Source organism: Geothrix campi (genome assembly GCF_024609265.1).
In the GTDB taxonomy this organism is placed as follows: Bacteria; Acidobacteriota; Holophagae; order Holophagales; family Holophagaceae; genus Geothrix; species Geothrix campi.
This window is the reverse complement of sequence record NZ_JANHMP010000001.1, coordinates 330,531-443,057: the sequence shown is the minus strand read 5'-3', so window position 1 is coordinate 443,057 and position 112,527 is coordinate 330,531. Positions and strand designations below refer to the sequence as shown.

Annotated in this window: 102 protein-coding genes and 1 pseudogene (2 of these 103 running past the window's edge); 54 read left to right on the top strand and 49 right to left on the bottom strand. The window is 66.3% G+C overall.

Annotated features, from left to right (window positions below):
- From NOV65_RS15575 to NOV65_RS02155, 3 genes and pseudogenes are all read right to left on the bottom strand, one after another.
- Positions 1–725 (bottom strand): annotated as a pseudogene (locus tag NOV65_RS15575) (phosphate acyltransferase) (its annotated part extends 304 nt beyond the left edge of the window); the annotation flags it as partial.
- 75 nt (positions 726–800) lie between these two features.
- Complete coding sequence (locus tag NOV65_RS02160; RefSeq protein WP_257303853.1) at positions 801–1,337, bottom strand: hypothetical protein; 537 nt, start codon at positions 1,335–1,337, stop codon at positions 801–803.
- A gap of 136 nt (positions 1,338–1,473) precedes the next feature.
- Positions 1,474–3,123 carry a BamA/TamA family outer membrane protein gene (locus NOV65_RS02155; protein ID WP_257303851.1) on the bottom strand — a complete coding sequence of 550 codons (1,650 nt, stop codon included), beginning with the start codon at positions 3,121–3,123 and terminating at the stop codon, positions 1,474–1,476.
- 210 nt (positions 3,124–3,333) lie between these two features.
- Between NOV65_RS02155 and NOV65_RS02150 the strand changes: the two genes are divergently transcribed.
- The 5 genes from NOV65_RS02150 to NOV65_RS02130 all read left to right on the top strand — a co-directional run bounded on the left by NOV65_RS02150 (position 3,334) and on the right by NOV65_RS02130 (position 10,201).
- A complete protein-coding gene (locus NOV65_RS02150; RefSeq protein WP_257303850.1) occupies positions 3,334–5,367 on the top strand; it encodes an SPFH domain-containing protein in 2,034 nt (677 codons plus the stop codon).
- Between the two features lie 145 nt (positions 5,368–5,512).
- Complete coding sequence (locus NOV65_RS02145) at positions 5,513–6,391, top strand: tetratricopeptide repeat protein (RefSeq protein WP_257303848.1); 879 nt, start codon at positions 5,513–5,515, stop codon at positions 6,389–6,391.
- Between the two features lie 23 nt (positions 6,392–6,414).
- The gene (locus NOV65_RS02140) at positions 6,415–7,062 is read left to right on the top strand and encodes a class II aldolase/adducin family protein (protein ID WP_257303847.1); all 648 of its coding nucleotides are present in this window, start codon (positions 6,415–6,417) and stop codon (positions 7,060–7,062) included.
- 86 nt (positions 7,063–7,148) lie between these two features.
- The gene (gene mtnA / locus NOV65_RS02135; RefSeq protein WP_257303845.1) at positions 7,149–8,138 is read left to right on the top strand and encodes an S-methyl-5-thioribose-1-phosphate isomerase; all 990 of its coding nucleotides are present in this window, start codon (positions 7,149–7,151) and stop codon (positions 8,136–8,138) included.
- Between the two features lie 59 nt (positions 8,139–8,197).
- Positions 8,198–10,201, top strand: a complete 2,004-nt coding sequence (locus tag NOV65_RS02130) for a TonB-dependent receptor plug domain-containing protein (RefSeq protein ID WP_257303843.1) — start codon at positions 8,198–8,200, stop codon at positions 10,199–10,201.
- Positions 10,202–10,274: 73 nt separating this feature from the next.
- On the opposite strand, the gene NOV65_RS02125 is transcribed toward NOV65_RS02130, so the two are convergent.
- Both NOV65_RS02125 and NOV65_RS02120 read right to left on the bottom strand, forming a co-directional pair.
- Entirely contained in the window at positions 10,275–10,652 is a 378-nt protein-coding gene (locus NOV65_RS02125; protein WP_257303841.1) for a DMT family transporter, read from the bottom strand.
- Entirely contained in the window at positions 10,649–12,358 is a 1,710-nt protein-coding gene (locus tag NOV65_RS02120) for an ArnT family glycosyltransferase (protein WP_257303840.1), read from the bottom strand. The genes NOV65_RS02125 and NOV65_RS02120 overlap by 4 nt, the downstream gene beginning before the upstream one ends.
- 53 nt (positions 12,359–12,411) lie before the next feature.
- On the opposite strand from NOV65_RS02120, the gene NOV65_RS02115 reads away from it, so the two are divergent.
- Positions 12,412–12,654, top strand: coding sequence for a hypothetical protein (locus tag NOV65_RS02115; RefSeq protein WP_257303838.1), 243 nt, complete (start codon positions 12,412–12,414; stop codon positions 12,652–12,654).
- A gap of 84 nt (positions 12,655–12,738) precedes the next feature.
- On the opposite strand, the gene NOV65_RS02110 is transcribed toward NOV65_RS02115, so the two are convergent.
- The 7 genes from NOV65_RS02110 to NOV65_RS02080 are packed head-to-tail and all read right to left on the bottom strand — an operon-like array spanning position 12,739 to position 20,401.
- Complete coding sequence (locus tag NOV65_RS02110; RefSeq protein ID WP_257303836.1) at positions 12,739–14,403, bottom strand: glycosyltransferase family 39 protein; 1,665 nt, start codon at positions 14,401–14,403, stop codon at positions 12,739–12,741.
- Positions 14,404–14,419: 16 nt separating this feature from the next.
- The gene (locus NOV65_RS02105) at positions 14,420–15,472 is read right to left on the bottom strand and encodes a bifunctional UDP-4-keto-pentose/UDP-xylose synthase (RefSeq protein ID WP_257303834.1); all 1,053 of its coding nucleotides are present in this window, start codon (positions 15,470–15,472) and stop codon (positions 14,420–14,422) included.
- A gap of 60 nt (positions 15,473–15,532) precedes the next feature.
- Positions 15,533–16,435 (bottom strand): CorA family divalent cation transporter, encoded by a 903-nt coding sequence (locus NOV65_RS02100; RefSeq protein WP_257303832.1) that lies wholly within the window; start codon positions 16,433–16,435, stop codon positions 15,533–15,535.
- Positions 16,435–17,499: a zinc-binding dehydrogenase gene (locus NOV65_RS02095; RefSeq protein WP_257303831.1), complete on the bottom strand. Its 1,065-nt coding sequence runs from the start codon at positions 17,497–17,499 to the stop codon at positions 16,435–16,437. The genes NOV65_RS02100 and NOV65_RS02095 overlap by 1 nt, the downstream gene beginning before the upstream one ends.
- A gap of 9 nt (positions 17,500–17,508) precedes the next feature.
- A complete protein-coding gene (locus NOV65_RS02090; RefSeq protein ID WP_257303829.1) occupies positions 17,509–18,510 on the bottom strand; it encodes an NAD(P)H-dependent glycerol-3-phosphate dehydrogenase in 1,002 nt (333 codons plus the stop codon).
- On the bottom strand, positions 18,503–19,162 hold the full coding sequence (gene plsY / locus NOV65_RS02085; RefSeq protein ID WP_306671916.1) for a glycerol-3-phosphate 1-O-acyltransferase PlsY: 660 nt from the start codon (positions 19,160–19,162) through the stop codon (positions 18,503–18,505). Before plsY ends, NOV65_RS02090 begins: the two co-directional genes overlap by 8 nt.
- Before the next feature lie 12 nt (positions 19,163–19,174).
- Positions 19,175–20,401, bottom strand: a complete 1,227-nt coding sequence (locus NOV65_RS02080; RefSeq protein WP_257303825.1) for a CinA family nicotinamide mononucleotide deamidase-related protein — start codon at positions 20,399–20,401, stop codon at positions 19,175–19,177.
- Positions 20,402–20,430: 29 nt separating this feature from the next.
- On the opposite strand from NOV65_RS02080, the gene NOV65_RS02075 reads away from it, so the two are divergent.
- Positions 20,431–20,727, top strand: coding sequence for a hypothetical protein (locus tag NOV65_RS02075; protein WP_257303823.1), 297 nt, complete (start codon positions 20,431–20,433; stop codon positions 20,725–20,727).
- Here the strand turns inward: NOV65_RS02075 and NOV65_RS02070 are convergent.
- Together NOV65_RS02070 and pyk are read right to left on the bottom strand one after the other, a co-directional pair.
- Entirely contained in the window at positions 20,706–21,233 is a 528-nt protein-coding gene (locus NOV65_RS02070) for a DinB family protein (RefSeq protein ID WP_257303822.1), read from the bottom strand. The genes NOV65_RS02075 and NOV65_RS02070 overlap by 22 nt on opposite strands.
- Before the next feature lie 17 nt (positions 21,234–21,250).
- Positions 21,251–22,672: a pyruvate kinase gene (gene pyk, locus NOV65_RS02065; RefSeq protein WP_257303820.1), complete on the bottom strand. Its 1,422-nt coding sequence runs from the start codon at positions 22,670–22,672 to the stop codon at positions 21,251–21,253.
- Between the two features lie 140 nt (positions 22,673–22,812).
- Between pyk and NOV65_RS02060 the strand changes: the two genes are divergently transcribed.
- The 3 genes from NOV65_RS02060 to NOV65_RS02050 all read left to right on the top strand — a co-directional run bounded on the left by NOV65_RS02060 (position 22,813) and on the right by NOV65_RS02050 (position 25,175).
- On the top strand, positions 22,813–23,037 hold the full coding sequence (locus NOV65_RS02060) for a helix-turn-helix domain-containing protein (protein ID WP_257303819.1): 225 nt from the start codon (positions 22,813–22,815) through the stop codon (positions 23,035–23,037).
- Positions 23,038–23,156: 119 nt separating this feature from the next.
- Positions 23,157–24,161, top strand: a complete 1,005-nt coding sequence (gene gap / locus NOV65_RS02055; RefSeq protein ID WP_257303817.1) for a type I glyceraldehyde-3-phosphate dehydrogenase — start codon at positions 23,157–23,159, stop codon at positions 24,159–24,161.
- Positions 24,162–24,164: 3 nt separating this feature from the next.
- Positions 24,165–25,175 (top strand): type I glyceraldehyde-3-phosphate dehydrogenase, encoded by a 1,011-nt coding sequence (locus tag NOV65_RS02050; RefSeq protein WP_257303816.1) that lies wholly within the window; start codon positions 24,165–24,167, stop codon positions 25,173–25,175.
- On the opposite strand, the gene NOV65_RS02045 is transcribed toward NOV65_RS02050, so the two are convergent.
- The gene (locus tag NOV65_RS02045) at positions 25,172–26,401 is read right to left on the bottom strand and encodes a BaiN/RdsA family NAD(P)/FAD-dependent oxidoreductase (protein ID WP_257303814.1); all 1,230 of its coding nucleotides are present in this window, start codon (positions 26,399–26,401) and stop codon (positions 25,172–25,174) included. The two genes, NOV65_RS02050 and NOV65_RS02045, sit on opposite strands and share 4 nt — an antisense overlap.
- A 63-nt stretch (positions 26,402–26,464) precedes the next feature.
- Positions 26,465–27,916 carry a serine/threonine-protein kinase gene (locus NOV65_RS02040; RefSeq protein ID WP_257303812.1) on the bottom strand — a complete coding sequence of 484 codons (1,452 nt, stop codon included), beginning with the start codon at positions 27,914–27,916 and terminating at the stop codon, positions 26,465–26,467.
- A gap of 57 nt (positions 27,917–27,973) precedes the next feature.
- Between NOV65_RS02040 and lipB the strand changes: the two genes are divergently transcribed.
- The 3 genes from lipB (at position 27,974) to NOV65_RS02025 (ending at position 32,126) form a co-directional block, all read left to right on the top strand.
- Positions 27,974–29,104 (top strand): lipoyl(octanoyl) transferase LipB, encoded by a 1,131-nt coding sequence (lipB, locus tag NOV65_RS02035; protein ID WP_257303810.1) that lies wholly within the window; start codon positions 27,974–27,976, stop codon positions 29,102–29,104.
- 199 nt (positions 29,105–29,303) lie between these two features.
- The gene (locus NOV65_RS02030; RefSeq protein ID WP_257303808.1) at positions 29,304–30,443 is read left to right on the top strand and encodes an acyl-CoA dehydrogenase family protein; all 1,140 of its coding nucleotides are present in this window, start codon (positions 29,304–29,306) and stop codon (positions 30,441–30,443) included.
- 150 nt (positions 30,444–30,593) lie between these two features.
- Entirely contained in the window at positions 30,594–32,126 is a 1,533-nt protein-coding gene (locus NOV65_RS02025; protein WP_257303806.1) for a TolC family protein, read from the top strand.
- Positions 32,127–32,267: 141 nt separating this feature from the next.
- Here the strand turns inward: NOV65_RS02025 and nadC are convergent, their stop codons facing one another.
- Positions 32,268–33,116 (bottom strand): carboxylating nicotinate-nucleotide diphosphorylase, encoded by an 849-nt coding sequence (nadC, locus tag NOV65_RS02020; RefSeq protein ID WP_257303804.1) that lies wholly within the window; start codon positions 33,114–33,116, stop codon positions 32,268–32,270.
- Between the two features lie 47 nt (positions 33,117–33,163).
- On the opposite strand from nadC, the gene NOV65_RS02015 reads away from it, so the two are divergent.
- Positions 33,164–33,940 (top strand): enoyl-CoA hydratase-related protein, encoded by a 777-nt coding sequence (locus NOV65_RS02015; RefSeq protein ID WP_257303803.1) that lies wholly within the window; start codon positions 33,164–33,166, stop codon positions 33,938–33,940.
- Positions 33,941–33,999: 59 nt separating this feature from the next.
- On the opposite strand, the gene NOV65_RS02010 is transcribed toward NOV65_RS02015, so the two are convergent.
- Together NOV65_RS02010 and NOV65_RS02005 are read right to left on the bottom strand one after the other, a co-directional pair.
- Positions 34,000–36,096, bottom strand: a complete 2,097-nt coding sequence (locus NOV65_RS02010) for a ligand-binding sensor domain-containing protein (RefSeq protein ID WP_257303801.1) — start codon at positions 36,094–36,096, stop codon at positions 34,000–34,002.
- Positions 36,097–36,130: 34 nt separating this feature from the next.
- Positions 36,131–37,870 carry a SpoIVB peptidase S55 domain-containing protein gene (locus tag NOV65_RS02005; protein WP_257303799.1) on the bottom strand — a complete coding sequence of 580 codons (1,740 nt, stop codon included), beginning with the start codon at positions 37,868–37,870 and terminating at the stop codon, positions 36,131–36,133.
- A 179-nt stretch (positions 37,871–38,049) separates the two neighbouring features.
- On the opposite strand from NOV65_RS02005, the gene NOV65_RS02000 reads away from it, so the two are divergent.
- Both NOV65_RS02000 and NOV65_RS01995 read left to right on the top strand, forming a co-directional pair.
- Positions 38,050–41,028 (top strand): TonB-dependent receptor, encoded by a 2,979-nt coding sequence (locus tag NOV65_RS02000; RefSeq protein WP_257303797.1) that lies wholly within the window; start codon positions 38,050–38,052, stop codon positions 41,026–41,028.
- Between the two features lie 62 nt (positions 41,029–41,090).
- Positions 41,091–41,861, top strand: coding sequence for a TIGR00282 family metallophosphoesterase (locus NOV65_RS01995; protein WP_257303795.1), 771 nt, complete (start codon positions 41,091–41,093; stop codon positions 41,859–41,861).
- 9 nt (positions 41,862–41,870) lie between these two features.
- On the opposite strand, the gene aqpZ is transcribed toward NOV65_RS01995, so the two are convergent.
- The 3 genes from aqpZ to NOV65_RS01980 all read right to left on the bottom strand — a co-directional run bounded on the left by aqpZ (position 41,871) and on the right by NOV65_RS01980 (position 43,808).
- A complete protein-coding gene (gene aqpZ, locus NOV65_RS01990; protein WP_257303789.1) occupies positions 41,871–42,548 on the bottom strand; it encodes an aquaporin Z in 678 nt (225 codons plus the stop codon).
- 85 nt (positions 42,549–42,633) lie between these two features.
- Positions 42,634–43,449, bottom strand: coding sequence for a 3'-5' exonuclease (locus NOV65_RS01985; RefSeq protein WP_257303787.1), 816 nt, complete (start codon positions 43,447–43,449; stop codon positions 42,634–42,636).
- Positions 43,450–43,451: 2 nt separating this feature from the next.
- Positions 43,452–43,808, bottom strand: a complete 357-nt coding sequence (locus tag NOV65_RS01980; protein ID WP_257303785.1) for a hypothetical protein — start codon at positions 43,806–43,808, stop codon at positions 43,452–43,454.
- Positions 43,809–43,861: 53 nt separating this feature from the next.
- On the opposite strand from NOV65_RS01980, the gene NOV65_RS01975 reads away from it, so the two are divergent.
- The 3 genes from NOV65_RS01975 to NOV65_RS01965 all read left to right on the top strand — a co-directional run bounded on the left by NOV65_RS01975 (position 43,862) and on the right by NOV65_RS01965 (position 46,541).
- The gene (locus NOV65_RS01975; RefSeq protein WP_257303784.1) at positions 43,862–44,548 is read left to right on the top strand and encodes an HAD family hydrolase; all 687 of its coding nucleotides are present in this window, start codon (positions 43,862–43,864) and stop codon (positions 44,546–44,548) included.
- Between the two features lie 141 nt (positions 44,549–44,689).
- Positions 44,690–45,547 (top strand): 3-hydroxybutyryl-CoA dehydrogenase, encoded by an 858-nt coding sequence (locus tag NOV65_RS01970; protein WP_257303781.1) that lies wholly within the window; start codon positions 44,690–44,692, stop codon positions 45,545–45,547.
- A 73-nt stretch (positions 45,548–45,620) separates the two neighbouring features.
- On the top strand, positions 45,621–46,541 hold the full coding sequence (locus NOV65_RS01965) for a class I fructose-bisphosphate aldolase (RefSeq protein WP_257303780.1): 921 nt from the start codon (positions 45,621–45,623) through the stop codon (positions 46,539–46,541).
- A gap of 125 nt (positions 46,542–46,666) precedes the next feature.
- Here the strand turns inward: NOV65_RS01965 and NOV65_RS01960 are convergent, their stop codons facing one another.
- The 4 genes from NOV65_RS01960 to NOV65_RS01945 form a co-directional block, all read right to left on the bottom strand.
- Positions 46,667–48,235 (bottom strand): peptide chain release factor 3, encoded by a 1,569-nt coding sequence (locus NOV65_RS01960; protein ID WP_257303778.1) that lies wholly within the window; start codon positions 48,233–48,235, stop codon positions 46,667–46,669.
- 70 nt (positions 48,236–48,305) lie between these two features.
- Positions 48,306–48,737, bottom strand: coding sequence for a VOC family protein (locus NOV65_RS01955; protein ID WP_257303776.1), 432 nt, complete (start codon positions 48,735–48,737; stop codon positions 48,306–48,308).
- A 64-nt stretch (positions 48,738–48,801) separates the two neighbouring features.
- Entirely contained in the window at positions 48,802–50,874 is a 2,073-nt protein-coding gene (locus tag NOV65_RS01950) for a S9 family peptidase (protein ID WP_257303774.1), read from the bottom strand.
- Positions 50,875–51,013: 139 nt separating this feature from the next.
- Positions 51,014–53,401: a sodium-translocating pyrophosphatase gene (locus NOV65_RS01945; RefSeq protein ID WP_257303772.1), complete on the bottom strand. Its 2,388-nt coding sequence runs from the start codon at positions 53,399–53,401 to the stop codon at positions 51,014–51,016.
- A 446-nt stretch (positions 53,402–53,847) separates the two neighbouring features.
- Here NOV65_RS01945 and NOV65_RS01940 point away from each other — a divergent pair, with 446 nt between their 5' ends.
- Genes NOV65_RS01940 through NOV65_RS01930 form a run of 3 tightly spaced genes read left to right on the top strand, consistent with a single transcriptional unit; the run spans position 53,848 to position 57,276 of the window.
- The gene (locus NOV65_RS01940; protein ID WP_257303770.1) at positions 53,848–54,543 is read left to right on the top strand and encodes a succinate dehydrogenase cytochrome b subunit; all 696 of its coding nucleotides are present in this window, start codon (positions 53,848–53,850) and stop codon (positions 54,541–54,543) included.
- Positions 54,544–54,559: 16 nt separating this feature from the next.
- Positions 54,560–56,479: a fumarate reductase/succinate dehydrogenase flavoprotein subunit gene (locus NOV65_RS01935; protein ID WP_257303769.1), complete on the top strand. Its 1,920-nt coding sequence runs from the start codon at positions 54,560–54,562 to the stop codon at positions 56,477–56,479.
- An 11-nt stretch (positions 56,480–56,490) separates the two neighbouring features.
- Complete coding sequence (locus tag NOV65_RS01930) at positions 56,491–57,276, top strand: succinate dehydrogenase/fumarate reductase iron-sulfur subunit (RefSeq protein ID WP_257303767.1); 786 nt, start codon at positions 56,491–56,493, stop codon at positions 57,274–57,276.
- 88 nt (positions 57,277–57,364) lie between these two features.
- On the opposite strand, the gene NOV65_RS01925 is transcribed toward NOV65_RS01930, so the two are convergent.
- Positions 57,365–59,257: an APC family permease gene (locus tag NOV65_RS01925; RefSeq protein ID WP_257303765.1), complete on the bottom strand. Its 1,893-nt coding sequence runs from the start codon at positions 59,255–59,257 to the stop codon at positions 57,365–57,367.
- A gap of 324 nt (positions 59,258–59,581) precedes the next feature.
- Between NOV65_RS01925 and NOV65_RS01920 the strand changes: the two genes are divergently transcribed.
- The 10 genes from NOV65_RS01920 (at position 59,582) to NOV65_RS01875 (ending at position 70,274) form a co-directional block, all read left to right on the top strand.
- A complete protein-coding gene (locus NOV65_RS01920) occupies positions 59,582–59,761 on the top strand; it encodes a hypothetical protein (protein WP_257303763.1) in 180 nt (59 codons plus the stop codon).
- Between the two features lie 11 nt (positions 59,762–59,772).
- The gene (locus NOV65_RS01915; protein WP_257303761.1) at positions 59,773–59,865 is read left to right on the top strand and encodes a potassium-transporting ATPase subunit F; all 93 of its coding nucleotides are present in this window, start codon (positions 59,773–59,775) and stop codon (positions 59,863–59,865) included.
- Positions 59,862–61,568 (top strand): potassium-transporting ATPase subunit KdpA, encoded by a 1,707-nt coding sequence (kdpA, locus tag NOV65_RS01910; RefSeq protein WP_257303759.1) that lies wholly within the window; start codon positions 59,862–59,864, stop codon positions 61,566–61,568. Before NOV65_RS01915 ends, kdpA begins: the two co-directional genes overlap by 4 nt.
- Positions 61,565–63,667 carry a potassium-transporting ATPase subunit KdpB gene (kdpB, locus tag NOV65_RS01905; RefSeq protein WP_257303756.1) on the top strand — a complete coding sequence of 701 codons (2,103 nt, stop codon included), beginning with the start codon at positions 61,565–61,567 and terminating at the stop codon, positions 63,665–63,667. The genes kdpA and kdpB overlap by 4 nt, the downstream gene beginning before the upstream one ends.
- Before the next feature lie 10 nt (positions 63,668–63,677).
- Positions 63,678–64,289, top strand: a complete 612-nt coding sequence (kdpC, locus tag NOV65_RS01900; protein WP_257303755.1) for a potassium-transporting ATPase subunit KdpC — start codon at positions 63,678–63,680, stop codon at positions 64,287–64,289.
- A 9-nt stretch (positions 64,290–64,298) separates the two neighbouring features.
- Complete coding sequence (locus tag NOV65_RS01895; protein ID WP_257303753.1) at positions 64,299–66,983, top strand: sensor histidine kinase; 2,685 nt, start codon at positions 64,299–64,301, stop codon at positions 66,981–66,983.
- On the top strand, positions 66,980–67,675 hold the full coding sequence (locus NOV65_RS01890; RefSeq protein ID WP_257303751.1) for a response regulator: 696 nt from the start codon (positions 66,980–66,982) through the stop codon (positions 67,673–67,675). Before NOV65_RS01895 ends, NOV65_RS01890 begins: the two co-directional genes overlap by 4 nt.
- 181 nt (positions 67,676–67,856) lie before the next feature.
- On the top strand, positions 67,857–68,726 hold the full coding sequence (locus NOV65_RS01885; protein ID WP_257303749.1) for a UbiA-like polyprenyltransferase: 870 nt from the start codon (positions 67,857–67,859) through the stop codon (positions 68,724–68,726).
- 60 nt (positions 68,727–68,786) lie between these two features.
- Positions 68,787–69,794, top strand: coding sequence for a M23 family metallopeptidase (locus tag NOV65_RS01880; RefSeq protein ID WP_257303747.1), 1,008 nt, complete (start codon positions 68,787–68,789; stop codon positions 69,792–69,794).
- Between the two features lie 18 nt (positions 69,795–69,812).
- The gene (locus NOV65_RS01875) at positions 69,813–70,274 is read left to right on the top strand and encodes a bactofilin family protein (RefSeq protein ID WP_257303745.1); all 462 of its coding nucleotides are present in this window, start codon (positions 69,813–69,815) and stop codon (positions 70,272–70,274) included.
- A gap of 13 nt (positions 70,275–70,287) precedes the next feature.
- Here the strand turns inward: NOV65_RS01875 and ruvB are convergent, their stop codons facing one another.
- On the bottom strand, positions 70,288–71,301 hold the full coding sequence (gene ruvB, locus NOV65_RS01870) for a Holliday junction branch migration DNA helicase RuvB (RefSeq protein WP_257303743.1): 1,014 nt from the start codon (positions 71,299–71,301) through the stop codon (positions 70,288–70,290).
- A 115-nt stretch (positions 71,302–71,416) separates the two neighbouring features.
- Between ruvB and NOV65_RS01865 the strand changes: the two genes are divergently transcribed.
- Both NOV65_RS01865 and ispF read left to right on the top strand, forming a co-directional pair.
- A complete protein-coding gene (locus NOV65_RS01865) occupies positions 71,417–72,943 on the top strand; it encodes a sensor histidine kinase (protein ID WP_257303742.1) in 1,527 nt (508 codons plus the stop codon).
- Positions 72,940–73,431 (top strand): 2-C-methyl-D-erythritol 2,4-cyclodiphosphate synthase, encoded by a 492-nt coding sequence (gene ispF / locus NOV65_RS01860; protein ID WP_257303740.1) that lies wholly within the window; start codon positions 72,940–72,942, stop codon positions 73,429–73,431. Before NOV65_RS01865 ends, ispF begins: the two co-directional genes overlap by 4 nt.
- On the opposite strand, the gene NOV65_RS01855 is transcribed toward ispF, so the two are convergent.
- Together NOV65_RS01855 and NOV65_RS01850 are read right to left on the bottom strand one after the other, a co-directional pair.
- A complete protein-coding gene (locus NOV65_RS01855; RefSeq protein WP_257303737.1) occupies positions 73,428–74,777 on the bottom strand; it encodes a CCA tRNA nucleotidyltransferase in 1,350 nt (449 codons plus the stop codon). The genes ispF and NOV65_RS01855 overlap by 4 nt on opposite strands.
- The gene (locus tag NOV65_RS01850) at positions 74,777–75,259 is read right to left on the bottom strand and encodes a GNAT family N-acetyltransferase (RefSeq protein ID WP_257303736.1); all 483 of its coding nucleotides are present in this window, start codon (positions 75,257–75,259) and stop codon (positions 74,777–74,779) included. The genes NOV65_RS01855 and NOV65_RS01850 overlap by 1 nt, the downstream gene beginning before the upstream one ends.
- Before the next feature lie 35 nt (positions 75,260–75,294).
- Between NOV65_RS01850 and NOV65_RS01845 the strand changes: the two genes are divergently transcribed.
- Complete coding sequence (locus NOV65_RS01845) at positions 75,295–76,215, top strand: thiamine pyrophosphate-dependent dehydrogenase E1 component subunit alpha (RefSeq protein ID WP_257303735.1); 921 nt, start codon at positions 75,295–75,297, stop codon at positions 76,213–76,215.
- A 96-nt stretch (positions 76,216–76,311) separates the two neighbouring features.
- Positions 76,312–77,481 carry an acetate/propionate family kinase gene (locus NOV65_RS01840; RefSeq protein WP_257303733.1) on the top strand — a complete coding sequence of 390 codons (1,170 nt, stop codon included), beginning with the start codon at positions 76,312–76,314 and terminating at the stop codon, positions 77,479–77,481.
- 62 nt (positions 77,482–77,543) lie between these two features.
- Here the strand turns inward: NOV65_RS01840 and NOV65_RS01835 are convergent, their stop codons facing one another.
- Entirely contained in the window at positions 77,544–77,996 is a 453-nt protein-coding gene (locus tag NOV65_RS01835) for a hypothetical protein (RefSeq protein WP_257303732.1), read from the bottom strand.
- 312 nt (positions 77,997–78,308) lie between these two features.
- Here NOV65_RS01835 and NOV65_RS01830 point away from each other — a divergent pair, with 312 nt between their 5' ends.
- The 6 genes from NOV65_RS01830 to NOV65_RS01805 all read left to right on the top strand — a co-directional run bounded on the left by NOV65_RS01830 (position 78,309) and on the right by NOV65_RS01805 (position 83,771).
- Positions 78,309–79,529 carry an efflux RND transporter periplasmic adaptor subunit gene (locus NOV65_RS01830; protein ID WP_257303730.1) on the top strand — a complete coding sequence of 407 codons (1,221 nt, stop codon included), beginning with the start codon at positions 78,309–78,311 and terminating at the stop codon, positions 79,527–79,529.
- A gap of 108 nt (positions 79,530–79,637) precedes the next feature.
- On the top strand, positions 79,638–80,324 hold the full coding sequence (locus NOV65_RS01825) for an ABC transporter ATP-binding protein (protein ID WP_257303728.1): 687 nt from the start codon (positions 79,638–79,640) through the stop codon (positions 80,322–80,324).
- Positions 80,325–81,575, top strand: coding sequence for an ABC transporter permease (locus NOV65_RS01820; protein WP_257303727.1), 1,251 nt, complete (start codon positions 80,325–80,327; stop codon positions 81,573–81,575). It begins immediately after the preceding gene.
- Positions 81,568–82,881, top strand: coding sequence for an ABC transporter permease (locus NOV65_RS01815; RefSeq protein ID WP_257303725.1), 1,314 nt, complete (start codon positions 81,568–81,570; stop codon positions 82,879–82,881). Before NOV65_RS01820 ends, NOV65_RS01815 begins: the two co-directional genes overlap by 8 nt.
- 8 nt (positions 82,882–82,889) lie before the next feature.
- The gene (gene arfB, locus NOV65_RS01810; RefSeq protein ID WP_257303723.1) at positions 82,890–83,315 is read left to right on the top strand and encodes an alternative ribosome rescue aminoacyl-tRNA hydrolase ArfB; all 426 of its coding nucleotides are present in this window, start codon (positions 82,890–82,892) and stop codon (positions 83,313–83,315) included.
- 24 nt (positions 83,316–83,339) lie between these two features.
- Complete coding sequence (locus NOV65_RS01805; protein WP_257303720.1) at positions 83,340–83,771, top strand: DUF6526 family protein; 432 nt, start codon at positions 83,340–83,342, stop codon at positions 83,769–83,771.
- Between the two features lie 41 nt (positions 83,772–83,812).
- On the opposite strand, the gene NOV65_RS01800 is transcribed toward NOV65_RS01805, so the two are convergent.
- Both NOV65_RS01800 and NOV65_RS01795 read right to left on the bottom strand, forming a co-directional pair.
- Positions 83,813–83,992 carry a hypothetical protein gene (locus NOV65_RS01800; RefSeq protein ID WP_257303718.1) on the bottom strand — a complete coding sequence of 60 codons (180 nt, stop codon included), beginning with the start codon at positions 83,990–83,992 and terminating at the stop codon, positions 83,813–83,815.
- A gap of 129 nt (positions 83,993–84,121) precedes the next feature.
- A complete protein-coding gene (locus NOV65_RS01795; protein ID WP_257303716.1) occupies positions 84,122–85,006 on the bottom strand; it encodes a DUF1684 domain-containing protein in 885 nt (294 codons plus the stop codon).
- A gap of 59 nt (positions 85,007–85,065) precedes the next feature.
- Between NOV65_RS01795 and NOV65_RS01790 the strand changes: the two genes are divergently transcribed.
- Positions 85,066–86,037 carry a DUF1028 domain-containing protein gene (locus tag NOV65_RS01790; RefSeq protein ID WP_257303714.1) on the top strand — a complete coding sequence of 324 codons (972 nt, stop codon included), beginning with the start codon at positions 85,066–85,068 and terminating at the stop codon, positions 86,035–86,037.
- 3 nt (positions 86,038–86,040) lie between these two features.
- Here the strand turns inward: NOV65_RS01790 and lspA are convergent, their stop codons facing one another.
- From lspA to NOV65_RS01755, 7 genes are all read right to left on the bottom strand, one after another.
- On the bottom strand, positions 86,041–86,532 hold the full coding sequence (gene lspA / locus NOV65_RS01785; RefSeq protein WP_257303712.1) for a signal peptidase II: 492 nt from the start codon (positions 86,530–86,532) through the stop codon (positions 86,041–86,043).
- Positions 86,529–89,258 carry an isoleucine--tRNA ligase gene (gene ileS / locus NOV65_RS01780; protein WP_257303711.1) on the bottom strand — a complete coding sequence of 910 codons (2,730 nt, stop codon included), beginning with the start codon at positions 89,256–89,258 and terminating at the stop codon, positions 86,529–86,531. Before ileS ends, lspA begins: the two co-directional genes overlap by 4 nt.
- 260 nt (positions 89,259–89,518) lie before the next feature.
- Positions 89,519–89,902 carry a large conductance mechanosensitive channel protein MscL gene (gene mscL, locus NOV65_RS01775; RefSeq protein ID WP_257303708.1) on the bottom strand — a complete coding sequence of 128 codons (384 nt, stop codon included), beginning with the start codon at positions 89,900–89,902 and terminating at the stop codon, positions 89,519–89,521.
- A gap of 58 nt (positions 89,903–89,960) precedes the next feature.
- Positions 89,961–91,070, bottom strand: a complete 1,110-nt coding sequence (locus NOV65_RS01770) for an OmpA family protein (RefSeq protein WP_257303706.1) — start codon at positions 91,068–91,070, stop codon at positions 89,961–89,963.
- Positions 91,071–91,413: 343 nt separating this feature from the next.
- On the bottom strand, positions 91,414–91,557 hold the full coding sequence (locus tag NOV65_RS01765) for a biotin/lipoyl-containing protein (RefSeq protein ID WP_257303705.1): 144 nt from the start codon (positions 91,555–91,557) through the stop codon (positions 91,414–91,416).
- Positions 91,558–91,567: 10 nt separating this feature from the next.
- On the bottom strand, positions 91,568–92,092 hold the full coding sequence (locus tag NOV65_RS15360; protein WP_306671910.1) for an acyl-CoA carboxylase biotin carboxyl carrier protein subunit: 525 nt from the start codon (positions 92,090–92,092) through the stop codon (positions 91,568–91,570).
- A 10-nt stretch (positions 92,093–92,102) separates the two neighbouring features.
- A complete protein-coding gene (locus NOV65_RS01755) occupies positions 92,103–93,596 on the bottom strand; it encodes an acetyl-CoA carboxylase biotin carboxylase subunit (protein ID WP_257303704.1) in 1,494 nt (497 codons plus the stop codon).
- 178 nt (positions 93,597–93,774) lie between these two features.
- On the opposite strand from NOV65_RS01755, the gene NOV65_RS01750 reads away from it, so the two are divergent.
- Positions 93,775–94,218, top strand: a complete 444-nt coding sequence (locus tag NOV65_RS01750; RefSeq protein ID WP_257303702.1) for a hypothetical protein — start codon at positions 93,775–93,777, stop codon at positions 94,216–94,218.
- A 17-nt stretch (positions 94,219–94,235) separates the two neighbouring features.
- On the opposite strand, the gene coaBC is transcribed toward NOV65_RS01750, so the two are convergent.
- Positions 94,236–95,444 (bottom strand): bifunctional phosphopantothenoylcysteine decarboxylase/phosphopantothenate--cysteine ligase CoaBC, encoded by a 1,209-nt coding sequence (coaBC, locus tag NOV65_RS01745; RefSeq protein WP_257303701.1) that lies wholly within the window; start codon positions 95,442–95,444, stop codon positions 94,236–94,238.
- A gap of 88 nt (positions 95,445–95,532) precedes the next feature.
- Between coaBC and NOV65_RS01740 the strand changes: the two genes are divergently transcribed.
- The 7 genes from NOV65_RS01740 to NOV65_RS01710 all read left to right on the top strand — a co-directional run bounded on the left by NOV65_RS01740 (position 95,533) and on the right by NOV65_RS01710 (position 101,818).
- Positions 95,533–95,817, top strand: coding sequence for a DNA-directed RNA polymerase subunit omega (locus NOV65_RS01740; RefSeq protein ID WP_243301634.1), 285 nt, complete (start codon positions 95,533–95,535; stop codon positions 95,815–95,817).
- 134 nt (positions 95,818–95,951) lie between these two features.
- Entirely contained in the window at positions 95,952–96,659 is a 708-nt protein-coding gene (locus NOV65_RS01735) for a TetR/AcrR family transcriptional regulator (RefSeq protein WP_257303698.1), read from the top strand.
- A complete protein-coding gene (locus NOV65_RS01730; RefSeq protein ID WP_257303695.1) occupies positions 96,656–97,648 on the top strand; it encodes an HlyD family secretion protein in 993 nt (330 codons plus the stop codon). Before NOV65_RS01735 ends, NOV65_RS01730 begins: the two co-directional genes overlap by 4 nt.
- Positions 97,648–98,568 carry an ABC transporter ATP-binding protein gene (locus NOV65_RS01725; RefSeq protein ID WP_425250831.1) on the top strand — a complete coding sequence of 307 codons (921 nt, stop codon included), beginning with the start codon at positions 97,648–97,650 and terminating at the stop codon, positions 98,566–98,568. Before NOV65_RS01730 ends, NOV65_RS01725 begins: the two co-directional genes overlap by 1 nt.
- Entirely contained in the window at positions 98,565–99,539 is a 975-nt protein-coding gene (locus NOV65_RS01720; protein WP_257303691.1) for an ABC transporter ATP-binding protein, read from the top strand. Before NOV65_RS01725 ends, NOV65_RS01720 begins: the two co-directional genes overlap by 4 nt.
- Entirely contained in the window at positions 99,536–100,678 is a 1,143-nt protein-coding gene (locus NOV65_RS01715) for an ABC transporter permease (RefSeq protein WP_257303688.1), read from the top strand. The genes NOV65_RS01720 and NOV65_RS01715 overlap by 4 nt, the downstream gene beginning before the upstream one ends.
- Positions 100,679–100,687: 9 nt before the next feature.
- Entirely contained in the window at positions 100,688–101,818 is a 1,131-nt protein-coding gene (locus tag NOV65_RS01710; RefSeq protein WP_257303686.1) for an ABC transporter permease, read from the top strand.
- A gap of 22 nt (positions 101,819–101,840) precedes the next feature.
- On the opposite strand, the gene NOV65_RS01705 is transcribed toward NOV65_RS01710, so the two are convergent.
- On the bottom strand, positions 101,841–102,623 hold the full coding sequence (locus NOV65_RS01705; RefSeq protein WP_257303684.1) for a DODA-type extradiol aromatic ring-opening family dioxygenase: 783 nt from the start codon (positions 102,621–102,623) through the stop codon (positions 101,841–101,843).
- A gap of 116 nt (positions 102,624–102,739) precedes the next feature.
- On the opposite strand from NOV65_RS01705, the gene NOV65_RS01700 reads away from it, so the two are divergent.
- Both NOV65_RS01700 and NOV65_RS01695 read left to right on the top strand, forming a co-directional pair.
- Complete coding sequence (locus NOV65_RS01700) at positions 102,740–103,468, top strand: pyridoxine 5'-phosphate synthase (protein ID WP_257303681.1); 729 nt, start codon at positions 102,740–102,742, stop codon at positions 103,466–103,468.
- Positions 103,465–104,283 carry a DUF4388 domain-containing protein gene (locus NOV65_RS01695; protein ID WP_257303679.1) on the top strand — a complete coding sequence of 273 codons (819 nt, stop codon included), beginning with the start codon at positions 103,465–103,467 and terminating at the stop codon, positions 104,281–104,283. Before NOV65_RS01700 ends, NOV65_RS01695 begins: the two co-directional genes overlap by 4 nt.
- A 29-nt stretch (positions 104,284–104,312) precedes the next feature.
- Here NOV65_RS01695 and NOV65_RS01690 read toward each other — a convergent pair whose 3' ends face one another.
- Together NOV65_RS01690 and NOV65_RS01685 are read right to left on the bottom strand one after the other, a co-directional pair.
- On the bottom strand, positions 104,313–104,999 hold the full coding sequence (locus NOV65_RS01690) for a fumarylacetoacetate hydrolase family protein (protein WP_257303677.1): 687 nt from the start codon (positions 104,997–104,999) through the stop codon (positions 104,313–104,315).
- Positions 105,000–105,009: 10 nt separating this feature from the next.
- Positions 105,010–105,930 (bottom strand): tyrosine recombinase XerC, encoded by a 921-nt coding sequence (locus tag NOV65_RS01685; protein ID WP_257303675.1) that lies wholly within the window; start codon positions 105,928–105,930, stop codon positions 105,010–105,012.
- Positions 105,931–105,961: 31 nt separating this feature from the next.
- On the opposite strand from NOV65_RS01685, the gene NOV65_RS01680 reads away from it, so the two are divergent.
- Positions 105,962–107,788: an AMP-dependent synthetase/ligase gene (locus NOV65_RS01680; protein ID WP_257303674.1), complete on the top strand. Its 1,827-nt coding sequence runs from the start codon at positions 105,962–105,964 to the stop codon at positions 107,786–107,788.
- A gap of 15 nt (positions 107,789–107,803) precedes the next feature.
- On the opposite strand, the gene NOV65_RS01675 is transcribed toward NOV65_RS01680, so the two are convergent.
- The 5 genes from NOV65_RS01675 to hemB form a co-directional block, all read right to left on the bottom strand.
- A complete protein-coding gene (locus NOV65_RS01675; RefSeq protein ID WP_257303671.1) occupies positions 107,804–108,310 on the bottom strand; it encodes a protein-tyrosine phosphatase family protein in 507 nt (168 codons plus the stop codon).
- 145 nt (positions 108,311–108,455) lie between these two features.
- Positions 108,456–109,826 (bottom strand): oxygen-independent coproporphyrinogen III oxidase, encoded by a 1,371-nt coding sequence (hemN, locus tag NOV65_RS01670; RefSeq protein ID WP_257303670.1) that lies wholly within the window; start codon positions 109,824–109,826, stop codon positions 108,456–108,458.
- Positions 109,823–110,812, bottom strand: a complete 990-nt coding sequence (gene hemE, locus NOV65_RS01665) for a uroporphyrinogen decarboxylase (protein ID WP_257303668.1) — start codon at positions 110,810–110,812, stop codon at positions 109,823–109,825. Before hemE ends, hemN begins: the two co-directional genes overlap by 4 nt.
- A 71-nt stretch (positions 110,813–110,883) precedes the next feature.
- Positions 110,884–112,140 carry a glutamate-1-semialdehyde 2,1-aminomutase gene (hemL, locus tag NOV65_RS01660; RefSeq protein WP_257303666.1) on the bottom strand — a complete coding sequence of 419 codons (1,257 nt, stop codon included), beginning with the start codon at positions 112,138–112,140 and terminating at the stop codon, positions 110,884–110,886.
- Positions 112,137–112,527, bottom strand: partial view of a porphobilinogen synthase gene (gene hemB, locus NOV65_RS01655; protein ID WP_257303663.1) — the 3' end only. The gene runs 587 nt beyond the window's last position; 391 of the gene's 978 nt are visible here — the last part of the coding sequence; its start codon lies off the right edge, out of view — the gene reads right to left on this strand; its stop codon occupies positions 112,137–112,139. Before hemB ends, hemL begins: the two co-directional genes overlap by 4 nt.

Genomic DNA, 112,527 nt, shown 5'->3' with positions numbered 1-112,527 from the left:
ACCAGCTCGGGCGAAGGGCCCTCATCGCTGCCGCGGTTGGAGTAGGACACCATGGCACAGCGGATCTCAGGCAGCACGTCCTCGGGGATGAGGTCTCGCGCCACGGCGCAGGTGCCCACGGCCACCTCGGCCAGGGTGCGGGGGGTCATGCTGGCGTTCACGCCCACGTCCCCGAAGACCACGATGTTGTGGGGATAGACCTCTTCGGGGTGCTCGTCCGGCAGCACGAACACGCCAGCTTCGCAGGTGACGCTGCGCTGGGCGAGGATGTCCACCATGGGGCGGAAGAAGGCCTTGGGCTCGTGGATGGCGCCGCCCACGACCATGTCCCCATGGCCCAGCTTCACCGCCCAGATGCCGAAACGACCGGGCTCGGACACCAGCTTCCGGGCCTCCTCCAGGCCCAACGCCCGGCCCTGCCCCCGGCTGAAGGCCACGCAGGCCGTGGCGAAGGACTCCACCAGGTCGGGGCGGGAAACAGGATCGACGAAGGCGCTTTCAGACAGGGTATAGGCCACCCGATCCGCACCCAGATGGGCCAGGGTTTGCGCGGCCACGGCCCGCACCTCGGCCTCGGGCGCCAGGAAGACCGGCCGGATGAAGCGGCTTAGGAAGCAGGCCGCTTCGAGGGTGCGCGGATCCAGGGCCTCGGGGAACATCACCGTGGGCCGGTTCCGGGGCACGGCCAGCAGGCGGCTGTCGAGGGACGCTTCGATGTCAAACATGGGGCTCCAGGTGCTTGGAATGCCTTGCAGCGCTGAGTCTAGCAGCCAGAGGATTCTATTTTGCAGATCTGAAGGTCACATATCCGGAGACCGGTCTGTGACCTCGGCTGATTCCACCCAGATCACCTCGCAGGAACCATCGCCGGTATCCGTACGGCTCAGGCTGCTGACCCAGTGCCACCCGTCCTTCCCGTCCGCGCGCACCAGCTGGCCTTCCAGGTGGACCACCTGCCCCACCCGGGCCGCCTTCAGGCGCCTGGCGATGCCTTCGGTCGCGGGGATCATGTGCATGTTGGCGCTGTGGCTGATGACTTCCCGCTCCGCGATGGGCATGCGGGCGGCCCGCCAGAAGTACCAGCGATCCCGCTGCTCGATGGAGAAGGCCGCGAGGACCTGCGAATCGGACATGGGTCCCCAGCCCAGGGCCAGGTCCACGGGCGACAACTCCGCGGGCCGGTCGAAGCGATACCGTTCGGCGCTCAGCACCCGGGCGCGGATCTCGAAGCGGGCCAAGGGGGTGATCCGATGATTCCGAAAGCTCCAGGGCTCCTGGGAATCCGGGGCTGCCTGGATCGGATCTCCGGGGGCAAGGACGCCTGCGGGCTGGGACACGGCGCGGCCCTCCCACCACCAGATCCCCAGAACTCCCGCCACAACTACCGAGACCAGGGTTCCCCGGCGTTCCCTGAACCAATCGAGCCACTCGTCCATGGAACAAGGCTAGCCTGGGCCCAAGAGAAGCCCAGGGTCAGAATTTCACGAGATCCCCGACGATGAACTGGTGGTGTTCCGTGCCTGGCTCACGCACCAGGGGAAAGGCGACGGTCAACAGGAACACCCGGCCGATCGAGCTCTTCAGGTTGCCAAGGCGCAACCCGCCGCCCACATCCACATAGGTGCGGCTCCAGCGCCCCGTGTCCAGCCGCCGGATAGCCCCGCCATCGGCATACACCACGAACCCGAGCTGCAGGATGCCGAGCCAGTTGTAGGAGGTGTTGATCCGTTCTTCCAGGGAGGTCATCCAGCGACGGTCACCCAGCAGGAGGTGATTCCCGTACCCCCTCATGCCATCCATCCCACCAAGGTAGAGGAAGGCCTCGGGGACTGGCCGGTGAACCGCATCCAGCTGCACATAAGCTGCCTGCGTCTGCGAGCGGAACCCCTGGTGGTAGGCGGTGAAACTCAGGTTCAGGGACGCGTCCTGCCAGCCGTCGGATTCATGGCGCGCCGCCGCCTTGGTCCGAAGGAGGAGGAGGGAGCTGGCCTCTGGAGCCCAGCCCTTGGAAACATCGATCTGGAAGAACGGCGAGTCGACGTCACTCCCGAGGCTTTTCAGATAGGAGCCCGCGCTGATCTTCGCCTCCCACCCGAGGTTGAAGTCCTCGGAGTGGGTCATGCCGGCCAGATTCCGGTAGGTGCGGAACTGATCCTCGAACAGACTCCAGGAGGCATGGACGCCCCGCAGCAGGCGGTCCCGCAGCCAGGGAACGGGCAGACTCCCGGCGGCCAGAGTCTGGATTGGACCATAGTTCGATTGCTTGAGGTCCACCCCCCCGCCCAGACGCAGAGCCCGTCCGTCCATCACAGTCGTGGCCATGGACCCTTCGGCAAGAACGCTCTCCTGTCGGGAGGGGAAGGTATAGGCGGTCTGCTCCAGGTTGTAGACCGACTCGATGGAATCCGAAGATGAGGCCCGGAAGGTCATGGACCAGGGGGTCTCCAGCCCGCGATAGGGTTTCGTCAGCTCGAGGAAGCGGGTCTTCCCGTCGGAGAGCGCCTGGTAGCGGGAGTCCAGGGTCCACTGGGTTCCCAGGATCTGCCGGTCCAGGTACTGCACAGTATCGATGGAACGTTCGGGGGTCTTCTCGTGGGCCAGGATCAAATCCTTGCCGAACCCCAGGAGATTGGATTCATGGACCGAGAATCCGAAACTACGCTGCCCGCCCACCTGCGTGAAGCCGGCGCTGCCCTTCAGGGTCCAGGCATCCCGAGTGTGGACCATGGCGTGGACGGCCCCCGTCTCATCCACCTGGGGCTCGATCAGGGCATCTTTCAGGAAGCGGAAGGTCCGCAGATTCCTTTCAGTCTCATGGATCAAGCGGGCATTCACCGTTTCGCCTACATGGAAGAGGATCTCCCGGCGCACCACCTGCTCCCGGGTTTCGATATGCAGGAAGTTCGCCGCCCGTCCGAGCCAGTGGTTCTCCTTGGGGAGCGAGGGATCGAAGACATCGCCGATGCTCAGGTCGATGCTGGCGATGCGCGCCTGTCTGGCCTCCAGTTCCTCCCAGGTGGGCGCGGTCTGGGCGGCGAGTGGGGAATCCGCCAGGAGCACCATCACCATGGCCATGAGGCTGCGGCAATCACGGCCCTGGCTCCTCTCCCGGGAGATTTGCATGCCTCAGCCTAGGCCAAATGGTGATGTCCGTCACGGCGTGAGCGAAGAACCCGCCTATGATCTGAGCCTTCGTATGGTTCTTTCCGCGTCGGATCCCAGTGGCCCACTCCTCCAGGAGTGCAGGTGCAGGACCGCGGACGAACTCCGGAACCTCGGCGGGACGGCGCCCTGGTTCGGTACACTTCCCGAAACCCGTCCCCTGGAGTCCTCATGGACCTCACCTGGCTTTCCGCCAACCCCGGCCTGAGTCTGCTCAGCCTTCTCGTCATCGCCTTCGCGGTGATCCTTCTCAGCAAGTGGATCCGCTACATCCCCAACAACCGCGTCGGCATCGTCGAAAAGCTCATCAGCGGCAAGGGGTCTGTCAAGACTGGCCTCATCGCCCTCGGCGGCGAGGCCGGCTTCCAGCCCCAGCTCCTGCGCGGTGGCTGGCACTTCCTCACGCCATTCCAGTACCGCATCCACAAGATGCCCATGGTCACCATCCCCCAGGGCAAGATCGGCTACGTGTTCGCCCGGGACGGCAAGGACCTGCCCTCCTCCCAGGCCCTGGCCAGCAATGCCCGGGGCGCCGACTTCCAGGATGTGCTGGCCTTCATCCAGGGGGGCGGAGAGAAGGGCCCTCAGCGCCAGATCCTGCGCGAGGGCATGTACGCCATCAACCTCGTCCAGTTCGTGGTGCTCACCGAAGACCAGGTCTACTACCTGCCACTCGACAAGAGCGAGGTGGAGACCTTCCAGAAGATGAGCGCCATCATCACGGAGCGCGGCGGCTGGCGCCCCGTGATCATCAAAGGCACCGATGATGCCGTGGGCATCGTGACCGTCCATGACGGCCCCTCCCTGGCCAGCGGCGAGATCATCGCCTCCACCGTCGGCGAGGATCCTCACCAGCCCACGACCTACCACAACAACTTCCAGGACGCGGACAAGTTCCTGGTGGCGGGCGGCCAGCGCGGGCGCCAGTACCAGGTGCTGGTGGAAGGCACCTACTACATCAACCGCCTCTTCGCGACGGTGGAACTCATCCCGAAGACGGTGGTGGACGTGGGCACGGTGGGTGTGGTGGTGAGCTATACCGGCGCCAAGGGCGCCGATATCAGCGGCCTGGACTACCGCCATGGCGAGCTGGTCACCATGGGCCAGCGCGGCGTGTGGAGCGACCCGCTCCTGCCCGGCAAATACGCCTTCAACACCTACGCCGGCAAGGTGCTCATGGTGCCGACGACGAACTTCATCCTCAAGTGGACCAAGGGCGAGGTGGGCAGCCACAAGTTCGACGAGAACCTGACCGAGGTGAGCCTCATCACCAAGGACGCCTTCGAACCCAGCCTGCCGCTCTCCGTGGTGGTCCACATCGATTACCGCAAGGCGCCGCTCGTCATCCAGCGCTTCGGCGACATCAAGAAGCTGGTGGAGCAGACCCTCGATCCGATGGTCAGCGCCTACTTCAAGAACATCGGCCAGACGCGCACCCTCATCCAGCTCATCCAGGACCGCAGCGCCATCCAGGAGCAGAGCGGCACGCAGATGAAGGAGAAATTCGCCCAGTACAACCTCGAGCTGCAGGAAGTCCTCATCGGCACACCCACCAGCGGGGCGCCCGGCGGGCAGATCGAGCAGATCCTCGTCCAGCTCCGCAGTCGCCAAATCGCCGACGAGCAGGTGGAGACCTACGGCCGTCAGCAGAGCGCGGCGGTGAAGGAGCGTGAATTGCGCGAGGCCGAGGCCCGGGCCAAGCAGCAGACCTTGCTGACGGAATCCGCCATCGGCATCGAGGTGCAGAGCAACCAGGGCAAGGCCGAATACGCCAAGGCCCAGCAGCAGGCGGCGCAGATCCAGACACTCGCGGGCGCCGAGGCGGAGAAGGTGCGCCTCATGGGCGAAGGCGAGGCCAAGCGCATCAAGGTCATGGCCGAAGCCCAGGCCGAGCAGGCCGCCCGCGTGGGCATCGCCCAGGCCATGGCCATCGAAGAGCAGGTCCGCGCTTACGGCGGCCCCCAGTTCCAGCTGGTGCAGCAGGTCATGAGCCGCTTCGCCGAGGCCATCGAGAAGTCCCAGGTGGATGTCGTCCCCAAGATCCACATGGGCGGTGGCGCGCAAGGCGGAGGCAGCCTCATCGAAAGCCTGCTGGGCCTCCTGCTCAGCGAAAAGGCCGGGCAGCTCGCAGGAGTGGTCCCCACCGGGGTCAATCCCGAGGCTGAGGCGCTGAAGACTGCGATGCGGCAGAACCTCACCAAATAGCTTGCCCGTTCCTGAACCCCGGGGCGGCTCCGGCCGCCCCGGTCACATGCTAGGCTGGTTCTACCCAACCCCCTCCCAACAGTGGCTGTACAACCAGCTTTCCTCGATCAGCCAGATCCGGCTCCTTCCATCCACGGGTGCTCCCATGATCGTCTTCCTCCCCTTCCAGGCTCCTGCCCCAGCACCCCAGGTCCAGTCCCAGCCCCTGGTCGTCACCATGGGAGATGGCCTGCCATCCGCGATGGACGCCCTGATCAAGGCGAAAAACTGGGCTGGATTGGCCGACTGGTTCGAGTCCGTACCTCCGGCCACCCGCGGCAAGTACTACGAATGGTGGATCCAGGCCCTCAACCGGAGTCAGCGCTGGGAGCGGCTTGTGGTTGTCTGCGAAGCCCTGCAGCCCCAGCTGGAAGCCAAATCCGGCCCCCGCCTGTCCACGTATCGCATCTATCGCGCCAGTGCCCTGGGCCAGCTGGGACGCCATGGGGAAGCGGCCCTGGCCCAGGCGGAGAACGGACGGCTGGGCCTGGCCGAGGGATTGCCCAATGCTTGTACCGAGGCCCGCCTGGCCCAGGATTGGGACGCCCTGCTGGCCTACGCAGGAGAACTGCTCACAAAGACGCCGGACAACGCCGGGGGACTGGCCTGGAAGGGCGAGGCCCTGGCACGCATGGATCGCCTGGCCGAGGCCGAGCCGCTCCTGCAGGCGGCTGTGGCGAAGGACCCGAAGATCGCCTACGCCTGGAACAACCTGGGCCGCTGCCTCAACGAGCGGAAGGCCTGGGGCGAGGCCCGGGAGGCCCTCGACAAGGCCCTGGCCCTGGAACCCAACCAACTCGAAGCCCTGTTCAACCGGGGACGCTGCCTCTTCGAATTGAAGCACTACCGGGAAAGCCGCGACGATTTCCGGGCGGCGCTCTCCTTGCGTCCCGAGGATCCGGTTCTTGCGGAGAATCTGCGGCAGGCCGAGCGCTACGCCGCCCTGCCCGAGCCCAAAAAGCCCGCGGCGAAGAAGAAACGCTGAGGGGATCCTCTACACTGGTTTCCATGTCCGACGCCCTGCTCCAGGCTCTCCTCGACGGCTGCCGCCGCCTCCACGCAGGTGGACTCCTCGCCGCCTCGGACGGCAACCTTTCTGTGCGCCTGCCCAACGGCCTCATCGCCATGACCCCCAGCGGCGTGCCCAAAGCCAAGGTGCGCCTGGAGGATCTGGCCCACCTCACGCTGGAGGGAGAGATCCTCTCCGGCCGGCCAAGCAGTGAGCGGGCCATGCACCTGGCCATCTACCGCGCGGTACCGGAAGCAAAGGCGGTGGTCCACGCCCATCCACCCACGGCCATCGCCTGGACCCTGGCTCGGCCTGAGCTGAAGGAACTGCCTGCGGACGGCCTGCCGGAAGTGATCCTCGCCGCGGGCCGCATCCCCATCGTCCCCATGGCCATCCCCGGCACGGAGGCCATGGGCGCGAATCTCCTGCCGTTCCTCCCTGCGCATCGCCTCCTCATCCTGGCTCGCCACGGCGGCCTCTGCTGGGGCGAGCACCTGGATGAAGCAGTGGGTGGCCTCGAGCGCCTGGAGCAGGTCGCGGACATTCTCTGGAAGGCCGAAACCCTGGGCGGCGCCAAGCCACTGTCCGCGTCCGACCTCGCCGACCTTCGAGCCCTGCGGGGCAGGATCGGGCCGAAAATCCTTTGAACGGAACCGCAGATGGCGCAGATATCCAGATACGAGCGCCCTGCTTTTCATCTGCGACATTTGCGATTGAACCAACAAGGCCTTCCATGCACCCCTTCGAATCCCTCGGACTGAAACACGATGGCCGCACCCTCTGGGTGCTGGACCAGACGCAGCTTCCGGATGCAGAGATGTGGCTGGACGGCAGCGAACCCGAAGCCATGATCGCCCTCATCAAGCGCCTCGCTGTGCGCGGCGCGCCCCTCATCGGCGTGGCGGCGGCGGCGAGTCTGGCCACCTTCGCCCAGCGTGGCGCCTCGGCCACCGAATACGCCACCACCTGCACGGCTCTGCGGGCAGCCCGGCCCACGGCCGTGAACCTGATGTGGGCCATGGACCGCATGAAGGCCGCCACTGATCCCGTCGCCGAGGCGCAGGCCATCTTCGAGGAGGATGTGCGGCTCTGCGAAGGCATGGCCACACACGGTGCCGCCCTCATCCAGGACGGGGAGGGCATCCTCACCCACTGCAACACCGGCGGCCTGGCCACCGCGGGCATCGGCACCGCGCTCGGCGTCATCCGCCGGGCCCACGAGCAGGGCAAGCGCATTCACGTCTATGCCGACGAAACACGGCCCCTGCTCCAGGGCGGCCGGCTCACGACCTGGGAATTACGGAAACTGGGGATCCCCTCCACCCTCATCACCGACAGCATGGCGGCCCTGCTCTTGCGGGACCGCAAGGTGCAGCGTGTGCTGGTGGGCTCGGACCGGGTGGCCGCCAACGGCGACTTCGCCAACAAGGTGGGTACCTACGGCGTGGCGGTGCAGGCCAGATACCACGGCGTGCCCTTCCACCCCGTGGCGCCCTTCTCCACCGTGGACCTGGCCTGCCCCAATGGCGTGGCCATCCCCATCGAGCTGCGCGACCCCGCTGAAGTACGCGGCTATGGCGCCTGGCGCTGGGCCCCCGAGGCCATGCCCGTCTGGAACCCCAGCTTCGATGTCACACCCGTGGACCTCGTCACCAGCCTGGTGCTGGATAGGGGCGTCTATAGCGCCTCCGAATTGAAGGCAGGAGCTCTGGCGAAGAGCTAGTGCCGCTTCTTTCCATCTCTGTTTCAATGAGAGGAAAGTTCTCAAGCACCGGAGCATCTATGATCCTCGAGCGACCTGTGACAGCGGGACTGATCTTCCTGTTGTCGGCGTTGTCCCTGGCGCTGGCCGCCCAGGAGCCAGTGCCTGCGCCCCAGGGAGCCCCGGGCGAACCCCCGAAAGAGAAGCCCAGGGAATCCTGGGCGGCGGAATCCCGGCCCGTACCGGTGAGCCGGACGCCGGGCCAGGTGGCCATCTTCGATGAGGAGGCCATCCAGCGGTCCGGCGCCCGCGCCCTGGGGGCGTTCCTGCTCCGGGAGCTGCCAGCCCAGGTGCAGAACCAGGGCGGACCAGGACTGCCCTCCCGCATCTACCTCGGTGGCAGCCGTCCGCAGGACACGCTCGTGATGATCGACGGCATGCCCCTGATGGATCCCGGCCGCCTGGGCCAGGACCTCAACGAGGTGCCCCTCCTTGGCGTCACCCGCATCGAAGTGATCACCGGCTCACCCGGCTCGGGCCCCAGCGGCCAAGGCGGCACCATCGCCCTCTTCACGGGCAAGCCCGTGAAACCCGGCGCCTCCGGCGACTTGAGTGGCCTTGGCGGCAACAACGGCCAGGGGCAGAGCACGGCCACCCCGGGCTTTGCCTGGGCAGGCGGCTATCTCCGCGGTGGCAACCTCAGCGCCGAGGAGAAGCAGGCCACGCCCACGGACCGGCCCTATCGCCAGGTCACCAACTTCCTTGGCCTGGGGCAGACCTGGGGGCCGACCGTGTGGACGGTCGCCTGGCGTGGCACCTACTTCGGTGTCCCGGAGCCCTTTCAGGAGGTCTCGGATACCCTCCGCGTCTACAACCCCGCGCGGGAGAGCCGCCAGCGGAGCGACAGTGGCCAGCTGCGCGTCGACTGGGCCCTGGGGGCCGGTCTGAACCTCGAGACGAGCCTCGGCCTCGCCAGGTTCAAGCACGATCAGCCCGAGACAGGGGCCGCCCTGCCCACGCATTTCGAAGGCCGTGAGACGCGGTTCCAGTCGGTCCTGCGCATCACGACCGGCCCCCGTTCGGGATTGAGCCTCCGGCTCGAGGGCCAGGACACGCGCCAGAACGGAGATGTCGATCCCGCGATACTCGGCGCCGCCAAGGGCACCCAGGCCGGTTTCGGCCTCGAATGGACCTTCGAGCCCTTGCCCGGAACGCGCTTCCTGGGCCAGGCCCGGGGGACCCGGGACCGCCAGTCCCTTGTCCAGGGAGGCACCGACACTGAGGTGCTCAGCGCCTCGGGCCACACCCTTCGGCTGGGTTTCAACCAGGACCTCGGCGGCGGCGTCCGTCTCTATGCCGCGGGGGGAAGCGGTCGCACGGCACCGACCCTCCTGCAGCAGCTGCGGAACAGCCAGATTCCCGGCACCGCGCCCCTCCGCATGGAGCAGAGCACTTCCCTGCAGGTCGGCTTCGGCTGGGGCCAAGGCAACTGGTACGGCCGGCTGGAAAGCCAGCAGCAGACAGGCAAGGATCTCATCGGCCCCAGCGGCTTGGCCTATGTGAACCAGGATCGGGTCCGGGTGCGTGGGACCGACGCCGCCTTCGGCTGGCGGACGGCGAAGAAGCTGGGCCTGGAAGCCTTCGTCCGAACCCAGGAGGCGCGGGATCTCAATGCCCCCGACGGGCAGCAGTTCAGCACCTCGGCCTCGCAACGGCGGCCCTTCTCCACCCACGGGCTCAAGGGCTTCATGGGCTGGAGCCAGGTGCAGACGGAAGTCCACTACACGCTCCAGGGCCACCAGTACTCCTCCTTCGGCGACGGGGGCGGTCGCGCGGCCGCGAACGGCCTGCCGCCCGTCATCCGCGCCACCCAGGTGGTCTACCGGGACCTCGGCATGTCGACCTCCGTGACGGCCGGTCCGCACTGGACCTTCATCGTACGGGGGGAGCATCTGCTCCAACCCAGGACCACTCCGGACCAATGGTTGACCGCTTCCCGGGAGGGGCAGAACGACGCCTACATCATCGACGGCTATCCCGCGGCCCCACCCAGCTGCTCCCTCGAGGCCCGGTTCAGGTTCTAGCCCCGCGAGGCCTACTCGCCGTGGCCTCCGGACGAAAGGCGCGTTCGGGGCTTCTCCTGGGGTGAACCAGGGATTACTGGCCCCGCCCGCTGAGCGCCTGCAAACCCACACCGATCACGATGATGAAGAGGGCCACCCAGCGCATGGGGGTCATGGCTTCCCCGAGGAAGGCGCGAGCCATAAGGGCGTTGGCGATGAAGCCGAGGGCCAGGAAGGGGTAGGCGTAGTTCACCTGCACCATGGACAGCGCGCCCAGCCACACCACCACACTCACGGCGTAGCAGGCGAGACCCGCGATCACCCAGGGTTCGAGCATCAGGCGGAACAGGGGACCGAACGACAGCTGCATGCCGCCTGCGGCCTGCAGACCCTTCTTCAAACAGATTTGCGCCGCGGCATTCAGCAGCACCCCCAGCACAATGAGGGGGATGGCTTTCAGGTTCGGGCTCATGGGCGCTCCGGTGCGGGATCGGTTTTCTTCTTCAGTAGCAGGATCTCACCCCCGCCGGTAGGCACGGCCGCCAGCACCTCGAAGCGGGCGCGCAGAGCCGGGGTCATGCCCCAGGCGTCCTGTTCCCACTCGCCGCGCTGAGCCACCAGCCGGGCCTCGGGGTCCAGGCGCTCCAGGGCCCCGGCGCTGCGCAGTTCGGGCATGAGGTGGTCCGTATAGACCATGACGCCACTGCGGATGGTCTGCCAGTAGAAGACCTGCCGCCCGGCGATCAGCGGTTGGACAGCCGCTGTCCAGCGCCGGTAGTTCTTCGCGGAATCCAGCAGGTGGAACCCCCAAGTGCCGCCGACCAGGTAGAGCAGCCCCAGGCTCAAGGCGGTGGCAGGAACGAGGCGGCCGGCTTGTTTTCGCCAGGCCTGGGCCGCCAGCAGGAGTGTGCCTCCGACCATCAGCAGGGCCATGAGCCGGAGGGGACCCAGGAATGGGGCCACCTGGACCTGCAGCTTCGCGCCGCCCGCACCCAGGGCCAGGACGACCAGCGCGAGGGTCGGCAAGGCGAGGCCGGCCGTCAGCAGAAGGCCGAGGCGGCGGACGCGGGCGCCCTCCGCACGCCGGAACAGATCCCCCAGCAACAACGCCATGAAGGGGTAGCTCATCAGCAGGTACTTGCCCTGCTTGCTCTGCACGGCACTCAGAAAGGCGAAGGGCACCACGAAGGCCGCCAGCAGAAAGCGTGGCGCGGGCCCCACAAGCCGCCGTTCCCGCCGCAGATGCAGGGCCAGTGCCGGCAGCAGGAGTACCCACGGAAAGAAGTCCCCCAGGATGTAATCAAAGTACTTCCACCATGGGTGGATGTGGTCCCAGGCCTTGGTGGCCCGCTCGACGTTCTGGAAGATGATCAGTTCATAGGCGTAATGCGCCCCGCCCTTCAGGCCCGCCGCCACATACCAGGGCGCCACCAGCAGCAGGGTGAGGCAGAGGCCCGCCACGATTCCAGCCCGCCGCAGCACGGGGAAATCCCGCTGCCAGGCCAGGAAGGCCGCAAGCACCAGCACCGAGAGCACGGGGGCCAGGGGTCCCTTGGCCAGGAAGGCCAGGGCCAGCCAGAAGTACGCCTGCAGGAACCAGCGGCGAGCGTCCTGGGCAGTGCTCTCCCCACCCGGTCCCCGCAGGAGCAGGTAGCCACCCAGCCAGCAGAGCCAGCTCCAGGCCAACAGGGCTGAAAAGAGCAGGTCGATCTGGATGAACTGGCTCTGCCAGAACCAGAGGGGCGTCGTGGCCAGGATCAGGGCCGCAGGTTCGGCAGTGCCCGGTTCCAGGAACCGGACGGCCCATCGGCGGAAGGCGGAGAGGAAGGCCACCGCCGCGATCACCGAGGGCAGGCGCAGGGCCCAGGCCGCCACGCCCTGGGTGAAGCCCAGGCCACCCGTGAGCGTGTCGAACAGGACGGCAGAAGCCTTCATCACCCAGTAGTAGAGGATGGGCTTCTCGCTGTAGGGCACCCCATTCAGGTAGGGCAGCAGCCAGTCAGCGCGCAGGCGCATCTCCTTGACGCACTGGGCGAAGTCGGGTTCATCCGGTGCCCAGAGATCGCGCATGGGCAGCACCGCCAGCAATAGCACGGCGAAGAGCAATTCCGGCGCATGGGCCCGCAGCCAGCCGGCAAAGAGGGACCCCTTGGGGGCCTGGTTCGTGGATCCGTCCATCCCACCATCTTCCCCTGGAACCGCCCTTCCCGCCCAGGCGTTAGAATGGATCCATGATCACCGCCTTCCTCACCCTCCTGCTTGCCGCCGCCCCGGCCCCAGCCGATGGCGTGAAGGAGGACATCAAGCAGGCCGGAAAACAGATCGGCCAAGGCGTCAAGAAGGGCGGCAAGGCTGTGGGCCACGCTGCCAAGGAAGGCGGGAAGGCCGTGGGCCGTGGCGCGAAGACTGCCGGGAAGGGCATCGCCAAAGGCGCCAAGGAGACCGGGCGGGGCGTAAAAGAGGCCGTCAAATAGCCTCCATCTAGACTGGATCCCAGCTACTGGCCGATCCGGCCCGTTAGGAGGAGAGGTCTCGGCACTCGGAGAGGAAGGCCTTCCTTACCGCCGCCGCGCAACCACGGCGGCTGGACTTTGGGCCAATTCCTCCCAGCGGGCCTTTTCCTCAGGACCGAGTTGCTTCCAATTGGAGGCTTTGGCCATCACGAAGACAGGTCGGGACGGATCCTGCAGTTTCAAGCGGTCCGCGGTCACGCCGAGGGCCTCCGGATCCTCGTTGAACCACCTGCGGGCATCGGCCAAGTGGTCACGGCCGTAGGCCAGTTCCCCCGTCCCCGCGACGACCACGACCCGGGTGCGGGCATAGAAAGGCAGGCCCTGGAAGTAGTTGCCATAGCTGATCCACTGCACATCGCCAGGGACGCCACGGGCCAGCTTGGCTACGGATTTGCCGGGGCCTGCGGCGGCCTGGCCGGCAAGCACCAGCAGCCACAGCGCGGCGCCCAAGGCGGCCATCAGACGCGGCCCGGTCAGGCCCTTCGGTCGTCGGGCCCAGAAACCAAGGCCCGTAAAGGCGACGCCAAGGGCGAGCAGCCAGCCGAAACCGCTCAGCTCTTCGCGGTAGCCGATGGCCCCCACCAGGAAGAGGGCGCCGAGACCCATCAATTCCCATCCCATCCTGCGCAGGGCAGCGGGTCCCTCGCCCTCGCGCTCGAAGGTGCAGGCCAGGGCGGCCAGAGGCACGAGGACCGGCAGGATGTAGGGCGGCAGCTTGGAGCCGGACAGGCTGAAGAAGGCCAGGGGCCAGAGGAAGGCCATGGCGGAGGTCCCGACGATCCATCGGGCGAGATGGTCCGCCCCCCGGGGGCCCCGGCCCATGAGAAAGGTCCAGGTGCGCTTCAGGCCGATGATGGTGGCCGACACCCAGGGCAGCAGACCCAACGCGAGCGTCCCGATGAAGTAGAGCTTGTCGAGCAGCCAGTTGTTGGAGCCTTGGCGGGCATGCTCGTGGGTGAGGAAGCGGGTGAAGTGTTCGTGGATGAAGAAAAATTGGGCATGCCCTGGGTTGGCACGATCCACGAACCAGAACCATGGGGTCACCAGGATCAGGTAGAGCAGCCAGCCCAGAGGATCAAAGCCGGTGCGCAGCACGGCCCGACGGAGGGCGGCATCTTTCCAGGCGAAGGGCAGCGAGAACACCAGGATGCCGCCCATGAGGATCACCTGGGCCAGCCCCTTGGTGAGCATGGCGCCCGCCAGGAAGGTGAATGCCGCGAGCGTCCAACCCAGGCCGCTGCGCCCATCCCTGCGCTGGGCCACGGCTTCCACGAAGGCGGCGAGGGCCGCCACCAGGAAGGCGCTGAAGAGGGCATCGAGCGTGAGGAGCTGCCCCACGAGGAAGGCCAGCAGGCCAGTGGCGGCCATGAAGGGCGCCCAGCGCGCATCCCGGGCGCCCAGGCGTTTCGCCAGGCGCCAGGCGGCCCAGATCATGAGGCCCGAGGCCAGGGCCAGCGGCAATCGCGCCGCGGCACCGTTCACCCCGAAGGCCTTCATGCTGAAGGCCGACAGCCAGTACTGGAGGGGAGGCTTCTCGAAGTAGAGCACCCCGTTGAGTCTCGGCGTCAGCCAGTCCCCCGTGGCCAGCATTTCCCGTGGGATCTCCGCGTAGCGTCCCTCGTCGGGCTCCCAGAGGGGGCGGACCAGGAGCGGCAGCAGGCCCAGGAAGAACCACAGGGTGAGGAGGTAGGTGCGTTCGCGGCGCGTCATGGGCGCGGGTCGGAGCCTAGTTCTCGGTCTCGACGACCTTCTCCAGCGCCTTGTGCTCTTCCACGAAGAAGTCGATGGCCTTCTTGAGGGAATCCTTCATGGAAACCTTGGGGTCGAAGCCGAAGGTGCTCTGCATGCGCTTGATGCTGGGGGTGCGGCGGGCCACATCCTGGTAGCCCTTGCCGTAGAAGTCGCCGCTGCCCACTTCGACCATGCGGCCTTCGGGAATGCCACGCTCGATGCGGAAAGGATGATCCTTCCAGATGGCGATCATCTGCTCGGCGATCTCGCGCACGCTGAAGTCGTTGGCGGGGTTCCCGATGTTGAAGATCTGGCCGTCCGCCTTGCCCCCCTCGTTGCGCAGGATGGACATGAGGCCGTCCATGGCGTCGGCCACGTCGATGAAGCAACGGCGGGCCGTGCCGCGGTCCACCAGCTGCAGGGGCTCGCCGTTGAACAGGTTCCAGCTGAACTGGGTCACCAGGCGGCTGCTGCCCTCCTTGGCGGTGTTCAGGCTGTCGAGCTTGGGGCCCATCCAGTTGAAGGGGCGGAACAGCGTGAACTTGAGGCCCTGCTGGAAACCGTAGGCCCAGATCACCCGGTCGAGCAGCTGCTTGCTGGTGCTGTAGATCCACCGGTTCATGGGGATGGGGCCGGTCACCAGGGGCGACTCGTATTCGTCGAACTCGGCGTCCGGGCACATGCCGTAGACCTCGGACGTGCTGGGGAACACCACGCGCTTCTTGTACTTCACGCACTGACGGACGACGCGGAGGTTCTCCTCGAAGTCCAACTCGAAGACACGCAGCGGGTCGGTGACGTAGACCTTGGGTGTGGCAATGGCCACCAGGGGCAGCACCACGTCGCACTTCTTGATGTGGTATTCGATCCATTCCTTGGAGATGGTCACGTCCCCCTCCACGAAGTGGAAGCGGGGATTGGTCAGGTGATCCGACACCTTGTGGGTGCCCAGATCCAGGCCATAGACCTCCCAGTCCGTGTCCTGCATGATGCGGTCCACCAGATGGGAACCGATGAAACCATTGACACCCAGGATGAGGACTTTCACGAGGACTCCTTGCGCAAACGAATCAGTTTACCCGTTTTGGAGGTGCTGGCCCCCTGGAGATTAGCGCAGCCAGCCCTTGCGCCTGAACCAGGCCCAGATGGCCAGGGCCGTGAGCAGCATGGCTCCGATCACCAGGGGATAGCCGAGGCGGTGCTCCAATTCGGGCATCCGTTTGAAGTTCATGCCATAGACGCCGGCGATGAAGGTGAGGGGCAGGAAGAAGGCGCTGAAGATGGTGAGCACCCGCATGACTTCGTTGGTGCGCTGGCTGGCCAGGTTGATCTCCAGGTTCATGAGATGAGTGGCACTTTCCAGCAGCTCGTCCGCCCAGGTGTGCAGGCGGTCGGCCTCTTCCACCACATCCGCCAGCAACCCCTGGTCATCGCGGGCCTGCTCCTTGAGGGGGCCCAGAGCCGTGGTGATGCGCCCCAGGGTCCGCTTGATGACGGCGCATCGGCGCTTGAGCCCGTAGACCTGCCGGATGCCCTGGTGCGGGAGCTTGCGGTGGAAGAGGGCGGCCTCGATCTGGTCGAGCTTCTCCTCGCTCTCCCGCAGGGGTTCGTCGAAGGAGGCCACGGCCTTCGCGCAGAGGGACAACACCAGCTGCTCCGGCCGGAGGGCCTGCCCCACCGCCGCCCGCTGCGCGGCTTCGGCGAAGAAGGGCTGCTCACGCCGATGGACAGTGATGATGGCGCCTTCCATCATCAGCACCACCAGGCGGCGGGTCATGGCCTGGATGGTGTCGCCCCGCTTGGCCACTTCGTCGTAGGCCCGGAGGATCAGCAGTTGCTGGCCTGGCAGGCGCTCGTACTTGGGCAGGTGGGGCTGGTTGAGCAGATCCCGGACCGCCGCGGGGTGAAGCCCGTAGCGGTCGGCCACCTCCGCCATCTCCGCAGCATTAGGATCCACCAGATCCACCCAGGTGAAGGTGGAGCCCTCCGGAAGCGGCAGGTTCCTCAGCATCAGGACACCCGGCAGACCACTTTGCCGAAGCCCTGCCCGGCTTCGAGGTGGCGCTGGGCCCCCGGATACTCGGCCAGATCGAAGACGTGGTCGATCACAGGGCGGAAGGGCGGGTTGGTGGGGTTGCGTTTCAACAGCGAGAGCAGGGTCCAGAGGTGTTCCCGGCGCCCCATGTACGAGCCGCGAATCTGGATCTGCTTGGCGAAGAGCGCCCGCAGATCAAAGGGGGTTTCGTAGCCGGCGGTGGCACCACAGGTGACGATGCGGCCCCCCCGGGCGCAGACCGAGAGACTCGTGCCCCAAGTGGCGGCGCCGGTGTGCTCGAAGACCACGTCCACTCCGCGCTTGCCGGTCAGCTCCCGCACCTTGGCGGCCAGGGCCTTCATGTCGCTCCGGATGAGCACATGCTCGGCACCCAGATCCCAGCACTTCATGGCCTTGGCCTCGCTGCCCACCACGGCGATGGCCGAGGCCCCCAGGGCCTTCACCAGCTGGATGGCCGCGCTGCCCACGCCGCTGCCCCCGCCCCACACCAGCACGGTTTCGCCGGGTCGCAGGGCCACCTTGTGGACGAGCATCTCCCAGGCCGTGAGGAAGACCAGCGGAAACGCCGCCGCCTGCTCGAAGTCCCAGTTCTGGGGAATGGGCAGCAGGTTGGCTGCGGGTACCAGCACGTGGGTGGCCGCTGTGCCGTCGCAGACGTGCCCGAGGATGCCGTAAGAAGGGCAGAGCATGTCGTCGCCGCGCAGGCAGGCTGGGCAGACGCCGCAGCTGAGGCCCGGCGCGATCATGGCGCTGCCGCCCGCCTCCAGGCCCGGAGGCAGTACTGTCCCCTCACCCACAGCCTCGATGATTCCCGCCCCATCGCTGCCCGGCGTGACTGGCAGGGGCAGCCGGACGCCCGGGATCCCCTCGGTGGTCCAGAGGTCCAGCCGGTTCAGAGCCATGGCCTTCAACTCGAGGCGCACCCAACCCGGCTTCGGGTCCGCAGGCACAAAGGCCTCGCGCACCGGCGAACCTGCCGGACCATGCTGGCTCACCCGGAAACGGAAGGCTTCAGCCATGGCGGCCTCCTATTCCGACTTCAAGGACCGTGTCATCAATCGCCGTACGGCCTCTTCCGGGCGTTCGCCATTGAGAAGACGCTGGACTTCGGCGGCGATGGGCAGGTCGAGGCCATGCTCCTTGGCCAGGGCCAGGGCCGCGTCCGTGGTGAACATGCCCTCGATGATCTGGCCGCCCAGGGCATCCCGGGCCGCTTCCACGCTGTTGCCCTTCCCCACCATCTCGCCGAAGGTGCGATTGCGGCTTTGCGGTCCCGTGGCCGTGAGCAGCAGGTCACCCATGCCGGCGAGACCCATCACCGTGGAGGGCTGGCCTCCCAGCACTTCCACCAGGCGGGCCATCTCGGCCAGCCCCCGGGTGATGAGGGCGGCACGGGCGTTGTAGCCAAGCTTCAGGCCGTCCACCAGGCCCGCGGCGATGGCGAGGACGTTCTTGAGGGCGCCGCAAAGTTCAGTACCCACCACGTCGCGGCTGAGGTAGATGCGCAGCTTCTCCGAAGCCAACTGGGCCTGGAGGGCCTTGGCGCGGGCATCTGACACGGTATCCGGCAGGGCCAGCACGATGGCGGACGGCACGCCGCGGCTGACTTCGTCCGCGAAGGTGGGGCCGGAGAGGGCGCCCACGGGCACGTCCAACACCCCCGTCAGGGCCTGGGAGAGCGTCTGGTGCGTGCTCTGGAGGATGCCCTTGCTCACGTGGATCACCAGTTCGGGAGCCCCGGGTGCCTTCGGGCGCAGACTGCGCCAAGCATCCGGTGTCACCTGGGTGGGCATGGCGGAGATCCAGAGGGGTGCAGCAAAGGCGGCGGCCGGATCATTCGAGGTTTCCAGCCGGTCGGGAAATTCCACATCCTTCAAGCGCAGGTGGCGCCGCGTGGCGGCCATCTGCGCCATTTCCTCGGGAAAGCTGCCCCAGAGGGCCACCTTCGCACCCGCCCGGGCCCAGGTGATGGCCAGGGCCGTGCCCCAGGCCCCGGAACCGAAGACGCCGATGTCCGCGCCGCTAGACATGTGCGTCCTCCTTCTTGGCGCCCCAGAGCTTGGACTCGGTACCCGCCTGCAAGCGCAGGATGTTCTCGCGGTGCTTCCAGATCACCAGGAGCGCCAGGGCGGCCCAGGGCAGGACTGGCGCCGGGCCACGCCCGAGCAGCGCTTCCACCGGCCGATGGGCATCGTGGGCCAGCACCAGCTGCACGGGCACCATGGCCGCCGCCAGGATGCTGCCGAGGCTGACGTGGCGGGTGAGCCAGAGCACGAAGAGGAAGGTGCCCATGGGCAGCAGGATCATGGTGGCGTCTGCGGCAAGGATCACCCCCAGGGCCGTGGCCACGCCCTTGCCGCCCTGGAACTTCAGCCAGGGGGTGAAGACATGGCCCAGGACCGCCGCCAAGGACATGAGGGCGAGCATGTCGACGCTCAATCCGGCCTTTTTCGCCAGGAAGATCGGCAGGAAGCCTTTGGCGATGTCCAGCAGCAGCGTGATGATGCCCAGAGCCTTGCCCCCCACCCGGCTTACGTTGGTGGCGCCGATGTTGCCGCTGCCGTGGGCGCGGACATCCCCCTTCCCCGCCAGCTTCACCAGCAGGAGACCGAAGGGGATGCTGCCGCACAGGAAGGCGGCGAGGCACCAGAGGATCGGGGAAGGCACGAACGTCGATGGCATGGACGCAGTGTATCAGCCGTTCCGGATGGTCCGCCGCAGGAGGTCCAGGGCCCAGGCCGTGGCACGCAATTGCACATCCACCCGATCGCCTGGCAGGGTGTAGACCCTGCAGTCGGTGCCATCGGGTCCAGCCAGGGCGATGAACACGGTGCCCAGGGGCGCCTCACCTTCGGCTCCGGGGCCGGCATTGCCCGTGAGCCCCAGGCCCCAGGTGGCGCCCAGCTTCGTCCGGACCGCTTCGGCCAGGGCCCGGCTGGTCGACTCGGACACCGTGCCTTCCTGGGCCAGGCGGCCGGCGCCCAGGCCCAGGAGGGCGGTCTTGGCCTTCGCGGAGTAGACCGTGGCGCCGCCGAGGAACGCCTCGCTCGCACCGGGGATGGCCGTAAGCCGGGCGGCCAGCAGGCCGCCGGTCATGCTCTCAGCCACAGCCAGGGTCTCGCCGCAGGCCTTCAGGTCCGCCAACACCGCGTCCTCGAGGTTGCCTGCGCCCACGCCCACGAGATCCTCGCCCAGCACGGGCAGGAAATCCACCCGGGCTGCTTCCAGGGCCGCGGGATCGGGTCCCCGGGCCAGAAGTTCCACCTGGGTGAGGCTGGCCAGGATGGTCCAGTCCAGCTGGCCGTGCCGCTCACGTACCGCGCGGATGCGCTCGTCCAGGGCGCTCTCGGGCACGCCCGCCACCACCATGCGCAGCGTACGCACGGCCTCGCCGGCCAGGGTCCGCAGACGCGGTGCGACCTGCTCTTCCCACATGCGCTTCATCTCGCGGGGTACTCCCGGCAGCATCACGATGCGCAGGCCCGGATGGGCTGGCGGATCCTGCCACCACACCCCAGGTGCGGTGCCCACCGGGTTGCGCAGCGCCTCGGCCCCTTCGGGCAGCAGGGCCTGCTTGAAGTTCGAAGCCGGCGGCACCCGCTTCCGGGCGGTGTAGAAGGCCAGGATGTCCTCTCGGCTCTGGGCGTCCTCCAGCAGTTCCGCGCCCAGGACCTCGGCGAAGCATTCCTTCGTGAAGTCGTCGAAAGTGGGCCCCAGTCCGCCGGTTGTGATGATGAGATCGGAGCGGGTCATGGCCTCACGGAAGAGCCCCGCCAGGTCCTCCCGGCTGTCCCCCACGGCGGTTTTCCGGTGGAAGGCCAGGCCCAGCTCGGCCAGCCGCTCACCCAGCCACACGGAATTCGTGTCGAGGCGCCGCGTGGTGAGCAGTTCGGTCCCGATGGCGATGCATTCGATGCGCATCGTAGAATCATGCCCCAGAAGGAGCCACCATGATCATCCCGGACCTGGACGACCTGGTATTGGAATCCGACGAGGAGTCCGGCCTCCAGGAGCTGGGCCGCCGCTTTCTGGCCCGGGGACCCTGGACCACGGTGGTTTTCCTGGTGAAGACCCGGCTTGATCCGGAAAGCGAGTGGGAAGGCCCCTTCCTCTGGCTCCACCGCTACCAGAAAGTGGCCCAGGGCTGGAAGCTGGTGAGCCGCTTCCGCACCACGGAAACGACCCAGCTGGAGAAGCTGGCGGACGCCCTGGAAGGGTGGAAGGGCTACTTCAGCGCGGGCAGGTAGCGCTCCCGGATCACCGCCAGGTGGTGCGCCGCATGGCCCAGCGCGATGTAGGGAATGCAGCGGGCGGTGATGGGCCGGTTGTTGGTGGTGCCCTGGTTGCCCCAGGCTTCGTCCGGCAGGCTGCGGAAGAGGCTGAGGCTGGCGGCGCGCACGGCGCGCCAGTCCGCGAGCAGGTCGGCCATGGAGCGAGCATCGGCCTGGGCGGCAGCGGCGTAGGCATCCTCCTCGAATCCCGGCATCGGCGTGGCATCGCCCCGGCCGATGCGCAGGCAGCGATAGGCGAAGATGCGCTCGGCGTCGCTGAGGTGCTGGAGCAGATCCTTCAGGCTCCATTTGCCGGGTGCGTACCGGAACGCGCCCTGCGTCTCGGACAACCCCGCGAACAACGCGGCCACTTCACCCATCTGGCCCTGCAGCAGGGTCAGCACATCGCCCTCAACGGCGGCGGCGATGTAGGGCGCGTAGCCTTCGGCGTATTCACCGGGCAATGGACGGCTCAAGCTCATGGTGGGGCTCCTGGGGGCTAGAAAGTCATCACCTTCATGGTGTTCGTGCTGCCGGTCTTCCACAAGGGCAGGCCCATGGTCATGACCACGCGGTCGAGGTTCTTCAGTTGGTGCTTGGTCACGAGCAGTTCACGGACCACGGCCACCATCTCATCCGTGCTGCTGACCCGGGGGATCATCAGGGCGGTGACGCCGCGCAGCAGGCCCATGCGCCGGGCCGTGACCTCGTCCACCGTGGCGCCCAGCACCGGAGTGCGACCCGCCAGCCGGCTCACCATGCGGGCCGTGCCGCCGCCTTCGGTGAAGGCCACGATCCAGCGGGCGTTGATCTCATCCGCTGTGCGGCAGGCGGCGAAGGCCACGGAGATGTCCGTGCGGGAGAGGACCTTCTCTGCCAGTTCATCAGGCAGCGTGGGGGTGCGCTGCTTCACGTTGGCGTCGGCCTCCGCGGCGATGCGGGCAAGCCATTGGACGGCTTCGACGGGATGCGCTCCGGTAGCGCTCTCGGCGCTGAGCATCACGGCGTCGGTACCGTCCCAGATGGCATTGGCCACGTCGCTGGCCTCGGCCCGGGTGGGCTGGGCGTGTTCGATCATGCTCTCCAGCATCTGCGTGGCGGTGATGACGGGTTTCAGGGCCTTTCGGGCCGCCCGGATGATCTGCTTCTGGAGGCCGGGAACCCGCTCCACGCCGAGCTCCACACCCAGGTCGCCGCGGGCCACCATCACCCCCCAGGAGACATCGAGGATCTCGTCCATGTGGGAGAGGGCCGCCGGATGTTCGATCTTGGCGATGATGGGCTGGGTCCCGCCCAGGTGCTGGATGATGGCCTGGAGCTGCTGCACATCCGAGGCGCGACGGACGAAGCTCTGGGCGAACAGGTCCACCTCGTGCTCCACCCCCCAGCGGATGTCCGCGTGGTCCTTCTCCGTGAGCGGGTCCATGTTGAGTTCCATGCCGATCGGATGGATCCCCTTGCGGCCCTTCAGCGGCCCGCCGATGAGCACGCGGGCCTTCAGAAGGGTGGGGGTCCTGGCGAGAATCTCCACGGTGATGGCCCCGTCGTCCAGCAGCCAGTGCTGCCCCGGCGCTGCCCCTTCAAACAGTTCCGGATGGGGCAGCGGCGCGGCCCAGGCCAGCCCTGCCGGGGCCGGACTTCCGGTGGCGAAGAAGGCCCCCTCGCTGCCCTCGGCCAGCTCCAGCGGAGCCGCCAGCTCACCGATCCGCCACTTCGGCCCCTGGAGATCGAGAAAGATGGGAATGGATCGGCCGAGTTCCGCGGCCAGCGCCCTCACCTTCTGAAGGGCCTCCAGGCGGGTCGCAGGATCTCCGTGGCTGGCATTCAGACGGACCGCATCGGCTTCGCGAAGGGATTCCCGCAGCCGATCGCCCTGCATCAAGGCTGGTCCCAAGGTCATCACGAGTTTGGTCTTGCGCACGTCAGCTCCCGTTGCCTGCACAGGCATTCCACACACTTTTCCACAGTCTGCGCCTGCGTTTTGAAGTTGTCACGGGGCTTTCACTCTTGTCACCGCGGTGCTACCTTCTTGGTCCCGATACGGTTGATGGAGAAGATGGAATGCGCGAAAAGCTGCGTATCCTCGTAGCCGAAATGGTGCGTGGCGGCGTGACGTTGGAGCTGGCACGACGCGAGTTCGAGCGAGTTTATCTGGAGGAGGTGCTGGCGGCCCACGAGGGCAACCACAGCGCCGCGGCCCGCGAACTGGGCATCCACCGGAACACCCTCGCCAAGAAGCTGGAGGCTCCCCCCAGCCGACTCAGGCGTGTGAGCCTCGCGAGCTGATCCCCGCCCTTCCGCGGACGAGAACCCGGCCTCGCCGGGTTTTTCATTTCGCATACCGCGCCGCCTTTTCTTTCGACAGGGCCAGCCAGGGCCGCTACAACAGGGGTTCGGAGGGCGCCATGAAGAAGGTGGCCATCAATGGGTTGGGGCGGATCGGGCGGCTGGTGCTGCGGCACCTGATGAAGGTCCCCCATGTCCGCGTGGTGGCGGTGAACGACCTCACCGACGCGGCCACGCTCGCCCACCTCATGAAGTACGACTCCGTCCACGGCCCCGCGGACTTCCCGGTGGCTTCGGACGGGAACTACCTGGTCCTGGATGGCCGACGCATCCGCGTCTATGCCGAGAAGGACCCCCAGCTCATCCCCTTCGGCGCCCAAGGGGCCCAGGTGGTGTTGGAGTGCACGGGGAAGTTCACCAAGCGCGCCCAGGCCGCCGCCCACCTCCAGGGCAGCGTCAGCCACGTGCTGATCAGCGCCCCGTCCGGCGATGCGGACCGCACCGTGGTCATGGGCGTGAACGAAACGACGCTGGATCCCGCCACTGAGCACGTGATCTCCAACGCCAGTTGCACGACCAACTGCCTGGGCCCGGTCGTGAAGGTGATGGATGACGCCTTTGGCATCGAATACGGCTTCATGACCACGGTGCACAGCTACACCAATGATCAGCGCCTGCTCGACCTGCCCCACAAGGACCTGCGTCGGGCCCGGGCCGCGGCCCTCAGCATGATTCCTACCAGCACCGGCGCCGCCAAGGCCATCGGCCTGGTGCTGCCCCACCTCAAGGGCCGCCTGGACGGTTTGGCCGTGCGCGTCCCGACTCCCGACGTGAGCATCGTGGACCTGACCGCCACCCTCAAATCCGACGCCACCTTGGAAACGGTGCAGGAGGCCTTCCGCAAAGCCGCGGCCAGTGGCCCCCTGGTCCCCTACCTCGAGATCCTCGACGCCGAGCTGGTGAGCGCGGATCTGGTGGGACGGACCGCCAGTACGCTCTACGACCCCTATCTCACCAAAGTGCTGGGGCCGCGGCTGGTCAAGGTCTTCGCCTGGTATGACAACGAATTCGGCTACGCCGCCCGCCTGAAGGATCTCTGCGTGCATGTGCTGGAGCGGATCTAGCTGATGTCGGTTATCGCCCTGAACGGCCTCGGCCGCATCGGCCGACTGCTGGTACGTCGACTCGCAGCCTCAAGACCCGGGCTTCTCGGCGCCGTGAACGATCCGGCTCCCCTGGACCAGCTGGTGCATCTGCTCCGGTACGACTCCGTCCATGGTCCCTCGGATAAACCGATCGAAGGATTCACCGAAGGGGGGCAGGACTTCCTGCTCCTGGGGGACCATCGCGTGCCCCTCTTCCATGCCACCGATCCGGCGGAGATCCATTTCCCAGCTCCCACGCGGCTGGTGGTCGAGGCCAGCGGACGCTTCACCCGGCGAGCGGATGCGGCCAGGCACCTCAAGGCCGCCGTCTCCCATGTGCTGATCAGCGCTCCCAGCCCCGATGCGGATTTCACCGTCATCGCCCCGGTGAACGGCGCCGGGCTCGATCCCCAACAGCATCGCGTGATCTCCAACGCCAGCTGCACTGCCCATGCCACCGCGCCCATGCTGAAGATCCTGGATGAGGCCTTCGGCCTGGAACATGCGGGCATGAGCACCGTGCATGTGGTCACCAACGACCAGCGCCTGCTGGATCTTCCCCACAAGGATCTGCGCCGGGCCCGGGCCGCCTTCAAGAGCATCATCCCGACCACCTCGAGCGCCTTCGGGGCCCTGCACCGCGCCATGCCGGACCTGCCCGCCGCCTTCGATGGCGTGGCTCTCCGCGTGCCCACCCTCAACGTCAATCTGGTGGATGTAGTGGCCACCCTCCGCCGCGATGCCGAGGTCGCCACCGTGAAGGCCGCCTACGAGGCTGCCGCCGCCGGGTCCTGGAGGAACCTCGTCGGTCTGGCGGATCCGCACGTGGTCAGCAGCGACATTACGGGGCGCGCCGAGAGCGTTTTGATGGACCTGGACCTGACCATGATGCTCGGCCCGCGCTTCGTGAAGGTTTTCGGCTGGCACGACAACGAGACGGGATATGCCGCGCGGCTCTGCGAACTGGTGGTGGATCTGGCGGGACGAATCTAGACGGAACCGGCCACGTAGCCGGTACTGAAGGCCGCCTGGAGGTTGTAGCCGCCCACGGGACCATCGATATCCAGCAGCTCGCCGCAGATACGCAGGTTCTCCCAGCCGCGCAGGGCCATGGTGCGGGGATCCACGGCCGCCAGTTCCACGCCACCGGCCGCCACCTCGCCCCGGGCCAGGGGCACCGGTTGGGGCTCGCCCAGGGGCAGGGCCGTGGCCAGGCCCACCAGCGTCTTGCGGGCGGCCTTCGAGAGATCCTTCAGCATCAGCGCGCGGCCGATCCCGGCCTCCTCCAGCAGCGGATCCACCAATCGTTCCGGCAGGTGCCGCTGCAACCAGGTGGCCGCCAGCAGGCGGGGATTGCCCCGGGCTTCCGACTGGATCGAAGTGTCCACGGTTTCCGGCGGCTCCAGGGTGGCGGCATATGCCAGCCATGCCGCCCCATCGCGGCGGGCCCGCTCCGCGGCCTGGCTCAGTTCCAAGGCGGCGGGGCCGCTCACCCCGGTCTTCGTGAAGACGATGTCCCCCGCGAAAACCCCAAGGCGACGGCCAGCGATTCCCGCGCTCAGACGCAGCTCGCCGCCGCGCAGCGCCACGCCCTCCCAGGTGGGGCGGGGTCGCGTCATGGGGATCGGGGCCAGGGCCGGAAACCAGGCCTTCACAGGCACACCCAGCTGCTTCAACCAGCCCAGCACCTCGCCCCGGGTGCCCGTCTCCGGATAGCTGGCTCCCCCCGTGGCGAGGATGAAGACATCGGCGGTGAACCGTTCCTCACCCACCCGCAGCGCGGCCAGGCGGGGGACCCTGCCCTCCAGCGCCGTCGCGCGGGCGCCTGTTCGTACGTCCACACCCGCCCGGTGCGCCAGGGTCTCGAAGGCAGCCACCACCGCCGCCGCGCTGCCGGGGCGATCCAGGGGAAACACGCGGCCATTGTCGCGGGTGTAGGTCTCCACGCCCTCCCGGTGCAGCAGGTCCAGCACGGCCCGGTTGTCGAAGGCGTGCAGCGAGGGCCTGAGGAAGCGCGCCTGGTCCATGGGAAAGGCCGTCATGAGAGCCTTCGGAGGCCCGTCGTGAGTGATGTTGCACTTGCCGCCGCCGCTGATGCGGAGCTTCACGCCCAGGCGGCCGTTCGCCTCCAGCAGGCTGACCGCGTGCCCCAGCGAGGCTGCCCGCCAGGCCGCCACCAGCCCCGCCGCACCCCCACCCACCACAATCACCTTCGCCATGACTCCATCATGGCGGAAGCGGCGGTCAGCGCTCGGCCCCAGGCATGGCCATAGCTGCAATTCCTACTGGAAGATCCCCTTGAAGAACTTCTTGATCTTCCCCCCGCCCGGCCCCTTCTTGCCGTGGTATTTCTGCAGGCGGATGGGGTCTGGCAGAGCCTTGTGACGCTCCGGCATGGCCGTCCAGGACTGGTACCCCTCCAGGTCGAGCCGCAGCTGGTGGCTGCCTTCACCGGGAACCTCGATGGCTGCAGGTGTCTTCCCCTTGGACTCGCCGTCCAGGAAGATCTCGGCACCCGCCGGCTCGCTGGCCACCTGCACCTGGAACGGCGCGGGCTGGAGCCGGAGGGCCAGATCCTTGTCCTCCGCCTTCAGGTGATAGGCGAGGGGCAGATAGTCCGGCTTTTCCAGGCGGAGCAGATCCGCCTTGCCCTTCACCACGACCTGCCGCAGCGGCGTCCGCCCCAGGGAGGTTCCATCCAGGAACACCTCCGCGCCACCGGGCCTCGATTCGATGGATAGCACCCGGCTGGGTTCGGGCCGCAGGGCGAGGAATCCGAGTCCCAGAGCCGTGATGAGGGCCGCGCCGCCCCAGAGCCAGCGGGTCCGGGGAGAGGACTCGGCGATCGCACGCTCGATCCTCAGGGTTCCCGTGGCCTTCACCGGGGCCGTGGAGTCGAGCTGGGCGACATGGGCCACCCGGCGCTCCGGCCCCAGGGGAAGGGCCTCGATCAGGGCCCGGAGGAAGGCCGTCAGATCCGGGAATCGCTTTCCCGGGTCCTTGTCCAGGGCCTTCCCGAAAACCGCAGCCAGGGCCGGTGCGAAATCCGGCGGCCAGACCGGGGCCTCGTGCACGATGCGGTAAAGCGTGGCGCCCACGCTGTCCGCCGCGAACGGCAGCGTCCCCGTCAGCATTTCGAAGGCCGTGAGCACCAGGGCCCACTGGTCGGAGGCGGGCGTGGCCCGGACGCCGTTCAACACCTCAGGCGCCGCATAGGCCGGAGTCCCAAGGAAGGCCGAGCTCGTGGTCAGGCGGCCCTGGTCACCCCGGGCGATGCCGAAGTCCATGAGCTTCAGACGGCCGTCCTTCGCCACCATGAAGTTGTCGGGCTTGATGTCCCGATGGAGGATCCCCAACCCGTGGACCGCCGTCAGGGCATCGGCGGCCTGGATCAGCAGGCCCGCGACCTCATCCGGGTTCAGCGGGCCCCGCCGGATCCGGTCCGACAGGGATTCCCCGTCCACATACTCCATGACGAGGTAGGGCCCCAGATCCGGCGCTTCGCCCACATCGAAGACCGTGATGGCGTTGGGATGGTTCAGCCGGGCCGAGATCTCGGCCTCGCGCTTGAAGCGGAGCAGCACCTCGGCGTCGCCGGTGCCCTCACGGACCACCTTGATGGCCAGGGCCCGCTTGAGCAGGGGATCCTCGGCCAGATACACCGTACCCATCGCGCCGGAGCCGAGGGTACCCAGGACCTTGAAGCGGCCGATCGTGGAAGGATCCAGACTCATCCTTCCTCCGATCATGCCAGAGCCGGAGCGGACCGTCGCCCCGGCTACACTCGAGGCATGTCCGAAGCCGGCTTCTCCACTCCCCGCCCCGCCCAGCTCCGCCGCTTCGGGCGCGTGTTCTACCCCGCCGGACTTCGTCTGCAGAAAGCCCTGGCGGCCTATGTCGGCGGCGAAGGGATTCCCGATCAGCTGGTAATCCTTGAGCACGACCCGGTCTTCACCCTGGGTCGCAACGCCACGCCTGCCGACATCCACATGAGCGACGACTTCCTGGCGGCGCAGGGGGTGAACGTCCATCGCACGGACCGCGGGGGCGAAGTCACCTACCACGGCCCCGGCCAGATCGTCGCCTATCCCATCTGCAACTTGCGGGGCGGCCGGGAGGACGTGGGCCGTCTGGTGCGGGGGCTCGAGGAGGCCATGATCCGCACCGCCGCGGATTTCGGCGTGGTGGCCGACCGTCTCAAGGGCGCGCCGGGCATCTGGGTGGAAACGCCGAGAGGCCTTGAGAAACTGGGCGCCATCGGCCTCCACCTCAGCCGCTGGATCACCACCCACGGCATCGCCTTCAACGTGCACCCCAACCTCGATCACTTCCGCTGGATCACGCCCTGCGGCTTCACGGACAAGGGGGTGTGCAGCCTCCACTCGCTGCTGGCGGAAGGCGCGCCCACCTGGGAGGTGGCGGCAGATCACCTTCAGGGCCATCTCACAACCTGTCTGGCCCTGGATCTCCAACCAACCCGGCAGCCCAGCCGCAGCGTGTCGGCCATGACCTGGCGCCGCGGCGCGAACGGCCCGGAGATCCTCATGATGCTGCGCGTCCCCGCACACGGCCTCTGGTGGCAGAGCGTCACCGGCATGATGGAACCTGGAGAAGCCCCCGAGCAGACCGCCCACCGCGAGCTCATGGAGGAGACTGGCCTCACGGGCACGCTGCGGCCTCTGGGCCTCTCCCACAGCTTCTGGGTGGATCCCGCCATCGTCCACTTCCCCGATGCGGAGCCCCGCTTCAACACCGAGACCTGTTTCTCCATGGAAGTCCCGGGAGAGGCCCAGGTCCGCCTGGAACCTTTGGAGCACAGCGAATTCAAGTGGTGTGGCCTCGATGAGGCCCATGCCCTGATGAAGTGGGAGGGATCCAAAGCGGCCCTCAAGCTCCTGAAGGCATGGCTGGCGTACGGCTGACCTTCGGGCCCGGGCCTCGAGGCCACAGCCAGCCCCCTCCCGGGCTCCCAACGGCGCCTGCTCCCGCAGACCTGGGAGCCCCCGGCTCGGGGGCGGGGCTTCGGCCAGTGCGTGGTCTGTGATCCGCGACACGCGACGCTCCGGGTTCCGGAGGGCCCCCGGCCAGGTTGTTAACCTGGAACCGTTCCCTGGAGTGCCCATGTTTCCCAAGTTCACCGAAGATCAGACCGCCGTCCGTGACGCCGCCCGGGACTTCGCCCTATCGGAGATCGCCCCCGGGGCCGCGGCCCGCGACGCCAGCGGGGAGTTCCCCAAGGACATCTTCCAGCAGCTGGGCGAGATGGGCTTCCTGGGCATGACGGTGCCGGAAGCCTACGGCGGCGCGGGCGTGGATTTCATGAGCTACATCCTGGCGCTCGAACAGGTGGCCTATGCGGACGCCTCGGTGGCCGTGGCCATGAGCGTGAACAATTCGGTGGCCTGCGCTCCCATCCTGGCGTTCGGCACCGAGGCCCAGAAACAGACCTACCTGAAGCCCCTGGCCAACGGCGAGGTGCTGGGCGGCTTCATGCTCACGGAACCCGATGCCGGGTCCGATGCCTCTGCGCTCAAGACCCGCGCCACCAGGGTGGAGGGTGGGTGGCACCTGAACGGCGCCAAGGCCTGGATCACCAACGGCGGCGTGGCCCGCTACTTCGTCACCATGGCCCGCACGGATCCCGACAAGGGCAAGCGGGGCATCAGCGCGTTCATCCTCGACGCGAACCAGCCCGGCGTGATCATGGGCCGGCCCGAAGAGAAGATGGGCCTGCGTTCCAGCAAGACCGTGATGGTGGCCCTGGAGGACGCCTTCGTGCCCGAGGACGCCCTGCTCGGCAAGCCCGGGGATGGCCTGAAGGTGGCGTTCGGCGGCCTCGACGGCGGACGCGTCGGCATCGCGGCCCAGGCCCTGGGCATCGCCCAGCGGGCCATGGACGAAAGCGTGGCCTACGCCAAAGCCCGCATCTCCTTCGGCAAGCCCATCGGCGAGCACCAGATGATCCAGACCTATCTGGCCGAGATGGAAGCCCGGCTCCAGGCCGCCCGCCTGCTGGTCTACCGCGCTGCTGCCCTGAAGGGGGCCGGAAGGAGCTGCACCGTGGAAGCCGCCACCGCGAAACTGTTCACCACCGAAAGCGCCGTGTGGATCTGCGACCGCGCCGTGCAAATCCATGGCGGCTATGGCTATTCCCGCGAATACACCGTCGAGCGGCTCTACCGGGATGTGCGCGTGACCACCATCTACGAGGGAACCAGCGAGATCCAGCGCATGGTCATCGCCCGGGAACTCTTGAAATAGACCCTATTTTCAACACGTGGTGAATACCTCTTGCCCTCATCATGCGAGGGAGGCATGCTGCTTCTGTGGGGCCCTCTAAACCGGCTCCCGGGCCTGTCCGTAGGCAACTTGTCCCTGTGGCGGCTCTTTTTGATTATCCAAGGAGTGGTGATGATGCGTCCCCCGATCCTCCCGGCCCTGCTTGTGGCCTTCTCCCTGGTCGGCCAGGAGGCTCCCAAGGCTGACGGGGCCAAGCCCGCCGTCACGCGGCTGACCCTCCAGGACGCCATCGAGACTTCCCTGAAGAACAACCTGCAGGTGCAGATCGCCGTCGAGACCCGCGACTTCACGCGAGCCGGCCTGACGATCGAACAGGGCGCCTTCGACTGGAACCTCACCAGCAGCCTGAGCATCGGCAAGAGCGAGGACGCCAGCCGCTCCCAGAACTTCCCCGGTGGCCCCTTCACCTCCTCCGATACGACCAGCTTCGCCCGGAACTTCACTCTGGGCACCACCAAGGCATTCGGCTGGGGCGGCAACCTGAGCCTTAACTACGCGCCCACCTACCGCTTCACCAAAGGTTCGGTTAACGGCGGGCCCGAGACGCCCTTTACCACCAACCCCTACGACGGCAGCTTCTCGGCGACCTACACCCAGAGCCTGCTGAAGGGCTTCGGCCGGGATGCCACCGAGAGCCGCCTGATCGTGGCCCGCAAGAGTGCCCAGGCCGCGGACCTCACCTTCCAGAAGGCCATCATCGACCTGGTGGCCAGCACGGAATCGCTCTACTGGGACGTGGTCTACGCCCAGCGGAACCTCGAGAACAAGCAGCAGGCCCTGGCCCTGGCCCAGAAGCAGCTCAAGGAGAACCAGATCCGCGTCCAGGTGGGCACCCTGGCCCCCATCGAGGTGACTTCCTCCGAAGCCTCGGTGGCCCAGCGCGAGCAGGACATCATCGCCGCCGACGCTCAGCTGCTGAACGCGAAGGATGCCCTCATCCGCGCCCTCTATCCATCCTCTGAGCGGCCCGCGGGAATGGAACCGGCCGATTCGCCCAGCATCAAGCCCCTGGAGCTGAATGAGGCCACCGCCGAGAAGCAGGCACTGGCCAACCGCATCGAGCTGAAGACCGCCCGGCTCGACCTGGAATCCAAGCAGGCCCTCGAAACCGCGGCCAACAACCGCACCCTGCCCCAGCTGGACGCCTTCGCCACCTACAACGGCAATGCCGCTTCCCAGATCCCCTCCGAGGGGCTATCCGCGGTCAACAAGGACCTCAGCAAGGGAGCCTATCCCGGCTATGTCGTGGGCCTCCAGTTCTCCATGCCCATCCAGAACCGGGCCGCCCGGGGCGGTCAGGCCCAGGCCCGCGCCAACCGCCGCCAGAGCGAGTGGACCCTCCGCGACCTCGAACTGGGCATCACGCTGGAGGTCCGGCAGGCCTTCCGCAACCTGGATGCCTCCGCCAAGGGCGTGGCCGCCGCCGAGAAGACCCGGATCTTCCGGGAAAAGGATCTCGAGGCCGAGCAGAAGAAATTCGAAAACGGCATGAGCACCAACTTCCTGGTGCTCTCCAAGCAGAACGATCTGGACACCGCCAAGAGCAGCGAACTCCAGTCCCAGATCACCTACGCCAAGGCCGTCACGGCCCTCGAGAAGGCCCTGGGGCACCTGCTGGAAGCGCGGAAGCTGGAAGTGAAGTAATTCTGTCCGGGGGTTCCCCTTGCAGCGCATGCGCTGCAAGGATCTAGGGGCGCGCTGCGCGCGCATACCCCCGGGCCCCACGAAGAAGCCCGGCAAAGCCGGGCTTCTTCTTATTCCCGTCCAAAGGTTCTGGACTGCTGTTCAGTCCATGCGCAGGCTCAGGTCCACCGCGGGGGCACTGTGGGTGAGGGCCCCCACGCTGAGGAAGTCCACGCCGGTCTCTGCCACGGCCCGAGCCCGCTCTAGGGTGATGTTGCCGCTGGCCTCCAGGAAGAGGCGCCGGCCGCTGCGATCCCGCAGGGCCACGGCCTCGCGCATCTGGTCGATGGACATGTTGTCCAGCAGCACGCCGTCCACCTCCGGCAGGTCCAGGCAGGCCTTGAGCTGGCCCAGGCTCTCCACTTCCACCTCGATCTTCACGAGGTTCGGCGCGACGCGGCGCGCGGCCTCCACCGCGGCCCGGACGCCTCCCGCCGCGGCGAGGTGGTTCTCCTTCAGCAGCACGCCATCACCCAGGGTCAGCCGGTGATTCACCCCTCCGCCGCAGCGGACCGCGTACTTCTCCAGCAGCTTCAGGCCAGGGGTGGTCTTGCGGGTATCGAGGATGCGCGCACCGGTGCCCTCGATGGCGTCTACGAATCGCCGGGTGAGGGTGGCCGTGCCCGAGAGCCGCTGGAGCAGGTTCAGCATGACCCGCTCCGCCAAGAGGATGCCGTGGCTGGAGCCCCGCAGGCGCAGCACCTCGGTGCCCGCCGCGACCTTCTGGCCATCGTGCCGGGCCGGCTCTGCCGAAAGCGTGGCGCAGGTCAGCCTCAGGGTTTCCACCGCCATGGGGATTCCCGCCAGGACGAGGTCGCCCTTGGCCACCACCCGGGCCGTCATGGGCCGATCCGGAACGGCGGCAGTGCTCCAATCCTGGGTGCCCCAGTCCTCCCGCAGGAAGGCGCGCAGCTGATCACGGTAGGTCTCGGGGTGCGGGGGATGGAACATCGGTCACTCCTCCCACAGCGTACAATGGCCGGAAACCAGGAGACCCCATGTCCTTCGTCCTCGTCGAGAAAACCGACCGCATCGCCTGGGTCACCCTCAACCGGCCCGAGAAGCTCAATGCCCTCAACAACGAGGTGCTGAAGGAGCTGGAGCTGGTCTTCGCGGACCTGGAGCAGGACGCCGAGGTGGGTGCCGTGGTGGTCACGGGCGCCGGCGAGAAGGCCTTCGTGGCCGGCGCCGACATCGCCGAGCTGAGGTCCCTGGACACCGCCTCCGCCCGGGTCCAGGCCCTGCGCGGCCAGGCCGTGTTCCAGCGCATCGAGTCCATGCCCAAGCCCGTCATCGCTGCCGTGAACGGCTTCGCCCTGGGCGGCGGCTGCGAGCTGGCCCTGGCCTGCCATATCCGCATCGCCAGCGAGAACGCCCGTTTCGGCCTGCCCGAGGTGAGCCTCGGCATCATCCCCGGCTATGGCGGCACCCAGCGCCTGCCCCGCCTCGTGGGCAAGGGCGTGGCCCTGGACATGATCCTCAGCGCCGAGATGACCCCCGCCGCCGACGCCCTCCGGATGGGCCTCGTGAGCCGCGTGGTGCCTCAGGCCGATCTCAAGACCACCGCTGAGAAGCTGGCGAAGACCATCCTGTCCCGGGGCCCGCTGGCCCTCCGCAGCGCCCTGGCCGCCGTGAACGAAGGCCTCGAGATGCCTCAGGAACAGGGCCTCCAGTACGAGGCCGCCCTCTTCGGCCTGCTCGCCGCCACCCAGGACATGCAGGAAGGCATGGGGGCCTTCCTGGAGAAGCGCCAGGCGCAGTTCAAAGGCTTGTAGTCTTTGGCCGCCACAGAAAAGCGGGGCCGAGGGGCCCCGCTTTTCTGTGCGGAGGATGGCTACCGCTTGGCGGCTGCCCCCACCTGGACCGCTGCCGTCTGCTCGTTGCCGTTCTGGTCGGTAACCTTGGCGAGGATCCGATCACCGCGCAGGGCATCACGGGGCACGAGCACGTCGAAGCGCTCGTCTTTCTGATCAAAGACGCGGTCCTCAGGCACGATCTGGAGCCAGTGCTCGCCATCAACGCTGATGGCAGCCTCTTTCAGCGTGGAGGTCTCGTCCCGCGCCACGAACCGGACGCGAACCCCCTGGCCCTCGGCCACGGCGCTGAGCTCGGAGATGGTCGGGGGCGTGTGATCGATGATGAAGGGCGCCGTCCGCCACGTGCTGGTGAGGGTGGCGTTGAAGGCAGCCGTGGGGGCGTCGGAAGCCGTCACTTCCAGGCGGTAACGGCCGTCCGGCACGGGGAGAGTGTCGAAGCTGAAGAACTTCTCCTTCCACGCCTTCTCCAGCAGGATGGGCGCGCCGCGGTCGGGCACCAACCGGATGGCGAACTCCAGGGTGTCCGCGTTGGGATCGTTCACCCGGAAGACGAAGCTCTGGCCGGCCCGGCGGAAGCTGCGCTTCTCAGCCCCCATGTAGCCCAGAGCTGGGATGAGTTTCTGGGTCTCCAGGGGCACCCGCTCGATGCCGATGTCATCGGGTGGGGCTGTGCGGGTGATGACCAGCCCCGGCGGCATGATGTCCACACCCTCCCAGACCGGCGCCAGGTTGCGATGGGCCCAGTGCACGGTGACGGTTTCCACCAAGGGCGTGGCACCGCCCCTGGTGCTGCTGAGCCGCAGGCGGAACTGGGCGAAGCGGGACGACGGGAGCGCCGGCCGCTCGCCGCTGCGCAGCGGGGGGGTCCAGGGGCTCCACGTCGCATCCGGTGTCTCAGTGCTGCCGGTGCGGAATTGGAACTCCACATTGGTGCCTGTCGGGGTTTCCGCCTCGAGATAGGCCCGGCCCCAATCCGCGAGAGGCGCGCCCTTGAGGATCCTGGATTCCACCGTGCCTTCGGTGGCCTGGGCTTCAGACAGCAGGTGCAGCTCAGCGGGGTTGGAGCCCACCACCAGCACATCGCCACCGGAGGGCAGGAAGGCCGTGGCCTGGGCCGTGCCCAGCTCCTGCACCACCGCGAAGGGGTCCGTGTCATGGGCCTTGCCCAGAGGCAGCGAAAAGAGGCGGGACCGGTTGCCGGTACCCACCAGCAGCTGGCCCTTCCAGGCCGTCAGGGCATAGACCTGGCTCTGGGCGCTCTGCCAGAGGGTCTCGGGCACCCGGTCCCGATCCAGGCGGATGACCGCAGAACGGGCGGCGACTGCGGTGTCCGCTTGGAGGTAGCCCTCCCGCCGTTCCAGCTGCCCCGTGCTGAACTTCGGAGTGAGCCCGTTATCGGCGCCGATGTAGAGCTGCCCATCCACCTGAGCCAAGGCCCGCACCTCCTCGAAGGGCGTGTCCATCAGGGTTTCCAGGCGGTCGCCCTGGCGGCTGTAGCGAAGCACCAGACCCCGGCCATGGCTGCCCAGGTACCACCCGCCCTGCCCGTCCGGCGCCAGGGCCGTGAAGGCCGTCTCGTCCGCCAGCTCCGCCAGGCGGCGGCTGGAACCGCTCCTGGCCTGGACCAGCACGGCGCCCTTCTCGGAACCGCCGGCCGCGATAACCGCGTCCCCTTCCACGGCCAGGGCCCAGACGATGCGGGCCTCGATGTCCGCGAACGGCTTCACCTCCCCGGTGGGCGTCACGCGGAAGAGCTTGCTCTCACCCGTAGGCGCCACGATCAGATCCTGCCCCAGCCGCGCCAGGGCGAAGACGATGCCGCCCTTCACCTGGCCCAGAGGCTTCACTTGGCCGCCGGTGTAGTGGAAGAGCTTGCCATCCGTGCCCGCGGACAGGTAGGCGCCTCCGGAGCCGTCCGGCACCGCCGCCCAGATGACGCCTTCGGGAAGCTGGCCGACGCGGCGCAGGTTCGGTGCCAGGCTCAGGCGGCCATCAGCGCCGATGCGGACCCCGTGGGTCTCGGACCCCAGCCAGTCATTGAATCCGGAGAACGTGGCGACGGGTTGATCCGCCAGGGCCGTCATCCCCACGACAGCGGAAAGAAGGAAACTCATCCAGCGCATAGAACCCTTTCGTCGCTCATGTTCATCACTCGATTTCCACATCCAGCTGGCTGAGCCCCCGTACCTCTCGATCCAGCGGGAGAATCGCCCGCCCCACGATGCGCCGCTGCAACCGGTTGTCGCTGCTGGCCCCATCGCCGCTGACCAGGCTGGCCACCGTCGGCGGGATGCCCTCGATGCGGCTGCCGCGCAGGCCCGCGCCAGGCTGAATCTGCACCAGGAGGGCATAGGCGTGGTTGTTCCGGAGGGCGCCGTTCAGGAGGCGCACCACATCGCCCAGATTGGCCACCTCGATCATGCGTTCGTCGGGATCGGCGGCCATGAGGCTGAAGCCGTCGCCCACCATGAGGGTGGCTTTGCCCTTGGCGGCAGAGGAGGGCACCTGGATGTTGAAGGTGGCCGTCTCCCGCACGCCCTGGATGTTCTGGAGGGTGACCAGCACCGGGAGAATCTCCCCCCGCTTGGCCCGGGCCTTGAGGAGGCGAACGCCCGCAATGGCCGAAAGATCCAACCGCTCTTCCGCTTTGATGGTGAGGGAAATCCCCTCGAATACCGGCTTCTCAAAGGGATTGAGAGTGATGGCCTGGAGCATGGCACCCACGTACTGGGACATGCGCGAGGGGTTCAGGTCCGCGATGACATTCTCGATCTGGATGGGCGATTGCCCGGCGAGTTTGATGTTGCCCTGCATGGACAGACTCTGGAGGCCGAGCCCCCGGGTATGGGCATCCAGCGTCTGGGCCACGGCCGTGGCCACCAGGGCCGGGGTGGCGACGGGATGATCCATCAACTCGAAGCGGAAATTCAGAGTGCGCTTGCCACCCAGGTTCAGGCCGATCCGCAAAGGCACCATGCGCGCCTCGGCGCCCAGCAGCCCCGCCACGCCTGAACTGCGGTCCAGCCGCAAGGCGCCGATGGGCGCCACGGGCATGGCCATCTTGAAGGAACCCTGGTAGCTGGCGACCGTACTGGCCACCGTGGCGGACCAGAGCGGGAGATCCACGGAGCCGAGGTTGAACAACTGGTGCCCGAAGAGCAGGACCCGCTTGCCCGAAACGTACGTGATGGTGCCTGCGGCGGCCAGATCCAGGTCCCCCTGCATCAGGGTGATGGCCGCCATGCCGCCGGGTTCGAGGGGGCTCGCCTCCTCCCGCCCTCCGGACAGGATCGGCGCGGCGGCAAAGGTGATGGGCAAGCCAGCCCACAAGCGCTGGGCCTCGGGCCCCAGGGAACTGCCGACGATGGCCATGGGCAGGGCCTGCGGATCCGCCTCGCCCATCAGGGTCCTGAAGTCCAGCATCTGCCCGGACAAGGCGGCCTTGAGAACCTTGGGCGGCTCCAGCTTGGGGAGGATCAGGGGCGTGCGGCTGGGCGGGGTCTCCGGAATATCGCGGAGCTGGTCCAGCATTTCGGCGATGGGCGTGATGCCGCCGACGGCTTCCTTCTCGAAGGCGATGCCCGTGCTCAAGGCCCCGATGAGCTTCCCGTCGATGTAACAGGGGCTGCCGCTCATGCCGGCCAGGATGCCGGTGTCCGCCAGGGGGCCGCCGGAGGCCCGAACCATGATCCTGCTCCGACCAGGGGCGAAGTTCCTTTGCAACCCCAGTACTTCGAAATCGAAGCGCTCGATCTTCCCGCCCTGGAACACGGTCCGGCCATAGCCCTTCATGCCGGCCCGGATCTCCGAGACGGCCAGGGTGGTGGGCCCCTGGCCAGCCAGGGGAGCCAGGGAAAGGAAGGCGAAGGCGAGGGCGACCAGTCTCATCGATATCTCAAGGAATAATTGAAGCCTAGCAGGACGGTCCCGGAAACCGGGACGGCCGCCGGCCGGGCGCCCCTGTGAATTTCAGATGCCCCAGGTGACATTTTCGTTCCTTGACCATCAGATCCCTTTTATTGCGAGGCGGCCCCGTGGATACTCTTTGAGATACGGAGGAACTTCTCATGAGATCAAGGCACTTCGGCGGCTCATCCCTCATGGCCCTGCTGGTGGCAGCGGCCCCCCTCGCGGCCCAGGGGGTGTCCACCCAGCTGGGTGGTCGGGTCCTGGACAACACGGGCGCTGGCATTACCGGGGCCGCGGTGGTCATCCGGAACACCGAGACCGGCCTCACCCGCACCCTGCAGACCAATGGCGAGGGGCGCTATCTGGCCACCCTGCTGCCCGTCGGCCCGTACACGGTCACCGTCACCAAGGCCGGTTTCCAGACCGCCAGCAACGTCAAGGTGAACCTGAACCTCGGCGATGCCGCCCCCCTGACCATCAAGCTGGCGCCCGAAACCGGCGCCGTGGTGGAAGTGGTGGCCGCCTCCGCCGCCGTGGATACGGAGCGCGCCAGCGCCGCCGCCATCATCTCCCCCGATAACCTCACCAATCTGCCGGTCTTCAATCGCAACTTCACCAACCTGGCCACTCTGGCTCCCCAGGTCGTCGTCGACAGCAGCCGCGGCAACCTGGCCATCGCCGGTCAGCGCGGCGTCAACACCTCCATCAACATCGATGGCGGCGACAACAACGAGCCCTTCTTCGGTGGCGCCACGGGCGCTGCCGAAGGCAAGACCCCCTTCACCATCTCCATCGAAGCCATCCGCGAGTACCAGGTCATCACAGACGGCGCCAGCGCCGAGTTCGGCCGCATGGGCGGCGGTTACGTGAACGCCATCACCAAGAACGGTACCAACGACCTCGGCGGCAGCCTCTTCTATTACATGCGTCCCCGAAGCTGGGTGGAGGCTGGTCCGACCCTGCGCCAGCCCAATGGCGGCACCACCACCAATCCCGTGGGCGACTTCCAGCAGGAGCAGTTCGGCTTCAGCGTGGGGGGCCCGATCATCAAGGACAAGCTGTTCTACTTCGTGGCCTACGATGCCCAACGACGGAAGGAGCCCATCCACCAGGTCTGGGGAGGCAACGCTGGCCTTGGTGCTTCCGGCCCGCTCAACCCAGCCCTGTACCCGAACGATGCCGTACTCCTGGCCAAGGCCGGCGATTACTCCGCCAAGGCCGATTCGGACGTCTACTTCGTCCGCTTCGATTTCAACCCCACGGTCGACCACAACATCCAGTTCCGGATCAATCACTCCAAGTTCAAGGGAGTCACCGGTGCCAGCACCACGGCGGCCTCAGAGAATCTGGCCTCGGATGACGTGACCACGGACGCCTATGTCCTGCAGTGGAACTGGGTGATCACCGGCAACTGGATGAACGAGTTCCGGATCAGCCACACCAAGGACGACATGCCCCGCTCGACCTACTCCAACTCCCCTGAGGTCAGCATCAGCAATGTGGGCTTCTACGGCGCCTATCCTTTCGATCGCACCTACAATACCAAGCGCACCCAGATCCAAGAGAACATCAGCTACGTGACCCCGACCTTCCAGGTGAAGGCTGGTGTGGACTACAACGACATCAGCGTCTCCGAGTTCTTCGCGGGCAACTGGCAGGGTGTCTATCAGTTCTCCAACACCCCTGCGGATGTGCCGAACGGCATTCCAGCCAGAAGCGCGCTTGACAATTACCGCCTGGGCTACTGGTCGTTCTACCGTCAGAATTTCGGCCTCAACAGCCCCGTGCAGCAGGCCGGTCTCTTCGACACCAGCTACAAGCAGATGGCTGCCTTCATCCAGACTGAATGGCGCATCACCGACACCTTCAAACTCGGAGCCGGGGTCCGCTGGGACCGCCAGGAGAACCCGGATTATCCGATCCTGAACATGGGCGACCCACTCGCCAATCCCATGCCCATTACGGCCAAGATCCCCTCGGACAGCCAGTTCTCGCCCCGTGTGTCCTTCACCTGGACCCCCACTTTTGACCAGGGCAAGACGGTCATCCGTGGGAGCATCGGTCGCTATGTCAGCACCACACCGGCCGTGTTCTTCTACCAGGCCTATGCGGCCAATGGAGTCCGCACTGGATCCAAGGACTTCCAGCCCAGTGATGCCGACACCTATCTCATCCCCCGCGGTAACCCGACCACTTTCACGGGTGGAGCACCGTTCAATGCCGCGAACCCGTACTGGCTGGCGGCCATGCCCAGCAACGTCACGCTCTCCGGGTTCAACATCTGGACCTTCAACAACAACTTCAAGAACCCCTATACCGACCGTTTGAACATCGGCGCTGAGCGCCCCTTCTTCAATGACCTGATCCTGGGCCTGTCCGCCACCTATGCCAAGGGCAAGCAGTTGGAGCGCACCGCAGATCTGAACCTCGGAACGCCCGCAGCAAACGCCTATGGCCGCCTGATCTATCCAACCGCTCGGCCCAATACAGCCTACGGCACCATGGGCATGTATTTTTCCGATGCAACCAGCCTGTACCATGCCTACACGGCGAGCATGAAGTACCACAAGGAAGGTAGCGCCTTCGACGCCCAGCTCTACTACACCTACGCCATCAACAAGGACAGTGATTCCAACGAGCGCAACTATTCGGGCGTCAGCATCCAGGACGGCAACAATCTGGGCGCCCAGTGGGGCTATGCCGATACGGATCGCCGTCAGGTGCTCACCGGCTACTTCAGCTTCCTGGACAAGGAGGTCACCGGGATCCTGACCTCGGTTTCAATCCGCTACCAGACGGGAACGCCCTACACACTGACCTATACCTCGGACATGAACCGCGACAAAAACACCACCAATGATCGTTTCTTCCAGGACGGGGTGGACACAGGTCGGAACTCCCAGCGAGCCGGATCCACTCTGACCTTGGACCTGGGACTCCGCCGCGACTTCGCGATTACCAAGCGGATCAAGGCAACCCTGTCCATGGATGTGTTCAACCTGCTCAATCGCCAGGACACCTATCAGTCGTACCGTCCTGCCACGGGTTCCAGCGATGCGACCCCGCTGTTGCAGGCCCAGCAGAACTGGAATGGTTCTGCCCGCCAGATCCAGCTCGGCGCCCGCTTCGCGTTCTAGTCCCACCTGCATCACGAAAGGGCGGCGCACCAGCGCCGCCCTTTTTCATTTACCCTGGTTCCATGAAGATCCTGGCGCTGGGCGATGTGGTGGGGGAACCGGGGCGACGGCTGGTGGAGGCCTTCGTGCCTGAGCTGCGCCGGGAGACCGGGGCTGATCTCGTGATCGTGAATGGCGAGAACGCCGCCCACGGCCACGGCATCACCGACACCATCGCCCGGGAGTGGTTCGACCGCTTCGGTGTGGACGTCATCACCACGGGCAACCACGCCTTCGACGTGAAGGGGATCGAAAGCTACTTCCGCCTGGAACCCCGCCTGCTGCGGCCCGCCAACCACCCGCCCGATACGCCAGGGAACGGATGGGTGAAGCTGCACACGCCCTCCGGCGCCGAGGTGCTCGTCATCAACCTCATGGGCCGGGTGCACATGCCCGCCTGCGACTGCCCTTTCCGCGGCGTGGACACCCTCCTCCAGAAGGAGCGGGCCGACCTCGTGATCGTGGACATGCACGCCGAGGCCACCAGCGAGGCCCAGGCCATGGGCTTCCACCTGGAGGGCCGCGCGGCGGCCGTCCTGGGCACCCACACCCACGTGCCCACCCTGGACGCCAAGGTGCTGCCCGGCGGCACGGCCTACGTCACCGACATCGGCATGACCGGCCCCTACGACGGCGTCATCGGCATGAAGAAGGAAGCCAGCATTGGCCGCTTCCTCAGGGTTCAACGCCCCAAGTACGAAGTGGCCGAGGGCGACCTCCAGCTCCATGCCGTGCTGGTCACCACCGAAGGTCGCAAAGCGACCGGGATCGAGCGGATCCTCCGGCGGCTCTGAGCCGTTCCGTCACGCCTCCAGCTTCGGGAAGAGCCAGCCCGCCACAGCGGCGCCGATGAGGGGCGCCACCCAGAAGAGCCAGAGCTGTCCGAGGGCCCAGCCGCCCACGAACAGGGCCGGCCCGGTGCTGCGGGCGGGGTTCACGGACGTGTTCGTGACCGGGATGCTGATGAGGTGGATGAGGGTGAGGCAGAGGCCGATGGCGATGGGCGCGAACCCGGGTGCCGCCTTCTTGGCGGTGCTGCCCAGGATCACCATGAGGAAGAAGAAGGTCATCACCACTTCGCTCAGGAAGGCCGCGCCCAGCCCGTACCTGCCCGGGGAGTGCTCGCCATAGCCGTTGGCCGCGAAGCCGCCGATGGGAGAGCCGTTGCCTGTGGCGATGACGTAGAGGATCAGGGAAGCCGCCACGGCGCCCAGCACCTGGGCCAGCCAGTAGCCGGCGACGTCCTTGTAGGGGAAGCGCCCGCCCACGGCCAGGCCCAGGGTCACGGCCGGATTCAGGTGGCAGCCGGAGGTGGGGCCGATGGCGTAGGCCATGGTCAGCACCGTGAGGCCGAAGGCCAGTGCGACCCCATGGAAGCCGATGCCCACACCCGGGAAGGTCGCCGCCAGCACCGCGCTGCCGCATCCGCCCAGGACCAGCCAGAGGGTCCCGAAGAATTCCGCAACAAGCCGCTTGTTCACAATGCCTCCCTTGGGAAGAAACGAGCCGTGATTGGAAGATCGGGGCCAGTCTAGCCGTCTCAGGGATGGATTCAAGCGGAACGGCTCAGGAAAGCCGGGCCCACCCTTCGAGAAACAGTCCGAAGACCGGATCCACGGCCATCTTCTGCTGGATGAGGGCGCGGATCTGGGCCTCCTCGGCCTCCATCTGTTCGGGCGTGAGGTGGCCGGACAGCGTCATGGCCCGCAGCCACACCAGGAAGGTGGTGAGGGCGTCGAACTGGTTGTAGCGGACGATGCCGGCGATGTCCCCCGCCCGCCAGAGGTCGATGACGCTCTTGCCGTCCGTGCCCAGCTTCCCTGGGATGCCGCAGGCCGTGGCCAGCTCATGCAGGGTGGACGAGGCCTTGCCCCAGGCGCCGGTGATCTCGCGGAGATCAATGTGCTGGTTGCCGTAGCGATCGAAGAAGTCGCCGGGAGCCCACTTCTCCGCGCTGCGCCCCAGACCGGGGATGGACAGGCGATGGACCATGGCGCGCTGCACGAGGATGGGCATATCCGCATCCCGGGAGTTGAAGCCCACGAGCTGGGGTTTCCTGTCTCCGAGGGCCACCAGGAAGCGGCGGAGCAGCTCATCCTCGGGAAGGGCCTCCGGCGTTTCAGGCAGGGCGAACAGCTTGTGGTGCACCTCGCCGTGCTTCACCGTGCGGATCACCGCCGCGATGGACACCACGCGGCAGAGAATGGTCTTGAGGTAGGGTCGGGGCTCCGCCTCCGTGGCCCCGCCGTAGACCCACATGCGGTCCACCACCTCATCGTCGGGCATGTCCTTGGGGAGGTCGAGCACCCGGCGGCCCGTGGCGGGGTCCGGCACCCATTCGGCATCGAAGGCGAAGATCTGAGGGTGCGGCGGACGCAGCATGGCTATTTCTCCAGGGCCCACTTGCCGCCGCCGCCCACGGCGCAGGCCAAGCCCACGAGCAGACGGAAGAGGGCGGGCAGGTTGGCCAGCGGGCCGGCGCCGTGGATCCATCCATGCACGAGGGGCCAGCCCAGGACGGCCACCAGGAGGCCGCCGGCCAGGGGCACCCAGATGCCCAGGAGGATCAGGGCGCCGCAGACCAGCTCGCCCAGGGCCAGACCCCAGGTGGAGGCATGGGCCATGGTGATGGCCCCATGGGCGCGGCGGAGGACTTCGAAGCCCTGCACCACGGCCATGCCGCCCACGGCCAGGCGAAGCAGGAGGAGGGCCCAGTCGGTACGGGTCTTGGAGGCAGCCATGGAATCCTCAGGAACGCTTCATTGTAGGCTGGGAAGCTGACAACAGGACCGCCATGCGCCCGACTCTTGCCTTCGATGCCGACGACACGCTCTGGCACAACGAAACCCACTACGCTGAGACCCAGGAGGCCTTCCGGGCCCTGCTCCGCCCCTTCCACGACGATGCCTGGATCGACGCCCGCCTTCACGACACGGAGATGCGCAACCTCGGAAGTTACGGTTACGGCATCAAGGGCTTCACCCTCTCCATGATCGAGACCGCCCTGGAGCTCACCGAGAACCGCCTCGACGGCGCGGGCCTGCGGCAGGTGCTGGATCTGGGCAAGGCCATGCTGGACAAGCCCGTAGAAGCCTTGCCTGGCACCGACGAGGTTCTGGCGGAGCTGGCAAGGACCTACGACCTCATGGTGATCACCAAGGGGGATCTCTTCGACCAGGAGACCAAGCTGGCGAAATCGGGCCTGGGCAATCATTTCTCGAAGGTGGAGATCGTCTCGGAGAAGGATGAGGCCACCTATGCCGCAATTCTCCAGCGTCATGGCCTCCGACCTGCGGACTTCACAATGGTGGGCAATTCCGTGAAATCCGACATCCTGCCGGTGTTGGCCCTCGGCGCCCAGGCGGTCCACATCCCCTATCACCTGACGTGGGCCCATGAGGTGGTCGCCAGCCCGGTGGAATCCCCCTACCCCGTGCTCGATTCCATCCGGGACCTGCCAGCTCTGCTCGCAAGCTGGTGACCCCTTCCTCCGTTATGCTTGAGGGTTGGAGGATTCCCCATCCCGTATCCGGCCCGGGGATGCCCGGGACCTCCTCCCTCAACACCCCCGTTTCCCACCACCCCGCATCGCCCTGATCACCATTCCCAAGGAGAAGTCGTTATGAGCATCCAGAACATCGGTGTCATCGGCGCGGGCCAGATGGGCAACGGCATCGCCCACGTCTTCGCGCAGGCCGGCTTCAGCGTGCTGATGCAGGACATCACCGAGGCCTACGCCGCCAAGGGCGTGGCCACCATCGACAAGAACCTCCAGCGGGGCGTGGACAAGGGGAAGATGAGCGCCGACGAGAAGGCCGCGGTCCTCGGCCGGATCCGCACTACCACGAAGCTCGAGGACCTGGCTGCCTGCGACATCGTCATCGAGGCCGCCACCGAGAAGTGGGAGGTCAAGAAACAGATCTTCGAGACCCTGGACAAGGTCTGCAAGCCCGGCGCCATCCTGGCCAGCAACACCAGCAGCATCTCCATCACCAAGCTGGCGGCCGTCACCAAGCGCCCCGAGGCCTTCATCGGCATGCACTTCATGAACCCGGTGCCGGTCATGCAGCTCATCGAAGTCATCCGTGGCCTGGCCACCGGCGACACCACCTTCGAGGCCGTGATGGAGCTGTCGAAGAAGCTGGGCAAGACCCCCATCCACTGCAATGACTTCCCCGGCTTCGTCAGCAACCGCGTGCTGCTGCCCATGATCAACGAGGCCATCTACGCGCTGTACGAAGGCGTGGCCTCCGTGGAGAGCATCGACGGCATCATGAAGCTGGGCATGAACCACCCCATGGGCCCGCTCACCCTGGCGGACTTCATCGGCCTGGACACCTGCCTCTTCATCCTCAACGTGCTCCATGAGGGCCTCGGCGATCCCAAGTACCGCCCCTGCCCCCTGCTCATCAAGTACGTGGATGCCGGCTGGCTCGGCAAGAAGAGCGGGCGCGGCTTCTACGACTACAGCAAGGGCTGATCCCAGTCCTGGCGCGAGCCAGACCGGCCATTTCCAGCTAGAATGACCGATTGAATCCATGCGAGGTGCCCTCATGGCCACGGCCAAAGTACGCGAGATCCTGTCCTGGTACAGCTCGGAAAACCCCGGCGTGAAGGCCAACCTGGCCCGCCTCATGAACACCGGCCGCCTGGCAGGCACCGGCAAGTTCGTGATCCTGCCCGTGGACCAGGGCTTCGAGCATGGTCCCGCCCGCAGCTTTGCGCCCAATCCCGGCGGCTACGATCCCCGCTACCACGTGGAGCTGGCCATCGAGGCCGGCTGCAATGCCTATGCGGCGCCCCTGGGCTTCATCGAGCACGTGGCCTCGGACTACGCTGGGGACATCCCCCTCATCCTGAAGCTCAACAACAGCGACAGCCTGAGCAAAGGCAACGAGCCCTGCAGCGCCATTACCGGCAGCGTGGATGACGCGCTGCGCCTGGGTTGCGCCGCCATCGGCTACACCATCTACCCCGGCAGTGGCGACCGCAACATCCAGTACGAGGACCTGCGCGAACTGATCCTCGAGGCCAAGGCCGTGGGCCTGCCCACCGTGCTGTGGGCCTACCCGCGCGGCGCCGGTCTCAGCAAGGAAGGCGAGACCGCAGTGGACGTGGTGGCCTATGCCGCCCACACCGCGGCCCAGCTGGGTGCCCACATTATCAAGGTGAAGCCGCCCAAGAATGTCATCGAGCAGGCCGAAGCGAAGAAGGTCTACGAGAAATACAATATCCCCACCGCCACCCTGAAGGACCGAATCGCCCACGTGGTGCAGAGCGCCTTCAACGGCCGGCGCATCGTCATCTTCAGCGGTGGCGAAGCCAAGGGCACCGAGGAAGTCTTGAAGGAAGTGGCCGAGATCGCGGCGGGCGGCGCCTTTGGTTCGATCATGGGCCGCAACGCCTTCCAGCGGCCGAAGGCCGAGGCCCTCGAGCTGTTGCATGCGGTGATGGGCATCTTCGCAAAGGCCTGACCGGCAATAACTGGAACCGCGAACAAGGCCGAAAAAGAAACCGCCCCTGATCTGGGGGCGGTTTTCATATCCGTTGATACTTTCGCGTGCCCGCAGGGCTTCGCGCCTTTCGTGGTTCCTATCAATTATTTGGGCGGGTGTTCCAGGAACGTCAGGTCCGGAGATTTTTCCGCCGTGGTCCGCCGCTGCCAGTCGTTCTCGAAGAGGATGGCGGGGTTGCCCTCGGTGTCTTCCACCAGCTCCCCCCAGTAACGGCTGGGCTCGGGCCAACCGCCCTTGAGCCACCGGGCCATCTGGAACCCGCGGGGCTCCAGCAGGACGGGGCAGGCGTACTCGTCCTTGAGGCGGTGCTGGAGCACCTCGAACTGGAGGCGGCCGATGGCGCCGAGGATGGGCAGGGGTGCGCCACCCTTGGGCCAGAAGACCTGCACCACGCCTTCTTCCGCGATCTGGCCCAGACCCTTGAGGAAGCCCTTGCGGGCGCCGGGATCCGCCAGGCGCACCGAGGCGAACTGCTCGGGCGAAAACCGCGGCACGGCGTGAAATTCGATCACCCCCGAGGCGCTAAGCACATCGCCGATGCGGAAGAGGCCGGGGTTGATGAGGCCCAGGATGTCGCCGGGGTAGGCCTCGTCCACGATCTGCCGCTCCCGCCCGAAGAACATGTGGGGGTAGTTCAGCTTGATGGACTTCTTCTCGCGCACGTGGAGGGCATCCATGCCCCGGTCGAACTTCCCGGACACGATGCGGGCGAAAGCCACGCGGTCGCGGTGGGCCTTGTTCATGTTGGCCTGCACCTTGAACACGAAGGCCGTGAAGGGCTGTTCCGGCAGCACTTCGCCTCCATTCATGAGGGGGCGGGGACCGGGCGCGGGGGCCAGGTCCAGGAACTCCTCCAGGAACTCGGCCACGCCGAAGTTGTTCACGGCAGAGCCGAAGAACATGGGGGACTGCTCGCCACGCAGGAAGGCCTCCCGATCGAAGGCCGGCAGCACGTGGTTCATGAGGTCCACATCATCCTTGAGCTGCTGCAGCTCGGCCGGCGTCAGCAGGGCCGCGATCTCCGGATCATCCAGCCCGCCCTTCCCGGCCACGCGCGCCTTCTGGCCTGCCTTGGCCCGCTCGAAGACCTGGATCTGGCCCGTGGCCCGGACGTAGACGCCCTTAAAGTCCGTGCCGGACCCGATGGGCCAGGTCATGGGCACGGCGTGGAGGCCGAAGAGCTCCTCCACCTCGTCGATGAGCTCCACGGGATCGCGGCCCGGGCGGTCCAGCTTGTTCACGAAGGTGAAGATGGGGAGCTTGCGCTCGCTGGCCACGCGAAAGAGCTTCTTGGTCTGCTCTTCCACGCCCTTGGCGCAGTCCAGCAGCATCACCACGGAATCTGCCGCCGTGAGGGCGCGGTAGGTGTCCTCACTGAAATCCTGGTGGCCCGGCGTGTCCAGCAGGTTGATGGCCCGGCCGTGGTATTCGAACTGCATGGCCGCCGAGGTGACGCTGATGCCGCGTTCCTGCTCGATGCTCATCCAGTCCGAGTGGGCCGCCGCCCCGCCCTCCCGGGCCTTCACGCTGCCCGCCCGGTCGATGGCGCCGCCATAGAGCAGCAGCTTCTCCGTCAGCGTGGTCTTGCCGGCATCGGGGTGGCTGATGATGGCGAAGGTGCGTCGCCGCTGGATTTCTTCAATAAGACCCATGATTTCCCAGACATGACAAAGCGCGGCGGGCTGCCGCGCTTCTCCATTGTCCCGGGTCTGGGCCGGAGACTCAACCCCGGGCCGCCATCCGCCGCTGGATCTCCGCCTCGTCCACATCTTCGATGTGGGTGGCGATCCACCAGTTGTTGCCCCAGGGATCCTGCACCCCGGCGTTGCGGTCTCCGTAGAACTGGTCGGCGGGCTCCAGAAGCGAGGCCCCACCTGCCGCCAAGGCGGCCGCGTACATGGCGTCGGTATCGGACACATAGAGGTAGAAGCCCGCAGGCATGGGCTTCCAGGGCTCCCGGGCCTGGGCCACCATCACCATGGAGTCGCCGATGCGCACCTCGGCGTTGGCGATGGATCCATCGGGACGGACCGTGCGGCTGCACTCCTCCGCCTGGAACGCGGCACGGAGGAAGCCGAGGAGGCCCTCCCCATCCGCCACGACCAGGTAGGGCGTGACCCTGTGGTAGCCCGGAGGAACAGGAGAAACCACCACGATCCACCTCCCTTTTCTTCTTGGCTCCAGAGGGCGCAGACGCGCCCTCTGGAGGCTGGAATGGCTACTTGGTAATGCCGACCTGTTTGAGCATCCAGGCCGTCTCGAAGGCCTTGTCCTTCAGGGCATCGTAGCGGCCGGAGGCGCCGCCGTGGCCGGCGGGGTCCATCTTGATCTTCAGCAGCAGGGGATTCTCGTCGGTCTTGAGGGTGCGGAGCTTGGCCACGTACTTCGCGGGTTCCCAGTACATCACCTGGCTATCGTTGAAGCTGGTGGTGACGAGAATGGCCGGGTAGGCCTTCTTCGCCAGGTTGTCGTAGGGGCTGTAGGCCCGCATGTAGTCGAAGGCGGCCTTCTCGTTGGGATTGCCCCACTCGAGGTACTCGCCCACGGTCAGGGGCAGGCTGGCATCCATCATCGTGTTCATCACGTCCACGAAGGGCACGGCGCTATGCACGGCCTTGAAGAGATCGGGCCGCAGGTTGGTGACCGCGCCCATGAGCAGGCCCCCGGCGCTGCCGCCCTCGATGACCAGGCGATCCTTGCTCGTCCACTTCTCCTTGACCAGGAAGTCGGCGGAGTCGATGAAATCCGTGAAGGTGTTCATCTTCTTCATGAGCATGCCGTCGTCGTGCCAGGCCTCGCCCATCTCGTTGCCGCCCCGGATGTGGGCGATGACGTAGACCATGCCGCGGTCCAGCAGGCTCAGGCGCGGGATGGAGAAGCTCGCGGACATGCCGAAGCCATACGATCCGTAGGCGTAGAGGAAGAGGGGCGCACTGCCGTCCCGTTTCACACCCTTCCGATACACCACGGAGAGAGGCACTTTCGCACCATCCCGGGCCGTGGCCCAGAGGCGTTCCGTGGCGTACTGGGACCGGTCATAGCCGCCCAGAACCTCAGTCTCCTTGAGCAGAGTCTGCTTCCCGGTGGCCATGTCGCAATCGTAGATGCTCTGCGGCGTAATCATGGACTGGTAGACGAAGCGGAAGGCCTTGGAGGTGTACTCGGGCGTTCCCCCCGGGGAAGCCGCGTAGACGGACTCGGGGAAGGCGACCTTCCGCCAGGACCCTGTCTTGAAGTCGCGGATCCGGAACCGGTCCAACCCTTCGCGCTTCTCGGCGACCACCAGGAAGTCCCGGAACGGTTCGACCTCTTCGAGCAGCACGTCGGCCCGGTGGGGGATGAGAACCTTCCAGTGCTTCGGGTCCGGCGTGGCCGCCGGAGCGGTGACGAGACGGAAATTCTTCGCACCCTTGTTGGTGCGGATGTAGAAGGTTCCGCCCCGGTGCTCCACATCGTACTTGTGGCCTTTCTCCCTGGGGAGCAGGACCTTGAAGGCGCCCGTGGGCTTCGAGGCGGCCAGATAGCGGGTTTCCCAGGTGTCCGTGGACTGGCTCTCCATCAGGAGATACTTGTGATCCTTGGTGCGCCCCACCAGAACCCGGTAGAGCTCGTCCTTCTCCTCGAACACGAGTTCCGGCGCGTGGCCCGTGAGGTCCAGACGCCAGAGCTGGTTCGAGCGCTTCGTGCCGGCATCCTCGGTGGTGAAGAACACGTGCCGGCCATCGCCTGCCCAGGTGTAGGAAGTCACCCGTTCGGCCAGGGGGCCGCTCACCCGGCCCGTGGCCAGGTCCTTGGTGAAGAGCTGATACTGGCGGAAACCGGTCGTATCCGTGCTGTAGAGCAGGGTGCGATCGTCATCGCTGACGACGAGGGGCCCCAGTCCCAGGAATTTCAGGCCCTTGGCCAGCTCGTTCTGATCGAGCAGGACCTCCTCGGCGGCCTTCTCATCATAGGCGCCGCCCTTGGCGGCTTGCCGCCGGCACTGGACGGGGTACTGCTTCCCCTCCTCCGTGCGGGAGTAGTAGTAGAAGGCACCCCGACGGACCGGGACGCTGAGATCCGTCTGCTTGATGCGGCCCAGCATCTCCTTGTAGAGCGCCTCGGAAAAGGGCTGGAGATCCTTCGTCATGGCCTCGGTGTAGGCGTTCTCGGCGTTCAGGTAGGCCACCACATCCGGGTTGCTCTTCTCCCGCAACCAGAACCACGGGTCATCGACCTTCTCGCCGTGCCAGAGGCTCACATGTTCCTTCTGGGGTGCGGCGGGGGGCTTCAAGGCAGGATCGGCAGCCATGAGACTCCAGCAAGCAAGCAGATTGACAGGAATATGAAATAATCGGTGCATAGTCAAAACCTCACGATACAAGGTATCACACAAGGAGGGACCCCGCAGGGTCCCTCCCATTCCGTGGATCGCCTTGGCGGCGAAGGGCCTACTTGGTCTCTAGGACGGGAATGCGCATGGCGTAGAAGGAACGCCACACGAAGACCGTGGAGATCAGGAAGAAGATCAGGGCCCAGATGTGAGCCGTGACCGGGTTGAGCTCGATTGCCAGCTCGACGGCCAGGAGGCCGAAGAGGGTCGTGAACTTGATGACCGGGTTCAGCGCCACCGAGGAGGTGTCCTTGAAGGGATCGCCCACGGTGTCACCCACGACGCAGGCATCGTGGAGCTCGGTGCCCTTGGCCTTGAGTTCGGTCTCCACGAGCTTCTTCGCGTTGTCCCAGGCGCCACCGGCATTGGCCATGAAGATGGCCTGGTAGAGCCCGAAGACAGCGATGGAGATCAGGTAGCCGATGAAGAAGTAGTGGTTCGCGCAGGCGAAGGCGAGGGTGGAGAAGAACACCGCCAGGAAGATGTTGAACATGCCCTTCTGGGCGTACTGGGTGCAGATCTCCACGACCTTCTTGGAGTCTTCGACGGAGGCCTTGGTGGCACCCGCATCCAGGTTGATGTTCTGCTTGATGAACTCCACCGCCCGGTAGGCGCCCGTGGCGACGGCCTGGCAGGCTGCGCCGGAGAACCAGAAGATGATGGCGCCGCCCGTGATGATGCCGAGGAGGAAGAGGGGGTTGATGATGGACAGCCCCTCAACCACCTTCAGAACGCCGAACTTGCCGTTCAGCACCTGGATGATGGAGAAGATCAGGGTGGTGGCGCCCACAACCGCGGTGCCGATGAGCACGGGCTTGGCGGTGGCCTTGAAGGTGTTGCCGGCGCCATCGTTCTCTTCGAGATACATCTTGCCGTTCTCGAAATCAGGCTTGAAGCCGAAGTCCTTCTGGATCTCCTGCTCGATGCCGGGGATCTCCTCGATGGTGGAGAGCTCGTAGACGGACTGGGCGTTGTCGGTCACGGGGCCGTAGGAGTCCACGGCGATGGTGACGGGGCCCATGCCCAGGAAGCCGAAGGCGACCAGGCCGAAGGAGAAGATGGCCGGGGCCGCCATGAAGCCGGCCAGGCCGAAGGTGGACACATAATAGGCGGCACCCATGAGGGCGACGATGGTGAGACCCATCCAGTAGGCGGAGAAGTAGCCCGCCACCAGGCCGGAGATGATGTTGAGGGAGGCGCCGCCTTCCCTGGAGGCCGTCACGACCTCACGCACATGGCCGGAGTTGGTGGAGGTGAAGGCCTTCACCAGCTCGGGGATCAGGGCACCCGCCAGGGTTCCGCAGGTGATGATGGTGGAGAGCTTGCACCAGAGGTGGTCCGGCAGGTTCCCGATCAGCACATAGGACAGGATGTAGGTCATCACGATCGAAAGGATCGAGGTCAACCAGACGAGCGTGGTGAGCGGGGTCTCGAATTCGAACTTGGCCGCGGCACCGAACTTGGCCTTCGCCCAGAGTCCGTTGATCCAGTAGGAAGCAGCGGAAGTCACGATCATGCCGACGCGCATGACGAAGATCCACACCAGCAGCGCGACCTGGATGGCGGGCTGAGGAACCGCCAGCAGGATGAAGGTGATGAGCGCGACGCCGGTGACGCCGTAGGTTTCGAAGCCGTCGGCGGTGGGACCGACCGAATCGCCAGCGTTATCGCCCACGCAATCGGCGATGACGCCAGGGTTGCGGGCATCGTCTTCCTTGATCTTGAAGACGATCTTCATGAGGTCGGAGCCGATGTCGGCGATCTTGGTGAAGATGCCACCCGCGATGCGGAGGGCGGCGGCACCCAGGGACTCGCCGATGGCGAAGCCGATGAAGCAGGGGCCGGCGGCGTCACCAGGAATGAAGAGCAGGATCGCGAGCATGAGGAACAGCTCGACGGAGATGAGCAGCATGCCGATGGACATGCCCGCCTTCAGGGGGATCTCCATGGTCGGGAAGGGCTTGCCGCGCAGGCTGGCGAAGGCGGTGCGGGAATTGGCGAAGGTGTTGATGCGGATGCCGAACCAGGCCACGGCCAGGGACCCGAGAATGCCGATGATCGAGAAGAGCAGGATCACGATCACCTGGCCCCAGCCCATGGGCGTGTGGGCGAGGTACTTGAAATAGGCGACGATGATGACCGCGATGAAGGCCCAGAGAACCGAGATGAACTTGATCTGGGTGACCAGGTAGGTCTTGCAGGTCTCGTAGATCAGCTCAGAGATTTCCAGCATGGACTTGTGGACCGGCAGGTTCCGGATCTGGGAGTACTGCACCAGACCGAAGGCCACGCCGAGCAGACAGATGAAGAGGCCGATCAGCAGCAGGTTGTGGCCGGTCGTCCCCATGAACAGCTGGGCCTGGTCCTTCAACGAGGGGATCTTCAACTCGGCCTCGCCACCGGCGAAGGCGGGAGGGGCGAGCAGAATGGCGAAGAGCGCAGTCATCCCCCACTTGAAAAGTCTGGTCGACGCCAGAGAGTCAAGGAGACGTTTCATCGTCACCATGTTTGTTCCTCCAGTTGAGTTAAGGAGAGGGGGACCGTGAAGTTGAAGCAGCTGGGAATTGGACAAATCAAGGCGGCCTGCGCGGAAGCGACACCAGCCCCCACCCGGGGGCGTTCCACCAAAGATCATGTCTAGATCGAGCCTGATTTTAGCTGACTCGGGGTTGCAACCGCAAGACTTCAGGCCGGAACGCCAGCCAAGGTTCCAGCGGCGTGATACCGGAAGATGCACATTGTCACAGCTTCCCTTGCTCCAGCATTAGCACTTGGGAATCGACTGGTGTCCGAAGATAATCGGGTCAGATATGGCCCTGTCATTGAAAGCGGGCCCCGCCGCACGCTGCGGGCGCTCCGATCCATCTCCCCGTTTTTCAAAGGAGTCCCCCTATGTCCGTTGCTGAACAGAGCATCGCGGGCGCGGAAGCCCGCGGCCACGGTTTCCTGGCGTCCTCGGTCGGCCGGAAGGTCGTCATGGCGGCCACCGGCGTCATCCTCTTCGGGTTCGTCACCGTGCACATGCTGGGGAACCTGACGTCCTACATGGGTGCCTCGGCGATGAATCACTACGCCGAGTTCCTGCACACCATGATTCACGGCATGGGCATCTGGGCGTTCCGGGCCGTGCTGCTCACCGCCGTGGGCCTCCACATCTGGGCCGCCACGACCCTCACCCTCGACAACATGGCCGCCCGTCCCACGGGCTATCGCGCCCAGCAGAACGTCGCCTCGACCTGGGCGTCCCGGACGATGCGCTGGAGCGGCGTCATCCTCGCAGCCTTCATCATCTATCACCTCCTGCACCTGACCACCGGCACGGTCCATCCCGCCTTCGACCCCGCGAATCCCTACGCGAACTTCGTGAACGGCTTCAAGGTTCCTGCCGCCTCGGGCTTCTACATCGTGGCCCAGCTCTGCCTCGGCCTGCACATGTGGCACGGCGTGTGGAGCTGCACCCAGAGCCTTGGCCTGGCCCATCCCCGCTACGACAGGCTGCGGCGCAACTTCGCCACGGGCCTGACCGTCCTCGTGGTGGGCGTGAACATCTCCTACCCCATCGCCGTCCTGACCGGCTTCATCCACTGATCCCAGGGAGCGCTCCATGGAACTCAATGCCCGAATCCCAGACGGCCCGATCGACAAGAAGTGGGAAAAGCACCGCTTTGATCTCAAGCTCGTGAATCCGGCCAACAAGCGGAAGTACAAGGTGCTCGTGGTGGGCTCCGGCCTCGCCGGTGGCGCCGCCGCAGCCTCCCTGGCCGAACTCGGCTACGAAGTCGAGTGCTACTGCTACCAGGACAGCCCCCGCCGCGCCCACTCCATCGCGGCCCAGGGCGGCATCAATGCCGCCAAGAACTACCAGAATGACGGCGACAGCGTGTATCGCCTCTTCTACGACACGGTCAAGGGCGGTGATTTCCGGGCCCGCGAAGCCAACGTGCACCGCTTGGCGGAGGTCAGCAACAACATCATCGACCAGTGCGTGGGCCAGGGTGTGCCCTTCGCCCGAGAATACGGCGGACTGCTGGACAACCGCTCCTTCGGCGGCGCCCAGGTGAGCCGCACCTTCTACGCCCGCGGGCAGACCGGCCAGCAGCTGCTCATCGGCGCCTACCAGGCCCTGGAACGCCAGATCGGCCTCGGCAAGGTGAAGATGTTCCCCCGCCACGAGATGCTGGATCTGATCGTCGTCGATGGCGTGGCCAAGGGCATCGTCACCCGGGATATGGTGACCGGTGAGGTCGAGTCCCACGTCGCCGATGCGGTCTGCCTGGCCACCGGCGGCTACGGCAACGTCTTCTACCTCTCCACCAACGCCAAGGGCTGCAACGGCACCGCCATCTGGCGCGCCTACAAGAAGGGAGCCGCGTTCGCGAACCCCTGCTTCACGCAGATCCACCCCACCTGCATCCCCGTTACCGGCGACCACCAGAGCAAGCTCACGCTCATGTCCGAATCGCTGCGCAACGACGGCCGCATCTGGGTGCCCAAGCGCAAGGAGGATTGCGGCAAGCCCGCCGCCGAGATCGCCGAGGAGGATCGCGACTACTACCTGGAGCGCAAGTACCCCTCCTACGGAAACCTCGCCCCCCGTGACGTCTCCAGCCGCGCCGCCAAGCAGGTGTGCGACGAGGGCCGCGGCGTCGGTCCCACCCGGCTCGGTGTCTACCTCGACTTCAGCGATGCCATCAAGCGCCTGGGCGCCGCCAAGATCGAGGAGAAGTACGGCAACCTCTTCGAGATGTATGAGCGCATCACGGACGAGAACCCCTACAAGACGCCCATGCGCATCTTCCCGGCCAGCCACTACACCATGGGCGGCCTGTGGGTGGACTACAACCTCATGAGCACCATCCCCGGCCTCTTCGTGCTCGGTGAAGCCAACTTCTCCGACCACGGCGCCAACCGCCTGGGCGCCTCGGCGCTCATGCAGGGCCTGGCCGACGGCTACTTCGTGATCCCCTACACCATCGGCGGCTACCTGGCCGGCATCAAGCCCGGCACCCGCATCAAGGCCGAGGATCCGATCGTGAAGGCGGCCGAACAGACCGTGACCGAGCGCATGAGCAAGCTCATGTCCATCGGCGGGAAGGAAACCCCGGACCACTTCCATCGTGAACTGGGCAAGGTCATGTGGGAGATGTGCGGCATGGGCCGCAACGAAGCCGGACTCAAGAAGGCTCTGGAACTGATCCCGAAGATCCGCGAGGAGTTCTGGTCGAACCTCCGCATCCCCGGCAGCAGCGACGACCTGAACCAGTCCCTCGAGATGGCCGGCCGCGTGGCCGACTTCCTGGAGATCGGCGAGCTGATGTGCCTGGATGCCCTTGAGCGCCGCGAATCCTGCGGGGGCCACTTCCGCGAGGAATGGCAGACCGCGGAGGGCGAGGCCCTGCGCGACGACGAGAACTTCGCCCACGTGGCCGCCTGGGAGTACAAGGGCGAAGGCCAGGCTCCGGTGCGCCACACCGAGCAGCTCGCCTTCGAGAACGTCCACCTCGCGACCCGCAGCTACAAGTGAGGAACTGAGCCATGTCCAAAGACCTCAATCTCACCCTTCACGTGTGGCGGCAGAAGAACGCCAAGTGCGACGGCAAGTTCGTCGAGTACCCCGCCGAGAACATCAGCCCCGACATGTCCTTCCTGGAGATGCTCGACATCGTGAACGAAGGCCTCATCCGCAAGGGTGAGGAGCCCATCACCTTCGACCACGACTGCCGCGAGGGCATCTGCGGCACCTGCAGCATGGTGATCAACGGGCGCCCCCACGGCCCCCGCGAGCGCACCACCACCTGCCAGCTGCACATGCGCAGCTTCAAGGATGGCGACAGCGTCACCATCGAACCCTGGCGCGCCGAGGCCTTCCCCGTCATCAAGGATCTGATGGTGGACCGCGGGGCCCTGGACCGCATTATCGCCGCAGGCGGATTCATCAGCGTACCCACCGGCTCGCCACAGGACGCCAACGCCCTGCCGATCCCCAAGGAGAAGGCCGAGCTCGCCATGGACGCCGCGGCCTGCATCGGGTGCGGAGCCTGCGTGGCCGCCTGCCCCAATGCCAGCGCCATGCTGTTCCTGTCCGCCAAGGTCACGCACCTGGGCCTGCTGCCCCAGGGCCAACCCGAGCGCTACACGCGGGTCCGCGACATGGTGGCCCAGATGGATGCCGAGCAGTTCGGCACCTGCACCAACCACGGCGAGTGCGAAGCCGCCTGCCCCAAGGGCATCAAGATGGAGAACATCGCGCGCATGAACCGCGACTTCATCAAGGCCAGCCTCACCTACCGTCCCGCCGTCGTCGGTGGCGGCGCAGGCTGAACCTGACCTTCTTCATGAAAACGCCCGGCCTTGGCCGGGCGTTTTATTTTGATGCACCCTCTGGCGCCCCGAGAGCCTCGGGTGAGGGCTACTCCACCAACGGTTCCACGTGATAAGGGATCGAGATCACGATGATCTTGGGCATGAGCAGCAGCGTACCCTTGATCCTCATGGCCGTCTGATTGTGGAGCAGGTTCGCCCACCAGTGTCCGGTGATGAATTCCGGGAGGATGACCGTGATGGTGTACTCCGGTTCCGCCTGACGCATGCGCTCCAGTTCATTCACGATGGGTTCTACCACCTTCCGGTAGGGACTGCGGATGGCCCGGAGGGGAATACCCTCACTGTACCTCGGCCAATCGGAACGCAATTTCTCCAGCGCGGCGCTGTCCCGGCCGTGTTCATCCGTGAAATCGACGGTCAACGCCTCGACTTCACCGTGCTCTGCGATGACTTTCGCGTAGTTCAGGGACTGCACCACACCGGCGTGGATCCCGGAAACCAGTACGACGACTCGGTTTCGGCGAGGGCCGATGAAGTCCACCCGGCTGGCTGCCAGGATCGACTTGATACGGATGTAGTGACGATGGATGTTGAAGAAGGTCATGACCAGCAGCGGCACGAGCACGATCACGATCCAGGCCCCATGGGCGAAGCGCGTCACGGCGATCACCAGCATGACGATGAGCGTTGTCACCGCCCCCAGGCCATTGATCAGCGCCTTCAACTGCCAACCCTTGCCCTTGAGACGGAACCAGCGGCGCACCATGCCGGTCTGGCTGATGGTGAAGCCAAGAAACACACCCACCGCGTACAAGGGCAGCAGGTGGTCCTCCTTTGCGCCGAAGAGCAGGACCAGGAATCCGGCCGCCAGGGACAGGATGAAGATCCCGTTGGAAAAGACCAGGCGGTCGCCCTGGCTGGTGAACTGGCGGGGGAGGAAGCCGTCCCGGGCATGGAGCGCCGCCAGGCGGGGAAAATCCGCATAGGCCGTATTCGCCGCCAAGGCCAGAATCGCCATGGTGAAGCCGGTGGTGACGAGGTAGATCAGCTTGGGAAGCCCGTGCTCCGCTCCGCCCAGAATGAGCCGGGTCAGCTGGGAGAGCAGGGTTTCCGGCGAGTCCGGATGGTAGGTCAGGCCATAGTGGTTCGTCAGGTATGTGATGCCGAGAAACATGGCCCCGAGGATGACCACCATCCAGGTCATGGTCTTCGAGGCATTGGTCGACACGGGTTCCTTGAAGGCCGTAACTCCATTGCTGATGGCCTCCACACCTGTCAGGGCTGTGCAGCCAGCGCTATAGGCCCGAGCCAGCAGCCAGATCGCCGCCAGCCGCGAAGTTCCTTCCAGGTGGGCTGACGCGACGTGGACGGCGACCACCTCATGACCCATGGCCACGTTCCAGAAGCCCTTGATCAGCAATCCCACGATGCAGATGACGAAGCCATAGGTCGGCATCGAGAAGACCAGCCCGCTTTCCTTCACGCCCCGCAGGTTCATCAGGGCAATGAAGGCGATGATGCCTTCGGCGAGGAAAATGCGATGGGCTTCCAGCCCCGGAAACGCCGACACGATGGCCGATACGCCCGCGGAAACGGACACGGCCACGGTCAGGATGTAGTCGATCAGCAGGGAGGCGCCGGCGGTCTGGGCTGCGACCTCACCCAGGTTGTCCTTGGCCACCAGGTAGGCGCCACCCCCACTGGGGTAGGCGTGGATGGTCTGCCGGTAGCTCACATTGAGGACAAGCAGCAGGCCCACGATGCCAAGGGCCACCCACCAGGACCACCCGAGCACCCCTGCTCCGAACACGGCGATCGCTGCCGTGAGGGGGGCCATGATCTCCTGAGTGCCGTAAGCCACCGACGACAACGCATCCGAGCTGAATACAGCCAGGGCGATGGGATTGCTGATCTTGGTCTCGTGGCTTTCTTCGCTGGCGAGCCGCCGCCCCAGGAGAAACGTTCTGTAATTGGGCATGCCTTGGTTTCCTGGGGGTGTTGGGCCATCTGGGTTGGGCCAGAGAGGATGACGACACAACCAGCCCGGTTTACCAACGCCCAGGCCAGCCAGCCCCTAGAGTGGGCAGGAAGGGTGTTAAGAAGGCGTTAGGACTTCAGGCCGAACCCCTCCCCTCAACGACAACTTAACGGCTCTGCCCTGACTCCTAACAGCGCCTTAACGCGGGTCGCAACCATGCTGTGGGACCGGCTGTGGGACCGGCCAGCCTTCAACAAGCGGCATGCCGAGCCCATTTCACCCTATCCGTGAAAGGTGAAGGTCGGAGTCACCGCAGGAGTGGTCGTGCACCTCGTGATGCCCTGGTTCCTCCCCCTAGCCTCGTTCGCCGCCTGGCTGGGCGTCCGTGCGGCGCATGACCTGCGAATTGAGGGAGAAACCGGGCGGAGGAATGCCTGGTGGATGCTGGTTCTGATGTTCCTTCCCCTCTTCTTCTGGCTGATTGCCCAGTTCATATCTGACTGAGGATGCCTTCAATGAACGCCACCCTTCTCGTCGCCTCCCTTCTGGCCCTGGGCCTTCTGGGCTACCTCGCTTTCGCCCTGCTGAAGCCGGAGATGTTCCAATGAGCCATGCCTGGACTCAGAACCTGCTGTACCTGGCCCTCCTCCTGAGTCTGGCCTACCCGCTGGGTGCCTACATGGCCAGGGTCCTGGAGGGTGGGCGCACCTTCCTCCACCCGATCCTGGGGCCCCTCGAGCGGGGCCTCTACCGGCTCATGGGCCTCCGTGAGGACGATGAGATGGGCTGGAAGGCCTACGCCTGGTCCATCACCCTCATCAAGTTCCTCGGCCTGGCGGCGGTGTTCCTCCTGATGAAGACCCAGGCGGCCCTGCCCCTCAATCCCGAGCATCAGGGCAATGTAGCGACAGGCCTCTCCTTCAATACAGCCGTGAGTTTCATCACCAACACCAACTGGCAGGCCTACAGCGGTGAAACAACGTTGAGCTACCTCACCCAGATGCTGGGCCTGACGGTACAGAACTTCCTCTCGGCCGCCACCGGCATCGCGGTGCTGATGGCGCTGGTCCGGGGCATCACGCGCCGCAGCGCCACGGGCCTCGGGAATGCCTGGGTGGACCTGGTGCGCAGCACCCTCTACATCCTCCTGCCCCTCTCCTTCGTCTTCGCCCTCTTCCTCGTCTCCCAGGGCGTCATCCAGAACCTGTCTGCCTACCTCCACACGGCAGGCGGCCAGGTACTCGCCATGGGCCCCGCGGCCTCCCAGATCGCCATCAAGATGATCGGCACCAACGGCGGCGGGTTCTTCGGCGCCAACGCCGCCCACCCCTTCGAGAACAGCTCACCGCTCTCGAATTTCGTCCAGATGCTGAGCATCCTCCTCATTCCCGCGGCCCTCTGCGTGACCTTCGGGCACATGGTGAAGGACCGCCGGCAGGGCTGGGCGTTGCTGGCGGCCATGACCGTGCTGTTCGTCGGGGCCCTGGCGGTCTGCACGCAGGCGGAGGTGAAGGGCAACCCCGCCCTGGACAGCCTGGGTGTGGCCCGGGTGGCCAGCCTCGATCAGCCCGGCGGGAACATGGAGGGCAAGGAGCTGCGGTTCGGCCCCGGCGGTTCGGCCCTCTGGGCCACCGCCACCACAGCGGCTTCCAGCGGCTCCGTGAACGCCATGCACGACTCCTTCACGCCCCTGGGCGGCCTGGTACCCCTATGGCTCATGCAGCTGGGCGAGGTGGTCTTCGGCGGCGTCGGATCGGGGCTCTACGGCATGCTCATGTTCGCCCTGGTCGCCGTCTTCATCGGCGGCCTCATGGTGGGCCGCACCCCCGAGTACCTGGGCAAGAAGGTGGAAGCCTTCGAGATGAAGATGGCTTCCCTTGCGATCCTCCTGCCCTGCGCCGCCGTGCTGATCGGGACGGCCATCTCCGTGCTCGTTCCAGCGGCGGTTGCCTCCGTGAGCAACCCCGGGCCCCACGGCTTCAGTCAGATCCTCTACGCCTGGAGCAGCGCTTCCAACAACAACGGCAGCGCCTTCGCTGGCCTGAACGCCAACACATCGTTCTACAACGATGGCCTGGCCATCGCCATGCTCCTGGGCCGCTTCGGCGTGATCTGGCCCGTGCTGGCTCTCGCTGGCTCCCTGGTGAAGAAGAAGCACACGCCCGAGAGCCTGGGCACCTTGCCCACCCACACCTCGCTCTTCGTCGGCGTACTCATCGGGGTGGTGTTCCTGGTGGGCGCCCTCACCTTCATTCCCGCCCTGGCCCTCGGCCCGGTCGCTGAACACCTGACCCTGAGGAGCATCCGATGACCTCCCACTCGCGGCAGGACAGGCCCCTTTTCGAACCCGCCATCGTGCGGCGCGCCGTGCTGGATGCCTTCCGGAAGCTGAGCCCCCTCCACCAGCTCCGGAACCCCGTGATGTTCACCGTGTGGATCTGCAGCGCCTTTGCCACGGGCCTCTGGATTCAGGCCCTGACTGGCCGTGGAGAGGGGCGGCCCGGCTTCATCCTGGCCATCTCCCTCTGGCTCTGGTTCACCCTCCTCTTCGCCAATTTCGCAGAAGCCATGGCGGAGGGCCGAGGCAAGGCCCAGGCGGATTCCCTGCGCCGGTCCAAGCGCGACGTGAAGGCCAGGCGGCTGCTCGAGTCCGACCGGAAGGGCCCGCAGGAGGTGGTCGATGCCCCGGTCTTGCGCATCAACGATCTCGTGCTCGTGGAGGCTGGCGAGACCATCCCCGGTGATGGCGAGGTGATCGAGGGCGTGGCCTCGGTGAACGAAAGCGCCATCACCGGTGAGAGCGCCCCGGTCATCCGGGAAAGCGGCGGCGACCGGTCCGCCGTCACCGGGGGCACCCTGGTGCTGTCCGACTGGCTGGTGATCCGCATCTCGTCCAACCCCGGCGAGAGTTTCCTGGACCGCATGATCGCCATGGTGGAAGGCGCCACGCGCCAGAAGACCCCCAACGAGATCGCCCTCGACATCCTCCTGGCGGGGCTCACCATCATCTTCCTGCTGGCCACCGCCACCCTGCTGCCCTACTCCGTCTTCTCCAGCAGGGCCGCGCAGGCCGCAGGCCACATTGGTTCCGGACAAGGGCACCCGGTGGCGCTGACGGTGCTGGTCTCCCTGCTCGTCTGCCTCATTCCCACCACCATCGGCGGCCTGCTCAGTGCCATCGGCATCGCGGGCATGGACCGCATGATCCAGGCCAACGTCATCGCGACTTCCGGGCGGGCCGTGGAGGCGGCGGGCGACGTGGATGTGCTGCTGCTGGACAAGACCGGCACCATCACCCTGGGCAACCGGCAGGCCGTGGCCTTTCTGCCCGCCGATGGCGTGGACCTGAAGCGCCTGGCGGATGCGGCCCAGCTCGCCTCGCTGGCGGACGAAACGCCCGAGGGCCGAAGCATCGTGGTGCTGGCCAAGGAACAGCACGGCCTCCGCGAGCGGGACCTCCACGCCCTGGAGGCCCACTTCGTGCCCTTCACCGCCCAGACCCGGATGAGTGGCGTGAACCTGGGCACGCGCCAGATCCGCAAGGGGGCAGCCTCGGCCATCGAAGCCTACGTCCAGTCCCACGGCGGCACGTTCCCCGAGGACCTGCGCCGGACCGTGGACCAGATCTCCATGGCGGGCGGCACCCCACTCGTGGTGGCCGAAGGACCGCATGCCCTAGGTGTCATCCAGCTCAAGGACATCGTGAAGGGCGGCATCAAGGAGCGCTTCGCGGAGCTGCGGGGCATGGGCATCAAGACGGTGATGATCACCGGCGATAATCCTCTCACCGCCGCCGCCATCGCCGCCGAGGCGGGCGTGGACGACTTTCTCGCCCAGGCCACCCCCGAGGCGAAACTGAAGCTCATCCGCGAATATCAGGCCGGCGGACGCCTCGTGGCCATGACCGGGGACGGCACCAACGACGCGCCGGCCCTGGCCCAGGCCGATGTCGCCGTGGCCATGAACAGCGGCACCCAGGCCGCGAAGGAGGCCGGGAACATGGTGGACCTGGACTCCAATCCCACGAAGCTCATCGAGATCGTGGAGATCGGCAAGCAGATGCTCATGACCCGCGGCTCTCTGACCACCTTCAGCATCGCCAACGATGTGGCCAAGTACTTCGCCATCCTGCCGGCGGCTTTCGTCGCCACCTACCCAGCCCTGGGCACACTCAACGTCATGCGGCTCCACAGTCCCGAGAGCGCCATCCTCTCCGCGGTGATCTTCAACGCCCTCATCATCGTGGCGCTCATCCCCCTGGCGCTTCGTGGCGTGACGTACCGGCCCGTGGGCGCGGCCCAGCTGCTGCAGCGGAACCTGCTGCTCTACGGAGCTGGCGGCCTGGTGGTGCCCTTCATCGGCATCAAGGCCATCGACTGGCTGCTCGTCGCGCTTCGCCTCGCCGCCTAGAGGAGCTCCCATGAACCTGCAGATCCGCCCCGCTCTCTTCGCCTTCATCGCGCTGTCCGCCCTTACCGGCCTGGCCTACCCCCTGGGGATCACTGGGCTGGCCCGGGCGCTCTTTCCCCATCAGGCCGAGGGCAGCCTAGTCCACAGGGATGGCCAGGTCATCGGCTCCGAGTGGATCGGCCAGTCCTTCACGGCGCCCGGCGACTTCTGGGGCCGTCCCTCAGCCACCGTCGACGCCCAAGGCAGACCCCTGCCCTACAACGGCGCCAACAGCGGTGGTTCGAACCTGGCGCCCAGCAACCCGGATCTCCGAAAGGCCGTCCAGGACCGGATCACCGCCCTCCGGATCGCGGACCCTGAGGCCACAGGCCCCGTTCCCGTGGACCTCGTCACCGCCTCGGGTAGCGGGCTGGATCCGCACATCAGCCCGGCCTCCGCATTCTTCCAGGTTCACCGGGTGGCCGTGGCGAGGGGACTGGACGAGGCCACCGTTCGCCGCCTCGTGGCCGCCCATGTTGAAGGCCCGCAATGGGGTGTCCTGGGCGAGTCCCGGGTGAACGTCCTAAAGCTCAACCTGGCCCTTGACGACCAGTTTGGGGTCAACAGTCAGAAATCCCGATAGCGTAGGGGCATGGCCCTCCCACGCCCTGACCCTGATGCCCTGCTCCGCAAGGTCCAGGCGGAGGAAGCCCGGGAAAATCGGGCGAAGCTCAAGGTCTTCTTCGGCGCGGCCCCAGGTGTCGGCAAGACCTACGCCATGCTGTCCGAGGCGCGGGAACGGAGCGGGGAAGGGGTCGACCTCGTCGTCGGCGTTGTCGAGACCCACGGCCGGAGCGAGACGGCCGCCCTGACGGAAGGGCTGGAGATCCTGCCGCGAAAAGAGCTGGCCTACGCTGGTCAGTTCTTCCCCGAGTTCGACCTGGACGCCGCCCTGGCCCGCCGGCCAGGACTGATCCTCGTGGACGAGCTGGCCCACACCAACGTGATGGGATCCCGGCACGCCAAGCGCTGGCAGGACGTCATGGAACTGCTGGACGCCGGCGTCGATGTCTACACCACGATGAACGTCCAGCACCTGGAAAGCCTCAAGGACGTCGTCGCGCAGATCACGGGCGTCACGGTGCGGGAGAACGTCCCGGATACGGTCATGGCGCGGGCCGATGAAGTCGAACTGGTGGATCTGCCTCCGGAAGATCTCCTGGTGCGGCTCAAGGAGGGGAAGGTCTATCTTCCGGACCAGGCGCGCCATGCCCGCGAACACTTCTTCCGCAAGGGCAACCTGCTCGCCCTCCGGGAATTGGCGCTGCGCCATACCGCGGAGAACGTCGACGCCCAGATGCGGCGGTACATGGAATCAGAGGGCATCCGGAAGACCTGGGCCGCCGGAGACCGCCTCCTGGTCTGTGTAGGCCCGGATGGCCTTTCCGAGCGCCTCATCCGCGCCACGCGCCGCATGGCGGGCTCCCTGGGAGCCTCGTGGGTGGCCCTCTACGTCGAATCGCCTCGGCACTTCAAGTTCAGCGAAGCAGAGCGGAACCGGGTCGAGGAGAATCTCCGCCTGGTGGAAAAACTGGGGGGGGAGACCGCTGTCATCGAGGGAGGCGGCAGGACGGACGAGGACATCCTGGCCTTCGCCCAGAACCGCAACATCACCAAGATCGTGGTGGGTAAACCCTCACGGCCCAAGTGGGTGGACCTCTTGGCCGGGTCCCCCGTGGACGATCTCATCCGTCACAGCGGTGACATCGACATTTATGTCATCACGGGCGAGACGACCAAACAGGCTGCTTCACCAAGCCTCCGGTCCCGCCTCACGAGCCCGCTGCGAAACTACCTGCTCAGCGTCATCACGGTGGCGCTCGCGACGGCCATAGCGGGCCTGATCTTCCGCCGCACCGAGCTGGCGGACATCGTGATGATCTATTTGCTTGGCATTCTCATCGTGGCCACGCGGTTTGGCCGTGGCCCTTCCCTGCTGGCCTCTCTGTTGAGCGTCGCGGCTTTCGACTTCATCTTCGTGCCGCCCTATTTCACGTTCGTGGTGTCTGACTTCCGCCATGTCGGCACCTTCTCCGTGATGCTCCTGGTGGGGGTGGTCATCGGAAATCTCACCGAGCGCATCCGGGCTCAGGCCCGCCTTGCCCGGGCGCGGGAGCAGCGGACCCAGGCCCTTTTCCGCCTGGGACAGGAGCTGGCCCGCAGCGCCGGAACCACGGCCCTGGTAGCCTCCGCGATACAAAACGTGGCGACCCAGTTCCAAAGCCATGCAGTGATGCTGCTTCCAGACGCCTCGGGACGCCTGGAAACGTCGACCCACCCCCTCGCCTTCCCGCTGAACGACCAGGAACGGGGCGTGGCCCAGTGGGTCTTCGAGCATGACGAACCCGCCGGTTTGGGCACGCTCACCCTCCCGGGAGCCCGCGCCACCTACCTGCCGCTCAAAGGCTCGAAAGGGACCCTCGGCGTGCTGGGCATGCTGCCGGATGGTGCCCCGCAATGGATGGAGCCGGATCAGCGCCAGTTGTTGGATGCCTTTGCCAACCAGACGGCCCTGGCCCTGGAGCGCTCGCTGTTGGCCAAGCAGAGCGCAGCCGATCGCCAGCGGGCCGAGGAGGAGCGATTGCGGAACGCCCTCCTCAGTTCGGTATCCCACGATCTCCGCACGCCCCTCGGCGTCATCACCGGGGCCGTGAGCACGGTCCTGGAGACTCCCGACATCTCCGATGCCACCCGGCGCGACCTTCTGACCTCAGCCCAGGACGAGGCCCAGCGACTGCACCGCCTGGTGAGCAATTTGCTGGACATCACGCGGCTCGAAGCTGGGTCCTTGGAATTGCATACGGAATGGATTCCGATGGAAGAGGTGGTGGGCGCGGCCCTGAACCGCCGAGAGCTGGGCTCCGAGGCCGCACGCGTCAGGACCCACCTGCCTGAAGACCTGCCGATGATCGCCATGGATGCCGTCCTCATGGAGCAGGTAGTGGTGAACCTCATTGATAACGCATTGAAGTACTCGCCGCCCGGATCCTCGGTGGACATCAAAGCCTGGGCCGCGGGAAAGTCCCTCACGCTCTCGGTCGCCGATCAGGGGCCGGGGATCGCGCCCGGGGAGGAAACGCGCATCTTCGAAAAACTGGTCCGCGGTGAAGCGGGGACCAGCCGGCCCGGCGCCGGCCTGGGTCTGGCCATCTGCAAGGGCATCGTGACCGCCCATGGCGGCCAGATCCAGGCGGTGAACCATCCTCAGGGCGGGGCCCAATTCCTCATCAGCCTCCCCTTGGGCACACCTCCAGCCATCCCCAAGGAGACACCATGACCAGCTCCGCGCCTCAGGTGCTTCTGGTGGAAGACGAACCACAGATGCGCCGCTTCCTCCGGGTGGCCCTGGAAAGCAGTGGCTACCGCTACCTGGAAGCACCTACCGGAGAGGAAGGCTTGACCCTCGCTGTCCAGTTCAGGCCCGACGTCATCCTGCTCGACCTGGGCCTCCCGGACATGGATGGCCTCGACCTCATGACGCGGCTCCGGGAATGGAGCCAAATCCCGGTCATCGTGATCTCCGCCCGCGGACAGGAAACCGATAAGGTGGGTGCCCTGGATGTCGGCGCCGACGACTACTTGACCAAACCCTTCGGCACCAGCGAATTACTGGCCCGCATCCGAGTTGCCCTGCGCCATGCGGAGCCTGGAGCTGTTGAGAATCCACTGTTCGTCCTGGGGCGGTGGCGGGTGGATCTGGCCAAGCGCCAGGTTCTGGTCGCAGGCCAAGAGGTCCACCTGACTCCTCTCGAATACCGGCTCTTCACCACCCTGATCCACCATGCCGGGAGGGTAGTCACTCACCGGCAACTCCTGAAGGAGGTCTGGGGTGGTGTCGCAGGGGCCCAGCCTCTCTACCTCCGCGTCTACATGGCCCAGCTCCGGCACAAGCTGGAGGAGGATCCCTCCCGGCCGCGCTACCTGCAGACTGAGCCTGGCGTGGGGTACCGGCTGAGGACGGAGGATTAGAGCGACTCCTGCAACCCGACCCGAGACACTGATCCCGATTCGCTGGATCATGGATTCAATGGACAGCCCGACGCATCCCCCCGAGCAGACCCCGGAACCCACCCCGATCGACACGGATCATCCCGAACCAGCAGGGAGAGAGCCCTCTGGGTCGCAGGACCTCCCCGGGGGTAATCCCTTCATGCACCTGCGGGAACTGCTCGACATGATCAAGTTCGAGCACACGGTCTTCGCCCTGCCTTTCGCCTTCCTGGGGGCGCTGGGAGCGGCCCAGGGGATTCCGCCGCTGCGGACCATCCTGTGGATCCTGGCGGCCATGGTGGGGGCCCGGACGGCGGCCATGACCTTCAACCGCCTGGTGGACGTGGATGTGGATGCCGAGAATCCGCGCACTGCCGGCCGCGCTCTGCCCGCCGGCCGGGTTTCCCGGGCCGGCGCCATGACCCTGATGGGGGCTGGCATCGTGCTGTTCGGCCTGGCCGCAGGGGCCCTCGGGCCGCTGACCTGGGCCCTGTCGCCACTGGCCCTGGTCATCATCCTGGGCTATTCGCTCTGCAAGCGGTTCACCTCCTGGGCCCACCTCGCGCTGGGGCTGGCCCTCTCGGGAGCCCCCCTGGGCGCCTGGATCGCCGTCTCGGGGCACATCGAGGCGCCTGCCCTCTGGCTCTCCGGCGGGGTCCTGGCCTGGACCGCGGGCTTCGACATCCTCTATGCCCTCCAGGACCAGGACTATGACCGCAGCAAGGGGCTCCATTCCGTGCCAGCCCGGCTTGGTACTGGCGGCGCCCTGGCCCTCTCCCGGACCTTCCACCTCCTGGCCCTGGCGGCCTGGGCCATGTTCAACCTCCAGATGGGCAGCCATTTCGTGGCCTGGGCCGGCTGGGCAACGGTGGCCACCATGCTCGCGCGGGAGCAATGGCTCGTTCGGGGAGGGGACCTGTCCCGGATCGACCAGGCTTTCTTCACGCTGAACAGTCTTGTGGGACTCGTGTTTTTCCTTGGGCACGCATTGGAATGGTGGCTTTCGCGCTCGCTTCTGGCGCCGATCTAGATCGTTCGTTGTAAGAAGACGAGTCGAAGCTTCGTGGATTCCCAGGTATGCTGAGGAATCATGTCCACTCCCCACCACGAACGCCGACTCGCTGTGCGCTCCAGTCGCCCCGATCCTGTGCGGTGGCTTACCGTGATGGTCGTCTTCAGCCACCGTACCATCCGGTGGTCCCTGACCCGTCGGACGATGCTCTGGATCATTGGTCTCGTGGCCGGCTTCTCAGCCCTGGCCATGATCGGATCGGGCTACGGCTTCTGGGCCACCAAGAAGATCATGAACTTCGGCCGCCTCCAGAAGGAGACCCGGGAGCAGCAGGAACAGCTCCGTTCCTCCCTGGATCAGGCCCAGACCCTGGAGACGGAGGTGGCCACCCTCCGTCAGCAGCACACGGAACTGTTGAAACTGCTCGATCCCAAGGCCTCAATTACCGCCCCGCTGCCACCACCACCGGGCCAGGCAACCCCAGGCCAGGCGACCCCAGGCCAGGCGAACCCCGCCCCCGCCCAGGCTCCCCCCGGTGTCCGGGAACGGCTCTCCCGCCTCAAGCAGGATCTGGACTACACGGCCAAGCAGGCCGCCGTGGTGCGGGCGCGGATGGAACCTGTGATTCGCGCCTGGGCCCACACCCCCTCCATCCCTCCCACGGCCGGCTACCTCAGCTCGGGGTTTGGGGTGCGGGTCAATCCCTTCTCCCGTTCCAACGAAGCCGGGGATGGGCTGTTGGGCTACCACACGGGCATCGACATCAGCAACTCGCTCGATACCCCAATCCAGGTCACCGCCGATGGCGAGGTCGAAGAAGCCGGGTGGATGGATCGCTACGGCTGGGGTGTCCGGGTGCGACACAATGCCGAGCAGGAGACCCTGTACGCCCACATGAACCACGTGAACGTCAAAACCGGGCAGAAGGTGTCCCGCGGGGATATCCTGGGAACCATGGGGCGCTCGGGCAACGCCACCGGCGTCCACCTTCACTACGAAGTGCGGCTGGGCGGAAAGCCGACGAATCCCCAGCCTTACCTGCGTCTCCAGCGCCAATGGGTCAGGGCGCTGGGCAAGTCGTTTTGATACGCGAAGGAGCATGCCATGGCGGTATTCCGCAACAGCAAGTCCAAACCCGATTCTGCGCCCGCGATCCATTCCCTGCTGGGCAAGGATGTGATGCTCACCGGCGAGATCCACACCGGTTCCCAGAGCCTGCGCATTGAGGGCAGCGTCGAGGGGATCATCCATTCCACGGGGGAGATCTCCATTGCTCCCGGCGGTGTGGTGAAGGGGACCATCTACGCCAAACACCTCGTGGTGACCGGTCGGGCCGAGGGAACCATGAAGATCACCGAGTGCCTCGAGATCCACGGCACCGGCTACGTCGAGGGGGACGTGGAGGTCGGCTCGCTCGTCGTGGACGAAGGCGGCACCCTCCAGGGCGTCTGCGTCCGCAAGGACCAGACCCGCAACCTGGACACCATCGGCACCGCCAAGGGTGGCACCCTCGCCCTTTCCGACTCAGGAAAGAAGTCTCTCGATTCGCTCGAGACCAAGTTCTGACCAGCATTCCGGGTCAGCGAAACAGCGGACCTGGATCGGACTTCACCCCCAGGTAGGCGTAGGCCGCGTCGGTGGCCTTTCGGCCCTGGGGCGTGCGGTCCAGGAAGCCCACCTGCATGAGGTAGGGCTCCACGAGATCCTCCAACGCGCCTTCGTCCTCGCCCAAGGCGGCGGCCAGGGTCCGCAGCCCGACGGGCCCGCCCCGGTGCTTGTGGCAGATGGCCTGGAGGTAGTCCCGGTCCAGCCCGTCCAGGCCCAGGTCATCCACCTCGTGAAGCCGGAGACAGGCCTCCGCGGATTCCATCGTGATGGTCCCGTCCCCCTTCACCTCGGCGTAATCCCGGCAGCGCCGGAGCAGGCGATTGCAGATGCGCGGCGTCCCCCGGCTCCGGCGGGCGATGGCCTCGGCCCCTTCCGTGGCCAGATGGATGCCTAGCAGATCCGCCGACCGGCGGGCGATGATGGCCAGATCCGCCCGGGTGTAGAACTCCAGGCGGTGAACCAGGCCGAACCGGTCGTGCAGCGGCTTCGAGATCAGGCCGGCGCGGGTGGTGGCTCCGACCAGCGTGAAGGGCCGGAGGTCCACCTTCAGGGTCTGGGCGCTGGGGCCCTGGCCGATGAGGATGTCTAGTTTCCGGTCCTCCATGGCCGAGTACAGCATTTCTTCGATGGGCGCGGACAGGCGGTGGATCTCGTCGATGAAGAGGAACTCGCCCGCATCCAGATTGGTGAGGATGGCCGCCAGGTCCCCCTTCTTCTCCAGGGCCGGGGCCTGGATCACCTTGCAGGGCGCGCCCATTTCATTGGCAAGCACGTGTGCCAGGGTGGTTTTGCCTAGTCCTGGAGGGCCGAAAAGCAGCACATGGTCGAGCACATCGCCACGCTTGGTGGCGGCCTGGAGGGCGATTTCCAGACGTGCCTTCACCTTGGCCTGGCCGATATATTCCTGGAGCCGCTGCGGCCTCAGGGAATATTCAATGGGGTCCTCCAAGTTGGCGGAGGGATCGAGGTCAGGGTGGCGGTGCATGACCTCTATTCCCTCATGGGACTTCCACTTGTGTCCAGCCGATGGCCGGATAATCTTGGGATCGCAGTCCAGAACTCATCCCTCCTCCCCCCTGACGCCCCCTCCGGGAGATGTCGTGGCCCAGCGCTACCAGCTCCTGATTCGAGATCGGCACGGCTTCGAACGTACCGTGCCGCTGGCCCGTTCCGTGACGGTGGGACGGCAAAGCCTCTGCGATGTGGTGCTGTCCGACAACATGATCAGCCGCAACCACCTGCGCCTGGAGTTGCGGGACGATGCCTGGTGGGCCGAGGACCTCCAGACCACGCACGGCAGCTTCTACAAGGAAAAGGCGCTGGGGCGGGAGCCCTGGGAGCCCGGAACGCCTCTGGTCCTGGCCGATGGCGCCTACACCCTGGTCCTAGTCCGCACTGACCACAGCAGTTCGGAGATCCATCTCCAGGCCATTCTCGAGGCGGCCCAGCTCCTGGCCGAGGAAGTGGACCTGGAGGACATGCTCGAACAGTCCCTGGATCGTCTGCTCAGCATTTCGGGTACGGACCGGGGCTTTCTCATGCTCCTGGAGGATGGCGAGTTGGCCTGCCGCGTCCAGCGCAACCTCGGCCAGGAGCTTGAGGGCCAGATCCAACTGTCCATGTCCAGCGTCCACAAAGTCTTCGAAACCGGCGACCCCGTCTGGATCCTCAATGTCGCGGACGAAGGGCAGTTGCTCACCCAGCACTCGATCCAGCGCCTGGAACTGAAGACCATCCTCTGCCTGCCGCTCCTGCTCCAGGGCCGGCGCATCGGCGTGGTCTATCTGGACAGCCGCCGCCCCATCATCGAGCCACCGGACCGGCCGACCTTCGAGGCCATCGTGTCGCTCTGCGCCATCGCCATCGAGCGGACCCGCCTGTCCGAAGAGAACCTGCGCAGCCATGTGCTGGCCACGGTGGGCCAGGTGGCCAGCTCCATCGTCCACGATTTCAAGAATGGCCTGTTCGTGCTGCGCGGCCACGCGGACCTGCTCGAACTGTCCACCGAGGACAGCAAGGTGCGTCACCACTGCCGCAAGATCTTGGAATGTGTGGACCGCCTGACGCACCTCAGCCAGGATGTGCTCGATTTCGCGAAGGTGCGCGAGCCCCGGCGGGAGACGGTGGATCTGCGCGCCTTCTTCGACGCCATCATCGAGCCGCTGGTCCCCAGGGCCGCTGAAATGGGGGTGATCCTCCGCACCGAGGGCGCGCCCTGCCTGATCAAGCTGGATCCTGGCCGCTTCACCCGGGTGATGGAAAACCTCCTGGCCAACGCCCTGGACGCCACGGTCGGCATCAGCGGCGAGGTGCTGGTGAGCTGGATCCAGGTCACGGGTGGGGTGCAGATCCGCGTGAAGGACCAGGGTCGGGGGATTCCCAAGCGGGTGGTCAAACGCATTTTCGAGCCCTTCTTCAGCTACGGGAAGAAGAAGGGGACCGGGCTGGGCATGGCCACTGTGAAGAAGATCGTCGAGGAGCACGGCGGCACCCTGGAGTTCATCAGCGAAGAGGGCGAGGGGACCGAAGTCATTCTCCTCATGCCTGATCACCCCATCACGGGGGCGATCAAGCTGTCGGACGAATCCACCGGGGAACACCGCAACCTGGGAGCCGAGCGCGTATGACCGCCTTCCGGACAGGCCTCGGGGTCGATGTCCACCGCTTCGCGGCCCCGGAGGACGGCCGGCCGCTGATGCTCATGGGCTGCGACATCCCCCATGACCAGGGCTTGGCGGGACACAGCGACGCGGACGTCATGCTGCACGCCTTGATGGACGCCCTGCTTGGCGCGGCGGGCCTGGGCGATATCGGCCAGCACTTCCCGGACACGGATCCCGCCTACCGGGGCGCCGACTCCGCGGGCCTGCTCGAAAAGGTGATGGGCGATCTTGCCGAGCGCGGCTGGCGGGTGGTGAACGCCGACGTCTGCCTCATCGGCGAGCGACCGAAGATCGGACCCCACCGCCAGCGCATGCGCGATCGCATCGCCCCACTGCTGGGAATCCACAGCGATGCCCTGAACGTGAAGGCCACCACGACCGAGAAGCTGGGCTTCACCGGTCGCGGCGAAGGGCTCGCCGCGCAGGCCGTGGTGCTGATCGAGCGGACCTAGGCGCCGGAAAGCCGCTGCAGGGCCAGCGCGGTCAACGCCTCGGGCGTGTTAAGGGAGGGATCCTCGATCACGGCCTCCAGCAGGTCGCGCTGCAGCTGCCCCAGCCAGGGACCGCCACCACGGTCCGTCAACGCCATGAGGGCCGCGCCATCCAGGGCCAGAGCCTTCACCGCCAGGGGCGGCGCCGCGGCGACCAGGGTTTCGAGCCGGGCCAGGATCGCGGCATGCTCCCGTTCCCGCGCTTCCACCTCCAGCCCCTTGGCCCGCTGATCCGCCAGGCGGAAGGCCCCCCAGCGGGCCAGGTTCAACCCGTCGTCCTGGAGGCGGCGGAGGAACCGGCGGCAGGCCGCATCGCTCCAGTCCGCCGTCGGATGGGTGCCGTGGTGACGCACCAGAGCCAGCACCTCGCGGCGGAGGGCATGGGCGGCCTTGAGGCGGTCGAGGATGGCCTCGGCCAGGGCCAGCGACTGGCCTTCGTGGCCGTGGAAGCGGACCTCGCCATCCTCCCCGACGGTGCGGGCTCCGGGCTTGCCGGCATCATGCAGCAGGGCGGCCCACCTCAGACCCGGCTCTGGGGGAACCAGGCGCGCCACCTCCAGCGTGTGGATCCAGACGTCATGGCGGTGGTGGCGGTTCTGCCCGCAACCGATCATAGGGGACAGCTCCGGCAGCCAGAGATCCAGCAATCCGGTCTGGGCCAGGAGGTCCAGGCCACGGTGGGGTTCGAGGCCGCAGAGCAGCTTGGTGAGCTCGGTGAGGACGCGCTCCGCCGCCACCTTCCGGGCCACGTCGAGCCGTTCGGGGATGGCGGCGAGGGTCTCAGCCTCCACTTCGAAGCCGAGCTGGGCGGCGAAGCGGCAAGCACGCAGGGTCCGGAGGCCGTCCTCCGCGAAACGATGCAGGGGATCACCCACGGCCCGGAGCATCCGCGACTCCAGGTCCGCCCGCCCCCCGAACGGATCCACCAGCTCTCCTCCTCCCACGGGAAGGGCCATGGCGTTGATGGTGAAGTCCCGGCGGGAAAGATCCTCCTCCAGGCTGACGCCCAGCTGCACCGTCTCCGGCCGGCGCCCATCCAGGTAGGTTCCGTCCGTACGGAACGTGGTGATCTCGATGGGCCGCCCCTCGAGGATCACCGTCACCGTGCCGTGCTGGAGGCCTGTGGGGATGGCCTTCAGGCCCGCGGCCCGCGCCCGGTCCATCACGGCCTTCGGCATCAGCTTGGTGGCCAGGTCCCAATCCGCATGGGAGCGACCCAGCAGTTCATCGCGGACGGCCCCACCGACCACCACCAGCTCCGCCTCGGGCCCCAGGGCCGCTTTGAGACGGAGCAGTGGTGCCCACATCAGCCCAAGCCCCCGGCCAGTTTCGCCAGGGCCTCGCCCTCGATGCGGCAGGTGAGCCAGGGCCGCATCACCTTGGCCCCGTGGGCCTCGTAGAACTCGATGGCCGGTGTGTTCCAGTCCAGCACCTGCCAGACGAAGCGGGTCCAGCCTTCCTGCACGGCCCGCGCCGCCAGGTGCTGGAGCAAGGCCTTGCCGATGCCCTTGCCCCGGAAGGCGGGGCGGACGAACAAGTCCTCGAGGTAGATGCCGGGCTTGCCTTCCCAGGTGCTGAAGTTCAGGAACCAGAGGGCGAATCCAGCAGGCTGGCCGTCCCATTCCGCCATGGTCACCTTCACCAGCGGATGGTCCGAGAAGGCGTAGCGATGGAGGTCCGCCTCGGTGGCGACCGCCGCCTCCGGTTCGCGCTCATAGGCCGCGAGTTCACGGATGTACTGCAGAATCAGCGGGGCGTCGGCGGGGACAGCGGGACGGAGGCTCAGCATGGGATTATCCTAACCCGATGGATCAGGAAACCGCTTTGCGCCTTCACGAAGCCATGCTGCTCACGCGACTTGCGGAGGAGCGGCTGGTGAAACTCTTCCGACAGGGCCAGACCCTTGGCAGCATCTACCGCAGCCTGGGCCAGGAGGCCACCGCCTGCGCCACGGCCATGGCGCTCGGGCCAGAGGATGTGATCGCCCCCATGATCCGCAACCTGGGTTCCATGTTCGTCCGGGGGGCCACGCCGCTGGAGATCTTCCTCCAGTACCTCGGCCGCGCCACCGGCCCCACCGGAGGCCGGGAGCACAACAACCACTTCGGCTCGGTGGCGCGCGGCCTCCTCGCGCCCACGTCGATGCTTGGCGCCCTCATCCCTGTGATGGCCGGTGTGGCCCTCAGTTTCCGGCAGAAGGGCGAGCATCGCGTCGCCATGACCTGGATTGGCGACGGCGGCAGCTCCACCGGCGCCTTCTATGAGGGGCTCAACTTCGCCGTGGTGCAGAAACTCCCCCTCATCGTCGTGGGTGAATCCAACGGGTATGCCTTCTCCACCCCTCCTGACCGCCAGATGGCCGGCAGGATGTCGGCCCGCTCCCAGGGCGCCTTCACCCTCACCGTGGATGGCAATGATGCCGCCGCTGTCTACGCTGCCGCCGCCCAGGCCCGGCAGCGCTGTCTGGAGGGCAAGGGACCGGCCTTTCTCGTCTGCGAGACCTTCCGCATGAAGGGCCACGCCGAGCATGACGACCAGCGCTACGTGGATCCCGGGCTGTTGGCCGAGTGGGCCGCCAAGGATCCCCTGCCCCGCTTTGAAACCTGGCTCGCGCACCGGGGGTGGGCGCCAGCCCCGGACCTGCGGCCCCGCCTTGAAGCGGAGCTCCTTGCCGCCGCGGAAACGGCCTTGGCGGCCCCCTGGCCTGATCCAGCCACCCTGGAGGCGGGGGTTTTTTCGACCTAGCCTCCCCCTGGGCGGCGGCATGGTGACCAACTCATCCACAATGAGTCACCGGTCACTATCCATGGAAGCTAGACTTTCCCTGTCATGGGGGATTCTGTGTTCGTTCTCGTTCTGAATGCCGGCTCTTCGAGCCTGAAGTTCAATCTTTTCGACATGGTGAACGAGGCGTCCATCGCCGAGGGCATCGCGGAGCGCATCGGCCTCGCTGATGGCATCCTCGCCTGCACCATCGGTGGGGAGAAGCGCAAGGAGACCCTCCCCCTCCCCACCCACCGGGAGGCCCTGGAGGCCATCCTGGACCGCCTCCACACCAATGTGCTGCACGACACCCCCGTCCACGCCGTGGGCCACCGGGTGGTCCATGGCGGGCCCAAATACGGCGACTCCGTGCTGGTGACGGACGAGGTGCTCCACGACATCGAGGCTTTCGCCATCTATGCGCCGCTCCATAATCCGGCCAACGCCCTGGGCATCCGCGTCGCCCGGGAGACCTTCCCCGATGTGCCCCATGTGGCGGTCTTCGATACGGCCTTCCACCACAACATCCCCGACCACGCCCGCACCTACGGCATCCCCTACGAACTGAGCCAGAAGTACGGCATCCGCCGCTATGGCTTCCACGGCACCAGCCACGCCTTCGTGGCCGCCCGCACGGCCATCCTGCTCTGCCGCCCCCTCCGGTCGCTGAAGGTCATCACCTGCCACATCGGCAACGGCACCAGCATCTGCGCCGTGGGCCAGGGCAGGAGCATGGACACCAGCATGGGCATGACGCCGCTCCAGGGCGTCATCATGGGCACCCGCTGCGGCACCATCGATCCCAGCGTGGTGGAGATGCTCATGGAGCACGAACACCTGGATTACGCGGCCATCACGGACCTGCTGAACAAGAAGTCCGGGCTGCTCGGCATTTCCGGGGTGTCCTCCGATTTCCGCGAGATCGAGCTGGCCGCCGACAGCGGCAATGACCGCGCCCGCCTGGCCCGCGACCTCCTGACCTACAACGTGCGCCAGTTCATCGGCTCCTACGCCACGGTCCTGGATGGTGTCGACGCCATCACCTTCACCGCCGGCATTGGCACCCACAGCACCTATGTCCGCGCCAAGGTCTGCAGCAAGCTGGGCTTCCTGGGCGTCAAGCTGGATCCCGAAGCCAACGAGCACGGCACGGGCGAGCGGATCATCAGCACCCCTGATTCCCGTGTGGTGGTCACCGTCGTGCCCACCAACGAAGAACTGATGATCGCGCGGGAGACCGTGCGGTAGGCTGCTTAACGCCTCACGAAAGCGGCCCCCATCGGGGGCCGCTTTCGTGAGGGTGGAAAGAGCTACTTGCCCTGGGCCTGCAGGCGCTCGCCCTTGTGCTCAAGGTGCTCGCCACGACGTTCCTTGCGCTCCCCTTTCCGCTCGTTCCGCGCCCCGCGCCGCTCTTGCCGGGCGCCTTTGGCCTCCTGGGCCCCGCCCACCGCTTCGCGGCGTTCACCTTTGCGCTCTAGCGCCGCGCCAGCCTTCACATCGCCCTTGGCCTCGAGGGCCTCGCCCCGCTTTTCCATGCGGGCACCCTGGCGTTCTTTCCGTTCTCCCTGACGCTCGTTGCGGGCGCCTCGGCGCTCCTGACGCTCGCCCTTCCGCTCCTGGGCCTCGCCTCGGCGCTCGACGCGCTCTCCCTTCCGCTCCACCTGCTGGCCTGTCGGCGGCGGCACCGGGGTCTGGGCCATGAGGGAGGCGCCGATAAGGCCCGCCGCCACGATAAAGGCCACGCGCTTCTGAAGGTTGGACATGGTGTGCTCCTGGTGCGGCCAGGCCGCGAAGGGGAATCGTCCCAGAACGACCTGATGCCGTCCTCGTGCCAACTCACAACATCATTAGTCCCGAGCAATTGGAGAAGGTTTAACCAACTCGCCGTGGATCGTTGCCTCAGGCCTTGTGGCAGGACGCCACGGCGGCACTCCCCGACAGGCCCGTCCATTGGCCGATTCCCATGTACCAGCGACCGAAGTCAGGAGGGGGCCTGGCCTAAACGGTCTCAGACTTTTCCCCGTAGGCCATTCATCACCCCGGCAAGCCCGGCATCTTTCCCATCAGGGGGTTTCATGAAGAAGCGGTGGGTCATCGTCTCCGTGGCTGGAGCCGCATTGGCGGCCGGCATGTTCTTCACCCTCAAGGGAAGTGATGGCAAGGGCAAGAAGGCCGAGGCCAGCACCCCCTTCCGCCTGGGCAAGGTCCAGGCTGAGGACCTCCAGGTGAGCGTCCGGGAAGTGGGCGTGGTGGATCCCCTCACCAAGGTGGACGTGAAGTCCACGGTGTCCGGGCGCATCGTGGGCCTGAAGGTCCGCGAGGGGGCTACCGTGCGGGCCGGTGCAGTACTGGCCGAAGTGGAGCCGGACGTGAACCAGGCCCAAACGCTGTCCGACGTCCAGGGCAGCGTGTCCCAGGCACGGGTGAGCTTCAAGAATGCCGAACGGGACTTCGCCCAGCAATCCGAACTCTTCAAATCAGGGCTCATTTCCGATCAAGCCTACCGGGGTGCCAAGACCACCCGCGACCTCGCGGAAGAGGCCTACAAGAGCGCCCAGACCCGGTACCAGATCGTTGAGGACCGCGGCATCCCCATCAGCGGCAACGCCTCTACCCAGCTCGCTCGCGTGACGGCGCCCATGAACGGCGTGGTCATCAAGCGTGGTGTGGAATTGGGCGACACCATCACCTCGGGGGTCAGCTCCTTCAATGCCGGCACGGTGGTGTTCACTGTGGCCGACCTGGGCTCGCTCATCGTGAGGGTGAACCTCAACGAAGTGGACATCGCCAAGGTGAAGGTGGGCCAGGCCGTCCGCATCACCCTGGATGCCTATCCGCAGAAGGCCTTCACAGGCAAGGTGCGCTTCGTGGCTCCGGCCGCGGATCTGGTGGAGAAGATCAAGGTCTTCAAGGTGGAGGTGGCCCTGGATGAGCTCACGGAGGCCTTCCGCACGGGCATGAGCGCCAACGTGGAGATCCTTGGCGAGAAGCGGGACAAAGCCGTGAGTGTGCCTCTGGAGTCCCTGCAGCGCCGGGATGGGCAGACCGTGGTCTACCGCCTGAAGGAGAACCTCCTGCCCCAGGACCTCGCCAAGGCCAAGGAAGGCCTCTCGGGTCGCGGCAAATTCATCTGGCTCTCCGACCACTGGAAGGAATACTTCGACGTGGTTCCAGTCAAGGCCGGCATCGCGACCCTCGAGCGCGTGGAGATCCTGTCCGGCCTCAAGGCCAATGACCAGGTGAGCCTCGAAGATCCCAGCAAGAAGAAGGTCGAGAAAGACGATGAAAACAACTGATGCTCCGCGGGGGGACCGCCTGCTCGCTTCGCTCGCGACGTCCCCCCGCACCCCCGCCCTTCGGTCGGCCTCCGCCTCCCTCGGGGCCCTGCTCCACTGAGGAATCGCATGTCCACGATCATCCAGACAGAAGGCCTCACCAAGGTCTATGGCGCCAACGGGGCGGCGGTCCACGCGCTGCGCGGCATCGACCTCACCGTGGGAAAGGGCGAGTTCGTGGCCCTCATCGGCCCTTCCGGCTCGGGCAAGTCCACGCTCATGGCCATCCTGGGCTGCCTGGATCTGCCTTCGACGGGCACCTACACGTTGGATGGCCACCAGGTTCAGGGGCTCTCCGGCGGTGAACTGGCGCGGATCCGCAACGAGAAGGTGGGCTTTGTCTTCCAGAGCTACAACCTGCTGCCCAAGGCCAGCATCGTCCGCAATGTGGAGCTACCCATGCTCTACGCGGGCGTGGGCCGCCGCGAACGGCGCGAACGGGCCATGGCCCTGCTTGAGAAGGTGGGCATCGCCGACAAGGCCGACAAGCTGCCGGGCACGCTCTCCGGCGGCCAGAAGCAGCGCGTGGCCGTGGCCCGGGCCCTGGCCAACGAACCGGCCCTGCTGCTGGCGGATGAACCCACAGGCGCCCTGGATTCCAAGACCGGCGCCGAAGTTCTGGATCTCTTCCGTGAACTCCACCGGCAGGGCAATACCCTGCTGCTCGTGACCCACGATCCCTCCATTGCCGCCCAGGCGGAGCGGCGGGTGGAGATCAGGGATGGTCTGATCGCCCTGACCGAGGGAGTGGCCTAGATGACCACCTCGGGCGCGTTTCGCGAACGGCTGTTCGGGGCCTGGGTGGAGATCCGGGAGAACCTCGGCCGTTCCATCCTGCAGGCTCTGGGGGTGCTGTTGGGGGTCGCCTCCGTGCTGGGCGGCTTCTCCATCTCCGATAGCCAGCGGAAGCGCGCGGATCAGATGTTCGTGAAGATGGGCGGCCTGGACAAGCTGAACATCCAACCGAAAGCCGCCGTGCGCGATGGCCAGCCCACGGCGCTCCAGCAGGCCAACCTGGGCCTGCGCGACGCCGACGCCATCGGCGGCGAGGCCCTGAAGGCGGACGCCATCCAGGGCGTGAGCCGGCAGAAGAACGCCCGGTCCCGGGTGGTCTCGGCCTACGGGGACCAGGACCGCCAGATCAGCGGAATCGGCGGCGATTTCATTCCGGCCAACGGCTATGCCGTGGCTCAGGGTCGCGGCTTCTCCGCCACGGAGATGGATACGGGCGCCCCCGTCGTCATCCTCGGTACTGAGGCGGCGCAGACCTTCTTCCCCAAGGGCGATGCCGTGGGCCAGACCTTGCGGATCGGGGCCATCCCCGTCACGGTCATCGGCGCCTTCGAGGAGCGCGTCTTCCGGTTCCGGGAGGGCCAGCGCAACCAGTTCTGGTGGCGGAACCGCATCATCGCCGTGCCCGCGAACCTGGTGCAACGCCGCATGAACGGGGACGCCTACCGACGGGTGGACCGCGTCAGCTTTCGCATCCCCGACATGGCCGTGATGGGTGCCTTCGCGAAGCAGCTCTCCGATCTGGTGAAAGCCAACCACCGGCTCCAGGAGGACTTCCGCCTGGACGATGTGGCCGCCCGCATCCGCCGTCGCAACAGCCAGGGCGATGTCTACGACATCATCTTCATGCTCTCGGGCGTGCTGGCCCTGGTGGGCGGCGGCATCGTGAACGTGAACATCCAGATGGCCGGCCTCAAGGAACGTGTTCGCGAGGTAGGCGTGAAGATGGCCCTTGGCGCCTCTGGCCGCGAGATCTTCAAGGGCTTCATGACCGAGGCGCTCCTGCTTACGGCCCTAGGGAGCCTGGCCGGACTGGTACTGGGCATCGGCTTCTCCTGGATCATCACCAAGAGCCTCGGCATCCCCCTCTATATGACGCCGGCCAGCTTCGTCTGGGCCTATGGTCTGGCGGCGGCCTTCGGCTTCCTCTTCGCGCTCTATCCAGCCTGGAAAGCCTCGCGCCTGTCTCCCATGGAGGCTCTCAGATATGAGTGACGAGGCCATTCTCCCCCGTTCCCCCGGCCCTTCCCTGCTGGACGGAGAAGCTCCCGCGCCGCGAGCCAAGACGCGCGGCTTCAGCCCAGCCATGCTCTGGGAAGTGGTCCGCACGGGCCTGGTGGAGTTGTGGGCCCACAAGGTCCGGAGCATCCTCACCCTCACCCTCCTCATGCTGGGCGTATTCGCCCTCGTGGTGATGACCTCGGTGCTCGATGGCGTCATGGACAAGGTCAGTACCGGTTTCGCAGGCATGAGCTGGGACGGCACCGTGCGCATCGCCCCGAAGACGGCGGAAACGGCCGAGGAACGCAGCCGCTTTGTGATGAGCCCAGGCCTGCGCCAGGAGGACCTGTCGCGCCTCACTGCCCCCCATCCCAAGGTGCTCGCCTTCCTCCCCAGATCCCAGCGCACCTCCTCGGTCCGTGTGACCGGTGATACCGAACGCATCTTCGTCACCGGTGTCACCCCCGACTACGCCGTCTGGATGAACCGGCCCATCGGCCTGGGCCGGGGACTCACCGAAGATGACCAGCGGCGGCGGTCCACGGTGGCCGTCGTGGGCGCCACCCTCGCCGCAAAGCTCTTCGGGGGCGCCGATCCTGTGGGCCGCGACCTGGTGGTGGAGGGCGTACCCTTCCGCATCGTGGGCGTCCAGGCCCCGGGCCAGATCTTCAATGAGGAGAACTACACGGATGCCAACGGCATCCTCATCCCGCTGGAAGCCTACATGGACCGCATGGATCCCGCCCACAAGCTGGCCCAGATCACGGTGAAACTCCGCCGCACCGAGGATCTCGGCGAGGTTTCGGCCATGCTCCTCAGCCGCATCCGCCAGGCCCACCATGGCATCGAGGACGCCGAGGTGGTGGATCTGGACGCCGAGGCCGCGAAGAGCTACCAGAACTTCCTGGAGCAGATGCACGGATGGAAGGTGGTGCTGCTCAGCTTGGCCGGCACGGTGCTACTGGTGGGGGGCGTGGGCGTGCTGTCCGTCATGCTAATCAGCTTCAGCGACCGTCGCTTCGAGATCGGTCTGCGCAAGGCCCTGGGCGCCTCCGACCACGAGATCTTCATCCAGTTCCTGCTGGAGGCGGTGGTGCTGGCGGCCATCGGGGCCCTGCTGGGTACCCTCTCGGGGGGCCTGCTGTGCCAAGCCCTCTCCGCCAGCTTCCCCTACGGACTGGTGGTGAATCCCATCGGCCTGATCACCGCCTGGATCGTGGCCCTGACCCTGGCTGTGGTCTTCGGCCTCTATCCCGCCTTCCGCGCCATGCGCCTGAGTCCCATGGAGGCGATGCGGTAGGATTCCGCATGGCCGATCCCATCCCAGTCACCGCTTCCGTCCGCATCCCCGGCGATGCCATCCGCTTCAAGGCGGTGCGAGCTGGCGGCGCGGGCGGGCAGAACGTGAACAAGGTGTCCTCCAAGGTGGAGCTGCGCATCGATCTGGCCGCCATCGAGGGCCTCCCGGAGGATGCCCTGGTGCGGCTGAGGGTGACCCAGCGCAACCGTCTGGATGCCGAGGGGCTCTGGATCGTCATCAGCGACCGCACCCGGGACCAGCTCAAGAACCTGGAGGATGCCCGGGAGAAGGCCGCCGAGGCTGTGCGCGCCGCCTTGGTGCGGCCCATCCCCCGCCGGGCCACCCGCCCCACGAAGGCCTCCAAGGAACGGCGCCTGGAAGCCAAGAAGCGATCTTCCGACATCAAGCGGCGGCGCAGCGGGCCCCTGGAGTAACCTGGATCGTCCCCTGGAGATCCCATGTCCGCACCCCAGACCTACGCGACCCATCGTCGCTTCGAGCCTCTTCACCACTTCATCCTGCTTCCCTTCTTCCTGATCACCGCCGTCGCCACGATCTACACGTTCGTCCGCCGCCCCGCCCTGGCTACCTTCTGGATCGCCCTCCTGGCCCTGGCAGTACTCGCCCTGGCAGTGCAGGTCCGTGTCTACGCCCTCAAGGTCCAGGACCGCCTCATCCGCCTGGAGGAGCAGCTGCGCCTCGCGCGCCTCCTGCCCGAGGATTTGAAGGCCCGCATCCCCGAGTTGACCGTCAAGCAGCTTGTGGGACTGCGCTTCGCCGCCGATTCAGAAGTCGCCGAACGAGTGCGGGAAGCCTTCCAGGAAAACCTGGATGGCGAAGCCATCAAGAAGCGCATCAAGATTTGGCGGCCCGACGAATTCCGGGTCTGACTTACGAGGGCGGCCCGGACCAGGGCGGTGCGATCCGGCAACTAGCGAAGAAGTTCTTCACGCATGACTTCGGCGATCTGGTTGGCCGCCTCTGAGCCGGCCTGATCGCCCGAGATACAGCGTGCGCGTTGGACCCGCTGCGCGATGGCAATGCAGGCCTCGACGGTCACCTTCTCGACCACCTTGGCTGGTGCTTTGGCATGGGTGTTTCCGGGCGGCATGGTTCCTCCGGACTGTTTATTGGGTGTCTGAGCAGATGGTAACGTTCCCACCGGAACAATCAATGCATCTATTTTCCTGCTTCAGCCCCCACCATAGGATCTACCGGCCCGGATACAGATCGGGCAGATTCAATGCTGGCCATAGTCTTTTTCACCTGCCCGGACCGCGATGCGAAGGTCGTTGCGCTTCGGCGGCAAGGGGCAGGTGGCGAAATGGGAGAACGCGCAGGGCGGGTTGTAGGCGCGGTTGAAATCCAGGATCACCTTCCCGTCCTTGGGCATGGCGGCATAGAGGAAGCGCCCGGCCGGATAGGTCTCCTTCCCGCTGGAGGCGTCGCGGAAGATGATGAAGAGCTCCGGATGGGCCGGGTCCTCGATGAGGGGTTCCAGGGTGACCGTGCGGCCCTTGAGCTTGAAGCGCAGCAGCCCTGGTGCAGTCATGGATTCGGAAGTGCCCAGCACCGTGGGGATGGCCCGGGTCTGTGGCGTGGGATATGGGATATAGGCCGCCTCCACCCGCCAGGCGGGGTCCACCGGGAAGCGCGCTACGCCATGGAAAGCCTTGCGGGTCGGAGCTTCTGGATCCTTCATGCGGATGCCGAAGCGGCTGCCCCGGCGGATGACATAGAACGTGATCCGGCCGGCCCGCAGCAGATCCGGCTGGCCGTCCGCATCCGTCTTCAGCGTGGCTTCCGCCACGACCTGTCCATTCACGAGGATTCCGCTGCCTGTGACGAGATGGATCCGCACCGTACTCCCTTCGACCATGAAGGTGCCCGCCTGGGCAGGAGCAGCCCCCTCGGGCAGCAGAACGGTCGAGCCGGAGGCCGTGCCCAGCGTGTTCTCTCCGGGTTTGAGCCAGTCCAGCCCCACCAGGCTCAGCCAGCCGTCTTCGGCGGCCAGCCGGGCCGTGCGTTCCGCGTGCCAGGCATCCACGGACTTCACATAGGCTTCCCGCGGTGGCACCGCGCCGAGCAGGAGGCAGGAGACGGCAGGGAGCAGGAGGCGTCGCATGCCGGTCATCGTACCAGCCGGGAGTAGGATGGGGGGCACATCCACTCGCCGGAGTTCCCATGCGTCTGCTTGCCCTCACGCTCCTGTCGCTGGCCCTGCCCCTGCGAGCCGGCGAGGTTCCGCGCCGTCCGGTCCATACCTACTCCATCGTGGCGCGGGACACCGCCACGGGCGACCTGGGGGTGGCGGTGCAGAGCCACTGGTTCTCCGTGGGCGCCGCCGTGCCCTGGGCGGAGCCGGGCGTGGGCGCCGTGGCCACCCAGAGCTTTACCGAGCCCAGCTACGGGGCCCTCGGGCTCGCCCTCATGAAGGCGGGCAAACCCGCGCCGGAAGCTCTGAAAGCGCTCCTGGCGGCGGATCCGGACCGCGAGGTGCGCCAGGTGGCCATGGTGGATGCCCAGGGTCGCGCCGCGGCCCACACGGGCGCCAAATGCATCCAGGCTGCCGGGCATGAGGTAGGCGAAGGCTTCACCGTGGAGGCCAACCTCATGGACAAGGCCACGGTCTGGCCAGCCATGGCCAAGGCCTTCCGCACCGCCCAGGGCGACTTGGCGGACCGTCTGCTGGCAGCCCTTCGAGCCGCCCAGGCGGAGGGCGGGGATATCCGCGGCCAGCAGAGCGCGGCCATCCTCATCGTGAAGGGCAAGCCCTCCGGCCAACCCTGGAACGACCGTCTCTTCGACCTGCGCGTGGAGGACAACCCGGATCCCCTGAAGGAGCTGGGCCGCCTCGTCCAGCTGCGCCGAGCGTATCGCCTGATGGATGAAGGCGACGGGTTCGTCACTGCCGCCAAGTGGCCCGAGGCCAAGGCCGCCTATGCCGCGGCGGCCAAGCTGGCCCCTGGCATCTGGGAAATGCCGTTCTGGCAAGCCGTGGCCCTGGCCTCCAGCGGCAAACGCGACGAGGCCCTGCCCATCTTCAAGCAGGTCTTCGCCGCCGAGCCGTTCTGGAAGCGCCTCATCCCCAGGCTCGCCGATGTGGATCAGCTGCCCAAGGATCCCGCGTTGCTCAAGGCCATCGAGGCGCAGTAGGCCCTATCCATTCGCCTGGGGATCCACCGCCTTCGGCGCCAGCAGCATCCGCAATCCATAGAGGACAGCGCCAATGAGGATGAAGCTGTCGGCCAGGTTGAAGGTCCAGTAGTGCCAGGTGCCGAAGATGAAGTCGAGGAAGTCCACCACGGCGCCGCGGACCAGCCGGTCAATGCCATTGCCGAGCGCCCCGCCAAGGATGAGGCCCAGGGCCACCCGGTCCCAGGTAGAGGTCGTCTTCGCCAGAAAGAGCCGGCCAAAATAGAACAGCGCCGCCAGACCGGCCAGACCGAACACCGCGAACCGGGCCATCTCCGGCAGCCAGGTGAGGCTGCCGAAAATGGCGCCGCGGTTGAAGCCCAGGGTCAGGTAGAAGAACCCTTTGATGACAGGCAGGGATTCGTTTTCACCCAGCGTCCGCAGGATCCAGCTCTTGGAGCCGAGATCCACGGCGAGGGCGGTGGCGGGTAGCAGCAGCCAGAGGAATCGTTTCACTCGGCCACCACCGTCGCACAGCGGATGCATAGCGCCGCGTCCTCACCCTTCCCGTGCCCGCCCTTGCGGTTCCAGCAGCGGGGGCACTTGGTGCCCTGATGGGTGGTGACGGCGACGAGGGGCGCGGCGGCGCTCGAATTTGCGGTTCGAGCGAGGGAAGAAACCACCAACAGGTCGTCCAGGGATTCGCCGAGACCATCCAACAGGTCCCAGTCCGCCGGACTCAAAGTGATCTTCACCGCCGCATCTAGGCTCGTGCCAATGGTCTTGGCGGCGCGATGGGGCTCCATGGCGGCCTGCACGGCTTCGCGCACCTCCCACAGCCTCTCCCATTTCGGATCGGCGACGGGGGCGTCGCGTTCGGGGAACCGCTGCTCGTGCACGCTGCCGGAACAGCCCGGGATCTGCTCCCAGGCCTCGTCCGCGGTGAAGCTCATGACGGGGGCCAGCAGGGTGCAGAGGCCCTGGGCCAGCTCCCAGCAGGCCTGGCGGCAACTGCGGCGGCGGGGGGAATCCAGCGCGTCGCAGTAGAGGCGATCCTTGATGATCTCGAAGTACCGGCCCGAGAGTTCGAGCTGACAGAAGCCCAGGAGGGCCTGGGTGGCGCGGAGGAACTCGAACCGGGTGTAGGCGTCGCGCACCTCCTGGGCCATGCGGCCGAAGGCGTCCAGGACCCAGCGGTCCAGGGGTGCCAGGTCCCCAGGCGCCACCATATCTTTCGTAGGGTCGAAGTCCGCCAGGGCCCCCAACAGGAAGCGCAAGGTATTGCGGGTCTTGCGATAGGCGTCGGCGCCGCGGTCGAGGATCTCCTTCGAGATGCGGATGTCTTCGCTGTAGTCGCTGCTGGCAGCCCACCAACGCAGGATGTCCGCGCCCAGGGTCTTGAGGATCTCCTCGGGCGTGATGACGTTCCCAAGGCTCTTGGACATCTTCTGGCCCTTGCCATCCAGCACGAAGCCATGGGTGACGACCTGCTTATAGGGCTTGGTGCCGGTGGCCGCGAGATTGAACAGCAGCGAGCTGTGGAACCAGCCCCGGTGCTGATCCGAGCCTTCCAGGTAGATGAACTGGCTGTAGTCATCCCGGTTCAGCTCCGGGTGGGACTCGCACACCACCGAGGCGCTGACGCCGGAATCGATCCAGACATCGAGGATGTCCGTCTCTTTCTGGAAGGCTGTGGATCCGCACTTGCACCGCGCCCCAGCGGGCAACAGAACCTCGACGGACAGCTCGGACCAGGCTTCGATGCCACCCTGCTCGATGGCTGCAGCCGCCTTCTCGAAAATGGAGTCGGCCACCAAGGGCTCGCCGCAGGCCTCGCAGCGGAGCACGGTGATGGGGGTGCCCCAGGCGCGCTGGCGGCTGATGCACCAATCGGGGCGGCCGGAGATCATGGCGTAGATGCGGTTCTGGCCCTGGGCGGGCACCCACTGGGTCTGCTCCACGCCCTCGAGGCCAAGCTCCCGCAGGCTGCGGCCCTTCCCGGCCAGCTCCGAATCCATGGTGATGAACCACTGTTCGGTGGCGCGGAAGAGGATGGGGGTCTTGGTGCGCCAGCAGTGGGGATAGCTGTGGGTGAGGCTCTCCTCGTGGAGGAGCGCCCCGATGCGGCGGAGCCTGTCCACCACCAGGGGATTGCACTCGAAGATGTTCTTCCCTTCCAGCTCGGGATCGTTCACGACCGGCAGGAACTTGCCATCGGGCCCCACGAGTTGGAGCAGGCCCAGATGATGGGCCAGGTTGAAGTCGTCCACACCGTGATCCGGTGCGGTATGCACCAGGCCCGTGCCCGTGTCGGCGGTCACGTAGTCACCCAGCAGCACCGGACTGTCCCGATCGATCCAGGGGTGACGCGCCACGAGGGTCTGGAATTCCTTCCCCTTGCGGATCTCCACGGTATGCAGGGCCTGTCCGAGCTTCTTCGCGAAGTCTTCCCGGAGCGTCACCGCCACAATGTAATGGCGTCCGTCCGCACGAACCACCGCGTACTCCAGGTCCGGGTGCATGGCCACGGCCAGGTTGCTGGGCAAGGTCCAGGGCGTGGTGGTCCAGATGGGGAGGAACAAGGGCGTGGGCAGTTCCATGTGCTTCGCGGCAGCGTCGGTCACCGGGAAGGCCACCGTGATGGCGGGGCTGGTCCTGTCGGCGTACTCGACCTCGGCTTCGGCCAGGGCCGTGCGGGCGCCGTAGCTCCAGTGGACGACCTTGAGCTTGCGGGTGACGGAGCCGCTCTCGAAGAGCTTGGCCAGATGGCGCACCGTTTCTGCCTCGTAGCGGGGATCCATGGTCACGTAGGGCTGTTCCCAGGCCCCCAGCACACCCAGGCGCTGGAAGGCCGTGCGCTGGGTGTCGATCCATTTCTGGGCGTAGGCGCGGCATTTCTGGAGGAACTCGGCGCGGCTCAGCTCCCGGCGCTTGGGCCCCAGGTCCTTCTCCACCGCGTGCTCGATGGGCAGGCCGTGGCAGTCCCAGCCCGGCACGTAGGGCGATTCGTAGCCCTCCATCCAGCGGGACTTCACCACCACGTCCTTGAGGATTTTGTTGAGGGCGTGGCCCATGTGGATGGCGCCGTTGGCGTACGGCGGGCCATCGTGCAGCACTTCGCGCCCCCTGCCCTTCCCGGCGGCGTTGTCGGCCTTGCGCTTCGCCTCGATGCGGGCGTAAAGGCCTTCGGCCTTCCAGCGCTCCAGGCGCTTGGGCTCCCGTTGCGGCAGGTCGGCCTTCATGGGGAAATCGGTCTTCGGGAGGAAGACAGAATATTTCCTCCCGGCAATCGCCTTCGGCGATTCCGGGGCAGGTTCGCCCTGATTCCTTCCATCCGGAAATGGCATGCTGACCGGAGCTTGCTCGCTCATCGGCGCCCTCGTGCGTCGGAGGAGCGCACCCGAGCGCCCCTGAGGTTGAACCTTCAGTTCAGCACGGAAGGGCCTTTCTTCACAAGAGAAAGGGCCCGGAAGCCGGGCCCTTTCCGATCCTCATGGCATCCCTACAACTGGCTCGTGCAGTGCTTGCAACGGGTGGCCTTGAGGGGTACCTGCTCCAGGCAGGCCGGGCACTCCTTGGTGGTAGGGGCGGTGGCTTCCTTCTTCACGAACTTGCCCAGGAACTTGATCAACACGAGGAAAATCACCAGGGCGATGATCAGGAAGTTCACGGTGGCGCCCAGCACCGCACCGATGCGGAACTTGCCCAGGACCCACTCCTCCCACTTGATGTTGGCGGGGAGAACATAGGTCACCAGGGGCATCACGATGCCATCCACGAAGGCCGTGATGATCTTCCCGAAGGCGCCACCCACGACCACGGCGATGGCCAGGTCGACTACGTTGCCCTTCATGATGAAGGTCTTGAACTCGTCTTTCATGGACATGGCGTGGCTCCGGAGTCAATGGGGCGGAGGCCCGCGAAGGCCCCCGCCCTGTCTGAGGCTACTTCTTCGGGGTCGTGTCCACGGTCTCGGTGGTGATCTTGCGGACCTCGGCCTTGCCGTCCTTGGTCTTCACGTCGATCTCGACACGGCGGTTCTTCGCCTGGCCTTCCTTGGTCTTGTTGTCGGCGATGGGCTTGTCGGGACCGACGCCCACTGAGGTGACCTTGGCGGCGGGGATGCCCGAATCCACCAGGACCTTGGCCACGGCTTCAGCACGTGCCTTGGAGATCTTCTTGTTCACGGCCTTGCTGCCGGTGGAGGAGGTGTGGCCGCTGACTTCCAGCGTGTAGTCGCCAGGATAGGCCTTCAGGCTGTCCGCCACCTTGCGGATGGCCGCGGTCGCATCGGGGCCGAGGTCGGCCTTGCCGTTGGCGAAGTGAAGCACGGCCTCATCCAGGACGATCTTGGCCGGGGGCGGCGGCACGGGCTTGACCACTTCCTTGGGCGGCTCGGGAGCCGGCGGTGGCGGCGGAGGAGGAGCCACGGGCTCAGGCTTGGGCTCGGGCTTCGGCTCGGGGGCCGGCGGTGGGGGAGGCGGCGGCGGCGCCGGGGCAGCCTTCTTGCCGCCACCCCAGGTGTAGCCGAGGCCCAGCGTGGCCAGGTACTCCATGCGGGACTTGGGGAGCTCGACACTCACGGCCTTCGCGCTCAGATCCATCATGAAGTGGTCGGCCAGCCGGCCCATCACGCCGATGCCACCGTGGAAGTTGAAGCGGGTGGTCTCCTTCCCGCTGGGGGAATAGTTCTTGTCGACGTTCGTCCCACCCAGGCCAGCGGCCAAGTAGGGGTACCAGTTGTCGGCGCCGGGCCTGAAGTTGAACAGGCCTGAGAGAAGGAGGTGAGTCTCACTGCCCGTGGGGGCGCCGGGGATCTTGTCGGCCTTTATGTCATTGTGCAGCGCCCGCAGGTCGACGCCCCAGCGGTCGGTGTACCAGTGACCCACGCCGAGACCGTAGTGGAGTTCGTCCTTCAGGTCGATGGAGGTTCCGAAGTTCTTGTCCTTGTCGAACATCGTCTGGCCCACGTGACCCATCACCCAGGCCTGACCCTGCTGGGCGGACAGGGACAGGGCAGTCCCTGCCAGGAGGAAAAGGAGCGTTTTTTTCATGCTACCTCCGCTTATTGTGATTCACATCACGCCACAAACTAGTCCTGGAACACAGTTACGTTCAACAAAAAAAGGTTCCAATCTTTTTTTTATGGCCCTCAACCATCAAAATATCACCTCACGAGTTGATGTGAATTAATCGACCATCATCACACCTAAATCGGTTGAATATCGGTCAAACCTGCCTTGAACTTCAAGCAGACTGAAGGTTGTTGGCATTCAGCACTGACCTTCGGTAGGCCAACCCACCCTAGACCCTTGGGTTTAATGTGTTCTCGCAAGAAGGTAGGTCCAGGTTGTCCTGGTGACGGTGCCCCTTCCCACCGCTTGCGGGACCTCAGCTTCAGGCCTCGGGCGCTACGGTGATGAGCGACGCCCCTGTCTCCACGGTGGCACCCTCCTGCACATGCACGGTCGCCACGGTTCCGGTGGTGCTGGTCTTCAACTCGTTCTGCATCTTCTTGGTATCGCCTTTGGCGATACGCAAGGCCTCCTCTTCAGGCTTCAGGCGCCACGACGGTGATCAGCGACGCCCCTGTCTCCACGGTGGCGCCCTCCTGCACATGCACGGTTGCCACGGTTCCGGTGGTGCTGGTCTTCAACTCGTTCTGCATCTTCATCGCTTCCATGACGAGGAGGGTCTGGCCTTCCTGGACCGCGTCGCCGGGTTTCACGAGCAGCTTCACGATCTTGCCGGGCATGGGTGACAACAGCAGCCCACCCCCGGCTCCCGCGCCGCCGGCACCGGCCAGCAGGGCTCTCCGGGGATCCACCAGGGCGAACTCGTAGGCACCGTCGTAGAGCATGGCGCGGTAGGCGTGCGCCTCCGGATCCGGTGACTTGGCCTGGTCCAGACGAACCTCCACGGAGCGGCCATCCAGAAGGATCGAGTAGCAGCCGGGTTCCAGCTCGAGGATGTCGATGGGGTGGCTCTGTCCCTCCCAGACCAGTGTGGTGGCGCCGTCCTGGCGGAGGAGTTCCACCTCGTGGGAGTCCTTGCCGATGAGAAGGGTGCGTTTCATCTGATCCTCCCTACAACCGGTTGAACCGGCCCCAATGCCTCCAGGCATCGGGTTTCCCATCGGCGCTGGCCGCAGGCTGGGCGGCCCGGCGCTGTTCGGTTTCGAGTTCATGCAGCAGAGCGGCGGCCACCGCGAATTTCAGGTCGGGGCCTTGTTGCTTCTTCTTCCAGAAGGGCTTGTCGAGCATGCCGGTGTGGAGCGCCCCCTCGCGGAAGGGTCCGTGTTCCATCAGAGCTTCATGGAAGGCGATGTTGTGGCGGATGCCCCCGATGCGGTACTCGCCCAGGGCCGCGCGCATGCGCTCGATGGCCTCCAGACGCGTAGGCCCCCAGGTGCTCAGCTTGCTGATCATGGGGTCGTAGAACATGGGCACCTCGGCGCCCTCGTACACGCCGCCATCGTCGCGTACGTTGCGTCCGCTGGGTGTGCGCAGGAAGGTGATCTTCCCGGGGCTGGGCATGAAGTTCTTGTCCGGATCCTCGGCGTAGACGCGACACTCGATGGCCCAGCCGTTGAGGGGAATCTCCTCCTGGGTCATGGGCAGCTTCTCGCCCTGGGCCACGAGGATCTGCCACTTCACGAGGTCGAGACCCGTGATCCATTCCGTGACGGGATGCTCCACCTGCAGGCGGGTGTTCAATTCCAGGAAATAGAAGTTGCGGTCGGCGTCCGCCAGGAACTCGACTGTCCCCGCACCCACATAATCCACAGCCTTGGCCACCTTCAGGGCCGCCTCGCCCATGGCCTTGCGCATCTCAGGCGTCACGTGGGGGCTGGGGGCTTCCTCGATCACCTTCTGGTGGCGGCGTTGCACGGAACATTCCCGCTCGTGCAGATAGACATGGTTGCCGTGAGTGTCCCCGAAGATCTGGATCTCGATGTGGCGCGGCTGGACGATGGCCTTCTCCACGTACACGCTGTCGTCGCCGAAGGAGGACAGGGCCTCGCCCCGGGCCCGGGCCAGGGAGGAGGTGAATTCCTCAGCCTTGTGCACCAGCCGCATGCCCTTGCCGCCCCCGCCCATGGCGGCCTTGAGCATCACCGGGAAGCCGATCTTCTGGGAGGCCACGAGCAGTTCTTCGTCGGCCATGGTTTCCTGGATGCCCGGTACCACGGGACAGCCCGCCTGAATGGCTACGACTCGGGCGGCGGTCTTGGAGCCCATGCTCTCGATGGATTCGGGCCGTGGTCCGATAAAAGTGATGCCCGCAACCTCAAACGCCCGCGCCGCCTCCGCGTTCTCGGACAGGAAGCCATAGCCCGGATGCACAGCGTCCGCGCCGCTGCGCCTGCAGACATCGATGATCTTCTCCAGCACCAGGTAGCTCTCCCGGGCCGCGGCGGGCCCGATGCAGTAGGCCTCGTCCGCCATCCGCACGTGCAGCGCCCCCCGGTCGGCCTCGGAATAGACCGCCACGGTCGGAATGCCCATTTCCCTGCAGGTGCGGATCACGCGAACTGCAATTTCCCCGCGGTTCGCAATGAGGATCTTGGTCACGGGCATGGCTTAACCCCTCTCGTTCGCATTGGACCACTGGCCTGCGCGGGGACCTGACCCCGATCGCTTCGCTCCCGCTCCCTCACTCCGCTCGCTCGCGGAGGGGTCATCGTCCCCGCGGTTCGCAATGAGGATCTTGGTCACGGGCATGGTTGGACCTCGGAATCGGGCATGATGGATGGCGATGCGATCCCTCAGACTAGCAAACCCGCTGCTCGCCATCACGCTCAGCTTCCTGGCAGTCCACTGCGGGCGGAAGGGTGATCCCATCCCGCGCCCTCGGGCGGCGGCCCAGGCCATGGAAGCCCGGCTGGAAGGGTTGCGGAAGATCAGGCTGGTGCTGCCCTCCACGGACGTGAATGGGACGACCCTTGCGGGCGTCGAGTCTTTGCGGGTGCTCTACTTGCCCCTGGGCCTCACCAAGCCCTCCGCCGAGGAGGTGTTCAGTCGGGGCGAAGTGGTGCTGGAACGCCGGCGCCCGGATCTGCCGGGGCCAGGCGAGACCCTCGTCATGGACCTGAAGTCCCTCCAGCGACCGCCGGGCTGGATCGTCGTCGTGGCGGTGCGCCTGGGTGAGGTTCCTGGACGGCCCAGCGAGGTGCTGCCCTGGATGGATCCGGCCCTCTGAGGAGGGCCGCGCCACAACTATTGAACGGTGCCCCGGGCCTCCAGTTGGTGGCCCCACCAATGCACCACCGCCCGGGCGAGCTCGTCCTTGGGCAGGGGCCCGATGGGAGCCTGGGGCCCCTGCGCGAGGATGGGTGTCAAGGTGTTGGCCTGGGCTCCGAAGGCCCGGCCGCCTTGGATATCATTGACCAGGACCGCATCAAGGCCCTTGTTCTGGAGTTTGGCCGACGCGTGGGCCAGATGGTTCTCACTCTCGGCAGCGAACCCCAGGATCCATTGGCCCGGCCGCCTGGCCGCGGACAGCGTGGCGAGGATATCCGGCGTACGGACCAAGACCATGGTCTCCGGTCTCTCACCCTTCTTCACCTTCTCCGCGGCAAAGGTCTCCGGCCGCTGGTCGGCCACCGCTGCCGCCCCCACCAGGCCATCGGCGGAGGCCCAGCGGGCCTCGCAGGCGGACAGCATATCCAGGGCGCTACGGACGCGGACGGTCTCCACGCCCCAGGGCGCCGGAAGGTCCCCGCCCAGCACCAATTGCACGTGTGCGCCCGCGTCGCGGAAGGCCCGGGCCAGCTCGATGCCCATCGCGCCGGTGCTCCGGTTGGTGAGGGTGCGGACGGGGTCCAGGTCTTCCCGGGTCGGCCCGGAGGTGATGAGAACGCGTTTACCGATCAGGCTGCTGAGCTTCGGCGCGCCGTGCATCAGAATGGCTTCGGCGATGGCAGCCACCTGGGCGAGCTTGCCCGAGCCTTCCTCCCCGCAGGCCAGGATGCCGTCATCCGGATCCACGACGGAGTGCCCGAAGGAGCGCAACCGGGCGAGATTGGCCTGGACGGCCGGATGCGCCCACATCCCGGTGTTCATGGCGGGGGCCCACAGGATCGGGGCCCGGGTGGCCAGCAGCACCGTGCTGAGTAGATCCGAGGCCAAACCGTTGGCAGCCTTCCCGATGATGTCGGCCGTGGCGGGCACCACCGCCACCAGGTCCGCCCAGCGGGCCAGCTCGATATGCTCGATGCTCGGGTTGGCGCGCCACTCGCCCTGGTCGGGGTTGGAGCCATAACAGGGCTCAGCGGTCAGGCTGCTGAGGGTGAGGGGGGTGATGAACCGTGCGCCCGCCTCGGTGAGGATGCAGCGGACCCGGTGGCCGTCGTTGGCCAGCAACCGGGCCAGATCGGCAGACTTGTAGGCGGCGATGCCGCCGGGGATGCCGAGGATGATCTGCATCGAGGGGACTCCTGGAACCCCCCATCCTACTCCAGGAGCATTGCTCAAATTCCTGACAGGTGTTATGCTTCCTGGTTCGGAGTGGCCCATGACCCAACGCACCATCGTCCGTGTTCCAGAAGAAATCGCCAACAAGTACCGCTTCGTCGTCGTGGCAGGCAAGCGCTGCGATCAGCTTCAGCGCGGTGCCTTCCCCAAAGTTGAAGTGGTCGTTCCCGTCAACAAGCACGGCCAGGCCCAGGATGCCCCCAAGCTCGCTTCGTTCTGGGGCCAGGTGGCCATGGCCGAGGTCGAGGAGAATCGCATCGCCTTCGAGGAGGCTGAGATCATCACCATCGAAGACACGACGGTGGTTCCCATCTCCGGCGAGTAAGCTCAGGCTGTCTTGAAAGAGCCCCCAAGCGGGGGCTTTTTCATGGCTGAAACAGATTTCCACGACCGATGAAATTAGGCTTGCCAAGCCCCTTCCAGGATTCCATCATTCAACATTCGTTGAATTGGAGCTCCATGCCCACACCTTCCCGCCCCCGCGGCCCCAAACCCATCCGGATGGACCCCGACCGGATCCTGGATGCGGCCCAGGAGGTCTTCGCCCGGGATGGCCTCCGGGCAGCCAGCCTGCGGGCCATCGCCAAGCAGGCTGGCTGCGACCCGGCCCTGATCTACTACCACTTCGACAGCAAGGAGGCCATGTTCACTGCCCTGCTGGCCCGCCGCTTTCCTCCTATCCTCCAGGAACTCGAGGTGGTGGCGGCGCCCGAGGATCCACGCTCCACCGCCTTCAGGCTCTGGGAGGTCGTCCGGATCTACCATCGGCATCTCAAGGCTGATCCGGGCATCCGGTCCCTCATCCGGGGCGAGATCGTGCATGGGGCCGAGGGACTCTCGGACCTCATCGCGGCCCGCCTCCGCCCCATCGTGATGGCCATCCGGAGCATCCTCGATCAGGGCATCGCACGCGGAGACCTGCGAGCGGACCTCCATTCTCTGCTGGCCACCTTCTTTCTCGCGAGGATGCAACTCGAGATCCTCGACTTGCTGCCCACCGTGCTGCCCCGCCTCATGGGACTGCCCCACGACCAGGCCGTGGAGACTGGGCTGCGCGCCTGGTTCGACCTGTATTGGCGGGGCGTCGCCCGGGATCCGCTCGCCCCGTTGCCGCCCCTGCCCGAGCTTGCGGCAGACCCCCTCGCCATCAAGGAGACCCGTCCATGAGACCGACAGACCGGCATCTTCCCATCGCCATGCTGGTTCTCCTCGGTGGAACAGCCTTCCTGGCCACCGGCTGCGGAAACCATCAGGAGAACCGCCTCAAACTCTCGGGCAACATCGAAGTCATCCAGGTGGAAGCCAGCTTCCGGGTGGCGGGGAAGGTGCTCGAGCGCCCGGTGGACGAGGGCCAGATGGTCCAGGCCGGACAGCTCCTCGCCCGGCTGGACGCCAAGGATCTGGAGCAGCAGGTGGCCATGCGCCAGGCGGATGCCGCCACCGCCCGGGCCGCCCTGGACGCCGCGCTGGCCGGGTCGCGCAAGGAGGAGATCGAGGCCTCCAGGGCCGCCCTGGAGCAGGCCAGCGCCGATCTCCGGAGGCTGGAACCCGACGAGGCCCGCCTCCGCGACCTCCAGCAGAAGGGCATCCTTTCGGTGCGCGACTACGAAGCCAGCCGGGCCTCCCTCGAGGCGGCCCGCGGCAAGGTCCGGCAGGCGGATCAGCAGTTCACCCTCGTCCGGAAGGGACCTCGGAAGGAGGACATCGACCAGGTCCGGGCCCGGTTCGAGCAAACCCAGCAGGCCCTCGCCCTGGCCCGGACCCAGCTGGGCTACGCCACCCTCACGGCGCCGACCGCCGGCATGATCCTCTCCAAGAACGTCGAGCCCATGGAGTACGTCTCGCCGGGCACGGCGGTCGTGACGATGGCGGATCTGGGGCAGGTCTGGCTGCGCGCCTACGTGGAAGAGTCGGATTTGGGCCGCGTGAAGGTGGGCCAGAAGGCCTTCGTCACGTCGGACTCCTTCCCCGGGAAGCGCTACGAGGGCCGCGTGGCCTTCATCGCCTCAGAGGCCGAGTTCACGCCCAAGACGGTCCAGACCCGCAAGGAGCGCACAAAGCTGGTCTACCGCATCAAGATCGACATTCCCAATCCGGCGATGGAGCTCAAGCCCGGGATGCCCGTGGATGCCGACATCGTCCTTGGCGGCCAATGATGGAGACCGTCCGGACTCAGGCGCTCACCCGCCGCTTCGGGGAGCTCGTGGCCCTCGACCAGCTGACCCTGGCCGTGGAGGAAGGGGAGATCTTCGGGCTCGTCGGACCGGACGGTGCGGGCAAGACCACCACCATGCGCCTGCTGACCGGGATCCTCGAGCCAAGCTCGGGCGAGGCCTGGGTCGACGGACTGCACGCGGTCCGGGATGCCGAGGCGATCAAGGACCGCATCGGCTACATGGCCCAGCGCTTCGGCCTGTATCCGGATCTCACGGTGCAGGAGAACATCGATTTCTACGCCGACCTCTACGAAGTCCCGAAGGCCGGCCGGAGCGAACGCCTCGAGCGGCTGCTGGCCTTCAGCAACCTCACCCCCTTCCGGCGCCGGCTGGCGGGCAACCTCTCCGGGGGCATGAAGCAGAAGCTCGGGCTCGCCTGCGCGCTCATCCACACGCCCCGGGTCCTCTTCCTCGATGAGCCCACCAACGGCGTGGATCCCGTCTCCCGCCGGGACTTCTGGCGAATCCTTTACCAGCTGCAGCAGGAGCGCGTGACCATCTTCGTCTCCACGGCCTACCTGGACGAGGCGGAGCGCTGCAATCGAATCGGCCTGCTCCACCAGGGTCGGCTCATGGCCTGCGACACCGTGGATGGCGTGAAGGGCCTGCTCAAGGGCTCCCTTCTGGAGGTCCGCTGCGAGTCCCCCCGGCGGGCCGCGCTCCTCCTGCGCGCTGCGAAGATCGGCAGTGTGGCCCTCTTCGGGGACCGCATCCATGTCCTGGCCGAAAATGCAGATCGCGGACGCTCCGGCGTGGAGGCGATCCTGCGGGCGGAGGGATTCGTCTGCCATGGCGTGGACGTGATCGAGCCCACCCTCGAGGACGTCTTCACATCGGCCCTGCCAAGCGGTGCGGCATGAGCACGGCGCAGGATGCGTTCGCAGTCACCCTGCGCGACTTAGAGCGGCAGTTCGGGGACTTCGTGGCCGTCAACCGCATCAGCCTCGACGTGCGCCAGGGCGAGATCTTCGGCTTCCTGGGCCCCAACGGCGCGGGCAAGTCCACCACCATCCGCATGCTCTGCGGCCTGCTGGAACCAACCAGCGGCCAGGGTACGGTGGCAGGTCTCGACATCCGCACCCAGCGCGAGGAGATCAAGCGATGCATCGGGTACATGAGCCAGAAGTTCAGCCTCTATGACGACCTCACCGTAGAGGAGAACATCGACTTCTTCAGCGGCATCTACCGGGTGCCCAAAGAGAAGAAGGCCCAGCGGAAGACCTGGGTGCTGGACATGGCCCACCTCCAGGAGCACCGCCACACCCGGACGGGCCTGCTGCCCAGCGGCTGGAAGCAGCGCCTGTCCCTGGGCTGCGCCCTGCTCCACGAGCCCCGGGTGCTCTTCCTGGACGAGCCCACCTCGGGCGTGGATCCCCTGAGCCGGCGCTCCTTCTGGGATCTCATCTACCAGATGGCCAGCGAGGGGGTCACGGTCTTCGTCACCACGCACTACATGGAGGAGGCCGAGTACTGCGACCGCCTGGGCCTCATCTACCGGGGTGAGCTGGTCGCCCTGGGCACACCCGGCGAGATGAAGGGCAGCCTCATGGCCGACCAGGTGCTGTGCGTCTCCTGCGACCGCTCCCACGATGCCCTGGGCGTGGCTGCGACCGTGGCAGGGGTCCGGGACGCGGCCCTGTTCGGGCATGACATCCACCTCATGACGGAGGATGCCGAGCACCTCGCGCCCCGCCTGCGCCAAGCCCTCGAGGCAGCCGGCTTCCAGGTGGGCACTGTGGAACGCATCACCCCTTCCCTGGAGGATGTCTTCGTCTCCCTCATTGAGGCCCGGGACCGCGCCGACGGCGCGCAGCAGGAGTTCAAGGCATGAGCGCCCTCAACCTCCGCCGCCTCGGTGCCGTGGCACGCAAAGAATTCATCCACGTCCTGCGGGACCCGCGGGCCCTGGGCATCGCCATCGTACTGCCCATGATCATGCTGATGATCTTCGGCTATGCCTTGACCATGGACCTGGACCGCGTGCCCCTGGCGATCTGGGATCAGAGCCGTACGCCCCAGAGCCGGGAGTTGGTGAGCCGCTTCGAGGGGTCCCGCTACTTCAGCGTCGTGGCCCGGCCCGGCTCCTACGCGGAGGCAGAGGATACCCTCGCCCGGGGCCAGACGATGATGGCGCTGGTCATCCCCGTCGAATTCGGCCGACGGGTCGCCTCCGGACGGAAGACGCAGGTGCAGGTGCTGACCGATGGGAGCGACGCCAACACCACGACCCTGGCCCTCTCCTACGCCGACGCCATCGTGCGGAACTACTCCCAGGAGATCCTGGTGGAGAAGGCCCGGCGCCTCACGGGCCGGCCCCCCGCCCTGCCCCTGGACCTGCGCTTCCGGGCGTGGTTCAACACGGACATGGAGTCCCGGATCTTCATCGTGCCCGGACTCATCGCCGTGATCATGATGCTCATCACGGCCTTGCTCACGTCGCTCACGGTGGCGCGGGAGTGGGAGACGGGCACCATGGAGCAGCTGATCTCCACGCCGCTCCGGGGGAGCGAGCTGATCCTGGGGAAACTCGCACCCTACTTCGCCATCGGCATGGTGGACATGCTGCTCTCCGTCCTGGCGGGACGCTTCCTCTTCGACGTGCCCATCCGGGGCAGCCTGGTGCTCCTGTTCGGCGTCTCCGCCATCTATCTGGTGGGAGCGCTCTCGCTGGGCATCCTCATCAGCACCAAGGCCAAGACCCAGCTCCTGGCCAGCCAGTTCGCCTTCGTGGCCACCTTCCTCCCGGCCTTCCTGCTCTCGGGCTTCATGTTCGACATCGCCAACATGCCTAAGGCCCTGCAGGCGGTGACCTACCTCATCCCCGCCCGGTACTTCGTGACCTTCCTGCGCGGCCTCTACCTCAAGGGGACGGGTCTCGCGCAGCTGTGGCCCGAGTGCCTGCTGATGGTCGCCTTCGGCGCCTTGATGCTCAGCCTCGCCATCCGCAGCTTCCAGAAGCGCTTGGCCTAGGAGGTGCCCATGTTCGAACGCCTCTACCGGATGCTCGTCAAGGAATTCATCCAGGTGCTCCGGAATCCCCGGATGCGGGCCGTCCTATTCGTCATGCCCGTGGCCCAGGTGATCGTCATCGGCTACGCGGTGAATACCGATGTACGCCATGTGCCCATGGCTGTCTACGACCTGGACCGCACCCCCGCCACCCGCGACCTGATCGCCCGCTTCGAAGGGTCTGGATGCTTCGACGTCGTGCGGCGGATCGCCACCGAACCGGAGATCCAGGAGGTGCTGGACTCGGGGGAGGCACGGGCCGTGCTGCGGCTCAACCGGGGCTTCGCCGAGGCCCTCTCCGGAGGCGGCAGCGCCCAGGCCCAGTTCCTCCTGGACGGCTCGGATTCCAACACGGCCAGCGTGGCGCTGACCTATGCGTCCAGGATCTCGGCCGACTTCAACCGGTCGCTCCTGGAGCAGCGCTTCTCGCGGACAGCAGGCGTTCGTCTGGATGCCGAGCCCATCGTCCTCGTGTCCCGCGCCTGGTTCAACGCCAACCTCGACAGCCGCAACTTCTTCGTGCCGGGAGTCCTGGCCATGCTCGTGGCTGTGCTCACGATCATCCTCTCCAGCATGTCCATCGTGCGGGAGCGGGAGGTCGGCACCATGGAGCAGATCATGGTCACGCCCATCGGCCGGCTGGAGTTCATCCTGGGCAAGACCATCCCTTTTGCGATCATCGGCCTTGTCGATGTCGCCCTCATCGCCCTCATCGCCGTGTTCTGGTTCCGGGTGCCCATGCTCGGCTTCCCGCCGCTCCTGTTCCTCGGCACGGGCCTCTACCTGCTGAGCACCCTCGGCGTGGGCCTATTCATCTCCACGGTGAGCTCCACCCAGCAGCAGGCCATGATGACGGCGTTCTTCTTCATGCTGCCGGCCTTCATGCTCTCGGGCTTCGTCTATCCCATCGCCAACATGCCCAAGGTGGTGCAAGTCCTCACCTACCTGAATCCATTGCGGTACTACCTCGTGATCATCCGGGGCGTGTTCCTCAAAGGGCTGGGCCTGGAGGTGCTCTGGCCCCAGATGGTCGCTCTGTGCCTCCTCGGCGCCACCATGCTGCTGCTCGCAGCCGGCAGGTTCAGGAAGACCATGAGCTGAAACCGGTCGGTGCGGCCCGACCTCAGGCGAACTGGTAGCTCTCCAAACTGAGGCTGCCCAGCTGCCAGCCCTCGTAGACCGGCTCGGGCACAGCTTCAGCGGCCCCCAGCGCCACGAAGAGGGGATCCAAGTGCTCAGAAGTGGGCACGCATTCCGTCGCACCTGGGGCTTTCCGCCAGTCCATGAGACCGGCAACGTCCCCAGCCGCCAGGCGCTCTCGCACCCAGGCCTGGAAGGCCAGGGCCCAGGGTTGCGGACCAGAAGCGTCCTGCCAGTCCAAGCGGCGGAGGTTGTGGACCACGCCCCCGCTGCCCAGGAGCAGCACACCGGACTGCCGCAAGGGCGCCAGGGCACGGCCCGCCGCCAGGAGCAACTGGGGCGTCCGGGGGCGGGGCAACGAGAGCTGCACCACGGGCACGTTTGCGGCCGGCGCCAGGTAGCGCAGGGGCACCCAGGCGCCGTGGTCGAGGGGGCGCTGGGCATCCAACTCGGCTGTCAGTCCCGCAGCACGAAGCAGGCTCGCGGCCTCGGTGGCCAGGTCCGGCGCTCCAGGCGCAGGGTAGTCCAGGGTGTAGAGCGCCTCGGGGAAGCCTCCGAAGTCGTGCATGACGCCCGGAACCTCCGCCGAGGAGAGCCGGAAGGGGTCGGCCGCTTCCCAGTGGGCTGAGCAGACCAGGATGCCGCGCAGCGGAGGCAACCGGCGCCCGAGGGCGGATACAGCCTCACCCCAGGCCCCACCCTCCAAAGCCAGCATGGGCGAACCGTGGGCGAGAAACAGCGTGGGAAGGAGCGCCGGATCGATCATGGAACAAGCATGATCTCGAAATTAAATGTTTCAACTCCTTTTTTCGAAATTCACGCCCGGCCTTGCACCAGCCGATTGGAGGGTAAGCTAAGGAAGGTCAGCTACTGGAGCCCGCATTGAACCTCAGGCTTGGCGTGAACATCGATCATGTGGCCACCCTCCGGCAGGCCCGGGGCGGCCATGAGCCTGAGCCTGTGGCGGCGGCCCTCCTGGCCCAGAGTGCAGGGGCCCACGGCATCACGGTCCACCTGCGGAGCGACCGCAGGCACATCCAGGATCGCGACCTCCGCGTACTGAAGGAGGTCCTGGCGATTCCCCTCAACGTGGAATGCGCTGCCACACCCGAGACCCTCGAGGCTGTCGTTCCCTTCCGGCCCTCCTGGGTGACCCTGGTGCCGGAAAGCCGGGAGGAGCTCACCACCCAGGGCGGCCTGGACGCCATCTTCCTCCAGGGCATGCTGCGCCCCGTGATACGGGAGCTCCACAGTGCGGGCATCCGCGCGAGCCTGTTCGTGGACCCGGTGCTGGACCAGGTGAAAATGGCCGCCAAGCTGGAGGCGGACGCGGTGGAACTGAACACGGGGATCTACAGCGACCTGCCCATGGATTCCGACGCTACGCTCGAGCTGGGCCGGATCCGCGATGCCGCCCGTCTGGGAAGCCGCCTGGGTCTGCGTGTCCTGGCCGGTCATGGGCTGGATCTCCACAATGTCGGTCCCATTGCCGCCATCCCCGAGATCGAGGAACTGAACATCGGCCACAGCCTGATCGGGCGGGCGGTGCTTGTAGGGCTGCCAGGGGCGGTGGAGGAGATGCTGGCGGCCATGGCGGAGGCCAGGCCTTGAGCAATCTCCGCGGTACCTTGGAGAGCATTGCCCTCACGGATGTGGCCCAGCTCCTCCACGTCAACCGGAAGACCGGCATGCTCCAGGTGACGTCGGGCCGGACCAGTGGGGTGCTCTACTTCTCCAGCGGCGAAGTGATCCACGCCGAAACCGTGTCAGCCAGGGGCGAGACCGCCGCTTTCGAGATCCTGGAGTGGGTGTCCGGCCACTTCGAATTTCTCGCCACTCAGATCCAGGTCCCCGCTTCGATCCGCCGAACCGTGCCTGACATGCTCATGGATTCCGCACGCCTCCAGGACAGCCGGAGGCGCCTGCACGGCATCTTCCCCAGGCTGAGCGCGGTGCCATGGCCCACCATGCGCCCGCCCCAGCTCCTGGAAGGCATCAAGGTCTACGCCGAGGACCGCCGGATCATGCCCTACTTCGACGGCTACCGCGATTTCCAGGATGTCATGGCGGCCACGGGGCAAAACGACGTGGCCGTGCTGCAGGCGGCCTCCCTTCTCAAGGAGGCGGGCCGGCTCGAGGTGCTGGAGCCGGACGCCCATGTCACCGTCGCGGAACTGAAGACCGGTCTCTTCAAGAAGGCCGACCACCTTGGGCTGCCCAAGGCCATGGAGGGCTGGTGGACCGTGCTGGGTCCCTACCGCCACGGTGTCAAGAATCTACGGGTGATCTGGCCCAAGGGACCCGCCGTGGAGCAGGTGGAATTCATGCCCGGGCTGCCCGAGAAGCATGTGGCCATCCCGAAGGAACTCATGCTGGCGTGGGGACTGTCCGAAGGCGCCCATGTGAAGGTGCGGCCCGCCCCCTGACCAGACCCAGGATCCGCCTGGCCCAGGGATCAGACCAGGACGATCTCCAATTCGCCGATGCCCTCGATGCCGCAGTGGACGCGGTTGCCGCGGATCAGGGCACCCACACCCGAGGGCGTCCCGGTAAAGATGAGGTCGCCGGGCGCCAGTGCCACAAACGCCGACAAGTGGGCGATCACCTCCGCCACATTCCAGGTCATCTGGGAAAGATCGCCCCGCTGGCGGTCGGCCCCATCCACCGATAGCCAGATGGCGCCGGAGGCCGGGTGACCGCAGCGCGCCGCCGGCATCACGGCGGACACGGGCGCCGATTGGTCGAAACCCTTGGCCATCTCCCAGGGCTGCCCCTTGTCCTTGAACTTGGCCTGGAGATCCCGCCGGGTGAGGTCGATGCCCACAGCATACCCGTAGACGCAGGCCAGGGCCTTCTCCGCGGGGATGTCACGCCCGCCGCCGCCCAGGGCCACCACCAGTTCCACCTCATGGTGCAGGTTCGAGGTCTGGGGCGGATAGGTGATGTCGCCACCGCGCGGCACCACCGTATCCGAGGGCTTCCCGAAGAAGAACGGGGGCTCCCGGTTCGGGTCGCCCCCCATCTCCCGCGCATGGTCCGCGTAGTTCCTGCCCACGCAGTAGATCCGCCGCACCGGGAACTGGGCGTCAGAATCCGCGACCGGAAGCGCCGGGATGGGGGGGGCGGGAATGACGAAGGCCATGTCGGAACTCCTAACTCTTCGCCCGGGGATGGGCTTTTTCGTAGGTCCGGGCCAGTTCCTCCAGGCCCAGATGAGTGTAGCGCTGCGTGGTGCTCAGGCTCGCGTGCCCCAGCAGCTCCTGGATGGCCCGCAGGTCCATCCCCCGGTTCAGCAGGTGGGTCGCGAAGCTGTGGCGGAGGGCGTGCGGGCTTACGCGGGAGCGCACCGCCGCGGCCTCCAGCGCTGAGCGGAGAAGGGAACGCACACTGGTGGGAGTGAGCCGGCCACCCCGCTGGTTGAGGAAGAGAGCCGGGCTCGGAGGCAGTTCCTTCTGGGTGAGGAAGGCCAATCTGAACCTGAGGTAGGTACCCAGGATGCCCGCGGCCTGCGCGTGGAAGGGCACGAGCCGCTCCTTGCGACCCTTGCCCAGCACCCGCAAGGTGCGCTGCTCTGTCAGGAGGTCCTGGAGATCCAGGCCCACCAGTTCGGACACGCGCAGGCCCGAAGCGTAGAGCAGTTCCAGCAGACAGCCCAGCCGCGCGGAGGCGAAGTCCACGGCGGGCGGGAGATCCAGCAAGGCCTGGCTTTCCCCCTCCGTGAGAAAGGCCGGGAGCCGCTTGGGCTGCTTCGGGTTTCGCAAGCCCGAGGCGGGATTCTTCGAGATCCGCCGAGTCTCCCACAGCCACCGGAAGTAGACCCGGGCCGTGGAGAGGATGCGGGCCTGGCTGGCCGGATCGAGGCCCCGGTCCCCCAGCTCCAGCGCGAAACCGCGCACCGTGCGGGGACTGACCTCCCAGCCGCCCCACTGGCAGCGGACTGCGTGGTCCAGGAGCTTCTCCAGGTCACCCTTCTGCGCCCGGGCCGTGTGCGGAGATACGCCACGGGCCCGCTGTTCCAGATGGAAGGCCTGGATGCCCTCCCCCAGCGGTGCCGCGTCCTTCCCTGCTACCATGAGCACACATCCCCAAGTGTCTGGAGTCATTGTGGCGCAGCCCATCGAGACCATTGCCCAGCTTTTCTATGCGGCAGCGGAGAGGAATCTGCCAGATGCCCTGGCATCGAAGCGGAACGGCGCTTATGTGCCCATCTCCCACACGGAATTGGTCGCCCTGGTCGAGCGGCTGGCGCTGGCCATGGCAGCCCGGGGGCTCAAGACAGGTAACCGCTTGGCGATCATGTCGGAGAACCGCCCCGAATGGGCCATCGCCGATTTCGCATGCGCCATCCTGGGCACCCCGGACGTCACCATCTACGCCACGCTGAACAGCGAGCAGGCGGCCTTCATCCTCCGGGACAGCCAATCCCGATGGGTGCTCTGCTCGACCCGCGAGCAGCTGGACAAGGTGCTCGCGCATTGGGCGGAACTGCCAGAGCTTGAAGCCGCCGTGCTGATGGACGGCGAGCTTCCGCTGGGCACGGGGCGGACCCTGATCTTGTGGTCGGACCTCCTCCGCGAGGGGGAGGCCATGGAGGCCCGCCGACCCGAGGTCCGCACCTGGGGTGAGCAGCGGAAGGCCTCGGACATCCTCACTCTCATCTACACCTCAGGCACCACGGGTGATCCCAAGGGCGCCATCCTCACCCACGGCAACCTGGTGTCCAACGTCCTGGCGGGCAGGGCCACGGTGTCCAACATTTCGGACAACGAGCGGGCCCTGAGCTTTCTCCCCCTCACCCACATCTTCGAGCGCATGGCCGGCCACTTCCTGTGGTTCCACGCCGGAGCCTCGATCTACTACGCCGAGAGCGTCGCCACCGTCGCGGCCGACATGCTGGAAGTCCGCCCCACCCTCATGGCCTCGGTACCCCGCATCTACGAGAAAATCTACGCGAAGATCTACGACACGGTCTCCGCGGGCAGCTTCATCAAGCGCCTGATCTTCCACTGGGCCATGATGGCCGGCCGCCAGGCGGTGCCCTACCTGCTGAAGGGCCAGGAGCCGCCCTCCTGGAAGGGCCTGTGGTACCGCACAGCCAAGGCCGTTGTCTTCGAGAAGATCCGTCAGAAGACCGGCGGCCGGATGAAGATCGCCGTCAGTGGCGGCGCCCCTCTGGGCGGGAAGATCATGGAGTTCTTCTGGATCCTCGGCATCCCCATCCTCGAGGGGTATGGCCTGACAGAGACCAGCCCGATCATCACCGTGAACCGTTTTGGCGAGGTGATTCCCGGTTGCGTGGGACGTCCTCTCTACACGGAATGGAACGGGCGTCCCTTCGTGAAGATCGCGGAGGATGGCGAGATCCTCTGCCAGGGTCCGAACATCATGCTGGGCTACTGGAACAACGAGAAGGCCACCCGGGAGGCCATCGACGAGGATGGCTACTTCCACACCGGCGACATCGGGCACCTGGATGATCAGGGGCGCCTCTACATCACCGACCGGAAGAAGGAACTCATCGTCACTAGCGGCGGCAAGAAGGTGGCTCCCCAGCCCATCGAGAACCTGCTCAAGGTGGACAAGTACATCTCCCAGGCCGTGCTCATCGGCGACCAGCGCAATTTCATCAGCGCCCTCATCGTGCCGAACTTCGACAGCCTGGCGCGCTGGGCCGGCTACAAGAAGATCACCTACAAGACCCACGCCGAACTCATCCAGAATCCCCTGGTGTTCGCCAAGATCGGCAGCCGCGTCGAGCGCGTCAACGAGCGCCTGTCGAACTACGAACGCGTCAAGAAAATGGTCCTCCTCGACCAGGAGATGACTCTCGAAGGCGGGCAACTCACGCCGTCATTGAAGGTTAAGCGACGGGTTATCAACCAGATGTACGCCCCCCAGATTGAGGCGATGTACCAGGATCCCAAGGGCTGATCCCGCGGACCACGCTCAGGTCCGGCCCTGTTTGGCCAGGTACCGCCGCACAGCCTCCTGGGTCTCGGGGAGCTTCAATCCGGCATCCGCGGCGATCCGCATGGCCTCGGCCACGGGCATCCCCTTGTCCAGCACCAGCCAGGGGCAGACGGCCGCGGCGGCACGGTTACCGTTGCTGCAGTGGATCACCACCTTGGATCCCTTCGGCAGATCCCGCAACATGGCCCTCAGGAAATCGAAGTCGGAGTCAGGCGGAGCCTTGGTGATGGCGTAGCGCTGGTAGTGGATGCCCAGTTCCTGCAGTCGGGAGGACTCGGATTGGCAGTCGAGGTTGGGCTCATCATCCCGGCGGAGGTCGATGACGTGCGTGATGTGCACCTTCTTCATGGCGTCGCAGGTCCCCTGGTTAGGCGAACTGCGCATGACGAAGACACCGGAACGCACCTCCACGGCGTTCGGTATGGCCGATTCCCCAGCCTGGAGCATCAAGGCCGGAAGCAGCAGGAACAGAGTCCGATACATGGAATCCTCCGCGACATCGCCTGGTGAACCAGGCAGGTTCGCGAAGACCACCGGAGAGGCCATCGGCTGCGGAGCCAAGGCCCGGGCGGGCGGGTCTCCACAGTTCTTAATGTAGGCCTTTGGGTCAGCTATTCAATGCCAGGCGTCACACCGTCCGGGAAAAAGGCGTCTTGGCGCTGAGCTTGGCCAGATAGGCATCGAAAGGCTGGACCAGGTTGCGGACGAAGCGCCGTCCCAGATCTGTGATGAAGATGCCTTCGGGACGCATTTCCACGGTGCCCTGGGGCACCTCCGCCTGGAGCTCGGTGACAGCGTCCGCGAAGAGGACGGGGCCATCCACGCCGAATCGCTGCCGAAGGTCCTCCCACTTCAGCTCGAAGTGGCCCATGAGGTGGTGGATCACCCAGCGGCGCAGTTCATCGTCCTCGGACAGGCGGTGCCCCTTGTGGACGGCCAGATGGCCATCCGTGATGCTGCGCTCCCACTTGGCCAGGATCTTCTCGTTCTGGGCGTACACCCCGGCGACGTTGGAGATGGCGCTGGGGCCGAAACCCACCAGATCCGTGCCCGCCTTCACGGCATAGCCCATGAAATTACGGATGAGCTTGCCCTCCTGCACGGCCTTGGCCATGGGATCGTCCGGGTGGGCGAAGTGGTCCATGCCGATGGCCACATAGCCCGCCTTTTCCAGGATGTCCGAGGCCAGCAGCAGCAGGTCCAGACGCAGTTCGGGCGTAGGCAGAGTCTCCTCGGGGATGCTCCGCTGGAACGGCATGATGCTGGGCAGATAGGCAAAGCCGTAGATGGCCATGCGGTCCGGCGACAGCTCCAGGGTGGATTCCAGGGTGCGGCGGAAGGTGTCCATGGTCTGGCCCGGCAGGCCGTAGACCAGGTCCAGGTTCACCCCTTCGAAGCCCAGGTCCCGGCACTGGCGCATGGCCGTGAGGGTGTGATCCCAGGTCTGGCCGCGGGTGATGAGCGCCTGCACATTCTCGTCCAGGTCCTGCACCCCGAACGACACACGGTTGAACCCCATCTCCCGCAGGGCTGGCAACTGATCGGATTCCAGGAAGGTGGGGTCCACCTCGATGGCGATCTCGGCCCCGGGCTGGAACTCGAAGCGTTCCTTGAACAGGTTGAACGTGCGCTTGAGATCCGCCGCCTTCAGGTAGGTGGGCGTGCCGCCGCCCCAATGAAGCTGAAGCGCTTTGCGGCGGTCCGGCAGGCGGGAGCAGACCAGATCCAGTTCCTTGGTCACTGCGGCCAGGTAGGCTTCCACGGGGTCGTACTGGGGGCTCACCACCACGTTGCAGCCGCAATAGGCACAGCGACGGGGGCAGAAGGGGATGTGGAGGTAGAGCGACAGCGCCTCGTCCTGGCGGGCATTGGCGCGCTCCAGGGCCGAGAGGACCTCGGGCTCCGGGAAGTCGTCGGACCAGACCGGCGGCATGGGATAGCCGGTGTAGCGCGGCCCAGGCCGGTCGTAGCGGCGGATGAGATCGGCGAGCTGGTTCATGCCTTCACCTCGTCAAGAACGGCGGCCACCACGGCGGGATCGGTCTCGGGCACCAGCCCGTGGCCGAGGTTGAAGATGTGGGGATGACCCTTCATGGCGTCCACGATGGCCCGGGCCTTCCGCTTGGCGGTGTCCGCGCCGGCCAGCAACGCGATGGGGTCGAGGTTGCCCTGGAGCACCATCTTGGGGAAGCGGCGACGGGCCTCCGTGATGGGGACCTGCCAGGGCACGGCCAGCCCCTGGCAAGGCAGGTTGTTCAACGAATCCGGCAGGTAGCCGGTACGGGCGAAGAAGAGCGTGGGCGCAGCCGTCACCTGGGATAGCGTGCGCTCCACGGAAGGCAGGGCGAAGGTCGCATAATCATCGGCGTCCAGCTCACCGGCCCAGGTGTCGAAGAGCTGCACGCCCTGGGCACCGGCCTCGATGTGCAGGTTCAGCAGGCGGGCGGCGGCGTCCGCCAGCTTGTCCATCCATTTCTGGGCCAGCACGGGATTCTGGTGGATGAAGGCCTTGGCCTTCGACCAGCTCTTGCTGCCCTTCCCTTCGATGCCGTAGGCCAGCAGGGTCCAGGGGGCGCCCGCGAAACCCAGCATGGTCACCTTGGGCGGCAGGTTCGCCTTCACCTTGCGGATGGCGTTGCAGACCGGCTCGAAGACCTTTTCGTCCAGGGGCCGGTTGATGTCGATCTGGTCCAGCGTCTTGCCGATGCGGGGCCCGCCCTCGGGAATCGTCACTTCGCAGCCCAAGGCGTCCAGGATCACCAGGATGTCGCTGAAGATGATGGCGCCGTCGATCTGGGGAAAGCGGCGGATGGGCTGCAGCGTCACCTCCGCGGCCAAGTCCGAGTCGTTGAGCAGCTGCTCGAAGGTGACCTTGGCCCGCACCTCGCGGTACTCCGGCAGGAAGCGCCCGGCCTGGCGCATGAACCACACCGGGGGTTTGTCGAGGGCTTCGCCGTTCAGGACGCGGAGGAGGGGCTGGGTCATCACATCACCAAAAACATGTCATCACAGAAACCAGAAAAGGCGCGCGGAGAAGTGACCGGCGGCCTTGGAAATCAGGCAAAATCCTTGGCCACGGCGGCCACGGCCTGCTTGAAGTGGGCCAGTTCGGGCTCGCCGTGGGCGGCACCGAGGAAGGCCACTTCGTAGCCGCTGGGCGGCAGGTAGACACCCTGGCCCAGCAGGGCCTTGTGCAGGCGGTTGAAGGTGCTGATGGCCTCGCCCTTCACCGCGTCGCTGCGGCGCACGCCATCCTGGAACAGCGGCCAGAGCAGGCTGCCGTACCGGGGGCAGTGGAGGCCAGGGATGGTCTCGAAGGCCGCGGCCCACTTCGCGGCGTTGGCTTCCAGGTCGGCGTAGAAGGCCGGGGTCAGCTTCTCCATGGTGGCGAGGCCCGCGGCCATGGCCACGGGATTGCCCGACAGGGTACCCGCCTGGTAGACCGGGCCGTCCGGCGCCACGACGCCCATGATGTCCTTGCGGCCCCCGTAGAGGCCGACGGGCATGCCGCCGCCGATGATCTTGCCGTAGGTCGCCAGGTCGGGCGTGATGCCCAGGCGCTCCGCCGCGCCGCCGGGGGCCACGCGGAAGCCGCTGATGACCTCGTCGAAGATGAGGACCACGCCGTGCTTCGTGCAGAGTTCGCGCAGGCGCTTGAGGAACTCGGGACGCTGGAGCAGCAGGCCGTTGTTGGCGGGGATGGGCTCGATGATGGCCGCGGCCAGTTCGTTCCCGATCTCCGCGAAGGTGCGCTCCAGGGTCTCCAGGTCATCGAGCGTGACCACGGAGGTCAGCTCGGCGATGCCCTTGGGCACGCCCGCGCTGGTGGGGGCGCCGAAGGTGATGAGACCAGAGCCGGCCTTCACCAGCAGGCCATCGCTGTGCCCGTGGTAGCAGCCCTCGAACTTGAGGATGCGGTCCCGGCCCGTGAAGCCGCGGGCGGCACGCAGGGCGGACATGACGGCTTCCGTGCCCGAGGACACGAAGCGCATCTTCTCCACGAAGGGCACCATCACCTTGATCTTGCGGGCAAGCGCGAGCTCGCGACGGCTGGGGGCGCCGAAGGTGAGGCCCTCCTGCATGGACTCGGTGACGGCGGCCAGGATGTCCGGGTGGGCGTGACCCAGGATCAGCGGACCCCAGGACATGCAGAGGTCCAGGAACCGCTGGCCATCCTCGTCTTCGAACCAGGCGCCGCTGGCCTTCTTGAAGAACTTGGGCGTGCCACCCACGGCCCGGAACGCCCGTACGGGGCTGGAGACGCCACCGGGGAAGTGGGTCAGGGCTTCCTGGAAGAGGGTGTCGTTGCTCACGAGATCCAGCCTTTCTCCACGGCCTCGCGGCCGGCGTAGGTGACGATCATGTCGGCGCCAGCGCGCCGGATGGCGATGAGGTGCTCGTACATCAGCTGGTCGCCATTCACCCAGCCCAGGCGGTCGGCGGCCTTCACGCTGCTGAACTCGCTGGACACGTGATAGGCGCAGATGGGCGCCAGGGTGCGCTCGCGCAGGCGCCAGATGAGGTCGAGGTTCGGCAGCGCGGGCTTGACCATGAGCATGTCCGCGCCCTCTTCGATGTCGAGCAGCGCGTCCCGCAGCCCTTCGCGGGCGTTGCGGGGGTCCATCTGGTAGGTCTTGCGGTCGCCGAACTTGGGGCTGCTGTGGGCGGCCTCGCGGAAGGGGCCGTAGTAGGCCCCAGAG

Bases quoted from the DNA above. Each gene is read 5' to 3' on its own strand.
- NOV65_RS01830 (WP_257303730.1), top strand. From the start codon at position 78,309: ATGAAGAAGCGGTGGGTCATCGTCTCCGTGGCTGGAGCCGCATTGGCG.
- plsY (WP_306671916.1), bottom strand. From the start codon at position 19,162: ATGCCATCGACGTTCGTGCCTTCCCCGATCCTCTGGTGCCTCGCCGCC.
- NOV65_RS01690 (WP_257303677.1), bottom strand. From the start codon at position 104,999: ATGGCCTTCGTCATTCCCGCCCCCCCCATCCCGGCGCTTCCGGTCGCG.
- NOV65_RS01965 (WP_257303780.1), top strand. From the start codon at position 45,621: ATGGCCACGGCCAAAGTACGCGAGATCCTGTCCTGGTACAGCTCGGAA.
- NOV65_RS02030 (WP_257303808.1), top strand. From the start codon at position 29,304: ATGTTTCCCAAGTTCACCGAAGATCAGACCGCCGTCCGTGACGCCGCC.
- ileS (WP_257303711.1), bottom strand. From the start codon at position 89,258: ATGAAGGCCGACCTGCCGCAACGGGAGCCCAAGCGCCTGGAGCGCTGG.
- ruvB (WP_257303743.1), bottom strand. From the start codon at position 71,301: ATGCACCGCCACCCTGACCTCGATCCCTCCGCCAACTTGGAGGACCCC.
- NOV65_RS01935 (WP_257303769.1), top strand. From the start codon at position 54,560: ATGGAACTCAATGCCCGAATCCCAGACGGCCCGATCGACAAGAAGTGG.
- NOV65_RS02060 (WP_257303819.1), top strand. From the start codon at position 22,813: ATGCGCGAAAAGCTGCGTATCCTCGTAGCCGAAATGGTGCGTGGCGGC.
- kdpB (WP_257303756.1), top strand. From the start codon at position 61,565: ATGACCTCCCACTCGCGGCAGGACAGGCCCCTTTTCGAACCCGCCATC.
- NOV65_RS02110 (WP_257303836.1), bottom strand. From the start codon at position 14,403: ATGACGCGCCGCGAACGCACCTACCTCCTCACCCTGTGGTTCTTCCTG.
- NOV65_RS02005 (WP_257303799.1), bottom strand. From the start codon at position 37,870: ATGAGACTGGTCGCCCTCGCCTTCGCCTTCCTTTCCCTGGCTCCCCTG.
- NOV65_RS01980 (WP_257303785.1), bottom strand. From the start codon at position 43,808: ATGGCTGCCTCCAAGACCCGTACCGACTGGGCCCTCCTCCTGCTTCGC.
- NOV65_RS01815 (WP_257303725.1), top strand. From the start codon at position 81,568: ATGAGTGACGAGGCCATTCTCCCCCGTTCCCCCGGCCCTTCCCTGCTG.
- NOV65_RS01755 (WP_257303704.1), bottom strand. From the start codon at position 93,596: ATGCCCGTGACCAAGATCCTCATTGCGAACCGCGGGGAAATTGCAGTT.
- NOV65_RS01740 (WP_243301634.1), top strand. From the start codon at position 95,533: ATGACCCAACGCACCATCGTCCGTGTTCCAGAAGAAATCGCCAACAAG.
- NOV65_RS02000 (WP_257303797.1), top strand. From the start codon at position 38,050: ATGAGATCAAGGCACTTCGGCGGCTCATCCCTCATGGCCCTGCTGGTG.
- kdpC (WP_257303755.1), top strand. From the start codon at position 63,678: ATGAACCTGCAGATCCGCCCCGCTCTCTTCGCCTTCATCGCGCTGTCC.
- NOV65_RS01850 (WP_257303736.1), bottom strand. From the start codon at position 75,259: ATGCTGAGCCTCCGTCCCGCTGTCCCCGCCGACGCCCCGCTGATTCTG.
- NOV65_RS02140 (WP_257303847.1), top strand. From the start codon at position 6,415: ATGTCCGACGCCCTGCTCCAGGCTCTCCTCGACGGCTGCCGCCGCCTC.
- NOV65_RS02080 (WP_257303825.1), bottom strand. From the start codon at position 20,401: ATGCGCATCGAATGCATCGCCATCGGGACCGAACTGCTCACCACGCGG.
- gap (WP_257303817.1), top strand. From the start codon at position 23,157: ATGAAGAAGGTGGCCATCAATGGGTTGGGGCGGATCGGGCGGCTGGTG.
- mscL (WP_257303708.1), bottom strand. From the start codon at position 89,902: ATGTCCATGAAAGACGAGTTCAAGACCTTCATCATGAAGGGCAACGTA.
- NOV65_RS01995 (WP_257303795.1), top strand. From the start codon at position 41,091: ATGAAGATCCTGGCGCTGGGCGATGTGGTGGGGGAACCGGGGCGACGG.
- NOV65_RS01795 (WP_257303716.1), bottom strand. From the start codon at position 85,006: ATGCGACGCCTCCTGCTCCCTGCCGTCTCCTGCCTCCTGCTCGGCGCG.
- NOV65_RS01970 (WP_257303781.1), top strand. From the start codon at position 44,690: ATGAGCATCCAGAACATCGGTGTCATCGGCGCGGGCCAGATGGGCAAC.
- NOV65_RS01800 (WP_257303718.1), bottom strand. From the start codon at position 83,992: ATGCCGCCCGGAAACACCCATGCCAAAGCACCAGCCAAGGTGGTCGAG.
- NOV65_RS01825 (WP_257303728.1), top strand. From the start codon at position 79,638: ATGTCCACGATCATCCAGACAGAAGGCCTCACCAAGGTCTATGGCGCC.
- NOV65_RS02015 (WP_257303803.1), top strand. From the start codon at position 33,164: ATGTCCTTCGTCCTCGTCGAGAAAACCGACCGCATCGCCTGGGTCACC.
- NOV65_RS01945 (WP_257303772.1), bottom strand. From the start codon at position 53,401: ATGACTGCGCTCTTCGCCATTCTGCTCGCCCCTCCCGCCTTCGCCGGT.
- NOV65_RS02070 (WP_257303822.1), bottom strand. From the start codon at position 21,233: ATGAGCTTGAGCCGTCCATTGCCCGGTGAATACGCCGAAGGCTACGCG.
- NOV65_RS02125 (WP_257303841.1), bottom strand. From the start codon at position 10,652: ATGAGCCCGAACCTGAAAGCCATCCCCCTCATTGTGCTGGGGGTGCTG.
- kdpA (WP_257303759.1), top strand. From the start codon at position 59,862: ATGAGCCATGCCTGGACTCAGAACCTGCTGTACCTGGCCCTCCTCCTG.
- NOV65_RS01705 (WP_257303684.1), bottom strand. From the start codon at position 102,623: ATGATCGATCCGGCGCTCCTTCCCACGCTGTTTCTCGCCCACGGTTCG.
- NOV65_RS01820 (WP_257303727.1), top strand. From the start codon at position 80,325: ATGACCACCTCGGGCGCGTTTCGCGAACGGCTGTTCGGGGCCTGGGTG.
- nadC (WP_257303804.1), bottom strand. From the start codon at position 33,116: ATGTTCCATCCCCCGCACCCCGAGACCTACCGTGATCAGCTGCGCGCC.
- NOV65_RS01725 (WP_425250831.1), top strand. From the start codon at position 97,648: ATGGAGACCGTCCGGACTCAGGCGCTCACCCGCCGCTTCGGGGAGCTC.
- NOV65_RS01915 (WP_257303761.1), top strand. From the start codon at position 59,773: ATGAACGCCACCCTTCTCGTCGCCTCCCTTCTGGCCCTGGGCCTTCTG.
- NOV65_RS02010 (WP_257303801.1), bottom strand. From the start codon at position 36,096: ATGAGTTTCCTTCTTTCCGCTGTCGTGGGGATGACGGCCCTGGCGGAT.
- NOV65_RS01975 (WP_257303784.1), top strand. From the start codon at position 43,862: ATGCGCCCGACTCTTGCCTTCGATGCCGACGACACGCTCTGGCACAAC.
- NOV65_RS01715 (WP_257303688.1), top strand. From the start codon at position 99,536: ATGAGCGCCCTCAACCTCCGCCGCCTCGGTGCCGTGGCACGCAAAGAA.
- hemN (WP_257303670.1), bottom strand. From the start codon at position 109,826: ATGAACCAGCTCGCCGATCTCATCCGCCGCTACGACCGGCCTGGGCCG.
- NOV65_RS01895 (WP_257303753.1), top strand. From the start codon at position 64,299: ATGGCCCTCCCACGCCCTGACCCTGATGCCCTGCTCCGCAAGGTCCAG.
- NOV65_RS01770 (WP_257303706.1), bottom strand. From the start codon at position 91,070: ATGAAAAAAACGCTCCTTTTCCTCCTGGCAGGGACTGCCCTGTCCCTG.
- NOV65_RS01930 (WP_257303767.1), top strand. From the start codon at position 56,491: ATGTCCAAAGACCTCAATCTCACCCTTCACGTGTGGCGGCAGAAGAAC.
- NOV65_RS01950 (WP_257303774.1), bottom strand. From the start codon at position 50,874: ATGGCTGCCGATCCTGCCTTGAAGCCCCCCGCCGCACCCCAGAAGGAA.
- NOV65_RS02115 (WP_257303838.1), top strand. From the start codon at position 12,412: ATGATCACCGCCTTCCTCACCCTCCTGCTTGCCGCCGCCCCGGCCCCA.
- NOV65_RS01730 (WP_257303695.1), top strand. From the start codon at position 96,656: ATGAGACCGACAGACCGGCATCTTCCCATCGCCATGCTGGTTCTCCTC.
- NOV65_RS02075 (WP_257303823.1), top strand. From the start codon at position 20,431: ATGATCATCCCGGACCTGGACGACCTGGTATTGGAATCCGACGAGGAG.
- NOV65_RS01675 (WP_257303671.1), bottom strand. From the start codon at position 108,310: ATGTATCGGACTCTGTTCCTGCTGCTTCCGGCCTTGATGCTCCAGGCT.
- NOV65_RS01805 (WP_257303720.1), top strand. From the start codon at position 83,340: ATGTCCGCACCCCAGACCTACGCGACCCATCGTCGCTTCGAGCCTCTT.
- NOV65_RS02100 (WP_257303832.1), bottom strand. From the start codon at position 16,435: ATGCTGAGGAACCTGCCGCTTCCGGAGGGCTCCACCTTCACCTGGGTG.
- NOV65_RS02095 (WP_257303831.1), bottom strand. From the start codon at position 17,499: ATGGCTGAAGCCTTCCGTTTCCGGGTGAGCCAGCATGGTCCGGCAGGT.
- NOV65_RS02130 (WP_257303843.1), top strand. From the start codon at position 8,198: ATGATCCTCGAGCGACCTGTGACAGCGGGACTGATCTTCCTGTTGTCG.
- NOV65_RS01925 (WP_257303765.1), bottom strand. From the start codon at position 59,257: ATGCCCAATTACAGAACGTTTCTCCTGGGGCGGCGGCTCGCCAGCGAA.
- coaBC (WP_257303701.1), bottom strand. From the start codon at position 95,444: ATGCAGATCATCCTCGGCATCCCCGGCGGCATCGCCGCCTACAAGTCT.
- arfB (WP_257303723.1), top strand. From the start codon at position 82,890: ATGGCCGATCCCATCCCAGTCACCGCTTCCGTCCGCATCCCCGGCGAT.
- NOV65_RS02050 (WP_257303816.1), top strand. From the start codon at position 24,165: ATGTCGGTTATCGCCCTGAACGGCCTCGGCCGCATCGGCCGACTGCTG.
- NOV65_RS01890 (WP_257303751.1), top strand. From the start codon at position 66,980: ATGACCAGCTCCGCGCCTCAGGTGCTTCTGGTGGAAGACGAACCACAG.
- NOV65_RS01685 (WP_257303675.1), bottom strand. From the start codon at position 105,930: ATGGTAGCAGGGAAGGACGCGGCACCGCTGGGGGAGGGCATCCAGGCC.
- NOV65_RS01885 (WP_257303749.1), top strand. From the start codon at position 67,857: ATGCACCTGCGGGAACTGCTCGACATGATCAAGTTCGAGCACACGGTC.
- NOV65_RS01720 (WP_257303691.1), top strand. From the start codon at position 98,565: ATGAGCACGGCGCAGGATGCGTTCGCAGTCACCCTGCGCGACTTAGAG.
- NOV65_RS01855 (WP_257303737.1), bottom strand. From the start codon at position 74,777: ATGTGGGCACCACTGCTCCGTCTCAAAGCGGCCCTGGGGCCCGAGGCG.
- NOV65_RS01750 (WP_257303702.1), top strand. From the start codon at position 93,775: ATGCGATCCCTCAGACTAGCAAACCCGCTGCTCGCCATCACGCTCAGC.
- NOV65_RS01875 (WP_257303745.1), top strand. From the start codon at position 69,813: ATGGCGGTATTCCGCAACAGCAAGTCCAAACCCGATTCTGCGCCCGCG.
- NOV65_RS02155 (WP_257303851.1), bottom strand. From the start codon at position 3,123: ATGCAAATCTCCCGGGAGAGGAGCCAGGGCCGTGATTGCCGCAGCCTC.
- NOV65_RS02150 (WP_257303850.1), top strand. From the start codon at position 3,334: ATGGACCTCACCTGGCTTTCCGCCAACCCCGGCCTGAGTCTGCTCAGC.
- NOV65_RS02090 (WP_257303829.1), bottom strand. From the start codon at position 18,510: ATGTCTAGCGGCGCGGACATCGGCGTCTTCGGTTCCGGGGCCTGGGGC.
- NOV65_RS01835 (WP_257303732.1), bottom strand. From the start codon at position 77,996: ATGTCCAACCTTCAGAAGCGCGTGGCCTTTATCGTGGCGGCGGGCCTT.
- NOV65_RS02120 (WP_257303840.1), bottom strand. From the start codon at position 12,358: ATGGACGGATCCACGAACCAGGCCCCCAAGGGGTCCCTCTTTGCCGGC.
- NOV65_RS01790 (WP_257303714.1), top strand. From the start codon at position 85,066: ATGCGTCTGCTTGCCCTCACGCTCCTGTCGCTGGCCCTGCCCCTGCGA.
- NOV65_RS01735 (WP_257303698.1), top strand. From the start codon at position 95,952: ATGCCCACACCTTCCCGCCCCCGCGGCCCCAAACCCATCCGGATGGAC.
- ispF (WP_257303740.1), top strand. From the start codon at position 72,940: ATGACCGCCTTCCGGACAGGCCTCGGGGTCGATGTCCACCGCTTCGCG.
- NOV65_RS01940 (WP_257303770.1), top strand. From the start codon at position 53,848: ATGTCCGTTGCTGAACAGAGCATCGCGGGCGCGGAAGCCCGCGGCCAC.
- NOV65_RS01985 (WP_257303787.1), bottom strand. From the start codon at position 43,449: ATGCTGCGTCCGCCGCACCCTCAGATCTTCGCCTTCGATGCCGAATGG.
- NOV65_RS15360 (WP_306671910.1), bottom strand. From the start codon at position 92,092: ATGAAACGCACCCTTCTCATCGGCAAGGACTCCCACGAGGTGGAACTC.
- NOV65_RS01710 (WP_257303686.1), top strand. From the start codon at position 100,688: ATGTTCGAACGCCTCTACCGGATGCTCGTCAAGGAATTCATCCAGGTG.
- NOV65_RS02045 (WP_257303814.1), bottom strand. From the start codon at position 26,401: ATGGCGAAGGTGATTGTGGTGGGTGGGGGTGCGGCGGGGCTGGTGGCG.
- NOV65_RS02145 (WP_257303848.1), top strand. From the start codon at position 5,513: ATGATCGTCTTCCTCCCCTTCCAGGCTCCTGCCCCAGCACCCCAGGTC.
- NOV65_RS01880 (WP_257303747.1), top strand. From the start codon at position 68,787: ATGTCCACTCCCCACCACGAACGCCGACTCGCTGTGCGCTCCAGTCGC.
- mtnA (WP_257303845.1), top strand. From the start codon at position 7,149: ATGCACCCCTTCGAATCCCTCGGACTGAAACACGATGGCCGCACCCTC.
- NOV65_RS02040 (WP_257303812.1), bottom strand. From the start codon at position 27,916: ATGAGTCTGGATCCTTCCACGATCGGCCGCTTCAAGGTCCTGGGTACC.
- hemE (WP_257303668.1), bottom strand. From the start codon at position 110,812: ATGACCCAGCCCCTCCTCCGCGTCCTGAACGGCGAAGCCCTCGACAAA.
- NOV65_RS02025 (WP_257303806.1), top strand. From the start codon at position 30,594: ATGATGCGTCCCCCGATCCTCCCGGCCCTGCTTGTGGCCTTCTCCCTG.
- lipB (WP_257303810.1), top strand. From the start codon at position 27,974: ATGTCCGAAGCCGGCTTCTCCACTCCCCGCCCCGCCCAGCTCCGCCGC.
- NOV65_RS01960 (WP_257303778.1), bottom strand. From the start codon at position 48,235: ATGGGTCTTATTGAAGAAATCCAGCGGCGACGCACCTTCGCCATCATC.